At 58.1% G+C, this 115,343-nt stretch carries 99 protein-coding genes and 10 pseudogenes (2 of these 109 only partly in view); 33 read left to right on the top strand and 76 right to left on the bottom strand.

All coding sequences use genetic code 11. The features are described from left to right. Window positions 1-884 (top strand): IS630 family transposase gene (locus tag CCGE531_RS33235; RefSeq protein ID WP_120669925.1). Its coding sequence is split into 2 segments (ribosomal slippage): window positions 1-339 and window positions 342-884, totalling 1,080 coding nucleotides (it extends 198 nt beyond the left edge of the window); the frame shifts between segments, so codons are not numbered across the junction. A 184-nt stretch (window positions 885-1,068) separates the two neighbouring features. On the opposite strand, the gene CCGE531_RS33240 is transcribed toward CCGE531_RS33235, so the two are convergent. The 3 genes from CCGE531_RS33240 to CCGE531_RS33250 all read right to left on the bottom strand — a co-directional run bounded on the left by CCGE531_RS33240 (window position 1,069) and on the right by CCGE531_RS33250 (window position 3,903). After that, complete coding sequence (locus CCGE531_RS33240; RefSeq protein ID WP_120671113.1) at window positions 1,069-2,475, bottom strand: amidase; 1,407 nt, start codon at window positions 2,473-2,475, stop codon at window positions 1,069-1,071. After that, a complete protein-coding gene (locus CCGE531_RS33245) occupies window positions 2,468-2,683 on the bottom strand; it encodes a hypothetical protein (RefSeq protein WP_116408623.1) in 216 nt (71 codons plus the stop codon). The genes CCGE531_RS33240 and CCGE531_RS33245 overlap by 8 nt, the downstream gene beginning before the upstream one ends. A gap of 62 nt (window positions 2,684-2,745) precedes the next feature. Further along, a complete protein-coding gene (locus CCGE531_RS33250; protein ID WP_120671114.1) occupies window positions 2,746-3,903 on the bottom strand; it encodes a Xaa-Pro peptidase family protein in 1,158 nt (385 codons plus the stop codon). A gap of 208 nt (window positions 3,904-4,111) precedes the next feature. Here CCGE531_RS33250 and ehuB point away from each other — a divergent pair, with 208 nt between their 5' ends. From ehuB to CCGE531_RS33285, 7 genes are all read left to right on the top strand, one after another. Next, window positions 4,112-4,960 carry an ectoine/hydroxyectoine ABC transporter substrate-binding protein EhuB gene (gene ehuB / locus CCGE531_RS33255; protein ID WP_348633059.1) on the top strand — a complete coding sequence of 283 codons (849 nt, stop codon included), beginning with the start codon at window positions 4,112-4,114 and terminating at the stop codon, window positions 4,958-4,960. 64 nt (window positions 4,961-5,024) lie between these two features. Next, on the top strand, window positions 5,025-5,690 hold the full coding sequence (gene ehuC, locus CCGE531_RS33260; RefSeq protein WP_120671116.1) for an ectoine/hydroxyectoine ABC transporter permease subunit EhuC: 666 nt from the start codon (window positions 5,025-5,027) through the stop codon (window positions 5,688-5,690). Further along, window positions 5,691-6,356 carry an ectoine/hydroxyectoine ABC transporter permease subunit EhuD gene (ehuD, locus tag CCGE531_RS33265; protein ID WP_120671117.1) on the top strand — a complete coding sequence of 222 codons (666 nt, stop codon included), beginning with the start codon at window positions 5,691-5,693 and terminating at the stop codon, window positions 6,354-6,356. After that, complete coding sequence (gene ehuA, locus CCGE531_RS33270; RefSeq protein WP_120671118.1) at window positions 6,356-7,171, top strand: ectoine/hydroxyectoine ABC transporter ATP-binding protein EhuA; 816 nt, start codon at window positions 6,356-6,358, stop codon at window positions 7,169-7,171. The genes ehuD and ehuA overlap by 1 nt, the downstream gene beginning before the upstream one ends. 8 nt (window positions 7,172-7,179) lie before the next feature. Continuing rightward, entirely contained in the window at window positions 7,180-7,983 is an 804-nt protein-coding gene (locus tag CCGE531_RS33275; protein WP_120671253.1) for an aspartate dehydrogenase, read from the top strand. 43 nt (window positions 7,984-8,026) lie between these two features. Further along, complete coding sequence (locus CCGE531_RS33280) at window positions 8,027-8,770, top strand: GntR family transcriptional regulator (RefSeq protein WP_120671119.1); 744 nt, start codon at window positions 8,027-8,029, stop codon at window positions 8,768-8,770. Window positions 8,771-8,867: 97 nt separating this feature from the next. Beyond that, on the top strand, window positions 8,868-9,659 hold the full coding sequence (locus CCGE531_RS33285) for an NAD(P)-binding domain-containing protein (RefSeq protein WP_162944168.1): 792 nt from the start codon (window positions 8,868-8,870) through the stop codon (window positions 9,657-9,659). A 280-nt stretch (window positions 9,660-9,939) separates the two neighbouring features. Here CCGE531_RS33285 and CCGE531_RS33290 read toward each other — a convergent pair whose 3' ends face one another. From CCGE531_RS33290 to CCGE531_RS33315, 6 genes are all read right to left on the bottom strand, one after another. Then, window positions 9,940-11,094, bottom strand: a complete 1,155-nt coding sequence (locus CCGE531_RS33290; RefSeq protein WP_210259661.1) for an ABC transporter substrate-binding protein — start codon at window positions 11,092-11,094, stop codon at window positions 9,940-9,942. 235 nt (window positions 11,095-11,329) lie between these two features. Beyond that, window positions 11,330-13,846: a HAMP domain-containing methyl-accepting chemotaxis protein gene (locus CCGE531_RS33295; RefSeq protein ID WP_120671121.1), complete on the bottom strand. Its 2,517-nt coding sequence runs from the start codon at window positions 13,844-13,846 to the stop codon at window positions 11,330-11,332. A gap of 183 nt (window positions 13,847-14,029) precedes the next feature. Next, window positions 14,030-14,779, bottom strand: coding sequence for an SDR family oxidoreductase (locus tag CCGE531_RS33300; RefSeq protein WP_245459631.1), 750 nt, complete (start codon window positions 14,777-14,779; stop codon window positions 14,030-14,032). A 1,217-nt stretch (window positions 14,780-15,996) separates the two neighbouring features. Further along, window positions 15,997-16,740, bottom strand: coding sequence for an amino acid ABC transporter ATP-binding protein (locus CCGE531_RS33305; protein WP_120671255.1), 744 nt, complete (start codon window positions 16,738-16,740; stop codon window positions 15,997-15,999). 122 nt (window positions 16,741-16,862) lie between these two features. Next, window positions 16,863-17,837 carry an amino acid ABC transporter permease gene (locus CCGE531_RS33310; RefSeq protein WP_120671122.1) on the bottom strand — a complete coding sequence of 325 codons (975 nt, stop codon included), beginning with the start codon at window positions 17,835-17,837 and terminating at the stop codon, window positions 16,863-16,865. A 43-nt stretch (window positions 17,838-17,880) separates the two neighbouring features. Next, entirely contained in the window at window positions 17,881-18,714 is an 834-nt protein-coding gene (locus CCGE531_RS33315) for a transporter substrate-binding domain-containing protein (RefSeq protein WP_120671123.1), read from the bottom strand. A 1,128-nt stretch (window positions 18,715-19,842) separates the two neighbouring features. Between CCGE531_RS33315 and CCGE531_RS33320 the strand changes: the two genes are divergently transcribed. Then, complete coding sequence (locus CCGE531_RS33320) at window positions 19,843-21,231, top strand: M20/M25/M40 family metallo-hydrolase (RefSeq protein WP_120671124.1); 1,389 nt, start codon at window positions 19,843-19,845, stop codon at window positions 21,229-21,231. A 440-nt stretch (window positions 21,232-21,671) separates the two neighbouring features. Then, complete coding sequence (locus CCGE531_RS33325) at window positions 21,672-22,355, top strand: GntR family transcriptional regulator (protein ID WP_245459632.1); 684 nt, start codon at window positions 21,672-21,674, stop codon at window positions 22,353-22,355. 58 nt (window positions 22,356-22,413) lie between these two features. Here the strand turns inward: CCGE531_RS33325 and CCGE531_RS33330 are convergent, their stop codons facing one another. Beyond that, on the bottom strand, window positions 22,414-23,682 hold the full coding sequence (locus CCGE531_RS33330; protein ID WP_245459633.1) for an aminotransferase class V-fold PLP-dependent enzyme: 1,269 nt from the start codon (window positions 23,680-23,682) through the stop codon (window positions 22,414-22,416). Between the two features lie 714 nt (window positions 23,683-24,396). On the opposite strand from CCGE531_RS33330, the gene CCGE531_RS35145 reads away from it, so the two are divergent. From CCGE531_RS35145 to CCGE531_RS33345, 3 genes are all read left to right on the top strand, one after another. Further along, window positions 24,397-25,104: a hypothetical protein gene (locus tag CCGE531_RS35145; RefSeq protein ID WP_245459634.1), complete on the top strand. Its 708-nt coding sequence runs from the start codon at window positions 24,397-24,399 to the stop codon at window positions 25,102-25,104. A gap of 97 nt (window positions 25,105-25,201) precedes the next feature. Continuing rightward, complete coding sequence (locus CCGE531_RS33340) at window positions 25,202-26,371, top strand: Xaa-Pro peptidase family protein (protein ID WP_120671125.1); 1,170 nt, start codon at window positions 25,202-25,204, stop codon at window positions 26,369-26,371. Between the two features lie 586 nt (window positions 26,372-26,957). After that, on the top strand, window positions 26,958-27,425 hold the full coding sequence (locus tag CCGE531_RS33345) for an Lrp/AsnC family transcriptional regulator (protein WP_120671126.1): 468 nt from the start codon (window positions 26,958-26,960) through the stop codon (window positions 27,423-27,425). A gap of 604 nt (window positions 27,426-28,029) precedes the next feature. On the opposite strand, the gene CCGE531_RS33355 is transcribed toward CCGE531_RS33345, so the two are convergent. The 4 genes and pseudogenes from CCGE531_RS33355 to CCGE531_RS33370 form a co-directional block, all read right to left on the bottom strand. Next, window positions 28,030-29,111 (bottom strand): IS630 family transposase gene (locus tag CCGE531_RS33355; protein ID WP_120669925.1). Its coding sequence is split into 2 segments (ribosomal slippage): window positions 28,030-28,572 and window positions 28,575-29,111, totalling 1,080 coding nucleotides; the frame shifts between segments, so codons are not numbered across the junction. 128 nt (window positions 29,112-29,239) lie between these two features. Continuing rightward, window positions 29,240-30,622 (bottom strand): hypotaurine--pyruvate aminotransferase Tpa, encoded by a 1,383-nt coding sequence (tpa, locus tag CCGE531_RS33360; protein ID WP_120671128.1) that lies wholly within the window; start codon window positions 30,620-30,622, stop codon window positions 29,240-29,242. Between the two features lie 259 nt (window positions 30,623-30,881). After that, window positions 30,882-31,471: pseudogene (locus CCGE531_RS33365) on the bottom strand (DUF2083 domain-containing protein); the annotation flags it as partial. Window positions 31,472-31,596: 125 nt separating this feature from the next. Continuing rightward, on the bottom strand, window positions 31,597-32,076 hold the full coding sequence (locus CCGE531_RS33370; protein WP_120671129.1) for an Lrp/AsnC family transcriptional regulator: 480 nt from the start codon (window positions 32,074-32,076) through the stop codon (window positions 31,597-31,599). A gap of 125 nt (window positions 32,077-32,201) precedes the next feature. Here CCGE531_RS33370 and alr point away from each other — a divergent pair, with 125 nt between their 5' ends. The 4 genes and pseudogenes from alr to CCGE531_RS33390 all read left to right on the top strand — a co-directional run. Further along, the gene (gene alr / locus CCGE531_RS33375) at window positions 32,202-33,371 is read left to right on the top strand and encodes an alanine racemase (protein ID WP_120671130.1); all 1,170 of its coding nucleotides are present in this window, start codon (window positions 32,202-32,204) and stop codon (window positions 33,369-33,371) included. Beyond that, window positions 33,368-34,618: a D-amino acid dehydrogenase gene (locus CCGE531_RS33380; protein WP_120671131.1), complete on the top strand. Its 1,251-nt coding sequence runs from the start codon at window positions 33,368-33,370 to the stop codon at window positions 34,616-34,618. The genes alr and CCGE531_RS33380 overlap by 4 nt, the downstream gene beginning before the upstream one ends. A 33-nt stretch (window positions 34,619-34,651) precedes the next feature. Then, window positions 34,652-35,032, top strand: coding sequence for a RidA family protein (locus CCGE531_RS33385; RefSeq protein ID WP_120671132.1), 381 nt, complete (start codon window positions 34,652-34,654; stop codon window positions 35,030-35,032). Window positions 35,033-35,172: 140 nt separating this feature from the next. Next, window positions 35,173-36,597 (top strand): annotated as a pseudogene (locus CCGE531_RS33390) (NAD-dependent succinate-semialdehyde dehydrogenase); the annotation flags it as partial. A 187-nt stretch (window positions 36,598-36,784) separates the two neighbouring features. Here the strand turns inward: CCGE531_RS33390 and CCGE531_RS35360 are convergent. From CCGE531_RS35360 to CCGE531_RS33425, 10 genes and pseudogenes are all read right to left on the bottom strand, one after another. Further along, complete coding sequence (locus CCGE531_RS35360; protein WP_348633863.1) at window positions 36,785-37,099, bottom strand: glutamate dehydrogenase; 315 nt, start codon at window positions 37,097-37,099, stop codon at window positions 36,785-36,787. Beyond that, entirely contained in the window at window positions 37,092-37,553 is a 462-nt protein-coding gene (locus CCGE531_RS35365) for a hypothetical protein (RefSeq protein WP_348633864.1), read from the bottom strand. The genes CCGE531_RS35360 and CCGE531_RS35365 overlap by 8 nt, the downstream gene beginning before the upstream one ends. Continuing rightward, window positions 37,550-37,729, bottom strand: a complete 180-nt coding sequence (locus tag CCGE531_RS35370) for a hypothetical protein (RefSeq protein WP_348633865.1) — start codon at window positions 37,727-37,729, stop codon at window positions 37,550-37,552. Before CCGE531_RS35370 ends, CCGE531_RS35365 begins: the two co-directional genes overlap by 4 nt. Window positions 37,730-37,736: 7 nt before the next feature. Beyond that, window positions 37,737-38,222: a Glu/Leu/Phe/Val dehydrogenase dimerization domain-containing protein gene (locus CCGE531_RS35375; RefSeq protein ID WP_348633861.1), complete on the bottom strand. Its 486-nt coding sequence runs from the start codon at window positions 38,220-38,222 to the stop codon at window positions 37,737-37,739. Window positions 38,223-38,263: 41 nt separating this feature from the next. After that, window positions 38,264-38,760 (bottom strand): annotated as a pseudogene (locus CCGE531_RS33400) (UPF0262 family protein). 15 nt (window positions 38,761-38,775) lie between these two features. Next, a pseudogene (locus CCGE531_RS33405) lies at window positions 38,776-39,954 on the bottom strand (acetyl-CoA C-acetyltransferase). A gap of 70 nt (window positions 39,955-40,024) precedes the next feature. Then, window positions 40,025-40,652, bottom strand: a pseudogene (locus tag CCGE531_RS33410) (3-oxoacid CoA-transferase subunit B). A gap of 17 nt (window positions 40,653-40,669) precedes the next feature. Next, a pseudogene (locus tag CCGE531_RS33415) lies at window positions 40,670-41,370 on the bottom strand (CoA transferase subunit A). 104 nt (window positions 41,371-41,474) lie between these two features. Continuing rightward, entirely contained in the window at window positions 41,475-42,884 is a 1,410-nt protein-coding gene (locus CCGE531_RS33420; RefSeq protein ID WP_120671133.1) for an aldehyde dehydrogenase family protein, read from the bottom strand. A gap of 141 nt (window positions 42,885-43,025) precedes the next feature. Continuing rightward, window positions 43,026-44,429, bottom strand: coding sequence for an aspartate aminotransferase family protein (locus CCGE531_RS33425; protein ID WP_120671134.1), 1,404 nt, complete (start codon window positions 44,427-44,429; stop codon window positions 43,026-43,028). Window positions 44,430-44,891: 462 nt separating this feature from the next. Between CCGE531_RS33425 and CCGE531_RS33430 the strand changes: the two are divergent. From CCGE531_RS33430 to CCGE531_RS33450, 5 genes and pseudogenes are all read left to right on the top strand, one after another. Then, window positions 44,892-45,146: pseudogene (locus CCGE531_RS33430) on the top strand (ATP-binding cassette domain-containing protein); the annotation flags it as partial. 269 nt (window positions 45,147-45,415) lie between these two features. After that, window positions 45,416-47,059 (top strand): MFS transporter, encoded by a 1,644-nt coding sequence (locus tag CCGE531_RS33435; protein WP_120671136.1) that lies wholly within the window; start codon window positions 45,416-45,418, stop codon window positions 47,057-47,059. Window positions 47,060-47,427: 368 nt separating this feature from the next. Next, window positions 47,428-49,065, top strand: coding sequence for an MFS transporter (locus CCGE531_RS33440; RefSeq protein WP_120671137.1), 1,638 nt, complete (start codon window positions 47,428-47,430; stop codon window positions 49,063-49,065). A gap of 101 nt (window positions 49,066-49,166) precedes the next feature. Next, window positions 49,167-49,409, top strand: a complete 243-nt coding sequence (locus CCGE531_RS33445; protein WP_162944158.1) for a hypothetical protein — start codon at window positions 49,167-49,169, stop codon at window positions 49,407-49,409. Between the two features lie 164 nt (window positions 49,410-49,573). Then, window positions 49,574-50,116, top strand: coding sequence for a methyltransferase domain-containing protein (locus CCGE531_RS33450; RefSeq protein WP_120671139.1), 543 nt, complete (start codon window positions 49,574-49,576; stop codon window positions 50,114-50,116). A 430-nt stretch (window positions 50,117-50,546) separates the two neighbouring features. Here the strand turns inward: CCGE531_RS33450 and CCGE531_RS33455 are convergent, their stop codons facing one another. Both CCGE531_RS33455 and CCGE531_RS35380 read right to left on the bottom strand, forming a co-directional pair. Next, entirely contained in the window at window positions 50,547-51,653 is a 1,107-nt protein-coding gene (locus CCGE531_RS33455; protein ID WP_245459617.1) for a penicillin acylase family protein, read from the bottom strand. A gap of 4 nt (window positions 51,654-51,657) precedes the next feature. Then, window positions 51,658-51,719: pseudogene (locus CCGE531_RS35380) on the bottom strand (hypothetical protein); the annotation flags it as partial. A gap of 35 nt (window positions 51,720-51,754) precedes the next feature. On the opposite strand from CCGE531_RS35380, the pseudogene CCGE531_RS34620 reads away from it, so the two are divergent. Next, window positions 51,755-52,171: pseudogene (locus CCGE531_RS34620) on the top strand (hypothetical protein); the annotation flags it as partial. A gap of 128 nt (window positions 52,172-52,299) precedes the next feature. Here CCGE531_RS34620 and CCGE531_RS33465 read toward each other — a convergent pair. The 11 genes from CCGE531_RS33465 to CCGE531_RS33515 all read right to left on the bottom strand — a co-directional run bounded on the left by CCGE531_RS33465 (window position 52,300) and on the right by CCGE531_RS33515 (window position 66,667). After that, window positions 52,300-52,611 (bottom strand): hypothetical protein, encoded by a 312-nt coding sequence (locus CCGE531_RS33465; protein ID WP_120671141.1) that lies wholly within the window; start codon window positions 52,609-52,611, stop codon window positions 52,300-52,302. 50 nt (window positions 52,612-52,661) lie between these two features. Beyond that, a complete protein-coding gene (locus tag CCGE531_RS33470) occupies window positions 52,662-53,942 on the bottom strand; it encodes a SidA/IucD/PvdA family monooxygenase (RefSeq protein WP_120671142.1) in 1,281 nt (426 codons plus the stop codon). Between the two features lie 9 nt (window positions 53,943-53,951). Continuing rightward, the gene (locus CCGE531_RS33475; protein ID WP_120671143.1) at window positions 53,952-57,587 is read right to left on the bottom strand and encodes a DEAD/DEAH box helicase; all 3,636 of its coding nucleotides are present in this window, start codon (window positions 57,585-57,587) and stop codon (window positions 53,952-53,954) included. Next, the gene (locus CCGE531_RS33480) at window positions 57,587-58,501 is read right to left on the bottom strand and encodes a hypothetical protein (RefSeq protein ID WP_120671144.1); all 915 of its coding nucleotides are present in this window, start codon (window positions 58,499-58,501) and stop codon (window positions 57,587-57,589) included. The genes CCGE531_RS33475 and CCGE531_RS33480 overlap by 1 nt, the downstream gene beginning before the upstream one ends. Window positions 58,502-59,210: 709 nt before the next feature. After that, window positions 59,211-60,473: an NAD(P)/FAD-dependent oxidoreductase gene (locus CCGE531_RS33485; protein WP_120671145.1), complete on the bottom strand. Its 1,263-nt coding sequence runs from the start codon at window positions 60,471-60,473 to the stop codon at window positions 59,211-59,213. A 74-nt stretch (window positions 60,474-60,547) separates the two neighbouring features. Continuing rightward, a complete protein-coding gene (locus CCGE531_RS33490) occupies window positions 60,548-60,859 on the bottom strand; it encodes an antibiotic biosynthesis monooxygenase (protein WP_120671146.1) in 312 nt (103 codons plus the stop codon). Between the two features lie 11 nt (window positions 60,860-60,870). Then, window positions 60,871-61,971, bottom strand: coding sequence for an NAD(P)-dependent alcohol dehydrogenase (locus CCGE531_RS33495; RefSeq protein ID WP_120671147.1), 1,101 nt, complete (start codon window positions 61,969-61,971; stop codon window positions 60,871-60,873). A 65-nt stretch (window positions 61,972-62,036) separates the two neighbouring features. Continuing rightward, complete coding sequence (locus tag CCGE531_RS33500) at window positions 62,037-63,035, bottom strand: ABC transporter permease (protein WP_120671148.1); 999 nt, start codon at window positions 63,033-63,035, stop codon at window positions 62,037-62,039. Window positions 63,036-63,039: 4 nt separating this feature from the next. Continuing rightward, window positions 63,040-63,981, bottom strand: coding sequence for an ABC transporter permease (locus tag CCGE531_RS33505; RefSeq protein WP_120671149.1), 942 nt, complete (start codon window positions 63,979-63,981; stop codon window positions 63,040-63,042). Window positions 63,982-63,991: 10 nt separating this feature from the next. Next, window positions 63,992-65,521 carry a sugar ABC transporter ATP-binding protein gene (locus CCGE531_RS33510; RefSeq protein ID WP_205587004.1) on the bottom strand — a complete coding sequence of 510 codons (1,530 nt, stop codon included), beginning with the start codon at window positions 65,519-65,521 and terminating at the stop codon, window positions 63,992-63,994. A 57-nt stretch (window positions 65,522-65,578) separates the two neighbouring features. Then, window positions 65,579-66,667: a substrate-binding domain-containing protein gene (locus tag CCGE531_RS33515; RefSeq protein ID WP_120671151.1), complete on the bottom strand. Its 1,089-nt coding sequence runs from the start codon at window positions 66,665-66,667 to the stop codon at window positions 65,579-65,581. Window positions 66,668-67,065: 398 nt separating this feature from the next. Between CCGE531_RS33515 and CCGE531_RS34625 the strand changes: the two genes are divergently transcribed. Then, window positions 67,066-67,293, top strand: coding sequence for a hypothetical protein (locus CCGE531_RS34625; protein WP_162944170.1), 228 nt, complete (start codon window positions 67,066-67,068; stop codon window positions 67,291-67,293). A gap of 22 nt (window positions 67,294-67,315) precedes the next feature. Here the strand turns inward: CCGE531_RS34625 and CCGE531_RS33520 are convergent, their stop codons facing one another. Continuing rightward, entirely contained in the window at window positions 67,316-68,425 is a 1,110-nt protein-coding gene (locus CCGE531_RS33520) for an alcohol dehydrogenase catalytic domain-containing protein (protein WP_245459620.1), read from the bottom strand. 304 nt (window positions 68,426-68,729) lie between these two features. On the opposite strand from CCGE531_RS33520, the gene CCGE531_RS33525 reads away from it, so the two are divergent. From CCGE531_RS33525 to CCGE531_RS33540, 4 genes are all read left to right on the top strand, one after another. Next, window positions 68,730-69,836, top strand: coding sequence for an NAD(P)-dependent alcohol dehydrogenase (locus CCGE531_RS33525; protein WP_120671152.1), 1,107 nt, complete (start codon window positions 68,730-68,732; stop codon window positions 69,834-69,836). 81 nt (window positions 69,837-69,917) lie between these two features. After that, complete coding sequence (locus CCGE531_RS33530; RefSeq protein ID WP_120671153.1) at window positions 69,918-71,582, top strand: GMC family oxidoreductase N-terminal domain-containing protein; 1,665 nt, start codon at window positions 69,918-69,920, stop codon at window positions 71,580-71,582. After that, entirely contained in the window at window positions 71,579-72,064 is a 486-nt protein-coding gene (locus tag CCGE531_RS33535) for a hypothetical protein (RefSeq protein WP_120671154.1), read from the top strand. The genes CCGE531_RS33530 and CCGE531_RS33535 overlap by 4 nt, the downstream gene beginning before the upstream one ends. A gap of 20 nt (window positions 72,065-72,084) precedes the next feature. Continuing rightward, window positions 72,085-72,960 carry an N-acyl homoserine lactonase family protein gene (locus tag CCGE531_RS33540; protein ID WP_245459621.1) on the top strand — a complete coding sequence of 292 codons (876 nt, stop codon included), beginning with the start codon at window positions 72,085-72,087 and terminating at the stop codon, window positions 72,958-72,960. A 427-nt stretch (window positions 72,961-73,387) separates the two neighbouring features. On the opposite strand, the gene CCGE531_RS33545 is transcribed toward CCGE531_RS33540, so the two are convergent. The 24 genes from CCGE531_RS33545 to CCGE531_RS33660 form a co-directional block, all read right to left on the bottom strand. Further along, on the bottom strand, window positions 73,388-73,573 hold the full coding sequence (locus CCGE531_RS33545) for a hypothetical protein (protein ID WP_120671156.1): 186 nt from the start codon (window positions 73,571-73,573) through the stop codon (window positions 73,388-73,390). A 59-nt stretch (window positions 73,574-73,632) separates the two neighbouring features. Beyond that, window positions 73,633-75,120, bottom strand: coding sequence for an NAD-dependent succinate-semialdehyde dehydrogenase (locus CCGE531_RS33550; protein WP_120671157.1), 1,488 nt, complete (start codon window positions 75,118-75,120; stop codon window positions 73,633-73,635). Window positions 75,121-75,143: 23 nt separating this feature from the next. Beyond that, window positions 75,144-76,163: an ABC transporter permease gene (locus CCGE531_RS33555; RefSeq protein ID WP_120671158.1), complete on the bottom strand. Its 1,020-nt coding sequence runs from the start codon at window positions 76,161-76,163 to the stop codon at window positions 75,144-75,146. Window positions 76,164-76,174: 11 nt separating this feature from the next. After that, window positions 76,175-77,149: an ABC transporter permease gene (locus CCGE531_RS33560; protein WP_037080236.1), complete on the bottom strand. Its 975-nt coding sequence runs from the start codon at window positions 77,147-77,149 to the stop codon at window positions 76,175-76,177. Then, complete coding sequence (locus tag CCGE531_RS33565) at window positions 77,146-78,699, bottom strand: sugar ABC transporter ATP-binding protein (RefSeq protein ID WP_120671159.1); 1,554 nt, start codon at window positions 78,697-78,699, stop codon at window positions 77,146-77,148. Before CCGE531_RS33565 ends, CCGE531_RS33560 begins: the two co-directional genes overlap by 4 nt. A 90-nt stretch (window positions 78,700-78,789) precedes the next feature. Beyond that, window positions 78,790-79,956, bottom strand: coding sequence for an ABC transporter substrate-binding protein (locus tag CCGE531_RS33570; RefSeq protein WP_120671160.1), 1,167 nt, complete (start codon window positions 79,954-79,956; stop codon window positions 78,790-78,792). Between the two features lie 25 nt (window positions 79,957-79,981). After that, entirely contained in the window at window positions 79,982-80,878 is an 897-nt protein-coding gene (locus CCGE531_RS33575) for an alpha/beta hydrolase (RefSeq protein WP_120671161.1), read from the bottom strand. Then, complete coding sequence (locus CCGE531_RS33580) at window positions 80,875-81,258, bottom strand: hypothetical protein (RefSeq protein WP_040114000.1); 384 nt, start codon at window positions 81,256-81,258, stop codon at window positions 80,875-80,877. The genes CCGE531_RS33575 and CCGE531_RS33580 overlap by 4 nt, the downstream gene beginning before the upstream one ends. 78 nt (window positions 81,259-81,336) lie before the next feature. Then, the gene (locus CCGE531_RS33585) at window positions 81,337-81,765 is read right to left on the bottom strand and encodes a carboxymuconolactone decarboxylase family protein (RefSeq protein ID WP_205586541.1); all 429 of its coding nucleotides are present in this window, start codon (window positions 81,763-81,765) and stop codon (window positions 81,337-81,339) included. Between the two features lie 91 nt (window positions 81,766-81,856). Beyond that, entirely contained in the window at window positions 81,857-82,744 is an 888-nt protein-coding gene (locus CCGE531_RS33590) for an NAD(P)-dependent oxidoreductase (RefSeq protein WP_120671162.1), read from the bottom strand. A gap of 87 nt (window positions 82,745-82,831) precedes the next feature. Continuing rightward, the gene (locus tag CCGE531_RS33595) at window positions 82,832-83,515 is read right to left on the bottom strand and encodes a GntR family transcriptional regulator (protein ID WP_120671163.1); all 684 of its coding nucleotides are present in this window, start codon (window positions 83,513-83,515) and stop codon (window positions 82,832-82,834) included. Window positions 83,516-83,735: 220 nt separating this feature from the next. Then, entirely contained in the window at window positions 83,736-83,960 is a 225-nt protein-coding gene (locus CCGE531_RS33600; protein ID WP_162944172.1) for a hypothetical protein, read from the bottom strand. A gap of 59 nt (window positions 83,961-84,019) precedes the next feature. After that, a complete protein-coding gene (locus CCGE531_RS33605; RefSeq protein WP_120671165.1) occupies window positions 84,020-84,937 on the bottom strand; it encodes a LysR substrate-binding domain-containing protein in 918 nt (305 codons plus the stop codon). Window positions 84,938-84,980: 43 nt separating this feature from the next. Beyond that, window positions 84,981-86,597 carry a ribulokinase gene (locus CCGE531_RS33610; RefSeq protein ID WP_120671166.1) on the bottom strand — a complete coding sequence of 539 codons (1,617 nt, stop codon included), beginning with the start codon at window positions 86,595-86,597 and terminating at the stop codon, window positions 84,981-84,983. Between the two features lie 7 nt (window positions 86,598-86,604). Next, window positions 86,605-87,309, bottom strand: coding sequence for an L-ribulose-5-phosphate 4-epimerase AraD (araD, locus tag CCGE531_RS33615; protein WP_120671260.1), 705 nt, complete (start codon window positions 87,307-87,309; stop codon window positions 86,605-86,607). Window positions 87,310-87,319: 10 nt separating this feature from the next. Continuing rightward, on the bottom strand, window positions 87,320-88,294 hold the full coding sequence (rbsC, locus tag CCGE531_RS33620) for a ribose ABC transporter permease (RefSeq protein WP_120671167.1): 975 nt from the start codon (window positions 88,292-88,294) through the stop codon (window positions 87,320-87,322). Then, on the bottom strand, window positions 88,287-89,822 hold the full coding sequence (locus CCGE531_RS33625; protein WP_120671168.1) for a sugar ABC transporter ATP-binding protein: 1,536 nt from the start codon (window positions 89,820-89,822) through the stop codon (window positions 88,287-88,289). Before CCGE531_RS33625 ends, rbsC begins: the two co-directional genes overlap by 8 nt. Before the next feature lie 59 nt (window positions 89,823-89,881). Further along, complete coding sequence (locus CCGE531_RS33630) at window positions 89,882-90,952, bottom strand: sugar ABC transporter substrate-binding protein (protein WP_162944174.1); 1,071 nt, start codon at window positions 90,950-90,952, stop codon at window positions 89,882-89,884. Between the two features lie 91 nt (window positions 90,953-91,043). Then, entirely contained in the window at window positions 91,044-91,448 is a 405-nt protein-coding gene (locus CCGE531_RS33635; RefSeq protein ID WP_120671170.1) for a cupin domain-containing protein, read from the bottom strand. After that, complete coding sequence (locus tag CCGE531_RS33640) at window positions 91,448-91,915, bottom strand: cupin domain-containing protein (protein WP_120671171.1); 468 nt, start codon at window positions 91,913-91,915, stop codon at window positions 91,448-91,450. The genes CCGE531_RS33635 and CCGE531_RS33640 overlap by 1 nt, the downstream gene beginning before the upstream one ends. A 9-nt stretch (window positions 91,916-91,924) precedes the next feature. Further along, window positions 91,925-93,481 carry an aminoacyl-histidine dipeptidase gene (locus CCGE531_RS33645; RefSeq protein WP_245459622.1) on the bottom strand — a complete coding sequence of 519 codons (1,557 nt, stop codon included), beginning with the start codon at window positions 93,479-93,481 and terminating at the stop codon, window positions 91,925-91,927. Between the two features lie 273 nt (window positions 93,482-93,754). Next, window positions 93,755-94,660 (bottom strand): LysR family transcriptional regulator, encoded by a 906-nt coding sequence (locus CCGE531_RS33650; protein WP_120671173.1) that lies wholly within the window; start codon window positions 94,658-94,660, stop codon window positions 93,755-93,757. Window positions 94,661-95,010: 350 nt separating this feature from the next. Continuing rightward, window positions 95,011-95,754 carry an SDR family oxidoreductase gene (locus tag CCGE531_RS33655; RefSeq protein ID WP_120671174.1) on the bottom strand — a complete coding sequence of 248 codons (744 nt, stop codon included), beginning with the start codon at window positions 95,752-95,754 and terminating at the stop codon, window positions 95,011-95,013. An 11-nt stretch (window positions 95,755-95,765) separates the two neighbouring features. Then, entirely contained in the window at window positions 95,766-96,548 is a 783-nt protein-coding gene (locus CCGE531_RS33660) for an SDR family NAD(P)-dependent oxidoreductase (protein WP_205586542.1), read from the bottom strand. A gap of 454 nt (window positions 96,549-97,002) precedes the next feature. Here CCGE531_RS33660 and CCGE531_RS33665 point away from each other — a divergent pair, with 454 nt between their 5' ends. Next, a complete protein-coding gene (locus CCGE531_RS33665; RefSeq protein WP_120671176.1) occupies window positions 97,003-97,854 on the top strand; it encodes an SDR family NAD(P)-dependent oxidoreductase in 852 nt (283 codons plus the stop codon). 32 nt (window positions 97,855-97,886) lie between these two features. Next, window positions 97,887-98,588, top strand: a complete 702-nt coding sequence (locus tag CCGE531_RS33670) for a RibD family protein (protein ID WP_120671177.1) — start codon at window positions 97,887-97,889, stop codon at window positions 98,586-98,588. 250 nt (window positions 98,589-98,838) lie between these two features. On the opposite strand, the gene CCGE531_RS33675 is transcribed toward CCGE531_RS33670, so the two are convergent. Continuing rightward, complete coding sequence (locus CCGE531_RS33675; protein WP_120671178.1) at window positions 98,839-99,612, bottom strand: DeoR/GlpR family DNA-binding transcription regulator; 774 nt, start codon at window positions 99,610-99,612, stop codon at window positions 98,839-98,841. Between the two features lie 252 nt (window positions 99,613-99,864). Between CCGE531_RS33675 and CCGE531_RS35150 the strand changes: the two are divergent. After that, a pseudogene (locus CCGE531_RS35150) lies at window positions 99,865-100,024 on the top strand (NAD(P)(+) transhydrogenase (Re/Si-specific) subunit alpha); the annotation flags it as partial. Window positions 100,025-100,122: 98 nt separating this feature from the next. On the opposite strand, the gene CCGE531_RS33685 reads toward CCGE531_RS35150, so the two are convergent. The 12 genes from CCGE531_RS33685 to CCGE531_RS33740 all read right to left on the bottom strand — a co-directional run bounded on the left by CCGE531_RS33685 (window position 100,123) and on the right by CCGE531_RS33740 (window position 113,164). Then, window positions 100,123-100,989, bottom strand: coding sequence for an N-acyl homoserine lactonase family protein (locus CCGE531_RS33685; protein WP_120671179.1), 867 nt, complete (start codon window positions 100,987-100,989; stop codon window positions 100,123-100,125). Next, window positions 100,961-101,467, bottom strand: coding sequence for a hypothetical protein (locus tag CCGE531_RS33690; protein ID WP_245459623.1), 507 nt, complete (start codon window positions 101,465-101,467; stop codon window positions 100,961-100,963). Before CCGE531_RS33690 ends, CCGE531_RS33685 begins: the two co-directional genes overlap by 29 nt. Beyond that, the gene (locus tag CCGE531_RS33695; protein ID WP_120671180.1) at window positions 101,464-102,507 is read right to left on the bottom strand and encodes an aldo/keto reductase; all 1,044 of its coding nucleotides are present in this window, start codon (window positions 102,505-102,507) and stop codon (window positions 101,464-101,466) included. The genes CCGE531_RS33690 and CCGE531_RS33695 overlap by 4 nt, the downstream gene beginning before the upstream one ends. A 254-nt stretch (window positions 102,508-102,761) precedes the next feature. Then, a complete protein-coding gene (locus CCGE531_RS33700) occupies window positions 102,762-103,718 on the bottom strand; it encodes an L-threonylcarbamoyladenylate synthase (RefSeq protein WP_120671181.1) in 957 nt (318 codons plus the stop codon). Window positions 103,719-103,838: 120 nt separating this feature from the next. Then, entirely contained in the window at window positions 103,839-104,819 is a 981-nt protein-coding gene (locus tag CCGE531_RS33705; RefSeq protein ID WP_120671182.1) for an aldo/keto reductase, read from the bottom strand. A 3-nt stretch (window positions 104,820-104,822) separates the two neighbouring features. Beyond that, entirely contained in the window at window positions 104,823-106,112 is a 1,290-nt protein-coding gene (gene oiaX, locus CCGE531_RS33710; RefSeq protein WP_162944176.1) for a 3-oxo-isoapionate-4-phosphate decarboxylase OiaX, read from the bottom strand. 5 nt (window positions 106,113-106,117) lie between these two features. Then, on the bottom strand, window positions 106,118-107,152 hold the full coding sequence (locus CCGE531_RS33715; RefSeq protein WP_120671183.1) for an aldo/keto reductase: 1,035 nt from the start codon (window positions 107,150-107,152) through the stop codon (window positions 106,118-106,120). Window positions 107,153-107,221: 69 nt separating this feature from the next. Next, complete coding sequence (locus CCGE531_RS33720) at window positions 107,222-108,220, bottom strand: substrate-binding domain-containing protein (protein ID WP_162944178.1); 999 nt, start codon at window positions 108,218-108,220, stop codon at window positions 107,222-107,224. Window positions 108,221-108,312: 92 nt separating this feature from the next. Next, window positions 108,313-109,275 carry an ABC transporter permease gene (locus CCGE531_RS33725; RefSeq protein ID WP_120671184.1) on the bottom strand — a complete coding sequence of 321 codons (963 nt, stop codon included), beginning with the start codon at window positions 109,273-109,275 and terminating at the stop codon, window positions 108,313-108,315. Between the two features lie 36 nt (window positions 109,276-109,311). Continuing rightward, complete coding sequence (locus CCGE531_RS33730) at window positions 109,312-110,844, bottom strand: sugar ABC transporter ATP-binding protein (RefSeq protein WP_120671185.1); 1,533 nt, start codon at window positions 110,842-110,844, stop codon at window positions 109,312-109,314. Between the two features lie 69 nt (window positions 110,845-110,913). Continuing rightward, a complete protein-coding gene (locus tag CCGE531_RS33735; protein ID WP_120671186.1) occupies window positions 110,914-111,801 on the bottom strand; it encodes a 3-keto-5-aminohexanoate cleavage protein in 888 nt (295 codons plus the stop codon). A gap of 10 nt (window positions 111,802-111,811) precedes the next feature. Continuing rightward, window positions 111,812-113,164 carry a four-carbon acid sugar kinase family protein gene (locus CCGE531_RS33740; protein WP_120671187.1) on the bottom strand — a complete coding sequence of 451 codons (1,353 nt, stop codon included), beginning with the start codon at window positions 113,162-113,164 and terminating at the stop codon, window positions 111,812-111,814. A 151-nt stretch (window positions 113,165-113,315) separates the two neighbouring features. Between CCGE531_RS33740 and CCGE531_RS33745 the strand changes: the two genes are divergently transcribed. Both CCGE531_RS33745 and CCGE531_RS33750 read left to right on the top strand, forming a co-directional pair. Beyond that, on the top strand, window positions 113,316-114,110 hold the full coding sequence (locus CCGE531_RS33745) for a 3-oxoacyl-ACP reductase family protein (RefSeq protein ID WP_004129782.1): 795 nt from the start codon (window positions 113,316-113,318) through the stop codon (window positions 114,108-114,110). A 100-nt stretch (window positions 114,111-114,210) separates the two neighbouring features. After that, window positions 114,211-114,912: a FadR/GntR family transcriptional regulator gene (locus CCGE531_RS33750; protein ID WP_120671188.1), complete on the top strand. Its 702-nt coding sequence runs from the start codon at window positions 114,211-114,213 to the stop codon at window positions 114,910-114,912. 220 nt (window positions 114,913-115,132) lie between these two features. On the opposite strand, the gene CCGE531_RS33755 is transcribed toward CCGE531_RS33750, so the two are convergent. Beyond that, window positions 115,133-115,343: the end of an RpiB/LacA/LacB family sugar-phosphate isomerase gene (locus CCGE531_RS33755; RefSeq protein WP_120671264.1), read on the bottom strand. It continues 245 nt past the right edge of the window; the window shows 211 of its 456 coding nt (coding positions 246-456); its start codon lies beyond the right edge, outside the window — the gene reads right to left on this strand; it ends in the stop codon at window positions 115,133-115,135.

Below are 115,343 nucleotides of genomic sequence, written 5' to 3' on the forward strand. Positions count from 1 at the left end.
GACTGGGTCGAGCGTTTCAATCTGCATGGTCCAGATGGCCTGAAAACGGGAAAGGCGAAGGGACGTGAGCCCTTGTTGAACGATCAGCAGCGGAAGGCGCTGGTCGAGGCGGTTGAGAACGGTCCCGTTCCCTATCTCGATGGCGTCGTGCGCTGGCGGCTGGTCGATCTGGCGCAATGGCTTTGGCAGGAGCATCGTATCTCCATCAGCCGCCAGACGCTTGGGCGCGAATTGAATGCCCTGGGCTATCGCAAACTCACTGCCCGACCGAAGCATCATGCGCAGGACCCGCATGCGATTGAGGAATTTAAAAAAACTTTCCCGCCGCAGTGGGAGAAATCGCCGCCGGGGCCGCTAAAGGCAAGCGAATAGAAATCTGGTTCCAGGACGAGGCCCGCATCGGCCAGAAGAATAAGATCGCCAGGCGATGGGCCAAACGAGGGACACGGCCCTCGGCTCCGCATGATCAGCGAACGAGATCCGCTTATATCTTCGGCGCGATCTGCCCGAAATTTGGCAAGGCCGCCGCCCTCGTCATGCCATGGTGCGATACCCATGCCATGAACCAGCATTTGATCGAGATATCCGGCCATGTTGCCAATGACGCCCACGCCATCCTCGTCATGGATCAGGCGGGTTGGCATTTATCGAACAATCTCATGGTGCCCGAAAACATCACCATTCTACCGCTGCCAGCGAAGTCACCCGAACTCAATCCGGTCGAAAATCTCTGGCAGTTCATGCGCGAAAACTGGCTCTCTAACCGTGTGTACACATCCTACGAAGACATCGTCGATCACTGCTGCGATGCCTGGCGCAAGCTTCAACGTCAGCCTTGGCGCATCATGTCGATCGGGCGCAGAAAATGGGCCAATGAGTTCTAGTCATCAAGCCTTGGTATTAGCTACTCGAAGAAGAAGTTCTTCATCGAACCGCGGCCCTAGGATGCGCAGTGCCGCAGGTATCCCACCCCCGAGCATATCCAGGCGCGTGACACGCGGACCCAAGCGAGATGCGGTTGATCTGCTGAAAAGCCTGACGCAAACGTGTCTGAGCGTCGCCCGCATCTCACGATCCTAACGTCGGCAACGGAATGCTGAAGTGGCCGCTGCGCTCGATTGCATGGGCCATTCGGAAAATGGTCGACTCGTCGAAATATCGGCCAACCAACTGAAGTCCGATCGGTAATCCCTCCGAATGCATCCCGCAGGGCATCGTCAAGGCTGGATGGCCAGTCATATTGAAGAAGGTCGTATACCGCGTGATCGCGTTGCCGATGGCCTCATCCACGCCATTCCTGCTCACTTTCACCGTTCCCACTTTCTGAGCGATCTCGGGCGTGGCGGGAGTTAGGATCAGATCGACGTCGTCGAAAAGCTTGTTGGTTTCCTGTCGATAGACTTCGACAAACCGCTTCGCCTTGACATAGTGTTCCGCAAGAATGCACTGACCGAGCGCGAGACCTGCCCGGAAATCAGCTCCGTAAAGGTCGCCTCGATCCTGCACGTAGGCCGAATGCGCGCTGAGCGCCTCAGGCATCTGAACTGTCAAGGAGACTGTCCGACTATGTTCCATATCAGGGAACGTTACGGGCACCAGGATCGCTCCCGCCGCCACCAAGAACTCCTTCACCCTCTCGAGCTCAGTGAGGATTTCGTCGTCGGCCCGATCGTAATAAAAGTTACGAGGAATACCGACGCGCAACCCCGAAACGCTTTGTCCGAGAGCAGAGCTGTAGTTTTCAACGGGTCGGTTCACAGACGCAGAGTCCGATGAGTCGTACCCCGCGACGATGCTGAGAAGTTCCGCGCTGTCCGCTATGGTTCGCGTCATGAGCCCTACATGATCGAGCGTCCAGCAATAGGGAACGACACCGGAGGTTGGAACGCGCCCGATTGTTGGCTTGAGGCCAACAAGGCCGTTCAGCGCCGCGGGTGCGCGGACGGAGCCGCCTGTATCAGTACCTAGTGCCGCCGGCACAAGTCCAAACGCCACGGCCGCGGCCGACCCACTAGACGATCCGCCTGCAAGGCGACTGGTATCGTAGGCATTCACGCAGGTGCCATAGACCTCATTTTCGCCTGTCGCGCCGTATGCGAATTCATGGAGGTTGGTTTTGCCAAGGCTGACGGCCCGAGATGCTCGAAGCTTGGCAACGGCAAAGGAGTCGGACTTGGCGATCCGATCGTGAAAGACCCTCGATCCAGCTGTTGTCAGAACGCCCTCAACATCGAACAAGTCCTTCGATGCATATGGTACACCAGCAAATGCGGAAGAATTCAGGTCGTCCTTGGTTAGCTTCGAGGCCTGCTCCTTGGCGTCCTCAAGTGTCGGCGTGATGAACGCCTTCGAAACGCCGTTATAGAGATCGATCCGCTCTGCAAATATATCGACCAGCTCTGTGGGAGTGATCCGCCCGGAGACCATCAGTTGTCTCAGGCCTTTTACGTCATTGAATGCAATGTCATCAGTCATTAGGTTTCGCGCCTTGGACGCCCATAGCGGGAGGAATAGTACCGAGATCGATTTTCCGTAGCTGCTCGAGTTCGTTCAGCAGGTCTTGAAACCCGGTGATAATCCCCAGCTGCGGATCCACAAGCTCGCTGATTTCCGCATCTGACCAGGTGTGTGACGCCATCTGCGTACAAATCCCGATCAACGTATCTTTTTGAAGTTTCTGCATCTGGTCCTCGCATAGTGAACGCGAGCGTGCGGGCCGTTGGTCGCAGCCGCACGCTCGGCTGCTTAGCGGATGATTAGTGTTTCGGGAGTCTTGTTGGTGAGGATCTCACCGCCGTTCTCCGTGACCATGACTGTATTCGAGATGAAGTAGTCGGCGACTTTTGTGTTCGTGAACCAAGAATGAGCATGGACGACCATGCCAACCTCGATCTTCCGCGTAGATTTCGGGAACAAGCTCGTAACCATCGAACCACCAGTCCAGCTTGGCGGGAAGCCGATGCCGACGAGGTAGCCGCAATGATGGCGATGATAGTCGACCAGGCCCGCGCTTGCTGCCACTTCGTGCCATGCGTCGTATGCGTCGCCTGCCTTGGCGCCGGGCTTGAGGGCTTCGCAGATTGCTTTCATCCCACGAATCGCGAGCTCTGCGGACTCATCGACACCCTTGGGTGCGCTGCCAACGTATACCAAACGCCCCATGGGCGACTGGTACTTGCGGTAAGCCGCACAAGTCTCAAGAAATACCGCATCGCCGTTGCGGAAAATGTCGCCTCGCCAAGTCGTGTGCTCTTCGCCGAGGCGGCTCGTAGGACGGATGAACGGGCCGAAACCCGGGTACTCGCTTCCCTCAAGAATCATCTTGCTGTGATACGCCGCTGCGACTTCATAGTCCGAAGCGCCGTCACGCACCGCGTCGACCGCCGCCAGCGTACCCATGTCCACGGCGTGCGCGGCCTTTCGGGTGTACTCCATTTCCAAGGGCGATTTGATCAGGCGAATGTCGTCCAGGACACCAGACGCGTCGATCCACTCGACGCCCGTCTGATCGTTTTGGATGCGCTCCGCATGTCGCGCCGTCAGGAATAGACTACGCTTCTCAATACCAACGCGCTTGCCCGCCAGGCCGAGGTCTTTCATCGCCTGATGCACATAGTCCGAAAGCTCTTCGTGATCCTTGTGGCCGTAGAACTTCGCATTCGTGACCTGGTTTTCGACGGTAATCCGCTCCATCGCACGGCAGCTAAGCGCCATCTCGCCATCGCGATTCAGGACGAGCACATGGGCAGCGAAGAAGCCCCAGTGGTCCAACCCGGTTAGGTAGTAGATGTTCTCAGGGACGGCGATGACGATGCCGTCGAGGTTATTGTCCGCGAGAGCGACGCGCGCTCTCGCTATGCGACGATCGAGCTCGTCTTTCGGGAACGCCGTTTCATAAGCCATGGGAACCTCTCAGGTGTTGGCGCTGCAAATAGGTATACCTTTTCGTAGCCGAGGTTTGGGCGATGCGCAATATCCATTTTGAATTCTGCTTATTTCACAGGCTTTTTGCCCAATCATACGACAGTGTAAACTTTTTCTTGCGTCCAAACCACATTGAGTGGTACACCAATATTGCAATTTTGCACGAAGCCCAAATAAGGGGGAACTCATGAAAATGAACAAAATCTTCGCTGCAGTCGCCGCAGCCGCCGCAACCGTGCTTGTAGGAACCGCTTCCGCTCACGCGGACGCGCTCACCGATAGTGCCAAAGCCGGAAAGCCGATCCGTATTGGGTTCGCGCACGAGATCCCGTGGGCATATCCGGGCGACAAGAACGAGCCGTTGGGATTTGCAAATGCGCTGGCGCTGGGTGTCTTGAAATCAATGGGCTACACGAACATCGAACCCGTCGTGACAGATTGGGGCGGCTTGATCCCCGGTCTTCAGGCTGGTCGTTTCGACATCATCACTGGCGGTATGTACATCACTGGCGCCCGCTGCAAGAACGTCAGCTTTGCAGAACCGATGGGCAAGTTCGGCGATTCCTTCATCGTCAAGAAGGGCAACCCCAAGGGCGTGACCAATTACCAGGACATCAAACAGAAAGATGCCACCATGGTGACGGTAGCCGGCTTTGTGAATGCCGACGCCGCGATGAAGGAAGGCGTTTCTGAAAGCAAGATCATGCAGGTGCCCAGCCTGACCGAAGTCCTGGCCGCGGTGAAGGCTGGCCGTGCCGACGCTGGAGCTGGCAACGACTTTGCAATGAAGGATCTCGCGAAGAGCTCGGGGGGCGAGGTCGAGGTCACGGATCCAGCGGCACTTCCGGAATCCACGTTCAACTGGGTCGCGATTGCGTTCAAGAAGGACGACAAGGATTTCCTGAAGGCCTACAACGAAGCGCAAGCCAAATACCTAGGCACCCCAGAGATGCTCGAATCTGTAGGCAAGTTCGAATACACGAAGGCTCAGCTGCCTGGCGATGCAAAGACCGACTGGATTTGCGCGAACAGATAAACCTCCCAAGGTTAGGGCGGGCTGCTATATCTGCGGCTCGCCCGGATCTTCGAAGTGAGCATCAATGACCTACATCTCATTCCTCTCTGACTACGGCAGCCGTTTCCTCGATGGCACTCTTGTCACTGCGGAACAGTTCATCTGTTCCCTGGCGCTGGCAACTGTGCTCGCACATGGCTTCGGTCTTATGCTCTTTTCCCGCAATATGGCCGTCAAGACGGTGGCGGTGATTTACGTCGAATTCTTCCGTGGGACCTCACTCCTCGTCCAGCTATTCTGGCTTTTCTACGTGTTGCCTCTGTTCGGTGTCACCCTTGACCCATTTCTCACGGGGTTCCTTGCAGTTGGCCTCAACATTGGTGCCTATGGGGCACAGCTAGTACAGGGCGCGATCAAGTCCGTCCCGCGCGGTCAGTGGGAAGCAGCGTACGCTCTCTCCATGAGCGTCTCCAAAAGAATGCGACGGATCATTATCCCGCAGGCGGTCGTGATAATGCTTCCTGCCTGGGGAAACCTGGTAATTGAACTGTTGAAGAGCACAGCCCTCGTTGCCCTGATTGCCGTGCCCGATTTGATGTTCGAGGCGAAACAGATGAACAGTTCCACTTACCTCTCCACGTGGACCTTTGGTACGGCCCTGATCATCTACTACGTGTTCGCCCGGTTCTTCGTCACGCCGACCATGCGATCCCTCGAACGCTTTATGGCGCGGCGGATGGGGAGAGCTTAAATGCAGTGGGATTGGCAATTCACAGCAGAAATTCTTCCCCGCATGCTTTGGGCGACCCTGAACACGCTCATGGCAGCCGGCATCGGCTACGCGATCGCTGCGGTACTTGGACTGGTTTTCGCAATCGCACAACGCACTCGCTTTCGCGTGCTGACTGTGACCGTGCGCGAGGTGGTAGAGTTTCTGCGTTCTACACCGCTCGTGCTCCAGATTTTCTTCGTCTACTATGTGGGACCTGAATACGGAGTATCGCTAAGCCCCTGGGTTGCTGGGATGATTGCAATCGGGCTCCATTACGCGGCTTATCTTTCGGAAGTATACCGCGGCGGAATAGAATCCGTGTCGAAGGGGCAATGGGAGGCTTGCACTGCCATCAACTTGACCACCGTACAGACGTATCGCCGGATCATATTGCCGCAAGCGCTACCGCCTTCAGTGGCCGGGATGGGCAACTATCTCATAAGCATTTTCAAAGACACACCAATGCTTTCGGTGATCGGTGTAGCGGAGCTTATGCAGGCAGCGAATGCTATCGGTGGTCAAAACTACCGCTACCTTGAACCCTACACGATCGTCGGCCTTGTTTTCCTCATCATCTCGCTGTTTTCCGCCGGGCTCATCCGTGGATTCGAGAGTTGGGTGCGCCGCAAGCTAGGAATGTACTGATGCAAGACCTTTCGTCATTTCCCCTCGAGCTCACAGGCCCCGACGTCCCGATGGTTCGTTTCATGAACGTTCGGAAGACATACGGTGACTTTGTCGTTCTCGACAATCTCAACCTTGACATCACTTCCGGCGAGATGGTGACGGTCATTGGGCCATCGGGCTCTGGCAAGACAACCGTCCTCCGCATGTTGATGACACTCGAAACCATCAACGGTGGGGTCATCTACGTCGACGGCAAACCGCTAACCCACATGCCCAAGAACGGCGTGCTCGTTCCAGCTGACTCAAAGTATCTCCGGAAGGCACGCTCATCTATCGGCATGTGCTTTCAGCACTTCAACCTTTTCCCTCATATGACGGCCGTCGAGAACTGCATGGAAGGACCTGTTCAGGTTCTCGGCATCTCGAAACGAGAAGCGAAGGAACGGGCCGAGGAGCTTCTTTCGATGGTCGGCATGATCGAAAAAAAAGACCAGCATCCTGCGCGCTTGTCCGGCGGCCAACAACAACGTGTAGCCATCGCACGTGCCTTGGCGATGAGACCCAAGATTATGCTGTTCGATGAAGTCACCTCGGCGCTTGATCCGGAAGTCATTGGTGAAGTCACGAACGTGATCAAAGACCTCGTCACCAAACACAATCTGACGATGCTCATGGTCACCCATCAGATGGGGTTCGCGCGAGACATATCCGACCGGGTTTGCTTCTTCTTCGGTGGAAAGATCGAGGAACAGAATACTCCGGAGGAGCTGTTCACGAACCCTCAGAACAAGAGGACTCAGCAGTTCTTGAGCGCCGTCAAAGCAGCGGATTGATTGTAGAGATGAAAGTCGGGATCGCTGGAATTGGTGCGGTCGGCGCCGCTGTTGCACGGGCACTTGACCGGGGTGAAATACCGGGTTGCGAGCTGGCCGCGGTCACAGCGCGTGACAACAATCGCGCTGCGCAATTTGTATCAACGCTTGCACGTAGCGTGCCGCACAGAGGTCTCGATGAACTCGCCTTCGAGTGTGACATAGTCCTCGAAGCGCTCCCCCCAGCAATGTTCGAGGCTGTGGCACGTCCGGCTCTTGAAGCAGGCAAGACTTTGATCGCAATGTCTGCCAGCCAGCTTCTGGGGAGAACGGACCTCTTCGAACTGGCTAAGAGAACTGGGGGGCGAGTTATCGTCCCCTCGGGCGCCATGCTAGGATTGGATGCCTTGAAGGCAGCGGCCGTCGGCAATCTCCGGGCGGTCAGCATCGTCACCCGCAAGCCGCCAGCCAGTCTGCATGGCGCGCCGTACATTGCTCGGCAAGGCATCAATCTGGCAAGTTTAAAGGAGCCCATCTGTATTCTCAAGGGATCTGTGACCGAGGTAGCGAGAGAGTTCCCAGCTAACGTGAATGTCGCCGCAGCCGTTAGCCTTGCAGGAATAGGACCGGACCGCACTTTGATGGAGATTTGGGCGGACCCCAGTCTCTCGGTCAATTCGCATGCTGTCAGCGTCCAATCAGACAGTTCCGATTTCACGGTGTCTATCCAAAACCGGCCGAGCGATGAGAACCCCGCCACCGGACGGATTACATCCCAAAGCGTGATTGCATATCTTCGCCAGTTGAACGCTGTGATCCGGATCGGAACATGATGGTAGTGTCGGCCTTTCAAACCTTTAGGAGGGTAGCTCCAAGATGACTACCGCGAATGTGTCCACTTCACCCATGCCGCAAGCCGACGGGGGCGTTTTTGATGAGGAAGCGCATGGCGCGGGCAAACTCAACAAACAGGATATTTATCTTGAGTTGCGTCGTCGGATTTGTCTGCTCGACTATCAACCAGGAAGCCGCCTCAACGAGCGAGAACTCGCGTCTGAGTTTGGCGTAAGCCGTACACCACTGCGAACCGCCCTCCAACGGCTTGAATACGACGGCCTGATTATTAGTCAGCACGGGAACGGCACCGCAGTGACCTCCATCGATCTTACATCGATGCGCGACATCTATATCGTCCGCATGCGACTGATGGATGCAATGGCCGAGTCGACTCCCAATCCGGTCACTGACGATATCCTGGATAGTGTTCAAGATCTGGACCGCGAATGTCGAAACCTGTCGGGCACGAAGGACAAAAGGGCTTTTGCCGAGATAATCATGCGGCTCCACCAAATTCTGCATGGATTAAGTAGCAATGGTCCCCTTAGAGACTTCAACGATATCCTTTTTTTCCAGTCAGCTCGGTTCTGGTTCCTCTTGCTCGAAAAAATGGACTTCGAGCAGCAGGTTGAGGATCTTCTGGATGAGCTTCGCATGATCAGAAGAAGCCTGGAGCTTCGAGATGTGCGTTTGGTTGCCACAATCCACAAATCGCACCTGGCAATCGTTCTGTCGCGGCTTGATGCCATGGAGGCGAATCTATTGGTAGCAGAGCCAGCATAGTACCAACGCGGTGAAGTCGAAGTGGACCTGGGGTTCCTGACGTCAGAACATGTAATCACTAGTGGTCTGGTGCCGACTTGAATCAGGAGTAATTCCAGTGAGTGACCCAACGATCGGGATTATCGGCACCGGGGATTTCGCGGCGTATTTGGTCTCTGCGTTGCGCAGAGGCGGCCACTCCGGCCGTATCATACTTTCGCCCTTCAGTCAGACACGCGCGCAATCCCTCGCTACCGCTGGAAACTGTAAGATCGCGACGGACGATCAGGCCTTGATTGATCAGGCCGACTGGATTCTTCTCTCGGTCAGGCCCGAGCAGCTAGTAGCAGTTCTCTCAAAGTTGCGGCTTCGCGACACGCAAACCTTGATCTCCGCCGTTGCTGGCGTGACGATCGCAAGCTTGCGTAGCAGCCTGCGCACAAACTCCCCCATCGTTCGCATAATGCCCTCGAGTTACATCGGGGTGATCGACGGTGGTCTCTTTCCACTGTTTCCATCGTCCGATGACATCAATAGTGTTTTTGAGCGCGCGGGGAAGGTCCTTGCGCTGGACAGAGAGGCCGACCTTGATCTCGCGATGATCGGAGCGTGCTTGGCTGGATTCACATACAGCTTTGCTTCACGGTTGGAGAAATGGTTCGTCGATCACGGCATGGAGGCCTCTAAGGCGAGAGATTTGGTCGCTGGGAACTTACTGGGCGCGGCGGGCAACGCACTAGCAAATCAGAGTATTTCCCTTGACGCGATCTCCGATCGGATCGCCACGCCTGGCACGTACACGAAGGTGGGCCTCGATTACCTGCGCCACCGAAATTCATTTGAACCTTGGGCCGAGGCGCTTAGCTTGATCGACCTCGACTTGAAATCGAAGACGTCCTCTAAGCCATAAGGCCGTCACAATTTGGCAGTTCTGGCCCTTGACGAGATACTTAGCCCTTCCAAGCGCATGGCAGGCAGCATAACGGTCTATTATGGAACAGGATCAGTAATAGCCAGTAGAATATCCCCAGCATCCGGGGCGAGAGTGCCCAGGCCGGGCACATCGTCGTTCCTTCGGAACCGGATCGTTTCTAGAATTCCTGCTGACGCGACCAGCGGCATCTCCCATGTCATCAACCCCGCCCGAGGCCGGCCGGGGTAGCGTTTCACTGCCTACACAGCACGCAAGATCAGTTGGTGGGTCTCCAGGAAAGCGGATCTGCTGGATTGTCGAAAAATTTAGCGGCAGCGTCAGCAGTCCACCAAGCTGCATCCTTCGGTTCGAGCCAGTCTTCACTATTAGGGTCGCAATCAGCTGGCAGATCCGATTTTACATCATCAATCGTGTAAGGAATCGCCGGTCGCAGAATAGACTGTATCTTCGGACCTTGACCCTCCAGAGTGCGCATCATCACGTCCCATACGAAACGAGCCTCGGAGCGCGGCGGCCAGAAGTGGAAGCTCCTGCTTACAAATTCAGGATTCTTACGCCAGTAGCATGATGCCGAAGCCTCTCCGCCAAGCACGACCGGCACAATCTCGCGCCCGGACTGGCGGACGGCGTCGATCACACCAGACTCGGCTCCCGACTGAACAATAATACCATCAATTCGGCCAGGGTTGGCGGCAAGGAACTTCTGAACTTCGGATTGTGCGACGCTGTCTGTCCATTTCCCGTCAACTTGTCCCACGACGTTGATCTCGGGATAGTACTCCAAGGCTTTTGTGGCGCCGGCCTGAAAGCTGTCTGAGGAGGCGAAGCCAGTGATTCCGGACACAAGCAGCACATTGCCGCTACCTTCGATCTCTTCCGCCAACCACTTTGACGCCTCAAAACCGCCCTGCATGTTATTCTCTGTCGCATTGATTGCGAACGGCGACGTCACATAACCGGAGTATGAGATAACAGGCACGCCCTTCGAATGGGCGTACTCTATTGTCGGGTTGAGCGCTGTAAGGTTGGAGCAGCATATGATTATGGCGTCGACACCATCATCTACCATCTGCCGCATTTGGCTGATCTGGGCGCTATCATCGAGATTGGACTGCGTAACGACGAGCTCGGATACCAGCCCAGCCTTCTTGAAAGTCGGCAGAAGCTTGTTTGTAAATTCATCAAGGACGTTCGCACGCCATGTGTTATCAGCGTAGCTCGAGGCGTAACCAATTTTCCACGGTGGCGCTCGCTTTGCTCTGAAATTCCGAAACACAGACTCTCCCGTGGGCAACCGCGGGTCCAATAACTCGTAGGTCTTCCGCTCTTCCCGCGGCAGTTCACTGAGCCCGCCAGCCTTCGCCGTCAGCGGGATGGCCAGGGTTGCAGCGAGAAAAAATCCAATTATCAACTCACGTACGCACACGGATAGGCACCTTTCAAAGTCTGAGCACTGGATGATAGTTTCGTTGTCTTAAGGTTGGCCCGGGCCGTGCTGAATCCTGCGCGACGGAGAGCGACAAAGAGCTACCAGGAGAGAGACCGGCGCATCGAAGCGAAATCGTGCGCTGGGGTATGTGACTTTCATTCGATCGAATGGCGGCATGGCCCGCCATCGGCATGCTTCGAATCTCACTACGCCTGCCTTATGCAGCGAGACTTACCCGATGAGCTGGCCTGTCATCTGTCAACTTGAACCCAGCAAGCCGTTCGCTGAGTTCGACAGTCTGATCAGAAAGCGTCTTCGTTGCAGCGTTTGTCTGCTCAGCCATGGCTGCATTCTGTTGCGTCCCCTGATCAAGAACATTGACGTTGTTATTGATCTCGGCCAGCGAAGTCGCTTGTTCGCGGCTGGAACTCACAATCTGGTCAATGCGATCAGAAATCTGCACGATGGATGCCGCTATACTGTGCAGAGCCTCCCCGGTCTTGCCGACGTAATCCGAACCGACGGCCACCTCTGACGAAGATTCTGAAATCAACTGCCGGATCTCGAGCGCTGCGGCTGACGACCTTTGGGCAAGCTCCCGTACTTCTTGTGCAACGACCGCGAAGCCTTTTCCAGCATCGCCGGCACGAGCTGCTTCAACGCCGGCATTCAGCGCAAGCAAGTTCGTCTGGAATGCAATCGTGTCGATCAATCCTATGATCTGTCCAATCTTGTAAGATGCATCCTGAATTCGCCCCATGGCGCTAATAGCATCAGTCACAATGATGGCCGCGCCCTCTGCATGTTCCTTGACTGCGGAAACAAACGCTTGTGTCTCACAGGCATTCTCCGAGGAGTTCCTCACCGTCGCAGTCACCTGCTCAACGGCTGCGGCGGTTTCTTCAAGAGAAGCAGCTTGTCGTTCAGTCCGGCGTGACAAATCATCGGAGGCTTTGAAAAGTTCGTTGGTTCCCCATTTGATTTGTTGTGTGTTCTCGTCGATATGGGACACGGTATCCCTGAGGACGGACAGTGAGTGGTTGAAGTCACGCCGCAGTTGCTCGAGATTGGGATGGAAGTGGCGGTCGATGGTTTGCGAGATGTCTCCCCGCGCCAATCGAGACAGTGCCTCCCCGAGTGTTTGTACAGCGCTGGACACTTCTTTCTCAAGCTGAGCACGCTCAAACTCACGATCCGTCCGCTCCTGATCAGCCGTTTTACGGTCGTCTTGCGCACGCGCTTCAACCTCGAGCTTCGAGACCGCATTTCCGCGAAAAACTTCAAGCGCGCGAGCCATATCGCCAATTTCGTCTTTCCGCTGGCAGCCGACGATGTCTGATTGAAGATCGCCGGTTGCTAGCCCCTGCATGCGCCTTGCGATCCGTTCGATTGGCGCGCGCAATGTCGCCATCAGCCCGGCTCCAGCCAAGAGGGCGACCAAGACACCCGAGACGGTAGCAGCTGCGGACAATAGTCGGGCGAAATCGCTTTCCCGGTGAGCGTCATGTTCCTGAGTCGAGGCGAACGACACGAGATTTTTCCATATCGACTGGACGGTTTGATCCGCCTCTGCGTACTGCGCCTGCCGACCTTCCGCGATCTTGACCAGCTTCTCGGTATTCTGTTCGATGGCATCCCCCTGTGAGTAGAGGATCTCCTCCATTTTGGGGAAGTCTGCCAATGAACTGGCTACGCCTCCAACCGCTACGGTGTCACGCGTCAGTTTCGTAAGTTGCTCAACGAGTCGCTGCTGGTTTTCCGTGCTGGCCGCCCGCAACAGGTTGTTTATCTCAATCTCTATCGAATCGGCATCCTGGCCTACTGATGCTACTGCCGCAACGAGCGTCTCCGATTCCGCCAATGGCTTATCCAAGCCTCGAACTGCATGGGTTCCCTCGATCATATGCTGTATGGCGTCATTTCGCAGTCGCGGCGCAAACGCACTAAGGTCGGTCCCAAGGTTGTGAAGGAAAGCGCTATCCAGCCCGGAAGTAGCGACGACCCTGGAGATCGCCTGTTCCAAGTTTGCGACGGCTTGTCCGTCATCGCCCGTTGCAACGACGCGCTTGACAGTTTTCATCGCCTTTTTGAGCATGAGCGCTTGTTGCTGTGCCTCGGGGGTTTGCATCGCGCTGGCCGACAGGTTGACCAAATTTTCCGACAACCGCTGCATAATTGCCGCCGTGTCGATTGAGCGCGTAGCCTCTCTGAGCATCGTTTTGCCAGAGTTTTCCTGGTTGCGGACCTGCGCACGGACTTTAACGGCGGCCAGCTTCAGGTCGGCCGCGACCTGCTTGATCTCGGTCAAACTCGCGGCGACGTCACGACGAATGGACAGCTCATCGTTGTGCAGGGACCACATGCGGTCCATGCTGTCAGAAATAGCAGACATCGCGGACTCACTGCTTTCAAGAGCACGAGTGTCACTACCGACGTCAGTGGCGGCTTTCTGAAGCGACAGCATCGTGGCGCCCTGCCCGCTTAGACTTGCCAGGGCCTCATCACGGTTCTCCGTCGAACTCTGCGCCAAAAACCGGTTCATGCTCTCAGAGACTTCCCGAAATCCGCTCAAAGTCTCAAGAACTTCGCTCGATAGGCGAAGGCGAGATTGCAGCAATCCGGTCGCCTGTAGGCTCACGACGCCGACGGCTGCCAGTATCATGACAAGCGGCACCAGTACTAATAGGACTTTCGCTCTGATGCTGAAAGCGGATAGCAAGCGATCGACGAACATAAAACCTCCAGATGACTAAAGCGGGCACTGCCACCCGTTTCTGGAATTTTAGTTATTCGAACTAAACGAAGAGAAAGAATGTTCGACTGCGGAGATGCTAAATGCTTTACACCTTGTTAGGGTTTCCTCGTCGAATTGACGCGCAAACTATCAACCTTAACGCCAAGTTAATATAGTCGCGGATTATCCGCGGACAGGACTATCGTCGGGTTTCAGGTCGATGTCCAAGACGTTCCCCGTGAGCTTTCCAGACAGCTCCGGACTGGCAAGAAATTGAACAGCTTGAACAAGTGTCCTAAGCGTGTCACTTTGAACGCAAGATGTCGAACGCGCATTTCTTGTATGAACAGCGTTTATTCGAAGCCCCGTGTCGAAATACTTCTTCGCCATTGCACTCGTCGCGGTTCGTAAGGCCGCTTGGAGCACAGCCTCGCGGTCGACCTCTAGTAGCGTCTTCTCGTCAAACCACGCGATATTCACGACAGCGAGTTCCTCTCCCTGGAGCCGGGAGCCGAAAGCACTTGTCACCCTTATAAGATTGGAGACGGCATCAAGCCCAAGATCCGTAGCGGAAAGCGGATCGGCGCATTCACGACGACGGAAGGCTATGTTCACCAGAATATCGACCCGGCTCCAGCGTAGGTAGACCTGATCGACCATTGAATTGACATAAACGTCCCTATTCAAATTGACCTTAACCGGAAACAAATTCGTCCCCGAGACTGCGGTTAATGAACTGAAGTCTGAAGGGTCGAGATCGCCTACGGCGACACGGTAGCCAGTTTCGAGAAAAGATTGCGCAAGACAGAGACCGACCGGGTTTGACGCGCCCACCAACACGCATACTTTGCCAGCATCAGAGTCGGCGGCGGTCTGTCCTCCTTCGATAAACCGGTCCGTCGGCGTCGACGTGCGTGCGTTGTGTGTCTGCAATACTGGTTTCACGCGGAAAACGGCCCATGTGGGAAATCGTGAGATCCAGCACCTCGATCATATTTCAACAGGCAATCCAAACACCTATCTCCAAATCACGTTGTCTCACGCCTCTCCTACCCCAGGCAGCCACGAAGACGTGAAAAGATGATCGACGGAACTCATCGGCTTTTTCGACGTCCGGCGTCACCCCGGTCTTTGGCGCCCGTGTCGGCTTGGTCTGGCCGCGCCACAGTTGGACCTTCCATCGAGGCGCCCATGGGTGTCTCTGGGGACCATCTATCGGGAAAGTCCTACGCTTTTACATGCGGCTCGCTGGTGCGTATTGCATTCGTCTGGCCCATCGCGCCCAACTCATTAAATGCAACGCGTTTTTTGAGAGTCTGACAATCTTTCCTCCGGTGGAACACGCGCCATCGCGGCAGGCACTGAGTCGGACTAAAGATATTATCAGACAATCTGTCAATCTATTATCGTGCTATAGGCCAGATTCTTTGCCAAACCCTACGTTCCCCGCCACGTCCTGTGGTGCTCGCATGCCGCACGAAGCCAGCAAAGACAAAGTGCCGGCCACAAATTTCCGCGACCCGATTGCCGACGGATTTCCGTTTTATTGCGCGTGGTTCAGCAAAAACGAGATGCCCTCTACTATGGAGCCTTGACACGCGTTAGGGCTTCCGAGCTGTCCGGCACCTTGCGCCCGGATGCTGATCGGCGCAATTTCGACCCGCAGATTGAAATCCACTCGGTCGCGGCTACGCGGGGACGCGGAATCACGACATAGAGCGGAGCGATACCGCCGAACTGGATGACAGATCGTCGGAGAGTCCCTGCGCTCCCCGCAACTTGTCGTGGGTGGTTGCCGCAGATGAAGTTGAGGAAGGAAAGATCAATAACCTCGCCGAACCGCTCGGGCAAAGAGGGCAAGTTGGATTACTTACGAACCATCTGGACGAAGGACGCCGCCACCGACTTCGCACCCGTCAGGCCAGGCGGATCAGTTCGTCATCGGCAGCGGCTCGCCGGCTACACCGGACGTTTGAGATGCTCGCAAAATTGCGCCGAGCCGTCACAGAGCAGATTGCCTCGGCGATCGGCTCTGCAGGCGAAAGATACGCCGACGACGGCAGACATTACAGGTCAGGATATCGTTATATCAAGCCTGCAGCCGCCCGATAGCGTGTGCGCCAGATGGTAGGCTCGCCGCATGGGCCCGTTCAATGTTTCAGGATTTGACTCAGGAAGAGCTTTGTCCTGTCGTGTTGCGGGTTGGTGAAAAACGCATTCGGAGCGCCCTCTTCGACGATCTGGCCCCGGTCCATGAAGATGACGCGGTCCGCGACGGCACGCGCAAATCCCATCTCATGTGTGACACAGACCATCGTCATGCCGTCGCGTGCCAGACCCGTCATCGTTTCCAGTACTTCCGACACCATTTCCGGATCGAGTGCCGACGTGGGTTCATCGAAGAGCATAACGGCCGGCTCCATGCACAGCGAGCGGGCAATGGCCACGCGCTGCTGCTGTCCCCCGGACAATTGAACCGGATATTTGTACGCCTGTTCTGGAATGCGCACGCGCTCAAGGAACTTCAGAGCCGTCTTCTTAGCCTCAGATTCGGATAAGCCCTTCATCCACATGGGACCCGCCATGCAATTCATCAGCACAGTCATATGGGGGAAAAGGTTGAAGTGCTGAAACACCATCCCAACATTCTTGCGGACGTCGGTCACGTTGCGCATCTTACTGTGCAATCGGATCCCATTGACGGTGATCTCGCCTTCCTGGTGGGCTTCTAGTCTGTTGAAGCAGCGGATGAGCGTTGACTTCCCGGATCCTGAGGGTCCGCAAATAACAATACGTTCGCCTTTGCGCACAGTGAGGTTGACATCGGTCAATGCGCGGAAAGAACCGTACCATTTCGAGACGTTCGTCGCTTCGATGATTTTATCCGCGGTCATTGGCACCTGCTTCTGATTGGAAGGCTCCTGAGATGATAGAGGCGCCACGCGCAGCATATTCCCATTCTCCGGCGAAAGGTTGCCTCCACCGAGGCCATTCAGCAGTTGTGTGTTGCTGGCGATCATCGCAGCTTGCTCCTGCTGTAATGGCGTTCGATCTTTGATTGAATCAGTTCGAGACAACAGGATAAAACCCAATAAATCAACGAAGCCGCTACAAGCATCTCCATATTGTGAAAGGTGGGCTGGCCAATCGTGCGAGCCAGGAACGTCAGTTCCCATACGCCAAGGACGGACACGAGCGAACTATCTTTCAGCATCGAGATAAAGGTGTTCCCCATCGGTGGAACGATAACGGGAAGCGCCTGCGGAAGTATAATCCTTCGCATTGTCAGACCGAAGCCGAAGCCCATGGACCTGGATGCTTCCCATTGCCCGCGGTCGATGCTCTGAATTCCAGAGCGGAAGATTTCCGTCATATAGGCGCCGATACAGACTGAAAGGGCCAATATTCCTGAAGGCACCGCGTTCAGAACGATACCGAACTGAGGCAAACCGAGGTAGATGAGGTAAATCTGCATCAGCAGGGGGAGACCGCGGAAGAACGACGTGTAGAAACTTGCGATCCCGTAAGCGAAGCCGTTACTCGAAAGCTTTGCAACAGCGGCAATGATTGCGATGAGCGACGCAAAAAGCAGCGAAATTGCCGACACATACAACGTCGTAAACACACCCTGCGTTATCAGAAAGGGAAGGTTTTCCCGGATGAAAGGCAGACTGAGGTCAAACGACTTGAAGAATGCTAGAATGAGCAGGAGCAACTCAAGCCAAACCAAGATGATTTGGGCTTTTATCGGCGCGAACCCGATGAGCACGAGATTAAGACTGAACGCAACCGCAATAACAAAAGCGATCGCAAAGCGGCCGTAAAGGCCGCTTTGCGACGGATCGCCGATGACGGGGCGCATAAGCTCCCCCATGGTTGTGCCAGTTAGGTTATACATCAGAAACAGAGCGAGCACGACAGCGAAGGTAGAGGCCACAAACCACGGCTTGTGAACCAAGACCTCGGAGTCAATTGTATCCTGATAAAGCATTACGGCGTCCTTCGATAAGGTTGCTCAAACAGAGGTTTACAACCTATTCAACGGTGCTATCGACACCATACCACTTAATTGAGAGCTTAGAGAGCGTACCATCATCCCTCATGCTTTTGATGGCGGCAGATATCTTGTCAGAGAACTCTTTGTCCCCCTTTGAAATTGCAATGGCCCCGGGCGTTGGGAACAATGCATCACCGAGCACTTTCAAGGGGTAACCAGCTTTGATCACACCGTGCGCACTCACTTCGTCAGTGATCACTGCATCGAGGCGAACTCCATCACCTAGCCGCAGGTCATCCACCTGCAACGAGGTATTCTCATAGTTTCGCATTTCGCCCGGTGTAAACTTGTATTCTACCGGCTTTTCGTCCGCCCAATCCAACGTCAGGTTATGACGGGCATATGCGATTGCCGCATCATCACCTGTTACGAGGCCGATCACCTTTCCATCCAGGTCGGAAAGTTTGGTTGCTTTACTGTCTTTGTGAATGACAGCAACGTTCCGCGTGTAAAAGTAAATGGCAGGAAAATCGAACTTTTCCGCGCGGGCCTTGGTCGGAACCATCTGGCCCATCGCCATATCCCAACGGCCTGCCCATTTGCCTGCAACTATGACGTCCCAGCCCGGCGTTACGAACTTGACGGAGACCCCAAGGTGTTTCGCCACTCCCTTGGCAACCTCGATCTCAAAACCATCGAGTTCCTGTTTGTCATTCAGGAACGAACTGTTAGGCCAACCGCTAGAAGTCGCTACCGTAAGCGTCTTTGCCGCCTGGACTTGATCGAGAACGGCACCAGCCTTGGCCGGCATGGCTGTCGATAGAGCGGCAAGCAACGCGGCGGCTGCAGCTGAAATCAGAAATTTGCTCATGTGATGTTCCTTTTTGTGTTCCCCTCGGCCGGTGATGCGACCGTGTTCGTCTAACCAGTTCAAATCAGACTTGAGGCTTTAGGCCGCCGCAATCTGAAGCCATCGCCTTTCAGTCGACGGAGCACCCGTCGTCCAAAGGTCGCAAACGCCCGCCGATATTCAATCAATGCGACGCGCCCTCGATCATCCCTTCTCACCAAGGCATCTTGTTTTTTATGTGATCTCAAAGATGACGATATGAGATATAATATTTCATGATTTGAAACCTGTCAACGGCAGGACACGTTCCGAAAGAGGCGTTGATACAGGCTGCATAGCGGCGAGCAAGCCGTTGCTCGGCGTATCTCGGTTCAAGAGGAGGTCTTTCCACACGATCATCACGGGAGGCGCGGGGGCCATGAGGACTTAGTCTCAGTACAAGCAGCTTTCGCTTTGGGTTGGCCGGAACGGTGTGACCGACGCCAAACTTCGGTGTGACGCATTGGCAGCGGGTGCGAGGCTAAGCAGTTGGTCGGGCCGGATGTCCACATCCCTGCCAAAAGCTCATGATGGGCTCGTAAGAGGCTAATAACCCCCGCAGGTCGGATCATTTGGCTTTGTGCCGTCGAGCTGACGGAGTAACCAGAGGCGCGGCGTTGACGCTCCATGGGTATCATCGATAGCCAGCCAGGCCTCCTGTGCGAAGGTGGAAAATCCAGGAGGGTTCGTCCGCAACTGGCTATCGCGGCCGTTACAACCACCCCGCCCCCGGCTCATCGTGAGGCTTAATCTTGCGGAATGAGCCAAACTTCCCGTCTTGCACTCGGCGGGATTGAAATTGAAGTATAATGGTATAGGATTTGCGCCAATTTGTGATACCAGATATAATGGATCTGTATTCGGAGAGCGGGTCCACGACGACTACCTCCGATGCGATCGTCTTGGGAGAATGATGGAAATCCAGTTTGGCGATGCATGGCTCAGCCGAAATAACTAGCGCCGAGAGCCTAATCCAATACGGACGATCCATTGGCGACCATCGAATGACTTGAACACCTGCCTGCCGGCCACAAGGATGGATGCCGCAAGGGCAGTACACCGAATCTACCAGCTCTTCCGAGCTGAAGGTAAACCACCTAGGAGATCTTCATGACCGCGCTACCAGCCGTCCTAAATCACATCGACACCGAATGCGAGGCCGCGGTATCGCGCCTGTTCAGCCTTTTGCGCATCAAGTCGATCTCCACTGATCCAGCCTACAAAGCGGATTGCCAAAAGGCTGCGGAGTGGCTTGTAAGTGATCTGAACTCGATCGGCTTCGAAGCCAGCGTACGCGAAACTCCAGGCCACCCGATGGTCGTCGCCCACCATGACGGCCCCCCTGGCGCTCCTCACGTCCTCTTCTACGGCCACTATGATGTTCAGCCGGTTGATCCAATCGAGCTGTGGGCCCACGACCCGTTTGATCCCGCCGTGCGCGAGAGCGAGGATGGCTACCAGGTCATTGCCGGACGCGGCGCTTCGGATGACAAAGGCCAACTGATGACGTTCGTTGAAGCCTGTCGTGCTTACAAGGCAGTGGATGGGGCGTTGCCCTGTAAAGTCACAATCCTCTTCGAGGGTGAGGAGGAGTCCGGCTCCCCCTCGATGCGCGCGTTTCTGGCGGCCAACGCAGAGGAATTAAAGGCCGACTTCGCGATGGTGTGCGACACGAGCCAACGCGACGCGACGACTCCGGCGATTTGCGTCGGCATGCGTGGACTGGTGGAAGAAGAGATGACAATCCATGGTGCAAGCCGCGATCTTCACTCAGGCATCTATGGCGGCGCGGCGGCGAACCCCATCCGAGTGCTGGCGAAAATCCTCGGTGATATCCATGACAAGGATGGCCGCGTGGCAATTCACGGCTTCTATGACGGCGTCGAGGAGACGCCAAGCCAAGTCTTGGATTCGTGGGAGGCGCTCGGCGAGACGGCCGAAAGTTTCCTTGGCCCAATCGGCCTGTCGGTACCTTCGGGTGAGAAGGACCGCTCGATACTCGAACTGGTCTGGGCGCGACCCACAGCCGAATTCAACGGGTTTTCCGGCGGCTACACGGGTAAGGGTTTCAAGACAGTCATTCCGGCTGAAGCCTCTGCCAAGGTTTCGTTTCGTCTCGTACATAAGCAGGACCCAGCCAATATCAGGGTCTTGTTCCGGAAATTCGTCGAGGAGCGCCTCCCGGCAGACTGTAGGGTGGAATTTCAATCGCATGACTGCTCGCCGGCGCATCAGCTTCCTTACGATGCGCCATATCTGGCTGCCGCCAAGTTAGCCCTCGCCGACGAATGGACAAAAGCCCCGATCGTGAAGGTCGTGGGTGGTTCGATACCTGTTGTCGGTGACTTCCAGACATGCCTGGGGCTCGACTCACTCTTAGTGGGCTTCGCTCTTCCGAACGATCGCATCCATTCGCCGAACGAGAAGTATAATGTGGTTTCGTTCCATAAGGGTCAGCGCTCCTGGGCGCGGATACTCGACGCGCTGACAAGAAAGTAGCAGGCAGAGCGACGCACGCCGGGAAGAAGAATGGCCCGTTTTCCGAAAATCCGGCCGCTTATCGGGCGAGATACCAATTCGCCTATCCATGCTGGCACAGACCACCGCGACGTGGACATTAGAGTGATGACATACAGCGTCTTGATTGAGGGATCTTTGGGGTAGCATAAGATCTCGTATGACAACCCCGACTTTTATCATAACTGCTTCGCCTATATCCCCAAGGACCTCGTCAGGGAGACTTGCAACTTAACGTTAATGCAGTTCGAAACGGCCAACTGAATTTAGCCATGCTTGCTCGAAGCCCGACGGCGCCGCTGAAGGCAGTTACATCAGCTCGCCGACGCTGAATCGAATGATTTTGCATCGGCAGCGTCTTGTTACAGATGCGTCATCAATTTAAATGATTGATCAAAATAAGGAAGTCAGAGGGTGGGAATTTGATCACGCCAACAACCGCTGTATTGAGAGACCAGGTTTATGACCGATTAGGAGCGCTGATCCGCGGCGGTCATTTCTCTCCGGGCGAGAAGATCACGATAAGAGACCTTGCCAAAAACTTGTCGATGAGCCCTACACCTGTGCGGGAGGCTCTTTATCGCCTTATATCCGAGGGGGTCCTACAAGGTGAAGTGAACAGATCCGCCGTCGTACCGCTTTTAATGCCCGAACAAATCGCGGAACTTAAGGATATTCGTTTGCACATCGAGTGCTTTGCCGCTGAGCGTGCTGCACTTAGGGGGACACCAGAGATCGCGGAGACGTTGCGCAAGACGTCGGAAAAAATAAAAAAGGCTCGCGCAGCTGGTGATCGGCGAGCCGACATTGCACTGGTCTATAAATTTCAGTTTGAGCTATATGCCGCGTGCAGCATGCCCGACCTTCTCCGGATCGTTAACTCCCTTTGGCTGAAGACAGGGCCGTACCTAAATCTGCTTTACCCCCACTACATTTCCTCGATATCAGCTGCTCGCGGCGATTGGCGTGAAAGAATCGCCAGCGGGGTTGAGAACCGAGACGCCACCGCCGTTGTCGAAGAAGTTAGGCTGGATATCGATCAGGCGCTGACCTACATCTCCAGTATCATCACGGCAGCGGCATTGTTGAATCAGACACGCGGCTAGCGTTATTACGCCCGTGGCGGGCAGCTGCCGCGTTGTCTGGGCTATTTGCGTCTAATCCTCATCTGGTTCCATAGGTCCCAATGAGCGAGCGATCAAAGGAGGTTTCGCCCGCTTTAAGCTGGGCTACAACCTCCCGAAGGTCGCTTAAGTAGGCGTCCACGACTTCCCCAAAAGCGAGGCTAAGAATACCCAGATTGATCGCGGGTGGATTCAGAGACGGCGCAACGGTATGCCAGCCCTTGGCAGCGAGACCTGCCGCAATATCGCCCGCGTCCAGCGTCTTTGAACCGTAACTCATCACCGTAAGTTCAGGGTCGCCATAAACAAACAGGTCCTCGATTGTTGGGATCTCCCGCATGAGCTTTTCACGTATCGTCCAGATTTGTTCCGCAATTTTGCAGTAGCCCTCATTGCCAAGGAACCGCATCACAGCCCAAGCGGCAGCAATGTTCGCACCAGAACGGGTGCCCGCGAAGGTCGACGTCACATACCTTCCCCGGGACCAGTTGTTAAAGTCAAACACCTGGTACTGCTGGTACTCGGCATTCGAAAAGGCGACGATTGAAGCCCCCTTAGGCGCAAACCCATACTTGTGCAAATCTGCAGAAACCGACTTTACGCCCTTCACTCGGAAATCCCAAAGTGGGATCTGGTGCCCGTTCTGCTCGGCGAAAGGAGACAGAAAACCGCCTACGCAGGCGTCAGTGTGAAACCAGACGTTTCGCGCTAATGCGAGAGCAGCGAGTTCCTCGATCTGATCGAAAACTCCCATCGTAAATTGCGGAGCCGATCCCGCCATTATGATTGTTTGATCATCCAAAGCTGTCTTCAGCGCGGCGATGTCAGTTTTGAAATCATCACGCGGCATAATTCTCACAACTTCTAGGCCCAAATACTTCGCTGCCTTGTCGAAGGCCGGGTGCGCACTGTGGGAAAGTAGCATTTTCGGCTTGGTGACTTCGGGCCGAGCAGCTTTCGCCCACTCCCGTGCAGTCTTCATGGCAATGAAAATACTCTCAGTGCCCCCTGACGTAATGCTAGCCACACCTTCATCCCCGTGAAAAAGGGATAGCGCCCATTCTGCAACGTCCGACTCGAATTTCTTGATCGATGGAAATGCGCTGAGCCCCAACGCGTTCGTCGCGTGGAATTTTTCAAGCGCGATTTTACCGATGCGATCAACATCGTCGTTGGCGAAATGAACGTAAAAACCCGGCAAGCGTCCCGCTCTCCAATCTACGTCACCCTTCCTCGCACACTCCATCGCCTCCCAAATCGCGGCTTCTTCCAGGCCATTTTCCGGGAAATCTGCTTTTTCCGTCATCATATCCATCTCCTTTGGTATGCCAAAGCTACAATAACGCTATTTCAATTTCAACGAAAATATATATTCTTCTCTTGCCTGGATAACGCGCCAATAGCATGCATGAGCCGGGACCCTACCACCGGGCTGCAGCCTATGAGCCTGCGGGTCGACCACGGGTCATTTGCGGATGAGGCTGGGCATATACCGCTTTTGAACGGTTTTTTGCAGCGATAGGCGCATAGTCCGCAAAGTCGAGAGACAGACTGCGCTGCGAGAAAGGCTATCAAAGCGGCCGACGCTCCCCCGGCACAAGCTTTGAAGGCTTGACATATTCCCCGATGAAGCAAGGAGGGTTCAAGCAGGCAACGCCGTTGACATGTTTCAAATTGGGTAATATCATATCTCACATGAACCTATTTGTGATCACAAAAAAAGGAACACGCGATCTCAGAGCTCCGGGGAATTTGGCATCGCACTGGACTGGTGTCGATGGGCGCTCGCTACCTGTTAGTGACGGGCAAGGCCGTACTTACGCGGCACCTTCCACACTCTGAACGCGGTCTTTTTGTACGAGAACGACGAGGCTTTGCGAGGGCTTGAGGTGGTGACCCCACGATCAGAAAACGTGCTCGACATTTCTCGGGTCGCGGCGATGCACGGAGGCGGGGTCCGGTAGGTATCTGCGCCAGAGGCTTGCCGAAATGCAGACAAACAACATTAGGGGGAAAGTACTCCATGACTTCACACACGCCACGCTCTCTCGGAATTCTTACCCTCGAACGGGGGGTTCCGCCGGGCGCCAAGCCGCCGACGCCCGCTCCAGGCTCAATACTCAATCCGTCGTCGTTTGACTTCGTAACGATCCAGGAGATCGTGGCGGGAGCTTGGGTTGAAAATGTCGTTTCTGGTGATCCGGCACTCGAGCCGGCTTACATAGCAGCCGCCAATCGCTTGGTCGAACGAGGCGCTATCGCGATAAGCTCAACGTGCGGCTTCTCAATCCGACATCAATCGGCGGTGGCGGCCGCTGTCAAAGTGCCTGTTGTTATGTCAAGCCTGATCCTGTTGCCAGCACTGCTACGGCAAGTGCCGTCGCCGGGCAAAATCGCTGTCTTAACATATGACTCGAAGCATCTGAGCGAAGACTTGCTTGGGGTTGCTGATCCAGCCGAGCGGGCGCGGGTCGTGATTGGAGGCATTGAAGGCGGTAAGTATTGGCATGACGAGCTAAAGCGTCCAGCGCCACCAATGGACATTAAAGCGATCGAGTCAGATGTTGCCGACTGCATCGCACGGCTCCGGGGCGCGCATCCCGAGTTAGCAGTTATTCTGTTCGAATGCGCGGGATTTCCGACGGTCGCGTCCGCGATCCGGCGAACCGCGAACCTGCCCGTTTACGACATCACCGATCTTTGCCGGATGACAATGGCATCCATAGCCTGAGTTGCGCAGAAAAAGGTCGGGCTGGGTTTCCGAAATCAGTTCACATGACGCAGTGAGAGCTTGTGCGTTCAACTGCAATAAGAAAGGAAGTTACCTCATGACAATGCCAAAAGGACCGCAAGCGTTTCCACGGGCCGAGTATCTGCGAAGGCTGGCCCTTGTTAAGGCTAAAATGGAACAACGCGAGGTCACCTCGTTACTGATCACCTCCCCTGCAGATATCACTTATCTATGTGGTTACACAGCCAAGTCGGCGTACATTCCACAAGGCCTCGTCATCTCCTTGAAAGATGAAGAGCCAACTTTCTTGACGCGTCATATGGATGCGCCGGCGGCGGTGCATCAGACGTTTATGGAAAGGGACCGGGTAATTGGCTACCCCGAAGCTCTTATCGCTGACCCTGACAAGGACGGCTTCGACGCGCTAATTAATTTCCTGCGAGACGACGGCCTCGGTGGTGGGAGATTAGCGCTTGAAAACAACTTACTCTCGGCGAAGTTGATCGACAGGTTCCAGGCCGGGGCTCCGGGGACAAAATTAGCAGACTTCAGCAACGAAGTGCCCTGGATCCGACTGGTCAAGTCAGATCTTGAAATCGAGATGATGCGAGAAGCCGCCGCGATTACGGACGCAGGAATGCTGACAGGGAAAGAAGTAATGCGTCCGGGCGTAAGAGAGGCGGATGCTGCTGCAGAAATCATCGCGACGCTGGTTCGCGGCGCCAATGGCAAAGTCGGCACAGATTTGAGGCGAGTTTTCATTTGTGCCTCGCCGCGTTCGGGCACGGCGCACATTATCTGGACCGAAGATGTTTTCCGCCAGGGATCGCAAATTAACCTTGAGATGGGCGGTGTACGTCACGGTTATGTCTCGGCCCTGATGCGGACCTACTCGATCGGTAAGCCGTCAGATCGCCTTCGCCGGGTCCACGACGCCGAGGTTGCTGGCATGGAGGCCGCACTTTCTGCCGTCAAACCGGGCGCCACCTGTGGCGATGTCGCCGTCGCTTTCAACACCACGCTAAAGAAGCATGGGCTGGAGAAAGAATCGCGATGCGGCTATGCGATCGGGATCGACTGGACCGAACCTACGGCCAGCCTGAGGGAGGATGACCATACGGTGCTTCAGCCGAACATGACGTTCCACCTGATGCTAGGTAACTGGATCGACGAAGACTTTGGCTACGTGATCAGCGAAACGTTTCGCGTTACCGAAACCGGAGTCGAGACCTTCTCCGCACTTCCCCGGGAGATTTTCGAAATCTAACTTTCGGTTTTACGGCTTTCTGACTGCTCGACCTGCTGGTGTGCCATCGATCTTAGGAAAGCACATTAGCGGGTTTAGCATCGTCCGATATCGGTATTGGCACGGCGGTTTCGAACTGATCGCGTCGGATGCTTGCCGGGGCTTGGTCGAAAGCCCTGGCGATTATCTGCCCGACGCGGACTGACAGCGTGACAGCGGAGTATGGTTCGCTTTAACCACAACGGCCGTCACGAAGGTCCAGGAAGTCTACCATGCTCAAGGCGGATTGCGCTCACTGCGGATCTCGCTCGCAAGGCGGCACCAGTCTCTCGAGTTTTGCCCCTGGCGCGCAGCTTTGCCCTGTGTCACTCGACGGCACCTTGCGCGCAAGACGACCCGCACCACATTGTGTAGGCCTTCGGTGGGTGCCCGTCATAAACTATCAGGCAGTGGATATCGAACAGAAACTGATCCGCAGAACCAACGGAAGCTATGCGTCTAACGTTGCATTCGACGTGAAGCTGGCCGCGATCCGATCAGTTCTCGACCACCGTTCCGATTTGAGCAGCCACGATCCCAGTCCACTCCCTTCGCGCAGGATTTCACTATGAAAGAGCTTGACCGCGCGGACGTCGCAATTTTAGAGGCGGTCCAGAAAAGCAATCGCTTAACGTCAGAGGAACTTGCGGAGTTGGTGAACTTGTCGCCCACGGCTTGCCAGCGCCGCTTGAAGCGGTTGCGGGCAGAAGGTGTGATCGAAGCAGATGTGTCTGTCATTTCCCCGAAGGCCGTCGGTCGGCAAGTCACTATGATCGTGCTTGTTTCGCTTGAGCGCGAACGAGCCGACATAGTCGACCGGTTCAAAGCAGCGATACGAAATACCAGAGAGGTGATGATCGGCTATTATGTCACTGGCGATGCGGATTTTCTTCTGATTGTCACTTCAAAAGATATGGAATCATACGAGCAATTCACGCGGCGCTTCTTCTATGAAAACCATGACATTAAGGGCTTTAAAACGATGGTTGTCATGGACAGGGTAAAGGCGACTTTCGCTCTCCCGATCGAGTTGTAGGAGAGTGGTGAAAAACACCACTGTAAAACGGACGGATTTGAAGCTCGGAGTCACGTGCGAAAAAACGGTGATGCGCGGTAGCGGATGTACGGGAAGGTGCCGTTAGACGTCAAAAACCATTACCGGCGCCCCTTAAGAATAGGATGATCCTCAAGTATAGTCGTAGTACGCTTGGCACGTGTGCGATCAGAAGCCTGTGCCCGGTGCCGCTATCGTAGATATTCTGGCTGATCTGTGCGATGACAGGGCCGAGATCCGAATTGATGCCGGGGATCAAAGTCGCAGCAAGGACATCTCCCACGGCGGTTCCTCTAGGCGCAATTCGGCCCGCCCTCGCACCGCGTGAAGATCAGGCGGAGCGACCCGCTCGTCGCTGTGGAATGCCATGTGTGATTGCATTGTCGGTACATTTGCCAGAAATTCTGCCTTTCCCCCACAGGCTTCGTCTCTCGCCTCAACCGTGCGCAAACACCGTTGGCATTTCCGAAGCGCACTTTCCTTCGGGCGTGTCCGAGACTTTCAACGCGGACGTTTCGCGGGCCCGCTGCGTGCATGCGTACCAATTTATCACTCGATTTTCATAGGTTATACCAAGGCTTGATGACTAGAACTCATTGGCCCATTTTCTGCGCCCGATCGACATGATGCGCCAAGGCTGACGTTGAAGCTTGCGCCAGGCATCGCAGCAGTGATCGACGATGTCTTCGTAGGATGTGTACACACGGTTAGAGAGCCAGTTTTCGCGCATGAACTGCCAGAGATTTTCGACCGGATTGAGTTCGGGTGACTTCGCTGGCAGCGGTAGAATGGTGATGTTTTCGGGCACCATGAGATTGTTCGATAAATGCCAACCCGCCTGATCCATGACGAGGATGGCGTGGGCGTCATTGGCAACATGGCCGGATATCTCGATCAAATGCTGGTTCATGGCATGGGTATCGCACCATGGCATGACGAGGGCGGCGGCCTTGCCAAATTTCGGGCAGATCGCGCCGAAGATATAAGCGGATCTCGTTCGCTGATCATGCGGAGCCGAGGGCCGTGTCCCTCGTTTGGCCCATCGCCTGGCGATCTTATTCTTCTGGCCGATGCGGGCCTCGTCCTGGAACCAGATTTCTATTCGCTTGCCTTTAGCGGCCCCGGCGGCGATTTCTCCCACTGCGGCGGGAAAGTTTTTTTAAATTCCTCAATCGCATGCGGGTCCTGCGCATGATGCTTCGGTCGGGCAGTGAGTTTGCGATAGCCCAGGGCATTCAATTCGCGCCCAAGCGTCTGGCGGCTGATGGAGATACGATGCTCCTGCCAAAGCCATTGCGCCAGATCGACCAGCCGCCAGCGCACGACGCCATCGAGATAGGGAACGGGACCGTTCTCAACCGCCTCGACCAGCGCCTTCCGCTGCTGATCGTTCAACAAGGGCTCACGTCCCTTCGCCTTTCCCGTTTTCAGGCCATCTGGACCATGCAGATTGAAACGCTCGACCCAGTCACGGACAATTTGCAAACCGACCCCACCCATCGATGCTGCCTGGCTGCGCGAACCACCCTCGTAAATGATCGACAAGGCCAACAATCGGCGCGACCAATCCGCGTCACGGCTCTGCCTTGCCAGCCGACGCAGATCATCAGCCGTATAATCTCCACGAATGGTCAGCGCTGTTCCCATGGCGAAATCTCCTTTCGCCATCTTGAATCATGATTTGCCGGAAAATGGAATCGCGTGAGTCGTCCTCATCAAGCTCTGGTATTAGTGGAAATCATGCAAGTTGTTATGGAACTGGCGGTATTCCGCGTATGCTGCGAGCTTCAATCTTTTCAGGCGGTTACCTTTGCCAGCGCATTGTCGATCGCGCCGGTGATCCGATCGATCTCGTCGGCTGTTGCGATAAGGGCCGGCGAAAGGCATAGCGTATTATTTAGCCCGCCCTGCAGAGAGCGATTAGTGGCGCCGATAATCACCCCCTGAGCGAGGCATTCAGCGACCACGGCCTGAACGCGTTTTTCGTCAAGCGGTTCTTTTGTCTTTCGATCAGTTACTAGCTCAGCTCCGCAAAACAGTCCTTTGCCACGGACATCGCCGATGACCGCGTGCTTTTCCATCAGTGCGTTCAGGTTCGCCACGGTCCGCTCGCCCATCGCGACAGTATTCTCGATCAACCCTTCGTCCTCAATGATGCGCATATTCTCCAGCGCCGCGACCGGACCGGCGGTGCATCCGCCGAACGTCGAAATGTCACGGAAGTAGCTCATCGTATCCTCTGGCGCGTCTTTGAACTGTTCGAACACCCGCTCGGTGGTAACCGTGCAGGATATGGCGGCGTAGCCGGAAGCCAACCCCTTAGCCATGGTGACGATATCCGGCTTAATGCCATAGTGCTGGTAGCCGAACCATGCGCCCGTCCTGCCCAGACCGCAGACGACTTCGTCGATGTGAAGGAGGATTCCGTATTTTCGGCAAATCTCCTGAACGCGCTGCCAGTAGCCCTTAGGTGGTGTGATGACGCCCCCACCGGCCGTCACCGGCTCCAGCACAATCGCACCGACCGTGTCCGGCCCCTCCCGCAAAATCACTTCCTCAATCGCGTCAGCGGCACGTTCGCCGTAATTTTCGACATCCCATTGCTTCCGGTATTCCAGGCAATGGGGAACCATCACGAAGCCCTGTGGATAGGGGCCATACTGATCGGCACGCTGCGGCTGCCCAGAAGTGGCAAGCGTTCCAATCGTCGTGCCGTGATAATCGCGCTCGCGATAAAGGATTTTCCACTTCTTCCCGCCGTGATGGCGAGCCGCGATTTGGCGAACCATTTTATAGGCTTTCTCGTTAGCCTCGGAGCCGGAGTTGGAATAATAGACGCGGGAAAGGCCTGGCATCTTCTCGATTAGCTTGGCCGCAAAGAGCGCTGCCGGAACGTTGCCCGCAGCTCCGGCATAATAATTGAGTTTGACAAGCTGGTCGCGCATGGCATCGGCGATGCTCTCGCGTCCGTAACCGACGTTGACGGTCCAGACGCCGCCGGACACGGCATCAAGATATTCCCTTCCGTTGGTGTCCCACAGTTTCATACCCTTGCCCTCGACAAAGACCCGGGGATCAATAGTTTCATATTGTTTATGTTGGCTCAGATGATGCCAGACATGCGCGCGGTCAGCGCCAACCACGTGTGATAAGTCATTTTGTTTTAGGTCCTGGGACATCGAAGGCCTCCTACTTAATCCGCGACACCTTGCTTCAAAGCTTTAAAGCCGCTTCCGCTCCTGCGGGAGGCAGAGACAAGGAGAATTGCGTCGAGATCCTGCAAAGTTTGCTAAAATACGCAGGATCTTGGCGAGGGGGTTCTTAAACACCAGACAAGACGCAGATCGATCGCCCATGGTGGACATGCGTTGCCAAAACTTGATAGGAGCATGTTCCGATACAACAGGCCTCGGATGCAGTTCATACCGGCCAATGGACCTAGTCTGAAAACCCAAACGGCGCGTCCGTGCGGCGGCAGTAATCCGGCAGAATCTGTCGGCCGATCGGCGGCTCCGACCGGTGTCTTCAATTATCGCGCCGACAGAGGCGACAGGTAATCCCATGGTGTCGGCGTGAAGGGCGGACGATAATAGACGAGGCGCTCTTCGTGCTTTGCTTCACAAATCAATGCCACGGCCCGGTCGACCCTCGGCGTCCAAAGGTCCCTCCTCCAGAGCTGACCGTTCGTGAGGTCGAGAAAAACTGCTGGCCGTCCGGTAGTTCAGCCACTGCGTCACCACCGTTCTCGGCGTCGAAAAGACCTGATGCAAGGTCCAACTGGGCAACGGCCGCGGTGCTGGGCAAACGGGAAGTTCGCGCTGTCGAGACGCTTGGAAACATTGCCCGCAGCATCCATCCGGATGAAGAAAAATGGGATGCGCTCGTGTCCGGGCTTTTGCAGCGTTGTGAGCCGATGAGCGGTTCGTCCCAAATTGAAGCGCGATCGCCGCTATATCGTAGCGGCGCGCCTCTACCGCTTTAGCAAAAGGCTTGTAGGGCATGACCACGGCGGCAGCGAAGTAAGCGGACGCATCATCGAGACGACGCCTCGCTGCTTCTCTTGCCTTGACCGGCATCTGTGGGTCCTCGCCTTTGCAAGACCTCTGGTGGATCACAGACCAAATCGAACAGATGCGACCTATCACGCGACCGGTCAACTTGCGGCGGAACTTCGGCCCCCCTTTTGGCGGGCGGCCAGCACATCTCGAATCGAGAAGCTCGAATGGATCCGCAACACACCGGGCAATGTCGACAGAACCTCCTTGTGTATTCGCTCAAAAGCCCCTGCACTCTCGACGTCGACCCGCAGCATATAGTCTGATCCGCCTGTCATCAGATAGCATTCGCGGATTTCGGGATGCTTTCGGACCGCCGCTTCGAACTTGTCGAGGTAGTCTTCCGTTTGCCGTTCAAGGGTGATGTTGATGATGACGGCGATCGTTGCGTCTGAACTTGCCGTGTCAACGAGTGCCGTGTAGCCGCGGATCACCCCGGCATTTTCCATGATCTTGATGCGCCTAAGACAGGCGGACGGTGACAGCCCAACCTCGGTCGCGAGCTTCGCGTTGCTCATGCGCGCATCGACGCGCAGCAGCCTCAAAATGTTCCGGTCGATGTTATCAAGAGAGGACATGGCAGAATCTTTCAAAACGCAGCACATTCTGCGACTCTACACTGATCTTCGCCCATTTTGAGCGCAAATTCGCAGACTCTTTCGCTGATTATTTCATATCTTTTGCCCAGGCTAGGGAGCGGAAGATGGACAACCTTCTATCGGCAAAACATGCAAGTGCCGGCGTCGCCGGGATCGGGGCGACGGGATATCTGGTGATCGATATCGCAGCACTTTGCCGCAACTACGAGAAGCTTGCCTCGATGGTCACGCCGGGCCGCGCGGCCGCGGTTGTCAAAGCGGATGCTTATGGCCTTGGTGCGAAGCGCGTCTCGCGGGCGCTTTATGAACGGGGCTGCCGCCATTTCTTCGTTGCCCAGTTCATTGAAGCGCAGGAGCTCCGGCTTGCGCTCGCGCCCGATGCGCAAGTCTTCGTGCTGAACGGTTTGCAGCCCGGAACCGAGCTCGCAAGCACCGAGATGGATATTATCCCCGTTCTCAATTCTCTGGAGCAATATCGCCGGTGGTGTGCGACCGCGCGCTCGCTTAAACGCGCCCTTCCCGCAGTCGTCCAATTCGATACCGGCATGTCACGCCTCGGCTTCCCACCGGAAGAGCGCCCTGCACTCGCCAAGGCTCTGGATGAGCATGGCAACGTCGAAGTCCTGTTCATCATGAGCCATCTGGCCTCCGCCGATGAACTCGATGCGGCGCAAAACTCTGAACAGCTGGCGGAGATACGACGCATCGCCTACGAGTTCGCTGGCTTCGATATCTCCTTTGCCAATTCCGGCGGCGTGTTCCTGGGCGACGCTTACCACGGCGTGCTCACCAGACCCGGGATCGCGCTTTACGGCGGCGCGCCGACGGGCGGGGAGCCGAACCCTATGGAGCCGGTCATCAGTCTTGAGGTGGCGGTTGTGCAGACACGCACCGTGCCGGCGGGTACAAAGGTCGGTTATAACGGCGTTCATGTGACCGACGGCGTCACGCGACTTGCGACGATCGCTGCTGGCTACGCCGATGGTCTCCCGCGAGCCTTGAGCGGACGCGGTGCCGTCTATTACCAAGGCATCCGCCTGCCGATCGTCGGGCGTGTCTCGATGGACAGCATCACTATTGACGTGTCCGCCCTGCCTGAGGACGCATTGAGCCTGGGAAGTTTCGTCGAGGTCATCGGTCCGCACCAGTCGCTCGAGGACATTGCGCGCGACGCCGGCACGATCTCCTACGAGATCCTGACCGGCCTCGGCCAGCGCTATTATCGGCACTATCGTCAAGAGCCCTCGGCGGCTCAATCATTGGGGAAATCATGAAAGTTGTTGTACTGGGCTCCGGCATCGTCGGTGTCACATCCGCCTATCAGCTGGCAAAGGCAGGCCACGATGTAACGGTCATCGACCGTCAGCCGGGCCCGGCGCTGGAGACGAGCTTTGCCAATGCCGGCCAGGTTTCATTCGGCTATTGCTCGCCCTGGGCAGCACCCAGCATTCCGATGAAGGCGCTGAAATGGCTGTTCATGGAGCATGCGCCGCTGATCCTGCGCCCGAAGTTTGATGCGGCCATGCTCTCGTGGCTGCTCAAGATGCTTTCGAACTGCACCTCGGAACGGTATGCGGTCAACAAGAGCCGCATGCTGCGCCTGGCGAACTACAGCCGTCTGGCGCTTGCTGAGCTGCGCGCAGAAACAGGGCTCGCCTACGACGAAGGCATGCAGGGCACCGTGCAGCTCTTCCGCACGCAGCAGCAGCTCGATGCCTCTGCGAAGGACGTAAAGGCACTGGCGGCCGACGGTGTACCTTATAAAGTGCTGGACCGGGACGGTTGCGTTCGGGTCGAACCGGCGCTTGCTCATGTCCGCGAGAAATTCATCGGCGGGCTGCTGACGCCGAAAGACGAAACCGGCGACTGCTTCAAGTTCACCAATGCGCTCACCGAAAAGGCGACAGAGACAGGCGTCCGCTTTCTCTTCAACACAACGGTCAAACGTCTCGACGTCGAAGGCAACCAAGTACGCGGGGTCGTGACCGGTGAAGAGCGGATCGCGGCTGATGCTGTGGTCGTCGCGTTCGGCAGTCATTCGCCGACGTTCCTCAAGCGCTATGGCATCAAACTGCCGGTCTATCCGGTCAAGGGCTATTCGCTGACGATCCCGATCACCGATGGCTCGCGCGCCCCGAAATCGACTGTCATGGACGAGACCTTTAAGATCGCGATCACAAGGCTCGGTGACCGCATCCGCGTCGGCGGCATGGCGGAAATTTCCGGCTACACCAACGACCTCGGCCAGGCACGCCGGCGCACGCTGGAGCACTCGGTGACCGACCTCTTCCCCGGCGGCGACGTTTCCCAGGCGACCTTCTGGTCCGGACTGCGACCCATGACGCCCGACGGCACGCCGGTCATCGGCCCGACCAAGATCAGCGGCCTTTATCTGAACACCGGACACGGCACGCTCGGCTGGACGATGAGCACCGGCTCGGCCCGGGTGATCAGCGATCTGGTGAGCGGCCGTCAGCCTGAAATCGACGCCACCGAACTCGCCGTCGCCCGCTACGCCTGACGCCACCCCCAACAATTTTTATGGAGACATGATATGATCACCGCTATTTCCACCGCCGATGCCCCCGGCGCTGTCGGCCCCTACTCCCAGGCCATCAAGACTGGCGACCTCCTGTTTGTGTCCGGACAGTTGCCGATCGACCCGGCCACCGGCGAGTTTAATTCTGACAATGCGGTCAAGCAGGCCGAACAGTGCCTGAAGAACATGGCCGCGATTGCCAAAAAAGCGGGCACCGAGCTTTCGAAGACGGTGAAGACCACGGTGCTGCTGACCGACCTTGGCGATTTCGCGGAGGTCAACCGGGTTTACGCCAAATTTTTCTCCGAGCCGTTTCCGGCGCGGGCCTGCTATGAGGTGAAAGCTTTGCCGAAAGGCGCCAAGGTGGAAATCGAGGCCGTCATAGCTGTCGGCTGAACTGTCGAGCCCATCACACAGCGTATAGCCGGAGCGGTTGTAGGATCGCTCCGGTTCTGTCGTTTGACGGGGGAAGAAACGGGCAAGGCCCGCTTGAGGAGGAGGACGCCGTGACCCTTACGCAGGCGCTCAAGAAGCATATCAAGAATACCAAAACGTTCGGCGATCTTGCAGCAGCCGCTGACGCGATCGAAACCTCCAGACGCTTTCCAGTTCACAATCCCTCTACCAGTGAATTGCTGGCGGAGTTGCCGGACATGCAGGCCTCTGATGTAGCGCTCGCAATCGACCGGGCTGACGCAGCACGAGAGCGTTGGGCGGGTGTGACCGCGCGCGAGCGCTCAGACATCCTGTGGCGATGGCACCAACTGATTGTCGATCACATCGATGATCTCGCCGCTATTCTGACCTGCGAAATGGGCAAGCCGCTTGCCGAGGCGAAGTCAGAGATTTCCCATGCTGCGGCGTACGTCAAATGGTACGCGGAAGAGGCGAACCGCATCTACGGCGAGACGATCCCGGCGCCATCCACTGACAGACGGCTGCTGGTGATCAAGCAGCCTGTCGGCGTCGTCGGCGCGATCACGCCCTGGAATTTTCCGGCCTCGATGGTCGCGCGCAAGATTGCGCGCGGCGCTGGCAGCCGGCTGCACGGTTGTCCTCAAGCCCGCGGAACAAACCCCGCTTGTCGCGGGCTCCATGGTCGCGCTTGCCCGGATGGCCGTTTTTCCCGGGGGGTGCTCAATCTGGTCTATGCGTCGGACGGCGATGCCGTCGGCAAGGAGCTTTGCTCTAACCCAAAGGTTCGCAAGATCAGCTTCACCGGCTCGACGGAGGTCGGCCGGCTGCTGATGCGCCAATGCTCCCAGCAGATCAAGCGGATCAGCTTTGAGCTCGGCGGAAACGCGCCGTTCATTGTGTTCGACGACGCCGACATCGATGACGCCGTCGATGGTGCTATCCAGGCCAAGTTTCGGAATGGTGGCCAGACCTGCGTTTCGGCCAATCGTATTTACGTGCAGGCCAGCGTCTTTCACCTGTTCTCCGAGCGGTTCACCGAGCGCGTCAGGAGGCTGCAGGTGGGCGACGGGTTCAAAGCCGACACTGCTATCGGTCCTCTGATCGATGGCCATGCCGTCGCAAAAATTGAAGCGCATGTCGACGATGCCGTCAAAAAGGGAGCGATGGTTCGCTGCGGTGGTCGTCGGATCGGCGCGAAGGGGACATTTTTCGAGCCGACCGTGATAACCAATGTCGTCGGTTCGATGCGGATCGCGCAGGAAGAGACGTTCGGTCCGCTGGCGCCGATCATCCCGTTTCGAAGACCCGGAGCAGGTAATCCGGGAAGCCAACGACACCATCTACGGTCTCGCGGCATATTTCTACGCTTCAAACCTCAAACGCGTCTGGTGGGTGGCCGAAGCGCTGGAATATGGGATGGTCGGCATCAACACCGGCCGCATGTCATCGGAGGCCGCACCCTTCGGAGGCGTCAAGCAGTCCGGCATTGGTCGTGATCTCGGCACGGCCTTGAGGACTATCTGGAACTGAAATACCTTTGCATGGTGGTCTCTAACGCCTGTTGCCGCCCTCCAACTTCGACGCCGGGTTCGATGATGTTGGAATCTGGATCACCTCAAAAAAGAGGCTGCTGTCGACCCATGTCCTACGGCAGCCAAGTCGCTTGGGAGGCGAATTCAAAACCCCAAGCCATCGGTCGAAGAACCGAAGGCACTTTTGACAGGTAGCAGATCAGATCCCTATCGCTTCATAGGCATCGGCGATCTGTCGGATCGACGCGACATAGGCGGCGGTCCGGTAATCACCGAGTTCCGGTTGCTCTTCGATGAGGTCGGCGATGCGTGTCCAGGTGTTGCGCATAACGTCTTCCAAACCCGAACGAACCAGATCGATTTCAGCGCCACCTTCTAGGAACTCGTCACGGATATCGGCGGGGAACTCCTTGCCCGTCATGCGTTCGAGGGCTGTTGCGATGGTCTGGTTGCGCCGCTCGCGCCGGCGCCGCTCCATCAGCCGAAGGGAATATGCGTCAGGTTCTTCACCCACTCGAAGTAGCTGACGACGACACCGCCGGCATTGACGTAAAGATCGGAAGAATGGTGACCCCACTGGTGCGCAGGACCTTGTCCGCCTCGATGGTCACCGGGCCGTTGGCCGCTTCGACGACCAGGTTCGCCTTGATGCGCTCCGCATTGCCTGCATGAATGGCATTTTCCATCGCCGCCGGAATGAGGACGTCGCATGGCTGCTCGATGCCTGACATATCGCCGGGAAACGATGTAGCGCCTGCAAAACCGAGGATGCTGCCGGTCTTGATCTGATGCTGCTTCAGCGCCTCAATCGACAGACCATCGGCATTGGTGAAATAGCCATCCCGTTCTGCAACGACAGTTATCCGAGCGGCATCCTCTTCGGAGAGGAACTTTGCCGCATGGTAGCCGACATTGCCGAAGCCCTGGACGATCACCGCCGCCCCCTTCAGGTCACGCTTGCCATTCAAACCGGCAGTGCGAGGATCCCGAGATAGCTCTGGATGGCGAACTGCACGCCCCGGCCGGTGGCTTCGGTGCGTCCGGCAATGCCGCCCTTCGACAGTGGCTTACCGGTGACGCAAGCGCGAGCGTTGATGACATCGGTCGGGTTGGCACGGCGGAACTCGTCCATCATCCAGGCCATTTCCCGTTCACCCGTGCCGATGTCGGGCGCCGGAACGTTGACGCCGGGGCCGATCAGGCCACGCTTGTTGAGCTCCTGGGAAGCGGCGGGTGATGCGCTCGAGCTCCTGCGGCGTCCATTCGCGCGGATTGATCTTCAGCGCGCCTTTCGAGCCGCCAAACGGCACATCGACCAGCGAGCATTTGAGCGTCATCAGTGCTGCCAGCGCCTCGACCTCTTCCGCGTCGGCATTCGACGCATAGCGAATGCCGCCCTTCACCGGTTCGCAATGCTCGCTGTGCACCGATCGCCAGCCGATGAAGCTGTACATGCGACCGCGCAGGCGAACGCCGAACCGAACCGTATAGGTCGAGTTGCATTGCATGATCCGCTCCGAAAGCCCTTCCGGCAGCTCGAGGAACGTCATGGCGCGGCGGAAGTTCTGGTCAACGCTATCGAGAAAGCCCGCGGAGCTCGTCTGTTCGACGTGTACTTCCGCGTTGTGGGACTGCATTCACTGGAGGTTCTCCTTGTTTGGTCGTTCGAGCCCTGTGCTCAGCTCAGCAAAATTCTTTGGTCTGCATTGCGCACCAGCAGGGCGTAGATCAGCGTGAACAGCCGGCGGGCGGTATCGTTGTCAATGTTCACTTTCGCTGACACCGGCTTTTCAGCAGTTCGGCGGCCTCGTTATGGACGCCGCGCCGGCCCATATCGATTGCCTCAAGGCGCTCAGGGCCAGGGTGGCGGATGGCGTCGTAGTAGCTCTCGCAGATACGGGTGTAATCCTTCAGCAACCGGCGGAAGGGCGTCAGCGACAGGTAGTGACTGACAACATGCTCGCCCTGGTCGTCGGCGACATGTAGGGCCAGGCGCCCGTCGACCGCTTCGATCCTGAGGCGATAAGGTCCACCGTCGTGACCGACTGGAATGAATGTGTTGGATTCCAGGAGGTCGATGACCGCGAGCGCTTGCTCCCGCTCAATTCTCGCGTCCCGGCCACTAAAAGACCGGTCAAGCGATACGTCGCAGAGACGGTACTCGGCGGAGGCCATGACCCTGCCCTCCCCTCACATCGCTTCCACGCACAAGGCGACACCCATGCCGCCGCCGATGCAAAGTGTCGCCAGACCCTTCCTGGCGCCGCGTCGCTTCATTTCGAAGAGCAGCGTGTTCAGTACGCGGGCGCCGGAGGCACCGATTGGATGGCCGATGGCGATCGCGCCGCCATTGACGTTGACGATGTCGGGGTTCCAGCCGAGGTCCTTGTTGACCGCGCAGGCCTGGGCGGCGAAAGCCTCGTTGGCTTCGACGAGTTCGACATCGCCGATCGCCCAGCGGCTTTCGCCAGCGCCTTGCGCGAAGCCGGGATCGGGCCGGTACCCATGACCTGCGGATCGACGCCGGCGGTTGCCCAGGAGACGATGCGGGCGAGCGGCTGGATCCCGCGCTTGGATGCCTGTGCTTCGGTCATCAGCAGGGTGGCGGCCGCGCCGTCATTGAGGCCGGAGGCGTTGCCGGCGGTGACCGTGCCGTCCTTGTCGAAGGCCGGACGCAGCTTAGTCATGTGTTCGAGCATAGAGCCATGTCGGATATATTCGTCCTGATCGACGGTGACGTCGCCCTTGCGGGTCTTGACAATGAAGGGAATGATCTCGTCGGCAAAACGTCCTGCCTTCTGTGCGGCCTCGGCCTTATTCTGCGAGGCGAGGGCAAACGCGTCCTGCTCTTCGCGGCTGAGCTGCCACTGGCGGCGACGTTCTCGGCGGTGATGCCCATGTGATAGCCGTAAAAGGCGTCGGTCAGGCCGTCCTTGATCATGGTGTCGATCATCTTGAAGTCGCCCATCTTCACGCCGCCGCGAAGATGCGCGCAGTGCGGCGCCATCGACATGGACTCCATGCCGCCGGCAACAATGATGTTCGCGTCACCCGTCGCAATCTGCTGCATGCCGAGAGCCACGGCGCGAAGGCCCGAACCGCAAAGCTGGTTCATGCCCCAGGCGGTCTTTTCCTGAGGCACACCCGCCTTCATCGCGGCCTGACGCGCGGGTTCTGGCCCTCGCCGGCCTGCAGCACCTGGCCGAGGATCACCTCGTCGACCTCGCCTGCTTCGACACCGGCACGATCGAGCACACCCTTGATGACGGCGGCACCCAATTCGTGTGCCGGCGTGTTGGCGAAAGCGCCGTTAAAGGATCCGACCGCGGTGCGGGCGGCGCTGGCGATGACGATCGAAGGGGTGCTCATGGTGGTCTCCTCTATGGTCCTTGCGAAGCCGGCAAAGACCGGCTGCACGTTTCGGCAATAAGCCACAGGCCTAGTTGACGATAGTCGCCTCGGTGGCGCTGCGGATCTCGCCGTCGGTGACGCCCTCGGCAAGCTCGACAGCTTCAGTCCTCCATCGACGACGTCGAGCACACCGAGATTGGTGATGATCCGATCGACGACGCTCTTTCCCATCAGCGGCAGGGTGCAGGCTTTCAGCACCTTGGATTCGCCGGCCTTGTTAGTGTGGTCCATGACAACGACCACCCGCTTGACGCCGGCAACCAGATCCATCGCACCGCCCATGCCCTTGACGAGCTTGCCGGGATCATCCAATTGGCGAGGTCGCCGTTCTCCGCCACTTCCATGGCGCCGAGGATCGCCATGGCGATCTTGCCGCCGCGGATCATCGCGAAGCTCTGCGCTGAATCGAAGAAGGCCGAATGCGGCAATGCCGTTACCGTTTGCTTGCCGGCATTGATGAGATCGGCGTCAATCTCACCCTCGGTCGGAAAGGGACCGATGCCGCGCAGGCCATTCTCCGACTGCAGCGTCACGTGGACGCCCTCAGGGATGTAGTTGGCGACCAGCGTCGGAATGCCGATGCCGAGATTGACGTAGGTGCCGTCTTCGAGTTCCCGGGCAGCGCGCGTCGCCATCTGGTTTCTGTCCCAGGCCATGTGTTTTCCCCCTGCCCTCAAGCCGCCGCACGAGTGGTGCGCTGTTCGATGCGCTTCTCGTGCTGACCCTGGATCAGGCGATGCACATAGATCCCGGCCGTGGATGTGGGGGATCGGGATCGAGGCTGCCGACCGCACGATTTTCCTCGACTTCGGCGACGCAGATCTTGCCGCAGGTCGCGGCCGGCGGATTGAAGTTGCGGGCCGTCTTGCGGAAGACGAGATTGCCCGAGGTATCCGCCTTCCAGGCCTTGACGATCGACAGGTCGGCGACGATGCCGGTCTCGAGAACGAAGACCTCTCCGTCAAAGAACTTGAGTTCTTTTCCTTCGCAACGACAGTGCCGATGCCGGTCTTGGTGTAGAAGCCGGCGATACCGGCCGCCGCCGGCGCGCATGCGCTCGGCAAGCGTTTCCTTGCGGATTGAACTCGAGCTCGAGTTCACCGCTCAGATATTGCCGCATGAACTTGGCGTTCTCGCCGACATAGGACGAGATCATCTTTTTGATCTGCTTGGTCTTCAGAAGCACACCAAGGCCGAAATCATCGACACGCAATTGTTCGAAGCGATCGTCAGCTCCTTGGTGCCAGCTTTGCGGATCGCGTCGATCAGCAGTTCCGGAATGCCGCAAAGGCCAAAGCCACCCGCTGCAATGAACATGCCGTCGAACAGCAGGCCCTCTAGCGCCGACGTCGGATTGTCGAAGATTTTGTTCATTCTCCCCCCGCTAGGTTCGTCTGTTGCGGCGCCGAGGCGCCGCCTTGATTCATTCACTTGGGTTTCAAAGTCCGGCAGCGGTATCAAACGGCTGCTAGGTCTCTTCACCCACGGTTGATGCAAACGACCTTCGGCTGAGTCATCTCTTCATAGGCGAAGTGCACGCCTTCTCGTCCCATGCTGCCATACTTGGAGCCGCCGAAAGGCATGGCGTCGAAGCGGTAGTCCGAGCTATCGTTGATCATCACCCCGCCCGCCTCGATCCGGTTTGCCGCATCGAGTGCGACATTGAGGTTATTGGTGAAGATGCCGGCATGGAGGCTGTAGTCAGGATCGTTGGCCAGTTCGATCGCATCATCTAGCGTCTCGAACGGTGCAAGCATGACGACCGGCGCAAACACTTCCTCGTGCCACAGGCGGCAGGTCACCGGTGTGCCCTCCAGCACCGTCGGGTGATAGAGCGATCCCTCGCGCTTGTGACCGCAGAGCAGCTTTGCCCCGGCGACAATGGCGTCGTTGACGGCTGCTTCGGTGCGTTCGGCCACCTCCTTCGAGATCATTGGCCCGACATCCGTGTCCTCTCGCAGCGGATCGCCGGCAGTGAGTTTCTTCGTTGCTGCAACAAAGGCATCGCGAAAACGCTCATAAAGCTCCGCCTGCACAAGAATGCGCTGGGCACCGATACAGTTCTGCCCCGCCGCCCAAAAGGCGCCAGAGACGCAGCCTTCAACCGCTTTGTCAAAGTCGCAGTCGTTCATGACGATGACCGGAGCATTGCCGCCAAGCTCCATCGCGAGTTTCTTGAGGCCGGCTTTGCGGCTGATCGCTTCTCCCGTGGCAAACCCGCCGGTAAACGACACCATGCGCACATCCCGCGCAGAGACCAGGGCCGTGACGATTTCTTGATCACCGTGAACGACGGTAATGATCTCCGGTGGCAGGCCCGCTTCCACCAAAGCGTCGACAAGGTTGATCGAGGAAAACGGCGTCAAGTTCGACGGCTTCAGCAGCACGGCGTTGCCGGCGGCAATCGCCGGGCCAAGTTTGTGCGCAACCAGGTTCAGCGGATCGTTGTAGGGGGTAATCGCGGTGATGATGCCGAGCGGCTCGCGGGTGAACCAGCCCTGGCGCTGTTCCGAGCCGACATAGGCATCAAACGGCACGATCTCGCCGGCATTGCGCCTTGCCTCTTCGGCAGAAAGTTTTAGCGTGTTGACGCAGCGAAGCACTTCCTTGCGCGCCTGAATAATCGTCTTTCCGGCCTCGCGCACGATGGTTTCGGCAAACGCTTCACGGCGGCTCTCGATGATCCGCGCAGCGCCTTCGAGGATGCTGGCGCGCTTGTGTCTCGGCAACTTGCTGGAGAGCGCCGCGCCGCGATGGGCGCGGGCGAGCAGTTCGGCGATTTCGCCTGCAGCGGTGGCCTCAACCGTCCCCAGCACAGACCCGTCATAGGGGCTATGAACGGTGATAGGCGCCAAGCTGGTGGTGATATGAAGTTTGGCAGCGGTCATAAGCCGGCTTCCTTTTGCGTGATGATGCGCCATTCTGTGCGACGGTTGAGTTTATCGGTCAGGGCAAGGAGAATTCCCTGCCCTGCTCTCAATTTGATCGATGTGTTTTGCTAGCGGTCGGAGCTCGCCGACCGCCTTCCGTCAGATCTTCTGACCGTCGCGGACGAGGTCGTCCATCACGGAGCGCACGGCCTTTTCGGCAATGGAGACGATTTCGTCGATCTCCGCCTTGGTCGTGACGAGCGGCGGCGCAAAGCCAAGGATGTCGCCATGCGGCATGGCGCGGGCAATGAGGCCGCGATCGCGAGCAGCTTTGGAGAGGCGGGCACCGACCTTCAGCGACGGATCGAAGCGCTTCTTGTTCTCACGATCGCCAACAAACTCGATGGCGCCCATCAGACCAACACCGCGCACTTCACCGACGATCGGCAGCTGTGCGAACTTCTCCTTGAGCTGCGCCTGGAAGTAGCCGCCAACTTCGCGGGCGTTGCCAGGCAGGTCTTCCTTCTCGACGATATCGAGCACAGCGTTCGCTGCTGCCGCACCAATCGGGTGGCCGGAATAGGTGTAGCCGTGCGAGAAGGCGCCGACCCTGTCGGCCCCTTCTTCCATGACCTTGTAAACCTTCTCACCGACGATCGACGCCGAAAGCGGGAAGTAGGCCGAGGTCAGACCCTTGGCGACCGTGATCAGGTCCGGTTCGATGCCATAATGCTGTGAGCCGAACATCGAGCCGGTGCGGCCGAAACCGGTGATCACTTCGTCAGCGATCAAAAGGACGTCGTGTTTCTTGAGCACGGCCTGGATCGCTTCCCAATAGCCTTCCGGCGGTGGTGTGATGCCGCCGGTGCCGAGAACCGGTTCGGCGATGAATGCGCCGACATTGTCGGGGCCGAGCGTCTCGATCATCTCGTCGAGTTCGGCAGCACGACGGGCGGAGAATTCGCGTTCGGTCTCGCCCGGGTTGGCACCCCAATAGTGGTGCGGAACACCGGTATGGTCGATCTGCGGCAACGGCAGATCCATGTGGTCGTGATAGAAGCTCATGCCGGTCATCGAGCCGGACACCACGCTGCAGCCATGATAGCCGCGTTCACGCGAGATGATCTTCTTCTTCGTCGGCTTGCCACGCAGATTGTTGTAGTACCAGACAAGCTTGGCTTGGGTCTCGTTGGCGTCCGAGCCCGACATGCCGTAGAACACTTTGCTCATCTTGCCGGGAGCCATCTTCACCAGGCGATCGGAGAGGATCGCAAGCTCATCGGTCGTGTGGGCAGCATAGGAGTGGTAGTAAGCGAGACGGTAGGCCTGGCGCGAGATCGCCTCGGCGACCTCGGTGCGGCCGTAACCGACATTGACGCAGTAGAGGCCGGCAAAACCGTCGATCAACTGGTTCCCATGCGCATCCTGGATGCGGATGCCCTTCCCCGTTTCCACGATCGTCGGTTCGCCGAGCTTGCCGCTCGCAAAGTCCTTCAACTGCGTGAAGGGATGCAGGACCGAGTTCCGATCTTTCTCAGCGATGTCTTTGATGTTGATGGTCATATTAATCCCTTCCACCGCCTCATCTAGGCTGCGAATTTTTTATCTGTGAACTGGGGCAGATCGAGCAGGAACTGCAAGTCCTCGATTCGCCTGCCTAACCCGATCCAACGATTCTGACTCCAAGTCCGAGCAAGATTGCACCGCTTCTATCTTGCATGACGCAGTGTTCCTGCAATCTTCGTCGCATTGCGCAGGATTACGCTATCGGTCGGTTTTGCTGATTTGAGCCGTGCGGCCGGCTCATTGGTTTCAATCGACCGCGGAGACATAGGTTCAAGGTCGAGTGGCGAAGACAGCCTCGCGCCAAACGAGGCCTCAGAGACGCGTTAGATGCTCAGCTGTTCAACACCCGGTCGACAGCGATGACATTACAGCCGTTCGCGCGAAGGAAGATCGGCGTGCCTTCGCCACCTCTGCCTCGAACTCTGTCCATCCCAGCGTTCATCGTGAGCTCCGCGAGGTTATCCGCATCAGCTTCCAGGCGGCCAGAGGCAGCGTGTCTCGATTGCTCGCGCTCTACTTTTGCGTCCGAGGCTGCTGCTTCTGGACGAGCCGACCTCCGCCTTGGATGTCACTGTCCAAGCCGATATCCTCACGCTTATTGAAAACCTTCAACGCGACTTGGGCTTTACATGCCTGCTGACGTCGCACAATCCTGCGGTCGTGGCCCGGCTCTGCGCCAGAATTCAGACCTATGAAAATGGCCGCATCATCGATGATGAGGCTTAGCGCTCGTCTCGCGAATTCTGTGCGACGAGCCTGCCACTGATTGCTGAAACCGAAGGTCTTTGTCCACGATATTATAGGCTTAAGAGAGGTAGTCCTGCTTCGCGGTTACCAGTGGTCAATTTCCACTGCGGGCAGGCCAGACCGTGCTTAATGCCGAGTTCCTGCGTCAAAGGACCTGATAATGCCGGAATTCGTATCAGGGTTGCGGATAATCTGCTGCGTCACCGGGTCGATGCGAAGCCTCAGAGTCACTCAAAATGCAGATCGAAGACATTTCCGTGCGCGGGCCGACCACGCTTGATCCGCTGCGCAATAGAGCATTCCGTTCGATCTGGACGTCCACGCAAGTGGCCAACCTGGGGTGGCTGGTGCAGACGGTCGCGATCAGTTGGCTGATGGCAACGATCACGGCATCCGATCTGATGGTAGCGCTGGTGCAGGCGTCGACAACACTGCCGGCCTTCATACTCTCCATCATTGCCGGAGCCATTGCAGACACCTACAGCCGCCGATTGGTGATGATCACCGGGCTGTCACTGATCGCGCTGGCCACCATCGTGCTGGCCGTTGCCGCCGGTTTCGGCTTCGTCAGTCCCTGGTTCATCCTTGGGCTGGGCTTTTTGGCAGGCTGCGGATTTGCGCTGAATGACCCCGCCTGGCATGCCTCCGTGGGCGATATCCTCGACAAGCGAGATATTCCGGCCGCGGTGACGCTTATGTCGGTCGGATACAACATGACGCGTAGCGTCGGACCGGCTCTGGGCGGAGCCATTCTCGCATTCCTCGGTCCGTTGGCGGCCTTTCTTTTTGCCGCCTGCAGCAACTTAGCGCCTCTCGGCGCGGTGTTGCGCAACACGTGGCATGTCCGATCGTCTCCGCTGCCGGGGGAGCGAATTTCGACAGCCATCCATGATGGGATGCGGTTCACTGCACTCTCCTCCGACATTCGGGCGGCGATCATACGTGCCACCCTCTTCGGACTTGCCGCCATTGCCATACTTGCCCTTCTGCCGCTTGTCGCCCGCGATCGTTTGGCCGGCGGACCGATCATTTACGGCATAATGTTTGCTGGTTTCGGAACTGGCGCCTGCATCGCCGGACTGAACAACCGGCTCTTAAGGAGATTGATTCCTCAGGAGTGGCTGATGGCAATCGCTTCGATCGTATGTGCGGTATGTTGCATCTCGCTTGCCCTCACCTCCTCGGTTCCTGTGGCGACGCTTGCACTTGCCATCGGCGGCGCCGGCTGGGTCATCACCTGGACCGGGTTCGACGTCTGGGTGCAATTGGCTAGCCCACGCTGGGTCGTCGGTCGCACGCTCTCCATCTACTATGCATTCCTCTCGGGCGGCATGGCAGCCGGCAGCTGGATATGGGGCACCGTCGCCCAGTCGTATTCGCTCGCTTCCTCTCTCGAATTTGCCACGGCGGCCCTCTTGCTCGTCGCAGCTTCGGGGTTCGTCCTGCCGGTGCAGCTTTCGGCGGAGGGAGACCAGCAGGGTTCGGTGTATCCGGCGCCAGCGGTGGCGCTCGATCTGAAGCCCCGGAGCGGCCCGATTGCAGCGAGGACGGAATATTCGATAGACGAAAGCGACCTGGACATCTTCCTCGATCACATGCGCACTCGCAGATACGCCCTGGGGCGCGCAGGCGCGCGCGACTGGACACTTCAGCGGAACCTTCGAAAACCTTCCCGTTGGACAGAAACGTTCCGCACGCCGACCTGGATGGATTTCCTGCGTTTGCATCACCGGCTCTCTCCCTCGGATCAGGACGTCGTCAAGCATCTCGTCGCTTTGCATAGGGGTGACACGCCTCCTGAAACCGATCTCGTGATTGAGCGCACGACAGACGCGCGGCGGACGCGGGCCCAACCGGTCGCCCGCGTTTCGCGTCCGTGAGGTAACTTTGCGATGAGACCATCTATCGAACAGCGGCAACGATCCCGTAACTGCGTCGGCGAGGAACGAAGCCAGACTGCGGAGAATAGCCGCAAGCCCAACACAGCTCCTGGCCTGCAACTGGCATCAACCCCTGCCAGCCAGGTTCACTTGGCTGTCGTCGATCCCTGCTCGACGACAGCCGCTTTTTCCTCCATTTTCGATTCTGGTCTTGCCGCTGCCCGCCGAAGCGCGACGTGCGACCCTTTGCTTAAAGCCTCAAGCGCCCAGGCGAACGGCATAACCCGAACGGAAACCGCTTCCGCACGGCGTCGAATGACGCCCGTAAAAACGTCTGAGAATGCATCGCCCGAAAGAGACTGAATGACATGCCTTCACATGAAGAGACAGCATCCGTAGGGCTATTGGCGCCGCTCAAGAATTCGACGTTCCGGTCCATCTTCTTCGCATCACAGCTGTCGAGCCTTGGCTGGTTGATGCAGACGGTTGCGCTGAGTTGGCTCATGGCGACTGTTTCCACCTCCGATGTTATGGTCGCCCTGGTCCAGGCGTCGTCCACTTTGCCCGCCTTCTTTCTTGCGATCTTCGTTGGGGCGATTGCCGACAACTATAGCCGGCGCATGGTCATGATTGTCGGTCGAAGCCTGATGATGGCGGCCTCGGCGATGCTGACGATCCTGATGGCCTTCGGCATCACAGATCCATGGTTGATCCTTGCGTTCAGTTTCCTCGACGGCTGCGGTATCGCACTCAGCGACCCTGCCTGGCGTGCTTCGCTCGGCGACATGCTGGAGCGCCGCCATCTTCCGTCGGCCGTGACACTTCTTAATGTCGGGTTCAATACGGTCCGTAGCGTCGGTCCCGCGCTTGGCGGCATCATCGTTGCAGTGTTCGGGCCGCTCGTCACCTTCGCGCTGACCACCCTCGGCTTCGTCGCGCCCCTCACCGCTCTTTGGCGCAACAAGTGGACCGTGAAAACCTCGCCACTCCCTCGTGAAGCGCTCATGACGTCGATCTATGATGGTCTGCGCTTTACGGCGATTTCCTCCGAGATCAAGGCGACTATCGTTCGGGGGACGTTGTTCGGGTTGACGGGCACCTCAATGCTGGCGCTTCTGCCGCTGGTTGCAAGGGACCTCCTGAAGGGCGGTCCGATCGACTACGGCATTCTCATGGGCGGCTTCGGCGCCGGTGCGCTGATCGCGGGACTGGCGAACCCGTCGCTTCGACGCGCTGTTACGCAGGAAGTGCTGATCGTGCTGGCCTGCGTCGCGTGCGCGATCTGCGCGATTTCACTTGCCCTGACGTCTTCGCTCATTATCGCAACCCTGTGCCTGACCTTCGGTGGCGCAGGCTGGGTGACCGGATGGTCGGGCTTCGGCGTCAATGTACAGTTGGCAAGCCCGCGCTGGGTCGTCGGCCGCACCATTTCCGTCTACAGCGCCTTTACCTATGGGGGTATCGCCGGTGGTAGTTGGCTGTGGGGAATTATCGCCGAAAATCATTCCCTCTCCCTGTCCCTCGCCTGCTCGGCGGCGGCGTCGCTGGTGGTCGCGGTTCTTGGGCTGAAGCTGCCGATCAGCAACCGCGTCGAGTCTGAACACGAGGCCTTGGGAGTCTTCGACGCGCCGGTGCCTGCACTCGATTTGAAGCCACGAAGCGGCCCGATCCTTGTGACGATTGAATACGCAGTTGCTGAAGAGAACGCCGTCCGGTTTCTCGAAATCATGCGGCAGCGTCGCGATGTGCAAAGCCGCGTCGGCGCGCGTCAGTGGACGCTCACCCGCGATGTCCAACAGCCCTCCCGGTGGCTCGAGACGTTCCGGACCCCGACATGGACGGATTTCCACCGCCTTCATCATCGCCTCACGGAAGCAGACAAGGACCTGGACGACGAGCTCAAGGCGTTGAGCAGCGCATCTGACATGCCTCGGACGACGATTCTGGTGGAGCGCCCAACGGCTGCGCGCAAGGCCACGCCAGTGCCGTACGTTTCACAAAAATAAGGTCGGTCACACCGAAGCGTGTTCGGCTCTGGACACGAGAGGAGACGGAATGATGGAAGCGAGTAACGGCCTGATGCGAGGGACGGTGGCGAGGCGGCCTCGTGGCGCCGCATAGCCAATTCAAAACGCTTGGAGAAGTTGTGGCGAACGCTTTGCCCCTTTGCCCGCTGCAGATGAACGCCCTGCGGTGGCTGAAACAGGACAGATCACTTGAAGAAATCGCCCGGATCCAGGACAGAAGCGTTGTGGAGATCGAGCGGTGCCTGGAAGAAGCTTTGGTGTTGCTTGGCGTCGACTCGATTGAGGAGGCCGTTCGCAAGATAAGATCGGATCGCTTCCAGTGAGGCCGATAAACGGAACGCGTTTAAGTCTAGAGGCAAACCCGAGTTGGCCTCAAATCTTATATGAAAACCACAATCGAAATCGAAAATGGCGCGGACGGGCTTGCATTTGTCGTGTTTAGGCGATGTTAGTGGCTCGGATTTTTTGAAGAGGAGCGGAGAATAGAATGGGCGTGCGGGAGCGGGTGGGGCTGAAGTTCAAGGATGAGATAGAGTTCCTGAAGGGCTGGAGGCGCGATCGGACCGCGGTCGGCGCCATCACGCCAACCTCGGTTGCGACAGCAAGAAAGATGGCGAGCGTCATCAATTCCTCCCCCGATCTCCCTGTCCTTGAACTGGGTCCAGGAACAGGTGTCATCACCAAGGAGATCCTGGCGCGGGGCGTTCGTCCAAAAGAGCTGCTTTCCGTGGAGTATTCGCCGGAGTTCTGCCGGCATCTCAGGCAGGAGTTTCCCGAGGTTGATATCCGATGCGGAGACGCCTTCGCGCTCGATCTTGTTCTGGGTGCTGAGCGGAACGCAAAGTTCGACTGCGTCATCTCCGCGGTGCCCCTCCTGCATCTGCCGCCGCCAAAGCGTTTGTCGCTGATCCTCGACCTCCTGGAGCGCGTTCCCAAAGGGCTGCCCGCCGGGTACGAAGTCCGCCACCTGGCTTTTATGATGCGCAATATTCCACCGGCGCAGCTGTGGACCTACAGAAAAACGAGATAGTCATCTCATTAAATCGATAGCAACAGCCTGCGCTGCGCTGCGCATGCGGGAGCGGTCGATCTAGCGTGGCTAAGGAGATCCGACACGCGCGCGGTCCTGCGTTTCACGAGCACCAGATGTGGCAGGAGATCCAAGGCCGGCGCTACGTGCCGACCAACGGTTCACGTTGATTTCGTCACGGAGGATCGCGTCGCCATTTTTCTTGGCAGCAGCCTTCGATGAGACGATGATCATTGCGTGCTGCTGCTAGGGCTTGCGCTTTGAAACGTCCTCGTCTGTTACCGAATAAAGATTTTCCGGATTATGCTTATCTGCCGGGATGGCTGCCGCATCCGGTGCGCGATCCAGGGACACAGCTATCACGCCGTGTCCCCGTCGCAGGCAGAGATGTCGCCGGACCCCGACAGTTTTGCCTGCGACGAAGATCTCTTCAATCACCGCTATCACTGGAGGCGCACGAAGCTTCGGAAGGGCTTTGGCAAGAGGCGGAACGTGGCCGGATCGGAGTTTTACCGGCAACTTGCCAACCGATGGCGCCAGTCACATCGGCATAGAGATGGTTAGTCGATGGTGTTCCCCATCCTCGCAAGGCATCGCGATAACCGTCAAAAGTTTTGGCACGCATGGTCGATAAGCTTGCCAGGTATGGGGCAGAACCCGGTTCGCTCCAGACGGTCCGGACAGCGAAGGCTTTTCTGCCCCTGCTGTCCTCGTATACAATTGGTCCGTGCCGGGTGAAGTGCAATGGAAAGGTTTGCGGGGTGCAACCCTTTACCTCGAACACTTCCTCAATCGTCGTCACGCTTTCCCAACTGTCTTTGTAGCGATAGGCCACCGGATCCCCGGGTCTTGTCTCATACACGTAGACATCTTCCTGATCAGCGGCAGAAATGGTAAGCGAGAAAGCGCTGTGGCCGTTGTGTCCCAGGGAAACTCCTGGCACGGCCGGCTCCCCGGCGCCGATCACATTAAGACCAGGTGCTGAGAGATGGACCATGTAGCGGAGCGCTGGCACCGTTTGTGCCCTGTGCGGATCCGTAGCCATTATGGGTCGCCCGGTTGCGGTTCGCGCAGACGAAACGACCCAGTTGTTAGAGCCTTCCGGCTCCACGATTTGCTCGACCTCGCCTTCGACACTCAAGCGTTTCCAAAGGCGCGCCTGCCCCAAATTCGCCGCGAGGCGTTCCGGACTGAAGCTGACGGGTGCCTTCGCCAGCTTTAAAACGTCATTAACCGCCATTGGAATGTCCGAGAGCGCGAGGTTCGGATCAGCGACAGGCGCCACTGGAGGTTCGATCTGACAGCGGAGCGCTTCGGCCTGCGTTCCAGCCGTCGCTAACACATTCGCCCGTATCACTTCTGTCACCGCGTTATACGTCAAGCAGTGACTGCGAATGCGGACGACGTCTTCAGCTTTCCAGCGCGACGGACGGCTACCGAGTTGCTCGAACTCCGGCGGCGGGTTCTCCTCGCGGCGCTCTATGCGCTCGACATAGGCACGCCAAAGGTCGATTTGCCATAGTCGATCTCTCGCCACGTTGTAGCCCTGCGCGAAAAAGAGATCCGCTAAGGCGTTAGCGCGGATGTGTGCTACCCCCCCCAACGGTCAATAGCAATCTCGGCTCGCTCATTCAGGCCGTGGTCTGGCCCATGTCCGAGCGGCGCCGGCGCCGTGCTCGGATCGAGCATGATGACGGTGAACGGAAGGGTCCAAACAGAAGGAAAACTGGTGCACCTGACCGCTTAGCAATCTTTATTTTCTCGCGTAATCTCTCCGACCTCGCCGATCTCGATGGGGCATTCAGGCTGCCTACTGCCGCGGCGACGAATTTGCTCATGGCGCTCCGCAGTCTTCCGGATACAAAGCAGCGTGCGGCGGTTAAGCCGCGCGACATTGATGTATCCGATTTTCATATCGACACGCTCAAGGTGACGGCCAGGCGGTTTCGTAAGCTTTGCTCGCCGCTTGATCGGCACATCGAGTGGAGCAGGTCGCAGGCTTGCAAGGAATGCGCCGGAAAAGAATGCCGTGATCCTGCGTGCACAGGCTCGTAATACCTCTCTAGCCCGCTCCGTCTTCTCCCGAAGTGAGCTACAGAGTCAATACGATCATCAAAACGCCTGTCATTAGTCGCACGCCGATCAATGGTATCCATGACGCCGCTTTGCTGCGCCGCCGACAGTCAGGCGCGAGCGGCCTGCTTCGCGTGACTGCGACGCCGCTTTCCGCTGGGGCTCAGAGAGGTTTTTTTGCTCTGGGTACTCAATAAGGCGCTAGAAATAACCTTCTCACGGGTATCGATGCGCTCCTGGACCTTATCGGCGAGGGTTTTTTCCCCTGCTTGCTGTACCCCGCCCAGGCCCTGCCGTATGAAGTCACGAATGAGGTCCGCCTTGCTGACATCCCGGGAAAACGCAAGCTGTCGCAGCTCGCGATCGAGGCCAAGTGGCAAGTAAACAGTGCGCAGCACCATATTGTCTTTAGGATCGGGCATCGGGCTTTCTCCGTTCATGCGTTCATATATACATATGAACACGTGAAATTTCAAGCGAGCGCTGCTTCGACATAGGGCCTGAGAATGGCGTCGGATAGCGATCCCAACGCCATCAGCGAATTGTAGGCCGGACCAACAGCCTGACCCACCATCGGAACATGCAGTCGAGGGGCGCCCATCAACGGCAGGCTGAGGTCGCTTGCCATATTCGTGCGCATCTCACCCTCCCCAAGCGTCCGTGCAGCCAGGGTCTTCGAAAGCAGAGACCGGAACCACCAAGGATCGAACCCGGTCGCATCGATAACGACGGAGGCAGGTTGTGCGATGACACTCTTAGGATCAGCCGAAGTCCGATAATCCACCATCAACGCACCAGCCGGATCGCCGACAGGATCATGACGTATCTCGATTGCTTCGCCTTGTAGATAGTCGATCGTATTGACCTGGGCGAGCAGATCGACGACGTTCGACCAGACCGCACCGCGGGTCAGTCTGTCCGAGAACGCGCGGCGGTCATCGGCACTGAGCGCAGACCAGAATTTCGGGTCGCGAAAGGCCCGGTTTTCAAAGTAGCTGTCGGCGCGGGCGTAAAGCGCGGCCTGATTGCCGAGCACGATGATTTCGTTTTGCACTTGGGCACGAACCAACGCGGCTGCCGTGGCCGCTGCTGTGCCGCCGGAACCAACGATGACCACAGGATCGTCCGGGCTCTGCGCCGCTAGTTGCGCCGCCCCGGCGACAATGCCGGGAAACCAGAAGCCCACACCGTCGAAGATACGGGGATCGGCAACCTGCGGGAGACGCTTAGACTGCGGACCAGGGCCTGTCAGGACGACGCCGTCGAAGCCGCTTTCCCGTTTAGGCAGCCCGGTTGCGGCGTCGTTATAGGTAACGCTCCAGCGCTCGAACCGATGCTTCAGGGCCGTGACCTCGCCAAATAGGACGGGCGCTGCACCGTCGATGCACCAGGCAATATATTCGGCGAATTCCCGATGCGTCGGTTTCGGCCGTCCCCGATCCACCCAGTCACCATAGCTCCCCTTATCGATGGCATAAGCCATCCAAGAGTAGCCCACTTGCAGTTCGCTGCCGAGGCCATCCGCCAGCTGGGAGTCATAAGGGAAGCCGATGTCACGTTCGGCCGGCGTGCAAAGCCGTTGCTGGCCGTCGGTATAACCGTGGTTACCTGTCCAGGCTGAGCCGATCTCGTGCCGTTCGAAAATCACGACCTCGAGCGGAAGGTCGGCGAGTTCGCGCAGGCACGCGGCCTTTGCCGCGATCGCCGCCGCTTTGGGTCCGCCCCCAATGATCGCTAGACGCTGTGCTGGCATGGTCGATCCTTATGGCGCGTCGTGTCGGTGCGGCAGATAAGGCTCACCGGTGACCTGCCGCCGGTCTACAGATAGCTCGAACCGGTAGCGTGACGACTGGTCGTCCCAATCCGCAGGACGATCGCAGTAAGCGACAGCATAGCCGGCCGGATCAATCCAGCTCAAGGTTTCCGCGACCACCAAGGGCAAAACGCTCAGCCGGCGCACCAGATAGCCTTCAGCCGGGCGTTCGAGCCGGACATCAAGGACGATGTTGCGTGGCGCTGGCCGCGAGGGCGCCGGCGGCCGCCGTCCTTCTGCCCAATCGCGTATCATGCGAGGATCGAGCTTGTCGTTTGCCTCTGTTCCTTCATCAAGCTGCGCATAATACTCTTGGGCAGCCAGCTCGGCGTGCGCTCGATCGGTTGCGTTGCCGCGCGCCAGCAGGAAAGCGGCAACAGGATCGAGCGTTCCCCAGTTTACCAGTTCCTTGAGCCAGAAACCGATCCAGGGCAGACCGCTGCGCGGCCAGTCGTCCATGGTGAGCGCGTCAACCGGACCTGCGGCGTCACCCTGATCCATGAGCACCCCCACCAAGCTGCCAAGCCCCCAATTGCCACGGTAGATGAAATTGTCCGCGACGAAAGCGAACCAGGGCCCGAGCTCCTTGGGCTGCGGTTGTTTCTTGAGACTTATCTTGAACAGCCACCAGCGCAGCAGCTTCTCCCAGTCGGAAAAAGGCTTTTTCTTGCGGCCAAGTTTAGTCGAGATCCGGAATGCCGGCACCTCGCCAAGCAGCGCGATAATTGCGCGCACGAACTGGAACTGCTGCTCGGGTGAACGTTCAGCATAGTCGCTGCCCACTTGCAACGTCGTGCGGATTTCCTCAACGCGGTCGAGGAGGATCGATCCGGATCGCGGCGGGAGGCTGGTCTTGTACAGCTGGCGACGCCTCTTTGGGTCTGGATAAAGACTGGTGATCGCACGGCCACGCCCGAGCCAGGTTTGCGCAAGGCGATCTTCCTCATCTGCCGCTACATATGCATAGGTCCGCCGCCAGAGCGCGGCCAGCTCCGCTTCGAGCTCAGCGGCGCCCAGGCCGACGGCGCGCATCTGTTCTATCTCCTGAACCGCAGCGATCAGCAGTCCATCGAGCGTGTCCAGCAGCATATCGGTGTCGTCGCCGTCTTTGTCCTCGTCATGGCGGGAGACAGCCGTCTCTTCCAACCATTCGGCAAATTCGTCATCGTCACCGCTGCCGCTAATCTGGTCCCAAGCATCGCGAAGCCGTTCAAGCAGGATCGCGAGCGCGCTGTTGGCCGTGCTGTCCGCAACTGACAGATCGCCGGTGGAGGCAAGCTCTGTCGCGTCCTTCAGTTCAGCGACGAGCTTTTCATAGCCTTCCCAGGTGCGATTCCAGACCAGCTCCCGACGGCGGACGCGGACGCGGTATTCTCGCTCGGGAAGGACAACCAGAGCATTGCCTTCGGTGGCGACGCCCGGGCGGCCGGCGCGGCCGATAAGATTGGAGAATTCATTGACGGGGAACACGCTGTTTGAGCGATGGACGCTGGGAATAAGCAGCGTATTGACGGGGATGTTGACACCCTCCGACAATGTCGATGTTGCGATCACGACCCGGACATTGCCGCGGTCGATCGCAACCTTTAGCCTGCGCGCAAGAAGCGCTGGCATTTGCCCGTGATGGACAGCGATCCCGCGTACCAGCAGACGGTATTCAAACGATTGTTTGGTGAAATAGTCATCCGCCGCGGCGAGGCAGCTTTGCCAATGCGGATCGTCACCGGCGACGGCCCAATAGTTAGGAAGGGTCACTTCCGCCTCGATCCACGCCTCGATCAGATCCGCACAAGTCTCGGCGAAGGCACTGACGAATTGGGTCAGCGAGATCATGACGGTTGGGCGGGTGCCGTCAGGGCGCTCCGCTGCGAGGTGGAGCGCAGCCCAAAGGGTCGGGCCGCGCAGCGATTTCTCTACGCCTTGCGAACTATCGACGCCGCCTGGGACGGCCGGAAACGGCCGTGGAATATACGGCCGGTCGTCGGCTCGCTCGTCCGCGAACTCTAGGGTGCGACCGTCCATCAGATCGTAGCGAATGTCGAACAGGCCAGAGCGTGTGACTTCCAGCCGGCCGAGCATCTGACGAGTGCTTCGGTAGGTCGAGCTAATAGGTCCACCATGCTCGTCGCCTGACAGCCACGATGCAATCGCCGGAGCCGCCTTTGCCGCAACTGCCGAGAGGGCGATGATGCGGAAGCCCTTCTCGTCCTGCGCACGCAGCAGCCGCGCGCTGAGCTGCTCGAGTCTCAGCGCACGTGATGTGCCATCAGTGACCGCCTCAGCGCGGGTCGGATCTTGCTCAACCATATGCGCTTCGTCGATCACGACGAGACGCACTCGATCCAGAAACAGCATCCCGAGATAGCGCAGCAGCGCGTCGGCCTTTTCGAAGGTGCATATGACGACGGTCGGCTGATCGATCTGGACCCAGGCGTCGGTAGGACCCCAATCGGTACCGCCATAGAGGCCGGTAACGACGACGGGCTCCGCTGCAATTCCCCTCAGATCTTCAGCAAAACGTGTCTCGACCTCCGCTGCGAGCGCGCGTGACGGCACCAGATAGAGGATCAGGTTCGCAGCGACAAACGGATCGCCGCGTGGCGCAAACAAGCCCTGGACGGCGCCGAGTGTCGCGATAGTCGTCTTACCCGATCCTGTAGGCGTGCACAGGACGAAGCTATCATCGGCGGCAAGGCGATCAATACCGTCACGTTGCGCGGGCCAGACCAAGGCGCGCCGATTGACGAAGGCGGCGCGGGCGAATTGGGTGAGGGCTGCGCGGGTGCTCAAATTGGCATCGTCGGCGAGCCGCTCGATGTGGGGCCACAGGCTTGCCTCGATGAAACTATGTGCGGCACCCGCACACAGACGCGCAAGCAGATAGGAATAGGGGTCGCGACTGTGGAGATAGCTGTGCGCCAAGGCATCGAGCTTCACGAGCGCGCGGTCAACCAGCGCCCTCTCCCCGGTGCGAAGGTAGGAGCAGATGGTGCCAATGCACATTATGACATGGCGGACGGTGGAGACCTCGAGGTCGACCAAACCCTCCTCGGCTTCGCCATCTGCTGCGACCGTGACCGGCAAACCGTGCTCCGCGTCGAGGTCGTGTTGAATTTTCCAGAAGGCTTGAACGCCAGACAACGCGGCATCAAAATCACCGCGCAAAAATTCACGCAGGATCGTTGAGAAGGCCTCGCCGGCAGGCATGGTGCGCAGGTGGCCGAGCGCCATGGCGGGATAGCCCGCGACTTGGTAGGCGGCTGCGGATAAAAGATGGATCGGCGCCTCGGGCGGCTTGAGCGCGGCATGGGAAATCCATTCCAGAACCTCGGCGGCGCGTTTTACGGCTTGCGTCCAGGCGCGTCCATGGTCAGCCGCTCGCTCGAGCCATCCTACCTCAAGCAACAAGCATGCCTCGTCGAGGCGCGCGGTCAGTTCTGCCGGGCTGAACGATATCAGGCCGTCTGCGCCCATGTCGCGCCGCACGCGCTGGCTATAAAGCTTCGCTTGCAACGGAGAAAGCGCGGAACCGGCAAAGTGCGCCCTGATCGTACCGGAAAGAGTGAGGACAGCTTCGCTCGGCATTAGGCCCCCCGGTAAAGTATATCGACGAGCCCCTTGAGGTCCTCGAGCTGGAATTCCATCGCGCCGAAACGGCGGTCGGCGGAATAGGATGGATGCGGGGCGTCAATGGGCAGCCAGCTCACCCGGCTCGCAGGCCGTGCAGGCGAATCCCCCACCGTATAGGCGAGGCCATCGCGCCTCTTGGCGGTTCGAAAGCCGTCTCGATAAAGGTCGAGCAGACGCGCGACCCATGCCTGGGCTTCATCCGTTTCGTAGTCCGACAGCAACGTGATCAGTTCGCGAATGCCGCTTGGTCGGCGAGTGCCCGCGGCTAGCTTTCCATGAGCGTCTGCGATGATAGCGGTGTTGCTTTTAACCAGGCACTTCGCCTCGAGCGCCAGGACATGGGTAATCTTGCCCGCCTGATCAATTCGGAACGCCAGCGCGTCATCACCGGTTCGGCCCGGGCGCTTTTCGGCGGAAGCATCGGGATCGTGCGCCTCTCCCATCAAAAGACGTTCGTTGATGAGATCGAGGTGCTGGAACTCCTGATCGTGAAAGCGAAACAGAAAAGCGGGGACGTGCCAGTCGTGCTTGCCGAACGCGCCGAAATGCTCGACGGCCAATCCAGCCAATGTCTCGCCTAGATAGCCCTGGAGCGTGATGCGGTTGAGCATGGCGGGGTAATGCGCTGCCGGATCGTCAACTGGGTCCGAGAAGGGCGAGAGGTTGTCCTCAAAGCCCTTGCGGATCCTTACGCGAGCGTCATCCAGCGCCTCCTGCGTGTAGGCAATGAGCTCATCGCGCAGCGCCGCGAAATTCGCATTCACCTCCCGCCATACTCGCAACTCGTATTTGCGATGCGAACCGTTTAAAGGCTGGGAGGCCAGCCAAGCATTGAGAGGCCGCAGGGCTATGCGGCGAAAGCGGATCATCTTTCGATCATTTGTTTCGCGAGGAATCGCCGAGCAATATCACTTAAAAACCCCCTCGTTTTCGATGCACGCTCTCTATTACAAAAGGAATCGTTCAACCAGAGGGCGGTGGTTGTTTTGCAGTGGATTGGCTTGCAAACTTCCCGCAATCGCTATTTCGCAAAGGTGCAGCATTGTACTGTGAGATGCGCAACGATGCGCAAACGCAGACCTCTCGCGGCGAAACCCAATTACGCCCAACCGCTGACCGTCTCTCGCATTTCTCGAAGGCCGGTCGCAGGTGTCTTACAGGTCGTGGCGAGCCGCCATACCCCTTCGATGTCGCGCGACATCGCAGCCATTCCTCTCCCCGCAAAGGCCCTCATCGGCTTCGGGAATGACGATGTTCCAGGAAGCGGGTCCACGGGATTATCGTGGGATGCGCCGCGGCACTAAAAGAATTTCGTCGCCGTCAGAATTGACGACGTCGACAGTTCTGACCTCCATCCTGAAATTCGGTCAGTAGGCTAGTGAGCGCGCCACCGTCAAATGCGAGCTGAGCTCCGGAGAAGCAGTCTCCTCAGCCATTAGATGCGTTCTTTCGGGTTTGGCGGTCAATCGACGCCACAAGCGCGTTGATGCTGTGAAGCGTAGAAGACTGCACCTGAGCCCTTGCTGCGATCGCGGCGACCTGGCTGTGGTTTTCCACCACCGCCACTGATGATCCCTGCTAGACCTCGTCCTTCAGCGTCTCCTTCTGGGTAATAAGGCGGGCAGAGTGATGTCCGGAGGTAAATGCCCAAAGCCAGCTCAGCGCGACTGCCATGCGGCTCCGCGTTCCGATCAAAAAGTAGATGTGGGCAAAGCCCCAGATCCACCAGGCGATGGAGCCCTTCAGCCGCAGCCTTCCGAAATCGATCACCGCGGAGCTTGGTCCTATGGTCGCAAGATTGCCAAGATGCCTGTACTTGAAGGCAGGCGGCCCTGAGCGCTGCTTGAGGCGGGCCTTGATCACTTGGGCGACGTATTTTCCCTGCTGCTTTGCGGCAGGCGCGATACCAGGAACCAGCATTCCCTCGCCAGTCTTAACGCTAGCGGTATCGCCGACAACGAAGATGTCCGGGTGTTCGAAGACCGTGAGGTCGGGCTGCACGATAGCACGCCCCGCTCGATCCGTCTCCGCCCCCACCCACACGGCGGCCTTGGATGCCTGCACACCCGCCGCCCATATGACCGTGCGGCTCGGGACGAACTCGTCCCCAATCGATATGCCTTCCTCGTTGCAGTCGGTTACGGGCCTTCCCGTGCGAACCTCGACGCCCATCGACGCAAGAGATCGCTCGGCGTATTGCGATAACGCCTCATGGAAAACAGGCAGAATACGCGGCCCTGCCTCTACAAGAAGAATGCGCGCCGAAGTCGTATCAATGTTTCTGAATTCCTCGACAAGCGTCCTTTGAGCCAGTTCGGCGATGATCCCGGCCATCTCGACGCCTGTCGGCCCCGCGCCGATTATCGAGAAGGTCAGCAGCGCCGCCCGCGCTTGGGGATCGGTTTCCAGCTCCGCCTTTTCGAATGCCAGGAGAAGACGACGGCGGATGGTGGTGGCGTCTTCCAATGCCTTCAGTCCGGGCGCGAAAGGCTCCCATTCATCCCGGCCGAAATACGCGTGACGGGCCCCCGTTGCGAGAACAAGGGTATCGTAGGAAATGGCATGACCGCCCTTGAGCGAGACGAGCCGCTTCTCGACATCGACGCCCACGACCTCGCCAAGAAGCGTCGTGACATCTTTCCTTTGGCGGAATACAGCCCGAATGGGCCAGGCAATCTCGGAGGTCGCCAAGACCGTCGTCGCGACCTGATAGAGTAGCGGCTGGAACAGGTGATGATTGCGTCTGTCGATGATCGTGATCGAGAGGTTTGGACATTTGAGATCCTTGGCCAATTGGAGGCCGGCGAAACCGCCTCCCACGATGACAACTCGATGCTCCATTTCGTCCTCCCGCGAGCCTTTGGAAAAACCCGCCTCGGATCGAGCGCGTCTTTCGGTGTTGCATGATCACAAACTCAGTCGCTGATGCGACTGCTCACGATGATGGAAGGGGGGCTTACCAGCAACGGAAGCAGTGGTTCGAGAACACGCTTGACGTTCGCAGATTCTCCGTGACGCGCGGCTGCCTCCTCGTTTGCCCAACCATCGAGAATGAAGAACGTATTGGGCTCGTCGGAGCGCTGGTAGAGATTGTAGTAAAGGCAGCCCTCTTCCTCGCGGGCAGGGCCGACAAACTCCTGGAGCAGTGTGTTGACACGGTCCCGGTTACGCGTCGATGTTTTAAACTCGACAATAAGATGCTGTTCGTCGGACTTGCGCGATGGCATGTGGGAAGCTCCTAGTTGAAGACGATGACGGGCTTGATCACGCGGCCAGCTTCGGCATCGGCGATGGCCTCGTTGATTTTCTCGAACGGATACTTTGTGATCAGCTCCTGGAACGGGAATAAGCCGGCCTGGTTCAGCTCGACCAGTTGGGGAATGAAGAGCTGCGGGATCTGGTCTCCGAGGATGGCACCCTGAATTTTCCGGTTGAAGACCATGAGGTCCAGCGGAATTGGAATGTCCTTGCCGAGCGCGTCGAGCCCGAGGAGGACGATATGGCCCCCTGCCCGCGTGCATTTGATCGTGTTCAGGATGACGGGAATGATACCCACGGCGTCGATCGCAAAATCGGCACCGCCACCCGTCAAGGCGTGGATCTGCTCCACGACGTCTGGGTCCCTGCCGTTGATTGCGTGGGTCGCGCCCAACGTCTTGGCCATGGCCAAACGCTGCTCATTCAGGTCAACGATGATGATCTTGCTACACCGCCGCACCTTGGCGGCCATCACCGCAGCCATGCCGACTGCTCCCGCGCCGAACACGGCAATGGTTTGTCCGATCTCCGGCTTCATGGCGTTGATGACGGTACCTGCTCCCGTTGCCATGCCGCAACCGAGCGGGGCCGCATTCATCAGGTCGAAATCCTTGGGAAGCTGCGCAGCGTTGTTTTCAGTCGCCAGAATGTGCGTAGCGAAGGATGACTGACCAACGAAGTTGCTGCCGATACCGACCTCGTCGCATAGCAATGCCTTCTTTCCGTTGGGACGCAGCCCGGCGAGGTTGTACTGGGTGTAATTCTGACAGTTCATCGGGTGTGAGCGGCGGCAATCGGCGCAGAAGCCGCATGAGCTCTGGCTGAGCGCGACGTGATCACCGACCTTGAGACTCTGGACGTCGGCACCGATCGCCTCGACAATGCCGACGCCCTCGTGGCCGGGAATGACCGGAGCCGGTGGCCCGAAGATGCCGTCGCGCAGAAGGAGGTCGGTGTGGCAGATGCCCGTCGCGACAGTACGAACCAGGATCTCGTTACCTTGGGGATCGGCTAGTTCGAGTTCGCGAAACTCCAACGGGCTCTTCGGCTTGACTGCGACGGCGGCTGTGATCTTCACCATTCTCTTCTCCTTCACTCTCCCGCGACTGCGGCGGGACCTGCTTTTGCCGCCAGAACCGGGTCCATTCAGACTCGTCCGGCGCGCGCCCCGTAAACGATCGCAGCAAGTGCGATAATCCCGCCCTGGACGATGAGCTTTCCAGGCTCCTGGATGCCGAAGACTGTCAGCATGGCGAACAGGAAGCTGAACGCGACGACCGCCACGAACGGGCCTGCAACACCGCCCCTGTCCACCCCGAAGGTGACGCCTCCAAGGATTGTCGCGGCGAGCGCGTTCATGAAGGTATCGAAGCCGGGCTTGATGGTACCGACGGCGAGCGCCGAGACCTGAACCAGAGCGGCAATGCCCGTCAGCGTGCCTGCAAGCGTATGGGAAACGAAGATGGTTCGGGCCAGTGGGATGCCGGTCGTCTCTGCCGCACGTGGATTGTCTCCGACGGCGCGAAAGTAGCGGCCGACGATGAGGAAGCGGAATGCAATGGCGACTAGCGCGGAAATTCCGATCCAGACGATCACGGAATACGAAAGCCCGTGGATATTGCCGCTGGTGAGCCCGCGAAGCCAGCTCGGCGTCGATCCGGGCGCGCGACCGGCGCTCATGTACTGCACGATGCCAATTAGGATCGCGGAGACACTCAGTGTCGAGATGACCGCGGACGCCCGGATGTAAGCGACGAGAATGCCATTGATCAGGCCGACCGCGATGCCAACGGCGATCGGCATCAGGACCGTTACATATGGAGGATAGTTGTTCAAGAAGCCCGAGCTCGCCAGGTAAATCGCGAAGGCGAACACGCCGCTGACCGACAGATCGATCGAGCGCACGCGCATGACGAGGGACTGCGCCAGTACAGCGATTCCGAGCGGGGCGGACTGCTTGAGGATCACAAACCAGTAGTTGGGGTTGATCAGAGTCGCGCTGACCGCCGGGGCGAGCGCGATCAGGATCGCGAGGACGTAGTAGGCCGGCGGCAAACCGAGTATCCACGAAACGACACGCTTCGCATAAAAGGGGCGCGGCAGCGTCTCGGTTTTCGCTTTTGTGCCTGTCATCGAGAAGTCCATCTTCTTAAAGTCCGATTGTTTTACGACGCTGGGAGACGACGAGCAGGAGCAGCAGCAGGCCTTTCACGACCGACTGTAGGTAAGCCGACACGTTGGCGAGGTTCATCACGTTGTTGACGATTCCGAGAATGGCCGCTCCCACGACGGTGCCAAGGATACTGCCAATGCCGCCCGCAAGATGGACGCCCCCGAGCGCCGCCGCAGTGACGGACTCGATGCCGAAGGTCGTACCACCCTTGGGATCGCCCGAGGCAAGACGGCCCGCGAGGAACATTCCGGCTGCGCACGCGAACAACGCCGACAGGACGTAGGCCTTGATGACCGTGCGTTCGACGGGAACACCGTTCATGCGCGCGTTAAAATCGTTGCCGCCCGAGGCAAATAGATAGAGACCGAACGGTCTGCGATAGAGGATCCAGGCCGCAGCGCAGGATGCTAAAATCAGCCAGAAAAGTGAGTTGGGTATCGGGCCGATCGAACCGGCGACCGATGCTGACAACCATTCGGGAACGCGTCCGCCGGGAATTGGAAGGATGATGAGCGCAAGGCCTTGCGCGATACCCATCGTCGCCAGCGTCATGATGATCGGGTGGACGTTCAGCCGTGCCACGCCGTAGCCATTTGCTATGCCGAACGCCATCGCCACCGCAATACAGAGCAGGACCCGAACGGATTCGGGAAGATCGAGAGTCATGATCGTGGTCGTGATGCTGATAATCGATCCGACCGAAACGTCGAGGCCGCCGGTTAGGATGACGAACGTCTGCCCCAACGCGGAGATAACAAGAACGGTGGACTGGGCGAGCAGGTTCGAGAGATTCTCCGGAGCGAGGAAACCCGGGAGGAAGATCACCGACGCGATCAGCATGATAACCAGTGTACCAATCGAAAGACGGATCGCTCCGGCCCGGTACGGGATCCTGAAAAAGGCCGTGACGGTATTCATGGGTTCCTCCTCAATGAACGGCCGCGCGCGACTCGTGCGCGGAGTTGGAAACGAGTGCGGTTCGGAGGATGCTCTCTTCGGTCGCGTCCGCGGCAGGCATCTGACCGACGACCTTCCGGTCGTGAACTACGAGGATTTTGTCGCAGAGACCGATCAGCTCTGCGTGTTCGCGGGAGGAGACGATCACGGCACCGCCGCGGTCGCAGAAATCGCGGAGCAGCCGGTAAATTTCGGCCTTCGCCCCGACATCGACACCCCGTGTCGGCTCTTCGATAACCAGTATGTCGACGCCGGAAAGCAACCAGCGCCCCAGTAGGACTTTCTGCTGATTGCCACCGGAGAGCTTCCCGACTGGAACACTTGGATCGGCCGCGGCCACGCGCAAAGCCTTGATAACTTCCCGAACCTTGGAGACGGACCGCCAGGCGACACTGGCCATGTTGCGGTTGAGCTGTTTTCCGAGAGCGATATTATCGTAGATGGGTAGGCGCAGGAACAGGCCCTCCTGCTTCCTGTCTTCGGGGATAAAGCCTATCCCCGATGCGATGGCGTTCGAGAAACCCGACGACACATTCACGCCCTTCATGCTGTTGTTTGCTTGCCGGCGGCGGACTGTAACGGCCCTTGCGGTTTCGACGCCGACGACCGCACGCATGATCTCTCGCTGTCCCTGCCCTTCGAGTCCGGCCAGCCCGATGATTTCGCCTTTCCGGACAGCAAAGCCCACAGTCGAACCGTCATCCTGAAGCCGGAGTTCAGAAACCTCGAGCATGGGCTCGCCTGTCTCGCGCGATCGGGCTGGAAAAAAGTTCTGGAGTTCACGCCCCACCATGGTCGCGACGAGAGAATGAAGATTGAAATCTTGCGCCTTTGCGGTCTTCACCCACGCGCCGTCCTTCATGACGGTGATGGTATCGCAGAGTTCGAAAACCTCGTTCATGCGATGCGAAATATAGACGACCGCCTTCCCCTTCGCTTTCAGGTCACGAATGACCTTGAAGAGATGGTCGACGTCCGTGGAGTTCAAAGCGGCGGTCGGTTCGTCAAAAATGAAGACATCGGCGTTCGACGTTAGGCCCTTTGCGATTTCCACGGCCTGCTGTTGCGCCACCGTCAGTGTCTCCACGATTGCCGTCGCGTCCAGTTGTGGAAAAACATCCGCCAGCAGTTTGCGAGACCTCTCCACGACCTCGGCTCCATCGATCGAACCGTCGGCGCGCCGTGGTTCGTGCCCTAGAAACATGTTCTCGGCGACCGTGAGATTAGGGATCAGCGTGAACTCCTGAAACACGGTCGATACTCCCGCAAGGCGCGCTTCCTTGGGAGAACGGAAGGCTGCCTCCTGTCCATGGAGTCGTACGCTTCCGGCGGTCGGCTGGTAGACGCCCGCCAGAATTCGCATGAGCGTGGACTTTCCTGCGCCGTTCTCACCCATGAGTGCGTGGATTGAGCCTCGTTCAAGTGAAAACCGGACGTTCGAAAGGACCTGGGTCGCACCGAACGATTTGTCGATGCCGACCATCTCGACAAGCATGGTCATGAGTACTTCCATTCTTTGAGAGTGATGCGGGCGCGGTTCGTCCGCGCCCGCGTAGCGTCAGGCCTTGAAGTACTCGAGGAGCTTCTCATTCGGCATTTCTGTTGGGGCCCAGTAAGCGTCCGTGAGGTCGGGGCGGTAAAACTGCGCAAGATTGCCATCGACGATTGGCTTGGGCCGGTTGGTCCAGTTGCGCTGGATCGGCTTGCCTTCGAGAAGCGCGAAGGCCGCACGCAGGGCTGCCGTCGAAAGAGCCGGAGGGCAAATGGGCCCAATCGAAGAGAGCTTTTCGTCATTCCAACGACGCATCCAACCGTTCAGGGCTTCTCCCGTGATCGGTGGAATGGTGGAAGCCCCGGCTTCCTGCAGCGCGTCCAGGACCCCGAGCGACATGTTCGCGCCATCAGTCCAGACCCCGGCGACATCGGGATCAGAGAGATAGAGGCTTTCGGCTATCTTCTTTGAGTCCTCGTAGGACCAGCTGCCGTGCTGGGTTGAGGTGATTTGGAGACCGGACTTGCTGAAGACTTCCATCGCCCCGGCGTAACGATCAGCATCGATCGGATGTCCGGCGACGCCGCGCAGCACCCACACTTTTCCCTTGTTGCCGAGCTTATCGACGAGGAACTGCGCCATCACCCGGCCGAAGTAGAAGTCGTCGCCCTGGACCTGCACCGTGAATTCGTCAGTGTCGACGCGACCGAGATAGACGACCGTCGGAATGCCAGCGGCCTTCGCCTTCCTGATGCCTTCGACGGCCGAGCCTGTCGTAAGCGGCGCAATGATGATTGCATCGACTTTTTGTGCGATCAGATCTTCGATGTCGGCGACCTGTTTGGAGGCGTTGAGGTCGGCGCTCCGGAATTGATAGTCGGCGACACGGGCCTTGTTCCTGCTGATCTCGTATTCGGCCTCGAATGCGGTTTGATAGGTGTGCGTTGAACCGGCCAGGCCATAGTGGCTGTGACCGATCTTCCAGCGGCCTGCCTTGGCAAACTTACCAGCGTCGACGACGGGGTTCTCCCCTTCGGACGGCCAGGTGTCGGGTAGCAGGGCGATCGCATCCTCTGCCCGCAGGATGCCCGGTAATCCGAACGCGCCAGCTGCAATCAAGGCACTGCCCGTCTGTAGGAATGTACGTCTTTTCATCGAAATTCTCCTCCTCTTGCCACCCAGCGCGGCCGATTATTGTCTGCGTTGTCGGGAGCCCCAGTTCTCCAGCCGTCGCCGGACTCTCCCCAGAACGGCAGACAGAATGATTATAAATCAGCAGACAATCTGTCAATAGATTCGGCAAATATGTCGAATTTCCTGGAGTAATTCAATGTAAGGTACTGTTATAATCAGCTTTTCTCGAAATTTTTCGAACGCTACGACAATAGGACAAACCGGCGTCGAGAGGTTCTGTTCCGTCTCCACTGGTTAACACCTTTCAAGACCAGGCAACCCCGACAAGTGCAATCGCGCATCCGTCAGTCTTGCGCTCGGTGAGCGCAGAGCCGAACGAGTCTGATTTGACAACGCAGGCACCAGACGGAGCGCGTACCGTGGACGCGAGCGCCCATCTCGCACGTCATCTTATTTTCGAAGCGCTGCCCCGATTACTCAGCACAAAGCGAAGTCGTCGTGGCGCGCGGAAGGTAGCCAAGACAATCTGGCGCGTCGTCGCGCTTTTGGATAAAATGCTAGATGATGAGTTAAAAACAGGTCCGCAAATCCTTTATCGCCTCGATCGCAACCTTTTCTTTGGACAAGATGCTGCCCGCTGTGCATAAGCCCAGCGGCTTGGTTTGCGTCCTAGTTGAAATCGGTAATGACGACGTACCCGCTCGTCTTGAAGGCATCCATATCATGCAGGACCGACTCGACGTCATTTAGCGATACGGTGCGGCTAACCAGCGCCGTTGGGTTAAGCCTCTTAGACGCCACAAGTCCAAGGAGGTCTTCGTATTCACTTTGGGGATTCCCCAGGCTTCCACGGATCTCCAATTCCCTGAGCACGATCATGTCCATCGGAATGGCCACGACTCCCTTTTCAGCCTGCGACGTCAGTCCCACCTGGGAAAGACGCCCACCCTTCCTAAGCGCGTGAAGTGCGCCGTGGACGGTAGCCACGCTACCCAAGGCATCGACAGCCAGATCAACACCGGCGTCTCGTTCAGTGATTCTACGCACTGTCTCGCCGACTTTCTCTGGAGCCAGTCCATGGGCGTTGACGACCCGATGAGCTCCAATCTCGCGCGCGCGTGCGAGTTTCGCGTCATCGACATCGACGGCAATGACGCGCCCGCCGAGCGAAGCCGCTATTTCGATCGCCGCCTGCCCAACTCCGCCACAGCCAAACACGGCTACCGATTCGCCACCTCTGAGCGCACCACGCCCTTGAATAGCCCTCCACGCCGTCATGTACCGGCAACCAAGTGCCGCAGCGGTAAGTTCATCGACCCCTTCGGGAAGTGGGATGCAGTTGAGGTTCGCATTCGGCGCTCTCATATACTGCGCCCATCCGCCCGATCCAGGAATGAGATGCGGCACCGCCGCGTTGTCGCAAATGTTCTGTTCGCCACGAGCGCAATGGTGGCAATGACCACAAGCGAGGTTGAAAGGTACGGTCACACGCTGCCCGCGGCGGACTGAGGTTACGTTAGCACCCACAGCCTCGACAATGCCTCCGATCTCGTGACCAAGAACAGCGCCGGGCTGAAGTTTCATACCGACCCATTCCCAATCTCCGTTCCAAAGGTGCCAGTCGCTTCTGCAAATTCCGGACGCGACAACTCTAATAAGCGCGTCGTCCGGCCCGGGCTCCGGTACACGGATGTCGGCGACTGATATCCGTCCTCTGACACCCTCGATCTGAGCTGCTTTCATCGACTGGCTGGACCAGGCCTTAGGCGCTTCGAACATCCTCACACTCCTCCTGACAACGCTCGCACCGTACAATACCGGCGCCACATTGCTATTTTTTAGCAGTCAATCTGTCAAGAAAAACTCCTAGCCCGGCAATCTGCCTCGCAAAGGATATGGCAACAGAAAGCTTGTCACCAGCTTAAGCTATTGATCTAAAATAAAATTTTTGATCTTGCAAGTTCGCGCCCGTGCGAAGCGCCTTCAACGAGTGTCTCTTACATCGAAATTATTTGACTGATTGTCTGCTTACGCATACGGTCTGCGCCATATTCTGCGTCTGCAGATTGGAGGAGCTATTTTTATGAAGGAAGCATATGCTGCCATTTCGCGCGAGAAGGCACAGCCTCTCGTTTTGGAGTGCATCGGCATCGATGAACCCCGCCCCGACGAAATCCTTGTTCGGATCGTGGCAAGTGGTGTCTGCCACACGGACATGGTCGTCCGCGACCAAGGTTACGACGTACCTCAGCCTGTGGTTCTCGGTCACGAAGGCTCGGGCGTCGTGGAACTCGTGGGAAGCGATGTCAAAGGACTCGCGCCCGGAGACCATGTAGCCCTGAGCTACGCATATTGCGGCAAATGTGAGAAGTGCCTGGGCGGTACCCCCTTTTATTGCGAGGATTTCTTCGGTAGAAATTTTCGCGGTACTCGGCCCGATGGCACCTGCCCGATACATGATTCTCACGGAACTCCGATCAGTGGGTGCTTCTTCGAGCAGTCTTCTTTCGCGACCTATGCCATCGCCAGCGAGCGCAATGCGGTCAAGGTCTCCAAAGATGTTCCCCTAGAATTGATCGGTCCCTTAGGTTGCGGGCTGCAAACAGGCGCTGGTGCGGTTCTCAACTGCCTGAAGCCTAAACCGGGATCTTCCATAGCAGTGTTTGGTGCGGGCGCTGTCGGCATGGCAGCCGTTATGGCGGCGAAGATCGCTGGATGCTCAACCATCATCGTGATCGATCTTAACGACGAACGCCTCGAGCTGGCGATGGAACTTGGTGCAAGCCACACTATTAACGCCCTCCAGTTGGACAGCGTCAGGGCGATCAAGGAGATTGTGCCTCAAGGCGTGGAGTTCAGTCTCGAATGCACGAGCTCGCCGAAGGTCTTTCGCCAGGCGGTGGATTGCCTCGGGACACCAGGAACCTGTGGACTGGTCGGATCCTCCGCGCTTGGGACCGAAGGCATCGTCGATATTGGCAACTTTCTGTTCGGGCGTACGCTTGTCGGCGTGGTCGAGGGCCAGAGCGTTCCTTCAAAATTCGTGCCGGAACTCATTGAATACTGGCAACAGGGACGGTTCCCGTTCGACAAACTCGTCCAGTTCTACGACCTCGACCAGATCAACGAGGCAATGGCCGATTCCGAGAGTGGCAAGGTCATCAAGCCAATTTTGCGCATGAAGCACTGACCTCCCAAACAGACATTGTCCAATAGCTCAGGGACCGCCCGAGGCGCGTGAGGCGGACGTCGATTTGAATTCGGAGGAGATATGCAAAGAGCGCAAAGTGGTGGTGAGACGTTTGACTACGTCGTCGTAGGCGGCGGAACGTCGGGTTGTGTAATTACCAACCGGTTGAGCGAGGCGGGTTTCAAGGTCTGCCTCGTTGAAGCGGGTCCGAGGGACGTCAATCCAATGATCCACATTCCGGCTGGCTACATCAAGAACATATATAGCAAGAAGCTGACCTGGAATTTCATGTCCGAGCCCAATCCAGGCACGAACAACCGGAGCTTTTCCTTGCCGCAGGGACGCGTGCTCGGTGGATCTAGCTCGATCAACGGCCTCAACTACGTTCGAGGCCAAGCCGTTGATTACGACAATTGGGCAGCCGAGGGCAATCCAGGCTGGAGCTATCGGGAGATCCTTCCTTATTTCAAACGGTCCGAACGACGTATCGGCGATGCCGACGAGACGTATCGCGGCCGGGATGGAGAGCTTCCAATTACAAACCTCGATTGGCATCATCCCGTCAGTGACGCGCTTATTGATGCGGCCGTCGAACTTGGGATTCCGCGCAATCTCGACTATAACGGAGCCAAGCAGGACGGCGCGGGGTATTTCCAGCGAACCATCTACAAGGGGCTACGACACAGTTCGGCTCGGGCCTTCTTGAGGAAGGCCATCAAACGCACGAACGTCGATGTCAAGACCAACAGTCAGGCTACATCGATCATCTTCGAGGGCGCGAAAGCCGTTGGCGTATCCTACATCGCCGGCGGTCAAGGCGGCGATCAGCGGCAAGTACGTGCCTCACGCGAGGTCATTCTCACTGCGGGCGCATTGAACACCCCCAAGCTTCTTCAGCTGTCGGGTATCGGCCCTCTCGACGTGCTGCAGCGCGCGGGGATCCCGGTTTTCCGTGAAATGGATGGCGTGGGGAGCAACCTCAGGGACCATTATGCAGTTCGCATGGTCGCGCGAATAAAGGGTATCAAGACGATCAACGACGTCGCACAAGGTCCTGCACTGCTCGGCCAGGTCGCACGTTGGGCGCTTGGCTTGCCGAGCATCCTGGCCGTCAGTCCGTCGCTGGTCCACATCTTCTGGAAGTCCGAAGCGCACCTTTCTCGTCCGGATCTGGAATTCGCATGTGCTCCCGCCAGTTTTCGCGAGGGCGTGGTCGGCCTGCTCGACAAGCATCCGGGTCTCACACTTGGCATCTGGCAAGAACGTCCCGAAAGCCTTGGGTCATGCCACATCAAGTCTTCGAACGTTTTGGAGGCTCCCGTGATCCAACCCAACTACCTGACGCACGAGACGGATCAGAAGGCATTGATCGGCGGGATGCGACTTGCAAGGCGCCTTTTTCGATCGAAGGCACTGGGGAAATATCTGGACGCCGAGACATCCCCAACGCCAAACCTCCAGAGCGATGAGGAATTGCTCAATTTTGCAAGGCAAAAAGGCACGACCGTCTACCACATGATGGGAACGGCCCGCATGGGGCCGCGATCCTCCCCGGGAACAGTCGTTGACGCAGAACTTCGTGTCCACGGATTTGAGGGACTTCGGGTATGCGACGCTTCAATCATGCCGTCGATGCCGTCCGCCAACACGAACGCCTCGACACTCATGATAGCCGAGAAGGCGGCCGATCTTATCCTTGGCAGACAGGTCGCCGCCGTGGAAATGGCCGGAGGGCACGCGGCGTGACGATCTTGGCGAAAAGAGCCTTGGCACCACAGATGCGCGCCGGCGAGGTTGTGGACGAGGCCACGGCTTTCTACGCTATCGCCGCACAGGCATGTTTCGACAATTTCCACGGTGCGGCCAACCGCATGGCAGGGTTGCTCGTCCTGCTTGCGATAACGAAATCACGCCATGTTCTCGACCTCGATGTCCAAAGAGCGGCCGCGGCAATGGTGACAGCGGGGACCGAGCAACTTCGCGCGCTCGTACCGACAAGGCGTTCCAAGCACTTTCACAGACACCTCGACAACGCCGGACGAATGCTGATCGCCACTCTTGACGAGATCAACCGAACTCTCTCGTCGTCGGCCGCGGCGCGCGATCCGTTAAGCCCGCTAAGGATCGCCTGGGATGAAATAAGGAACGCATCAAAATGCCTGCCGGGATTTGAGGTCGTGGACTTTGGCCACTCGTGTTGCGCGCTTCACCAGATCGCCGCTAACTGAACCGGGACAGGGAGGATAACTTGTCTGATTATTCGATATGGATGCTGGAATTCGCGTGGGTGCCTGATGCCCCAACCAGCTCGCTCGTCTATGGCCGCCACAATATGGGCAACGAAAAGCTCCCATATTGTTACACCCTGCTTAAAGGGCATGGACGGACGATCCTTCTCGACTGCGGCGTCAACTACGCGTCTCACGGCAAGGAATTTATGGACCGCTTCAACGTTCAAAATTGGTTCCCCCCGAAGGAGGTCCTGGCGGAAGTCGGCTGCTCGCCCGACGACATCGACGACGTTATCTTGACCCACGCCCACTTCGACCACATGGGCGGCCTCGAGCTGTTCCCCAACGCTACATTTCATATACAAAAGGACGAACTGGCAGCCTGGGTATCCATCATGGCGTTAGACCGCCGTTTCCGCTGGCTATTGACCGCGACCGACACTGGAGACATGCTCTATGCGGTCCAACTCGCCCGCGAGGGACGCATGCGCGGCATAGACGGCAACGTCGACAACCTGTTTCCTGGTATCGACCTCAGGATCGCGCGTGACACGCATACGGCAGCCTCGCAATACGTCATTATCCGCAACGATGGCAAAGCTGAAAGCGAGGACGTCTACACTTACACCGGCGACCTGCTCTACCGCCACGACAACATGCACGGCGGAAATCCTGCAGATCCAGTCTATCTACCTGTAGGCCTGGCGTTTGGCAGCCAGACCAACCTGGTATTTGCGACACACGAAATCCTTCAATCGACGGGCTTTGATATAAGCCGGATCCTGACACCCCACGAGCCCGCAATGACGAAATTGTACCCAAGCAGGACGACGAAGAACGGGCACTATCTCATCGAAGTCGCGCTCGCCGACGGTCAGCAGTCATACGTATAGGCCTCCCAAGCCGAAGCCTGGCGGGGCCGTGCCAGTCGCGCGGTCTCGCCCGGACATGCGCGTGTGATGTGGCGATTTAACCTTGGCACATGGAACTGCGAATATCGAAAACGCGCGTTTTCCGCGTCGGAATTCTCTTGTCGCCAAGGCGCAGTTGTCACCAAGCTGGGCGGGGCATATAGGGAAGCCCGGATATATTGTCGTCGCGGCTGTGGTCACGCCATGACTTGTTAAAACAAGCTGGAAATAACTGGGTCGGTCATCGACATAACTTTGTCTCCGACCCAGTACCAAGAGCCAGGGCCGTTCACAGCGACGAACCAAGAAGCCGTTGCGGGGGGTCTCAGTCTACACGAATGGACCTTCCGTGGCTTGGAAGCGAAACAAAAACTCCCAATCCTTCGAAAGGCGTCCCTCACGCTCACGTCTAATCTATCTGATCATACGAAGGGCTGCCACGTCGCACATTCGGACGTTCTTGTGCAGTTCTGCCCTCGACACTTGCATGGGCGGCATGATCGGCCCAGTCCTGATCGCGGTGCATCGCCTCGCGATCAAGGCTGCTGGCGAATGCTTGAACCGGGCCTTTTCCTTTTTCAGCGACGTTTGTCATCCGCCCTCCACGAACAGGTTGAAATATCTTCCAGTGGTCTCACACCTGCCAGCCGACAATCACGATCGAATACCGCCTATGCAGACGTATTTCATCGAAAGGAAGTCATCCATGCCGTATTTTGAGCCCTCGCGGCCGAACCCCGACTGCTTGACGCCGCCGAACGGTGCGACCTCCGTCGAGATCAGGCCTGTGTTGACGCCGACCATCCCGTACTCCAGGGCCTCCGTAACCTTCCAGACGTTTCGAAGGTCGTTGGCGTAGAAGTAGGCAGCGAGACCGAACTCGGTGTCGTTGGCCAGTTCAATGACCTCGTCCGTCGTTTCGAACCTGAAGACCGGGGCGAGCGGCGCAAAGGTCTCCTCTCGTGCGACCTTCATTTCCTTTGTGGCTTCCGAGAGAAGCGTCGGCTGGACGAAGGTGCCACCACGCTCGTCCCTTGCGCCGCCGACAACGACCTTCGCACCCTTACCGACCGCGTCGTCGATGTGGCTATAGAGCTTCGCCACTGCATCCTCGTTGATCAGGGGACCGATGGTGGCTCCATCCTCGAAACCGTCAAGAACCTTGAGGGCGGAAACCCGCGCCGCCAGTTTTTCTATGAAGCGGTCGTAGACCCCGCTCTGGACGTAGAGACGGTTGGCGCAAACGCAGGTCTGGCCGGCATTGCGGAACTTGGACAGCATCGCTCCTTCCACGGCCTCGTCGAGGTCGGCATCGTCGAAGACGATGAAGGGAGCGTTGCCGCCGAGTTCGAGGCTGAGCTTCATGATCTTTTGTGCGCCCTGCGCCATCAGGATGCGGCCGACCTCGGTAGATCCTGTGAAGGTCAACTTCTTGACGACGGGGTTCGAGCAGACTTCTTCACCGAACATCCGGGCGTTGTCTGTCGGCAGGACGCTGAACAGGCCGCCGGGTATTCCGGCGCGCTCAGCGAGGATTGCAAGAGCAAGGGCCGACAAGGGGGTTTCGGCGGCCGGCTTGAAGATGATGGCGCAGCCGGATGCCAGCGCCGGGGCGATCTTGCGGCAGACCATGGCGGAAGGAAAGTTCCAGGGCGCGATGGCCGCCACCACGCCGACGGGCTGTTTGATGACAATCAGGCGCTTGTCGGCCTGATGCCCCGGAATGGTATCGCCGTAAACGCGCTTGGCTTCTTCCCCGAACCATTCGATGTAGGAAGCGCCGTAGGCGATCTCGCCGCGTGCCTCGGCCAGAGGCTTGCCCATCTCGGACGTCAGGATGATCGCTAGGTCCTCGGTGTTGGCCGTGACGAGTTCGAAGAACTTCCGCATGACGCCGGCACGTTCCTTGCCCGATCGTGCGGCCCACTTTTTCTGGGCGAGTTTGGCGACGTCGATGGCTTCGCGGACGTCCTGGAGTCCTGCGCTCGGGAGGCTCGCGATCACGTCCCCGGTCGAGGGATTGTGGACGTGGATCGTCTTGCCGCTCGCGCCCTCTTTTCGCCAGTCGCCTCCTACCAGCATTTCCTCGCGTACCAGGGAGGGGTCTTTCAGGCGATCAAGTAGAGCGGTGGAGATAGCCATTGGTATTCCTTTCGATGCAACGTTCAAATCTGATTACGGATGTGTGGTGAGCGGGCGTAGATCGCGACCATGGGGACGATCAGCAGCCCTACGACGGCCTGTTGTGCCGGGAAATTGAGCCCCAGGCCGACGAGAAGCGAGGTCAGGACAGTAAGCACCAGGACGCCGAGAACTGTCGCCCCGTACCCGCCGGCACCGCCCAGAAGAGATGTTCCGCCGATAACGACCGCCGCCACGGTGGTGAACAGGTAGGGATCACCGACACCGACGAAACCGCCGCCGGAAAAACCAAGAAGGAGCATTCCGGTCGTTGCCGACATCGCCCCGCTGACGCTGTGGATCACCGTCCAGATCTTGAATTCCGAGATTCCGAGGCGGGCGGCGGCCGTGCGGCTCCCGCCAACAGCATAGAGGCTGCGGCCAAACCAGGTGTTGTGCATTATCCAGCCCAGAGCGACGGCGATGAAAGCCCATATGACGATAACCGGTGGAAACGGCAGACCGAAGAACTTGCCGTTGAACGCCGAAAGGTTGCGAAGCCATCCGGGGACGGGCGCAAAGACGGTGCCGCCGAACTGCGATCCGAGCGAGGTGTAGATCTGGACCGCCCCGACGGCGGCAAAACCAAGACCGAGCGACATGATCAGCGCCTGACCCTGCAGCCGGAAGCTGAGGGCGCCGTTGCAAGCCCCGACCAAAATGCCAAGGAGAAGCACGACGATCATGGCGACGGGGGCGGGAAGACCCGCCACCATGAGGCTTGGAAGCAGGATATTGGCGCCACCGATGATGTATGGGATGGAAAGATCCAGCGCTCCAACGAGCGCGCAGAGCGTCTGCCCGACAGACGCCAGCCCAAGGAAGGCGGCGAGAAGGAGGATCGATCGCGCGTTCTGCGGCGACACGAAGCCCGGCACGAGCAGGGCTCCAAGAATGAGCAGACACGCAAGGAGACAGAAGCCGATCGAAATACTCTTGTGCTTGCGCAAAGGGCTGGCGCCACGGGTCGCGCCGATTTCTGTGTTCAAGACAGTGGAGATCATTTCCTTACTCCTCACGCGACAGTGCGGCGGCTGATGACGAAGACGTTCACGAGAAGTGACCCAACGAGGATCAGGCCAAAGGCCATTTGCGTGACGAAGCCGGAAACCGTACCGAAGTTGAAAGTGGACAGAAGATACGAGATGAGGAACATGTTGATCGCGCCGAGCGTCGAGCCGAGCGCACCGCCGCGGCCCCCGGAGAGACTGGCGCCGCCAAGGACCAGCGCCGTCACCGCTTGCAGCGTGTAGGTGCTGCCCTGGGTCGGGTCGCCGGACGAGATCAGCGCGGTGTAGCTCAATGCGGCCAGCCCGGCAAAAACGCCGCCGACCATATGGGCGATGATGCGCACGACGTCGACCTGCACACCGCTGGTATAGGCCATCCGCTCGTCAGCGCCTGTCATCCGCAGGTTGCGGTAAAACATCGTGCCCCTCAGGACGCCCCAGATTGCGAAAGCGCCGAGCAGAAGCAACAGGACAGGCGAAAATACGCTCGTTCCCGCGCCCCAGCTTAGCATCCAGTCTGGAGCGACACCGCCGGGACGCGACATGACCATCAGGTTGACGCCCGACAGAACGAGGAAACCGGAGAGCGTGACGATGATGGGCGCGACGCGCACATAGATGATCACAAGCGCTTGCACCAGCTGGAACGCCGCTCCCAATCCCACCGCCCAGGCAATGATGGCCACGGGGTGCGTGATGCCGTTGCCGACCAGCCACGTAATGAGCGTGACGTTGACGAAGCCCATGAGCGGGCCCACGGAAAGGTCCACCGCTCCGCGGCCCGCCATGACGATGGGTGTTATCGCGAGCGTGGTCAGGATCAGCGGCGTTGCAACCAGAATGGCTCCGGCCAGACCATTGTTCGTGAACAGACCCTGGCCCCGGAAGGCGACAGCGCAAAGGAGGACGAGGAAAAGTCCGGCCGGAACGAACAACGAGCGGTCCTGCGTGACTTGACGGAAAGCGGTTGCGGACATCATGCGGTCCTTTCCAGATCGAAATCAACGGAAGCGTCCCGGGCTTTCCCGAACATGGCGGCGAGGATTGGTGCCTCGGCGATTTCCTCGCCGGTTAGGGATCGAAACAACGTTCCACCGAAGAACACGTCGACGCGATCGGCAAACCCGATGAACTCCTCGATCTCACTCGACAGGTAGATGACACTGCCGCCTTTTTCAGCGAACAGACGTAGCTCCCGGTAGAGGTCGCGCTTGGTGCCGAGATCGACGCCGCGGGCGGGGTCATTCAGGAGGATGACTTGGGGATCGTTTGCGAAGGCGCGCCCGATAAGCACCTTCTGCTGGTTGCCGCCCGACAGTGAGGTGATCCTGTTCGACGGGCTGCCGATCTTGATGCGCAGACGATCCACTTCGCGCTTAAACATGGGTTTCAGCGTGGGCTTGCGGATCACGCCCAGGGGGCCGAGCTTCTTCCTGTAGACGCCGATGGCGAGGTTTTCGAAGATGCTTTGTTGCGGGAAGATACCCTCGCGCTTTCGGTCCCCGGAGACGTAGGAAACACCAAGGTTCGCAGCATCGTCGAGCGATCGCAGCGCGATCATCTTGTCCGCATCCACCGAGCGGACCTTCACCTCGCCACCGAACAGCTGGATGATGCCGGCCAAGGCGCGGATAAAAGCGTCCTGCCCCTGCCCATCGAGCCCGGCTACGCCGACGATGCTCCCCTTGGGAAGGTCGAAATCGAACATCCGCGCCGACCTGTGCGCGGCGACACCAGTCGCGGTTAGTATGAGAGGGGCCGAGAGCGCCTTCTTTCGGGAGGCGTATTCTGTCGCATCGCTGGCGCGCCGATCTGCCGGCGTCATCATGGACAGCAGGTTTTCCTCGGTAATCTCGTCCTTTCCGAGCGTACCGACAGTTATCCCATCACGCAGGATCGTCGCACGGTCGGCGATACGCACGAGTTCAGCGATCCGGTGGGTGACGATGAGGATCGTCGCGCCCTCGGCACGAAGGCGGTCGATTTCCGCGTGGAGCCGGAGGGTCGAGTCGAGGTCGAGCGCGGCCGAAGATTCGTCGAGGATCAGCACCTGCGGCCTGCGAAGGATAGCCCGTGCGATGACGATCCACTGTTTGATGCTGAGCGGGAGGCTGCCTGCCAGTTGATCGAGGTCTACGGATTTTCCGACGAGCCGCGCCAGGATTTCAGCCGCTTCGATCCGCCGATCGCCGGTCGACTGCGAACGAAAGACACCGTCGCGACCGACATAAAGGTTCTCGAACACGCTGGCCTCGTCGGCAACCAGGACTTCCTGGAAGATGGTGGTCAGGCCGACCCGCTTGGCGTCGACGGGCGAGGCAACCTTTTCACCCAGAATCGTGACCTTCCCTGCGTCCGGGTGCAAAACGCCCGACATGATCTTGGCCATCGTACTCTTGCCGCTGCCGTTCTCGCCGACGATGGCGTGTACCTCTCCGGCGCGGGCCTCGAAGTCGCACTTCTTGAGTGCCCTCGTCTCCCCGAACGCCTTGGCGACCTCTATCATTCTGACTGTTATCTCGCTGCCCATCGCAGACCTCCCACCCGCAACCTCCGCCAAGGCGGCTTTTACGATCATCCAATGGTCCGCCCGGCAGTTAAGCCACCGGGCGGATCCGGCTTACTGGGCTACCGGTTTCCAGGGATCGGCAGGACGCTCGAAGTACTGGTCGGCGATCGCACTTGGGAACCATCCGTCCGCCTTCGGTTCGACGAAATCCGTCGAGTTCACATCGCAACCCTCGGGGATCGCCGCGCGAACGTCATCGATTGTGAACGGCAGGACAGGGCGCAGGAAGGACTGTACCTTTGGCCCCTGCCCTTCGAGCGTGCGAAGCATGATCTCCCACATCTGCTGCATCTCGCGCCGCGGCGGCCAGATATGGAAGCCGGCATCGATCCATTCGGGATTCTGGCGCCAGTAACATGCCGCCGAAGCCTCGCCACCCAACGTAATCGGCACCATGTCACGGCCCGACTGGAGCATGGCGTTCAGCACGCCGTTCTCCTGCGCGCCCTGTGTCAGAATACCGTCGACCTGCGTGGGGTTCGTCGCCAGGAATTTCTGCACTTCGACCTGAGCTACCTGGTCGGTCCACTTGCCAGCCACTTCACCGACGATCTTGATGTCGGGATATTTAGCCAGCGCTTCCTTAGCGGCTTTGTCGAAGCTGTCGGACGAGGCGAAGCCGGGAATACCCGACACGAGAAGCACGTTGCCTTTCCTGCCGATCTTGTCTGCCAGCCAGGTTGCCATCTCTCCGCCGCCCTGGGCGTGGTTGGCCGCGCCGTTAATAGCGTACGGTGACGTCACGTATCCAGAGAAGGAGAAAACCGGAACACCTGCCTTATAGGCGTATTCGATGGTCTGGTTCAGAGCGGTCACGTTCGAGCAGCAGATGATAATGGCGTCCACGCCGTCGTCTACCATCTGGCGCATCTGCTGAATCTGGACGGCGTCTTTGAGGTCGGACTGGGTGACGACGACCTCGGAAACGAGGCCCGCTTCCTTCGATCGCGGCAGCAAGTCTTTCATCACGGCATCGAGAGCCGCCGCGCGCCACGTGTTGCCGGCATAGCTACTGGCGTAGCCGATCTTCCAGGGCGGTCCCTTCTTTGGTTTGAAGTCCTTATAGGCACTCGCTCCGAGCGGGACCTGCGGGTCGACAACCTCGTAGATTTTCCTCTCGTTGGCGGGGAGCTGGTCGACCCCGTCAGCCCACGTCGTGGTCGTCAGGGCGCCGACCGCGATCAGCGCCCCCATGGTTCCGGTTAAGCGGCGTCTCATTGGATGCTCCTCCCAAGAGATTGTTTCAGGCGACTTTCGCCCTGGTTGCGGATGCCTGCTGGATTTCCTCGAGGATCGGCAGCAGGTATTTTCTGAACTTGGTGTAGTCTTCAGTGACTGGGAAATGTCCGAGCTTCTCCATCGTCCAGAACTTGCTGCCCTTGACGAGATCGGCTGCGATCTTGGTGTCGGCCGGGGAGGTATTCGGATCGTATTCGCCCGTCAGGAAATACAGCATGCACTTCGACGTATCGATCTTGCTCGCCTCTTCGGGCGAGACATTGTGGTCGTAGTAGTAATAATAGAGGTCACCTGCGAAGACGCCCGGACCGCCGCAGCTATACTCCCACTGGATTTCGCGGACATTGGCTTCTGGTGAATACGGCGAGATGTTGAGCATCATTGCCGCGCCGATGGAGGTACGATTGACGTTCGGGTTGTCGAATTCCTTCCGGATGCCTGCCATGCCGACATCGACATATTCGGCAGCCGAGCGCAGTGCCCCTTCGACGGAGATGGTCGCACGGAAGTTGTCAGGGTAATTGGACGCCAGATCGATGGCGAGATGTCCTCCCATCGAGCTACCCATGTAAACGGGGCGGTCCAGACCAAGGGCTTTCGAGAGCTCCAGCTGGAAATCCATCATGAACTTCTTGGTCATATTGTATTCCTTCTCCCACCAGCGAACGCCGTGCGGGGGAAGAGACTTCCCGTGATAGGGCAGGTCGAACGCGATGACGCGGAAGTTCTTGGTCACCTCTTCGTCGCAGAGCGTGTGGCGGTACTGGCGGCCGTCCGAGCCCGCCGTGTGACCGACAAGCAAGGGAATGCCCTCTCCGGCTTCCTCATAATAGACGCGATATTCGATGCCTTCGATCGTCAGGTAGACGTAACGGCCCGTGATCGGATCATGCCTAGTCATGCTGCTACTCCTTCCGGACGGGCTTCGCGCATCAGGTTCGTCATGCGATTGAGCGCAGGGAGATACGCGAAGGTTTCGTGATTGTTGCTAAGGTACAGACCGTGTTTGATATTCGACGACTGCAAGCACTGATAAAATGGCTGCGGCTTCTTCTGGAGAAGCGCGTCCCACTGTTCGCCCGTGCCCCGGATGACGATCTTGCACTTCTCGTCGTCGTAGGCGGCTTCTTCGACCTTCACCATCTTGCCGTCTTCGAAGTGAAGTGCGACGCTGCGGGTCGGAAAATCGCATTTGATAATGCCGTTGAGATAACGGGTTTCGCGCTTGAACTCGAAGTCCTCCAGCGCCAGTTTTTTGAACTTCTCGAGATCGATGGCCATGTTCGGCTCCTCCCTAGTTAAAACGGCGCGGCCGATCCACGCCTTTCAAAATTTTCCGCCGCGCCTGCGGCGGCGGCTTCAGATGCCCATTTCGTTGAAGACCTCCTGGGCGTTTCTGAAGCTGTCGATGCCCGCCGGTACGCCGGCGTAAATCGCGACCTGCAGGAAAATCTCCTGGATTTCCTCCTTGGTGAGGCCGTTGTTGATCGCGCCGCGCACGTGGCCTTTGAGCTCATGCGGACGATTGAGAACGGAGATCATGCCAAGGTTCAGAATGGACCGCGCGCGCCTGTCGAGGCCTGGTCGGTTCCAGATGTTGTCCCAGCAATACTCGGTGACGAGCTGCTGCATAGGCCAGGTGAAGTCGGTCGCCTTACCGAGTGCTGCGTCGACATAGGCATCACCCATGACTTCACGACGCGTCGCCAGACCTTGAGCGAACTGTTCCGAAGGGACAGGCCGCTCCTTGCCGTGTGTTTTCACTGTCGCATCTTTCGTTGCGGTCATTCGACGACACTCCTAGCTTTCCGGTTTTCAGTAAAATGAACGGATTTTCAGACAATCTGTCAATTTCACCGCATTCCGCGGATTTCCGCGGCTAATTGTGATCTTCGACGTATCGGATGATGCGGGTGTGGTCCTCGGAAGGACCCAGCGCTTTCTGTGCCGCATCCCACGCGTCTGCCGTGCTGGCGAGAGCATCGAGGCGAAGACCAAGCGTCTTGGCGAGATCGGCGGCGATGCGAATATCCTTGGCCATCAGGCCAATGGCAAATCCCGACCCGAACGTCTCAGAAAGAATGAACTGCTTCATCTTCACTTCGGTGGCATTGTTCTTTCCAGACGACGAGTTGAGAATATCGACGATCGTCGCCGGCTCCAGGCCGAAGGCACGTCCCAGAAGGACACCCTCGATCGCCGCGAGCACACCTGCACCAGATACGAAGTTGTTAATCGCTTTCATCGCGTGACCCGAGCCAACTGGCCCCGTCCGGAACACCTGTTGTCCCACTGCCTTCAGCAGCGGCTCGGCCTCCTCGATATCAGCATCCTCCCCACCGGCCATGATTGTCAAGGTACCAGAAACGGCGCGCTTGACGCCTCCGGAGACCGGGGCGTCAACCAGGCGAAGGCCACGAGAAGCAAGTTCGAGACCGAGATCCCTTGTGTCATTTGGAGCAGACGAACTCATGTCTATGACGACGGCATTCTGCCTGAGGCCGCCACAGGCGTTCCCGCCCAGAAGCGCCTCGCGCACGATCTTGCCGTTCGGAAGCATGGTGATGACGAAACTGGCCCCAACCATGGCGTCAGAAATCGTTTCGGCGGCTCGCCCGCCCGCACCAGCGAGCTTTATCCTGGCCTCTTTCGACAGGTCGAAACCGACGACATCGAAGCCTGCCGAAATGAGATGTTGAGCCATAGGTTGGCCCATCGCGCCCAGCCCTATAAAGGCCACGCGGGTTGCGTTGAGTGTCGATGACATTTTTTCCTCCGGACGCGTGCGAGCAATAAACCCGCGTTCCTTCAGAGAGGATTAAAAAGATTATCAGACAATCTGTCAATCGAAATTTTAAGATTCTGGCGCTGCATTCTTCCGCAGGTATTCAAGTGCGATCTTCGCAGCCTGGTCGATATGGAATTTGCAGGCCGCCGCCGCCAACGGTCCGTTGCGATTCTGGATTGCGTTCGCAATATCCTTAATTTCAGCAATGCTGTGCGCAAGGCGTCCCGGTTGCGTCATGGTTGTCATTCGAAGGAGATTGATCCGATTGTGCAGAGCTGTCAGCATTTGCCTTACGAACACGTTCTTGCTGCCGTCCATCAAACAGTTGTAGAACGCGTTTTTCGCATCGATGAGCCGCGCACCGACGCCACTTTCGGCAGCGGCTTCGAATTCGACCACCGCGGCTTGAAGTGTCGCTATGTCGGCGGCGGTGCCATGCTCAGCGAACTGCTGGCCCGCGAATCCTTCAAGAAGAGCCCGAACAGTATAGAGTTGCTGCGCTTCCTCGTAGGTGATCGTACTGACGACCGGTCCCTTATGGGGATAGCTTGTGATGATGCCTTCAGCTTCGAGCTGTCGCATTGCCTCACGAACCGAGGTCCTGCCGACGCCCAGCATTTCGCAAAGTTCGCGCTCTACTAGTCGCTGGCCGGGCTTAAATCGCCCACTCGCTATCGCCTGGCGTAGGGTTTCCTCAACTTTTACGCGCAACGTCGCGCTCTGTCTGGTTATCTGTAGGTCTGTCTGCATAGGCCGCCAACACCTGTAATCGGCTCACGCCGCGCTAAATCATTCTCTACATATGGCGGCAATCGCTCTTAATATCAATCCGGATTGTCTGAGAGTTCCCAGTCTCAGTTGATCCCTTCGCGACAGCTTTGCCTGCTCGTGTGTGCAGTCAATTAGAAGAGACAAAAATCGGGTGCAGAGGGGAGCCGTGGCGCCACCGCATTCGCATCGGCTCATCGCGTCAGATAGCCGTAGACTTGCTGACTTTTAAGGTCGCGGATGGCGTGGCCCGGAGAGCGATCCGACACGCTCCTAAAGCTGCGGCCTTGAAATCGTCACCGCATACACTGGTGATGAAGGGCTGAAAACGGCGCATATCGCGCTCGGTGGCCGCTCGCTTCGCAATCACAAAAACTTCGAAAAAATAGCGAGGCATGGCTAAAATCGACCGTTGGGCATTACGCATTTTGCTGTCTCGGCGTTTCAAAGAACGCCGGGCGATCTTGCTGCCCGTCAGAGGTTCGATCAGCCTCGCGCCCGCATTTCCGCCGAGGCAGTGTCTTCAAGCCATACGTTTTCCAGCCATTGCTTGAACGCGTTGACCTTTTCTGATCTGAGCCGCGAGCGGACATAGGTGAGCGTGTGGCAGCGAATGTTCGGGCCAGTCATCCCGAATGGAAGGACGAGGTTACCTCGTTCCACATCCCGTTGAAGAAGCCTGTAGCTCTCGAGGCACACGCCCCGGCCCTCGACAGCGGTTGCGATCGCCATGAACGCGTCGCGAAATCGAGAGCCGCGATTGACGTCAATCGCCAAGCCGTGGTCCTTCGCCCATTGTTGCCAGCTGTAAAGCGTCTGCTCCGACTTGATAAGGGTATGGCCCACCAGGTCGGATGGCTTGCGTATGGGCCGCTCGCCATTAGCGACCTCGGGAGAGCAAGCTACGACGATTGTCTCAAGGGGGAACTCCTCCGCCGCGATGGAGCCCAGTCGAGGAGCGCTGCCGTAGCAGATATCGACATCGACCGAGCCATCGGACAATTTTGCAGGGTCCGATGTCGACAGAAGCCTGATTTCGATCGAGGGATACAATTCCTCGAATCGAGGCAATCTTGGCATAAGCCACAGGGAAGCCAGGCTTGAAGCACAGCCAACGCTTAGGACGTCGACGCTGTTGCGCCGGCAAACCTCATCGGTCGCCTGCTCGATCATCGAAAGCGCTTCTGAAAGATCTCGGTGGTATCGCTCGCCGATCTCGGTAAGCGACACGTTCCTTCCAATGCGGTGAAAGAGCTTTTCCCCAAGGTCGTCTTCCATCAGCCTGATCTGGTGGCTAATCGCCGACGGCGTAAGCTGCAGCTGGGCAGCAGCCTCGAGAAATGAACCCTTTCTGCCGGCTGCGACAAACGACTGTATTGCACGAATGGATGGAAGTGACGTCATCACGTTCTCGATCCATAGACATCTGATCTAAGAGCGCAGCGGGTCATAGCAATGCTACCTTCCGCGCGGAACGGTGGCCAAAATCGGACCGAACACTCTCACCTGCAGCAATCCGCTTGATGTCTCCGAGAACCTGCGAGAAGTCTCCGAGGCTTGGGGTGCCAAAGCCCATATAGACCTGCTTGAACAGCTGGTAGAGGGTCTCATAACGTCCGCGCGTGCTCGGATCGGGTTCAAACTTTCTGTAGCCCACGCACATAGCAGCCTGAGCGCTCTCGATCGATCCATGATCTTTGGACGCAAGAGCGGCGAATATTCCCGAACCGAGACCCGTCGGGATACCGTCAGGGACCAATATCGGCTTGCCTATGACATTGGCATAGATCTGATTGAGGATGTCGTTCTTTTGCGGGATGCCTCCCCCATTGATGACGCGGTTGACTGGAACGCCGTGTTGCTCCATCCGCTCCAGGATAACCCGCGTATGAAAAGCCGTTCCCTCAATCGCGGCATACAGCTCGTCCTGTGCTGTATGGCCGAGATGCCAACCAAGCGTCATTCCACCAAGGTCGGAGCGGACGAGAACCGTCCGGTCCCCGTTGTCCCAGGGGAGACGCATCAGACCCGTCTTTCCGCCTTCGATGCTTTCCAGGCCTTCAGCGAGCCTGGACACCGTCGTGCCGGCACGTCGTGCTATTGCATCGAACAGGTCGCCTGTCGCAGACAGGCCTGCCTCAACTCCCACAAGGTCTGGATGTGCACTCCCTGGGACGACGCCGCAAACACCGGGGATGAGCTTCACACGTTCACTAACGGCAATGATACAGGTCGACGTACCGATGACATTGACGACGTCCCCCAGACGGCAGCCAGCGCCAATTGCATCCCAATGGGCATCAAACGCACCCGTGGGAACTGGTATCCCGGGGGTTAGGCCGAGTCGTTCGCCCCAGTATGTGCTGAGCCCACCTGCGATCGAAGCAGAGGTCTGATATGTTCCGCCAATCTTCTCGCGCACGCCGTCGAAAAGCGGATCGACGCGGGACAAGAAAGCCTGCGAGGGCAAGCCACCCCATTTCGGGTTCCACATCCACTTGTGTCCCATGGCGCAGACGCTGCGCACCATGCGAGCCGTGTCGGTCACCCCGGTGAGGACCGCTGCCGCCATGTCGCAATGTTCCACGGCGGTCCCAAAGCGTTCGCGCTGGTCGGGGTTGTGGCGCATCCAGTGGAGAAGCTTGGCAAAGCCCCATTCGTGGGAATAGGTTCCACCGCACCATTCAATTGCTTCGATGTGCATGTCGTGCGCCATGGCCGTTATTTCTTCGGCTTCCGCTTTGGCGCGGTGGTCACACCAGAGGTAGTAGTCCCCAAGAGGCTGCATATTTTCGTCGACAGGCAATACCGAGGACCCCGTCGTGTCGACCGCAATTGCACGGATCTTTTTGGAATCCACACCGCATTCGTCGATCACTCGATGCATGGCCAGCACAAGCGCTTCCATATGATCGAAGTGGGACTGGGTTGCCAGGTCGGGATCGGAACGACGACGCTCGAGAGGATATTCCGCGACGCAGGTTCCCAGAGAACCCTTCTCAGAATCAGCCAGCGTTACCCGCACGCTCAAGGTTCCGAAATCAACACCTGCTACAATCGACATGATAATCCTACTTGGAACTGTCTGGCTGGCCGTAGGTCGCCGACTGGCCGTGCTTGCGTTGATAGTGGCGGTCCAGCAACGCGCTGGAAATTTCTGGATCGTCCTGGTTCAGCTGCCGGGAGTGGAAGGCAATCTTGGCGACAGCCTCGAGCATCTCCGCGTTATGAACGGCGTCGGCTGCGTCCTTGCCCCAGCAGAAGGGACCGTGATCGTTAACCAGGGCTGCCGGGACGGAGAGCGGGTCATTGTTTCCGAGTGCCTCAACGATGACCTTGCCCGTGTTGAGAACGTAACTGTCTTTGATTTCGTCGTCGCGCAGCTTGCGAGTGACGGGGATCGTACCGTTGAAATAGTCCGCATGGGTCGTTCCCATGGCAGGAATTCCCCGGCCGGATTGGGCCCACACCGTCGCGAAGAACGAGTGCGTGTGGACCACGGCACCGATAGACTTGAAGCTCTTGTAGAGTTCCAGGTGCGTATCGAGATCAGACGAGGGCCGCAGCGTGCCCTCTAGGATATTGCCGTCGAGGTCGGTTACAACGATGTCTGCGACCTGCATTGCCTTGTAGGAAACGCCACTCGGCTTGATGGCGACAACAACCTTCTCGCGGTCGATAGCGCTGACGTTTCCGAACGTCGAGATGACAAGACCGCTGTCGTAGAGTGCGGCATTTGCATCAAGAACGGACTTGCGGAGCTCGGAATATTTCATCATCGCCTCCTCAGGCCTTTTGACGGCGACTGAAACGATCGGCTGCCACGGCGATCAGGATGATCGTGCCGATGACGACCTGGTGCCAGAAGGTGTTCACGTTGAGCAGGTTGAGGGCGTTGCGGACGACCGCCATCAAAACGGCACCCACGGCAGTTCCAAAGAGAGTGGCGCGTCCGCCGGACAAACCCGTTCCGCCGATAACGACGGCAGCGATGACATCCAGCTCGTACCCCTGGCCGGCTTCAGGCATGGCGGCTTCAAGGCGCGAGGTGAGCAGAACGCCCGCGAAGGCCGAGAGTACCCCGACCAGCACGTAAACGGCGATCTTGACCTTGTCCGTGGGGATGCCGACCAGCCGGGCAGCGTCCGGATTGCTGCCGATCGAGAGAACGAAACGGCCGAAACGCGTGTAATAGAGAAGGTAGAAGGCGATCGCGAAGACGATAGCAGTCAGAATGACCGGAACGGGAACACCGCCGGCATAGCTCTGGCCGATCATTCGAAAGGCGGGGTCGGAGGCGCCCACGATCGGAATACCCTGAGAGTAGACCATCACGATACCGCGGCTGATGACCATGATGGCCATCGTGGCGATAAAGTCGGTGATCCCGACCTTGGTGATCAGGATGCCGTTGACCAGTCCGATCACCGCACCGACCGCAATCCCCCCTGCGCATGCCAGGGGAACGGCATAGCCAAGGACAATCAGGTTTGCGGTCACAAGACCGCTGAGAGCGAGTGTCGAACCGACGGAAAGGTCAATGCCCCGCATCCCGATCACAAAGGTTGCTCCAAATGCGATCACGGCAATGGGTACAGCTTGACGAAGCACGTCAGTCAGGTTGCCGAAGGTGAAAAACCGCGGAGCGGCAAAGCCGAGCGCCACCAGAAGAACGACGAAGGCCAGGTAAACGCCGGCATTGCCGCCGCTGCGAGCGAGCGTAAGGGGCGAGCGCGGGCGTGTAGCTGCAATATCAGCCATGGGTACCTCCCAGAAGATGATGGCCTTGCGGCGGCCTTACCGAATGAAGAGCGAGTGTTTCTTCCTTGGAGGTCGCCGCATCGACGACCGCCGAGATCCGTCCTTCGAACATGACCGCGACCCGGTGACACAGTCCAAGCAGTTCCGCGTTGTCGGCGGACACCACGATGACAGCACAGCCGTCTTTCGCAGCAGCCTGGATGAGGGTGTAGACCTCGGCTTTGGCACGCACGTCGACGCCACGCGTTGGCTCCTCAAGCATGAGCACCTTTGGCTGGGTGAGCAGCCAGCGAGCAAGCATGACTTTTTGCTGGTTACCGCCGCTCAGCGATGTGATGTCGGCAGCGGCGCCATCGCATTTCACGCCGAGCTTCGAGATGTAGCCGGAGGCAATCTCGCGCTCCTTTTTCGGCATCAACGTGATTTTGCCGAGCGTTCGAAGGTTGGCGATCGAGAGGTTCCAGCCGACATTATGTTGTGGGAAAATCCCCTCGGTTTTACGTTCGGCGGGCAAGAAGGCGACGTGTTGACGAATAGCGTCAGTCGGGTCCGAAATTGCCACTTGCTTTCCGTCGATCAAAATCGAGCCGGTATCATGAGGGATCTGCCCAAAGATCGCCCGCAGAAGCGCGCTCTTGCCTGATCCTTCCAGGCCCGTGACGCCGAGGATTTCACCCTTGGCTACGGAGAAGGTGATGTCTTCGAAGACACCCCTTTTCGTCAAACCGCGAACGTCCAAAGAGGGTTCGGACCTTGCCGGGACGCGGGGAGGAAACTGTTTTGCGAGAGAACCGCCGATCATCGCACCGACGACCTTGTCTACGTCGAGGTCCGATACGGGCAGGTCCGCGACCGTGCTGCCATCGCGCAGGACCATCACGCGGCTGACGATGCCGAGGAGTTCCTGGATCCGGTGAGACACATATATGAGAGCTTTGCCTGCCTGCTGAAGCTTCTTGATGATGGCGAACAGCTGTTTGCGTTCGACCTCCTCGAGCGCTTCGGTCGGCTCGTCCATGATGATGATATCGGCATTGCTGCTGATGGCTTTGGCGATCTCGATCATCTGCCGATGGGAGAGGCTAAGCTCTCGAACTGGCCTGTCGAGAGGCACGTCCACGCCCAACTCCCCCTTCAGGATACGCGATGCGGCTGCCCGCATGGCCGAATGGTCAAGCGGCGATGCACTTGAGCGCCCGCGGCGCAGCTCCCTGCCAGCGAATATGTTTTCGGCGGCGTCAAAGTCCGGAAACAGGCTCAGTTCCTGGTAGATGATCGCGATGCCTGCCCTGGACCCGTCTTTGGGATTGTTCAGATCGACCACCTTACCTCTGACAGCTATCGTGCCTTCGTCGCGTGCATATGCACCGGAGAGGATTTTCATCAGCGTCGACTTGCCTGCGCCGTTCTCGCCGACCAGGCCGAGAACCTCGCCGGGATTGAGTACGAGGTCGATGCCATCAAGCGCCTTCGTGTTGCCGAAGCGTTTGGCGATGCCTTTCATCTCGAGCAGCGGAGCGTTTGTCATTCAGGTCACCCTTTTTGAGTGGGCGCCCCCGCGCAAGGCGGGGCCGCGTACTGTCAAATCTACTTCTGCTGGACGTAGACGTAGTCGTTCTGATCGAAGGTCTTGATGTTCTTCGCATCATAGGTTTTGGGCGCCACGAAGATCTTCTTCGGCAGGGCGTTGCCCTTCATCACGAACTCATCGACCGCCCGAATGATGTTGCGACCTTCTTCCTTGGCCCCGGTGTCGACCGTCGCTGCAAAGTCGCGGGTGAGGATCGCGTCGTTGGCTTCCTTCATATTTTCGTAGCCGACGATCGCCACCTTGCCGTTCAGCCCCTTAGCCTTGAGGGCCTGCAGACCGCCAAGGGCCATCTCGTCGTAGAGCGCGACGAGGACTTCGATGTCGGGGTTGGCGGTGAACATGTTTTCGGTTACCGACAGGCCCTGGGCACGAACCCAGCCAGCCGGCTGCTGAGCGACGATTTTGAAGTTGGGGTGCTTCGAGATGACCTCGTTGAAGCCCTTCATGCGCTGGCTCGTATGCGGACCGGGCAGGCCCTCCAGGATCCCGAGCTTGACTTCCTTGTCGCCATAGGTGTCAACCAGCCACTGCGCCTGCGCACGACCGCCGTCACTCTGGTCGTAGCCAATATCGCTGACATAATAGGGGTTATCGGCGACAGGCGAGTTGAAGAGGAAGATCGGAATGCCCGCCTCGGTCGCGCGCCGGATCGAGGGGAGCAATGCGCCTTCGTTGTATAAGGCAACGGCGATCGCATCGACACCGTCGTTGATCCAGGCTTCCATTGTTCTGATCTGGTCGTCCGTGGCAGACTGGCTGCTCGGAGCCTGCACAAGCAGCTGGATAGCGCCGTCGCCACCGCGCTTGTCGATCTCTTCTTTTACGCCAGCCAGAACACGCTGATAGTAGGTGTCCATCGCCGTCGGCAGGAAGCCGACCTTGAGCGGGCGGTTATCCTTTTTAGCGGGTTTGACTTCCTGGCCGGTGGGCTTGATGTCCTTGTCCATCAAGATGCCAGGAAACACCTTCGAATAATCCGCCTGCTGTGCAAGCGCTGGGCTGAAGGAAAGCGAAGCGGTGAGCCCGAGAGCGGCACCGAAGATTAACGTCCGTCTGAAAATTGTCACATGATCCTCCCTGGTGGTGACAAGACAAATCTTTCCCATCCGCGGCACGGGCCCGCGGTGAACTTGGCAAACTGAGATTCAAATCTTCGGCTTACAGTCCCGGTGCGATCGTGAAGACCACCCGGATCGGGTTGGAGCCGTAGTTTAGGCACTGGTAGCTGATGCCGCCCGGCAGGAAGAAAGACTCCCCGTCACGGATGTGAAAGGTTTCGTCGGTATCCGCTAAATAGAAGGTCGCGGGGCCTTGCAGGACGTAGAAGACTGCGTCTCCTTCATGGCTGTCGGGTTCGCTCGCGCGCGGTCCAACGCCGCCCACAGGGATAGTCGCTTCTCCGACATGCATGTAATCGTTGCTGACGCAGAACTGGACAAGAACGGGATGATCACGGCCGGAGACGATGTTCAGACGATCGCTTCTGGCGACCTTTACTAGGTCGCCCCTCTTGCGCGCCTGTGCGCCGTCTACCGGATAGGTTCCGAGGTTCTCAAGGCTCATCACGCTCTCCCTTCGTGCTTATAGAGGCGCGTCGGCCCGTCATAACCGGTAGGAGGGCCGTTCTCGTCCCAGATACGGGGTGCGATGCAAAACAGGATAACTGCAGCCTTGTCGCTGAAGTTATAGCCGCGATGCGGAGCGCCCTTGGGGATGAGTACCGCGTCACCGGGTCCGAGTTCCTCGGTCTGCCCGGTTTCGGGATTTAAGAGATGCACAACACCTTCGAGGACATAGTACACCTCGTCACCCGCATGAATGTCGGCCGGGTCGAAGTTGCTTCCCGGTGGGAGCTGATAGATGCCAGTCGTCTGCTGGTCTGTGCTGGCGAGCAGGTAGTTGAGGTCGCTGGAATATGGCTTCGTGCCCGTATAGATGAACATCTTGTAGCTATCGCGCGTCAGATGGACAGGCTTCTTCTCACTGGGCGGATGTGGGAAATTGCCGAAGTAGCTTGGCAGTTTTGGCATTTCAGTACCTTAGGTCCGGAGTTCACGGAGCAGCGACTTGAGAAGCCGCCAGGTCGAATCGACTGTCGTGTGGTTGAGGCGCTCGCGCGTGGTGTGAACGTCGAACGCTTCTGGTCCGATTGACAGCATGTCAATGTCAGGAACCTTCTTTCGGAAAAGGCCGAGCTCGAGACTGGAGTGAGAGACTTCCACATGTGGCTGCTCGCCGAACTCGCGCTCGTAAGCGGCTTTGGCGGCGTTGAGCATTCGCGAATGAGGATTGTATGGCCATTCCGGGCAATCCGCGAATGTCTCCACGCTCGCGCCGTTGCCGATGAGTTCCGACAGCTGCCGAATTTTGTCGACGATGTTGTAGCGACGGGAGCTGACGGCGCTTGGAACCGTATTGACGATTTCGATGGCCTCTTCATCGCTTGAAAGCAACGCCACGGTGTTGGAGCTCTCGACGAGGCCCTCGACCTGAAGGCTCTTGCTCTGGACGCCGTTGGGAAGCAGATTCATGGCATCGACCAGCGCCCGGGCGGACTGAGCCGAGAAGACTTCAGTAATCTGTCTCCCGGACTGGCTGACTGTGACCTTGAGGTTGGGATCGCTTGCACGATACTCGAGGACAATCGAAGCCGCTTCCGCTTCAATTCTCTGCCTGAGATCGGCGATCCGCGAGGCATCGATCGAAATGATCGCCTCCGCCTCACCCGGGATAACGTAACGGTTCACGCCACCCTTGACTTCGGCTAGGCTGGCACCAGCGTCCCGAATGGCAATCCGAAGGAGCCGTCCGAGCTGGACGATCGCGTTAGCCCGTTCAAGATGGATGTCGAATTCGGAGTGACCGCTGCTCAAGCCGGAGATCCGCAGCGAAAGGGCAGTCTGCCCCGAGACGCGCGGTTCCCACTGAACCGGAATCTTGAAGCGCACCGAAATATCGCCCGCGCAGCCTGCGAAAAGCGACTTTGGATCGTGCCAGTTCATGTCGAGAAGGCGCTTACCGCTAAGCTTTGTGCCGTCGAAGTGTTGCGCGCCGCCCTTTCCGACTTCTTCTTGAACCGTCAGGACGACTTCGAGCGGCGGATGCGGGATATCGTCGGATGCCAGCAACGACATTGCGAATGCCACCCCAACGGTATTGTCCGCCCCAAGGGTCGTCCCTGTACCATGGATGAAATCGGCGATAACCTGAAGTTTGATGCCTTCGTTCTTAAAGTCGTGGTCAACACCCTCATCCCTCTCGCAGACGATGTCGGTATGCCCGTGAAGAATGACGGTCGGAGAGTTTTCGTAGCCCGGCGTTCCCGGCTTCTTAATGAGGAGATTGTAGATCTCGTCCTGGTAAACCTCGAAGCCGCGCGCCCGGGCAAAATCGGCGATGTGATCGCTAACCTGCTTCTCGTTGTAAGAACCGCGCGGGATCGCGCTTAGCTCTTCGAAAAAACCAAAGAAGATCGCCGGCTCGAGACCAGCAAGAATAGAATTGTCGCGTTTATCTACAGTTTTTCCAGCGGGGAAACTCATTCGGCCCTCCTCCCAATACAGCATCTGAGCAATACTTCTTCCCTCGCCGAACATAGTCCGGCGACCTCGTAAACCGTATTGCGTCTCATCTTACGCGCTAAGGCGATCCAGGTTCAGATGCCCTCCACGCATTGAACCATCTCCGCTTTCAGCTCCTAATTCAAACGCAATATTTCATAAAATAGATGAGCATTTTTCATCTGAATTCGTTATGGTATAAGCTAACGCATCCATTGAAGCGCAGGCCGAGGCAAGAGTGGCCCCCGGCGAGTTTCCGCTACCCTGCAGGCACCTGCAGTAATTTGGAGTTAGTCTCGAGCGGTCACTTCAATCGTCCGAAAGCGGCGCCTTAAGGTGGTCGAGAAACGTCCGGAGCGCGGACGGCACCTGTCGGTGCGAAACGTAGTATGCATGGAAACCCGGCCCAGTAGAGGACCAGTCCGGCAGCACTACTTCGAGCATACCAGCCGCGAGTTTATCCTCGACGCGTGCCCGCAGGCAGTAAAAGAGACCGCCTCCCTCCTCCGCCATGCGGATGGATAGTTCTGAATCTCCGAGCGTGAGCAGTCCGGGAACGTCAAGAGCAATCATGCGATCGCCGTCGCCAAGTTCCCATTTGCAGACGTGGTCCGTACCGGTTCGGATCCGGATGCACTCGTGCGTCAAGAGATCTTCCGGCCGCTCGGGCCGCCCTCTTCCATTGAGATAGGTTGGAGAACCGACCACGATCCATTCAAGTTCGGACGTCAGACGCGACGCGATCATCCCCTCGGGAACTGTTCCCCCATAGCGGATGCCTGCGTCAAAACCTTCGGCGACCATATCGATAAAGCGATCCTCGACGCTGACTTCGATCTCGACATCTGGGTAGTTGCTGCGAAAACTGTGCAGTCGTGGAGCGATCAACAGCTCGGCGGCGTCACGCAGCGTGGTCACTCTCACCCTGCCCGTAGGCCCGCTCCTGAAGCTGTCCAGGAGATCCATCGCAGCCTGGATGCCGAGGAAACGGGGCTCCAGTTCGGCAAGCAGCACTTCGCCGGCAGCGGTGAGACTGATGCTCCTGCTTGTCCGATGAAACAGACGGACACCCAGACGGGCCTCCAAGCCCCTGATCGAGTGGCTGAGAGCGGAGCCGGAAACGCCGCGAAGCGCGGCGGCCTTTCGGAACCCCCCCGCCCGCGCGATCGCGACGAAAGTTTCAAGGTCGGCCAGATCGGCCCGCGTCGATACCATGAGTGATGGATACTCGCATTTGTACTGAATAAGATCGTCCTTGCCGACGTCGACCTTGCTTCAGGCGGCTGGCGTCTTCAACCCTTATTCAATTGGCCCTGTCTTTGGTATGTGATCGCCAAGGAAGCAGTCAAAAATTTGACGTTAAATGATCCATATTGGATCCCGGGAAGGACGACGGAGATGGCCGGGTCGCTGAATAATGAGAACCTCCGGGATTAGATGGTCATGCAATGAAGATTTTCGTGTCCTCAGCCACGAGAGATGGCATCGGTTGGAACGGATACCACCTCCGCGCGGGCGGTCTGACAGTCCCGGAGGTTCAAGTTCTGAGCTTTTGAAAACGCCGGCTACCAGTCCTGCCGGGTTGGATGGACGACTATGTCGTTGATCGTGATCTCCGCAGGCTGATCTAGGGCATAGACCACGGCTTCCGCCACCGACGACGGCGGAATACCCTGCTTGTTGAGCTCCCCGGCGATCTTTCTGCCCGTTTCGTCATGAACCTTGTCGGCCCAGCCGGTATCGATCACGCCAGGGCTGATCATAGACACCTGGATCCCGCTTCCCACGCCCACCTCCTTCCTGAGGCTTTCGGTAATACCGCGTATGAAGAACTTCGTGGCTCCGTAAACGCCTGCCGCCTCGCCGACATGAACGCCGGCGATAGAGCTCATATTCAAGATGCGGCCGGACCGGCGCTCCAACATCGACGGCAGCACGGCGGCGATTGCATGGAGATAGCCACGCAGATTGGTATCGATCATCTTGTTCCAATCGCCGACCGCGGCATCCTTCCAATAGGAAAAGAGCATGAGGCCGGCATTGTTGACCAATATATCGACCGGGCCGTACGTCGTTGTGGCAAACGCGACGAGCGTCTTGGTGCTTTCAAAATCCGTCGCATCGGCAACCTGGTAACTGGCAATACCTCCCGAGCCGGCGATTTCTTCGACAAGCTGACTGAGGCGTTCCTCATTGCGGCCGGCAAGGACGACGCGCGCACCTTTTTCTGCCAATCCTCTGGCGGTCGCTGCTCCAATGCCCGAGGAAGCTCCTGTGACGATGGCGACCTTATCTTTCAGATGTGACATGACGTGCTCCTTCACTGCGGTTGGGTCAGTTCGGCTTGACGGGCGGCTTTGACAGGCTCCGGGGTTGTCCGGTTTTCCAATACCTGGCGCTTGGTTTCCTGGTCTCCGCCAACGACATGGTCGATGTCGTTCATGAGAGCCTCGAACCCCTGCTTCGCGACGAGCGTCTTGTCGTTCTTTTGTTCGCGACCGAGCTTTGTACCGCCCATTCCAGCGTTCGCGTGGAAGTCGCTATTGGTGGCGCCCGGAAGTAGTGCCGTCACCGTGACCCCGGTCGAGCGCAACTCCTCGCGCAGAGATTCCGCGAACATATAACCAAATGCCTTTGAGGGGCCGTATACGGTTTCGTATGGCGTGGGTAGGGTCGCCGAAACCGAGGAGGTGATGAGGATCTTGCCGCGGCCGTTCTTGACCATATGTTGGACGACGCGTTTGGCCATATGGACGGTCCCGGTAACATTGATCGCAAGCAGGCGAAACTCATCATCGAGATCGTTGCCGACGAAGGCGCCGCCGATACCGATACCGACGTTCAGAGCCGCGGCTTCCAATGGGCGGCCCAGCCCCTGCGTGAAGGTCCAGAACCCCTCGACGCCATCGTATTTTGAGGCATCCCCTTTGAATGGATATGCTTCGGCATCGAAGCCTCGTAGCGCTTCGGCGGCCTCGTTTACCTTCTCGCTGGAGCCCGAAATGGCGACGTCGAACCCATTCTTGGCGAACTGTTTGGCAAGCTCGAAGCCAATTCCAGATGAGCCGCCCGAGACCATTGCGAGTGGTTTATTGCCTGTCATGATTTCACTCCTTTGGTTTTGTCAGCACCACGATCGCCTCGAGGCGCTGGTGACCTAACGCCCGTGGAGCCGGTTGGTTACATGAGCAAAATCGATCGGGGCGGTGAGCGAAAATCATCCACCGATCTGACAGAAACCAGGAGTAAGTACCTATTTGGTCGCGTCCGCGGTCGAACTGGCCGGGCATTCTCTCCGTCACGAAGGCCCTTGAGAGTGAACGCGGCTCATCGGTGCGTGCGATCCCGCTCACTTCAAGTAGCCGGCGGAATACCCTATTGTTATTGCGCTATCGAACTGTCGTTCGCAGCCAGCAGACATGGTCCGGCCACCGAAGCGCTCCAGTGGCGCCAATGCACTTCTTGCGCTGGTGCCGTCGGCTGAGAAAAATTTCACCGCCGACGTCGTGTTCGGCACACCTTCCAGCGGTGACGGTCCAATGACGGGAAAGACAAAGATGAGCGAGAGAATGAACAGTATCGTGGCTCCTGGCCGCGTTGCGGTCATCACGGGAGCTGCGAAGGGCATCGGTTTGGCAATCGCGAGGGCTCTCGCGGCCCGCGGAATGAAGCTCGCGTTGCTGGATCTCGACACAGACGCACTTGAGAACGTTACCTCGACACTCGATACGGACACTCTGGTTGTGAGCGGCGACGTATCGGATCTATCGGCACTGACGAGGTTGCAGGACGAAACCGTTTCGAGGTTCGGCGACGTGGCCATCCTTTTAAACAACGCTGGCATTACGCAAGGAGCCGGCCCCTGGGATGATCCTGCAAAGTGGCGACGCCAGATCGATGTAAACTTCGGAGGTGTTCTAGCCGCACAACACGTCTTCGTGCCCTACATGATCAAGGCAGCCCGACCATCTGCGGTCGTCAACCTCGGCTCCAAGGAAGGAATTACAACTCCTCCAGGCAATGCCGCCTATTCGGTGGCAAAGGCAGCTGTCAAGGTGCTGACCGAACAGCTGTCGCACGAGCTTTTGAAGGAGTCGGAAGGTCGTGTATCGGCTCATCTCCTCGTCCCGGGGTACACGTGGACACCCATGAACATCGCACTCAAGCCGCAGGGCACTGTCAAGCCCGATGAGGCATGGACCGCCGAGCAGCTGGTGGAATATTTCCTAGCCCGTCTGCTCGACGAGGACTTTTACATCATTTGTCCTGATAACGCGGTTACGTCTGTGATAGATGCCAGACGGATCCGCTGGGCGGCCGATGACATGATCCTGAACCGGCCGGCGCTTTCACGTTGGCACCCCGACTGGATGGATAAATTCGCAGCCTGGTTGAAGGCAGGCCACTGACGGTGGAATGTTTTGTAGAGGAGCGTAGTCCAATGCCTAGACCCTATGTAATCTGTCACATGATGTCGCCGCTGGATGGCCGATTGATCGTCAATGATTGGGCCGAGGGAACCGGCCATTCGGTCGATGAGCTCGTGAATATCTATGACGGCCTGCATGAGAAGATCGGCGCCGACGCCTGGCTTTCGGGAAGAGCGACGGGAGAAGAGTTCGCGGACGCCGTCGACCGGCCCTATCAAGCAACCGGCACAGCCGCGCGACCGATCCATATCGCCAACCCGGATGCCGACGCGTTTGCTGTTATCGTCGACAAGGACGGTCGGCTACGCTGGGACAAGAATGACATTGAGGGGGCTCACGTTGTCGTCCTGACAGGATCTAACGTGGAGAATGCGTACTTGGCGGGCCTCACGCAGGCTGGCGTTTCCTATATCGTATCCGAGAACGATGGCGTCGATCTGAAAAACGCGCTCGACGTTCTCGGAACCGAGTTCGGTGTGAAGCGCTTGATGCTGGAAGGCGGGGCGCAAACCAATGGCCATTTCTTGAACGCGGGTCTTGTTGACGAGGTCAGCCTGGTGATCTTCCCTGCGATCGGGGGCAAGTCGAATACACCGGCCATATTCGAGGGCGGTGAGGATGGGCTTGCCGGCAGGGCGAGGCTCACGTTTATCAGCGCCGAAGCCGCTGGCCTCGGCTCCGTGCATCTGAGATATCGCGTTGGACGTCCATAGGAAAAGATTGTGGAAGGGCTCCCTCCATCGGTGGGCGCAGCTTGTGGGACAAGTGCCGCCTTGCGCGGCACCGCGTCGGTAGATTTGCGCCTTCGATTTAAGGAGACCCAATACATGCGAGATCTAAACGGGAAGCTTTGGACAGCACGATCGATCTTTTTGGCCTGATCCCGTCAGGGACCTCTCGCCTAAAAGAGCGACTGTTTCGTCTTCCAACCGTGTCTATCCGAACGGATTGTTCTGCCAATATTCACTTGCTCTCCTGTGATGCCACTCGAAGTGGCACGTTGGCTCTCTCTAAAGCCACGCGGACCTCGACTGACGGTTCCTGGTCGGTGATGATAACCTCGAACTCGTCAATGGTGGCCAGGACATGAAGAGCAGTGTGATTGAAGCGCTTATGGTTCACGAGCAGGCAGCGACGCGCGGCGCTCGCGATCATCGCTCGCTTCGAGCGGACCACGTCATCATCCATATGGTAGACGCGCGATCCGGAAACTGCTGGCGTTGAGATGAAGGCGATGTCGGCGCTGAGACGCGACAGTGCCTCTTCGGCGACGACGCCGAAAAACCCATTGAACTTTACCGAATAGCGTCCACCGACCGCAATCAGGTTGATCCCTGGTTCCGTCTTGAGTCGATCGATGACCGCCGCATTATTGGTGATCACCGTCAGCGGCCTCTTCTCTGGCAGCAATTCCCCAAGCACCGACGCCATAGATCCGTCGTTGACCATCACCGTCATGCCGGGCTCGACGAGTTCAAGAGCGGCTTCCGCCATACGGCGCTTGGCCTCGCCCTCCTGCTGCTGGCGAAACCGGAAATCGCTTTCGAAATGGCCTCCTGCCTCGATCGTTGCCCCGCCACGGACCTTGCGAAGCATCCCTGCCAGCTCAAGATCATCCAGATCCCGGTGGATGGTCATCTTGGATACAGCGAACCGATCGGATAGGTCGTCCAGATCCACCACCCTCTGCGCGACCAACAGGTCCATAATGGCCTGCCTCCGATCATCTCTCTTCATATTCTAGTCCTCCGGCGCACTAAACCGAACTTTTAACATCAAAATCCGCACCGCACAAAATCACATGCTAACATCATTTTGCGTTAGTTTGTGTTTTTCTGTTCGGCAAAGCCAATGGCGCCTGCTGACATCATAGGAGACGCGAAGACGCGTCATTCCACCGCAGCTCTCGCCGGGAAGGTTTGGAAGCTCCCTGCATGGCCAGAAGCGCTCGAACTTTTCTAACGAAACAGGATGGTTCGGCATTCAAGCGCAAATGTCACCGCCATGGAGATGGTCCCGCGCGTCAGCCGCTCTCAGAAGATGGAGGCCTTGTCCTCCATGGCAAATATCACGGACTACTCGGCCGTCATCAAAGAGGGCGCGAATATCGGACTTCTTCACCGGGCAGATCACCGCGGCGGGCAAGGTGCTTTGAAAAGGCCGGGGTCACTGACACCCGGCCTTTTCTCTGCGTATCGCCTTGGGAGGACGATTGTGAGCGATGCAGCTTGGCGTTCGCGCTATGCGTTAAACTCTTGATACTTCTCCGTCGGCCAAACAAATCTCGACGAGCATGAGCTGGCGATCCGTCAGGCGCGACGGATAGATCTTTGACAGCTGCTCCTCATGCATCGGAACGATTCGTCGTTCGTCCATACCGACGATTTTGAGCATCTCCTCGGCAGACTCGATCAGACGTGTCTGGCTGCCATTGGCAAGGCCCGGCGGCACGAAGCAGGGATCGTTGGCGTTCCCACCCGTAAGATTGCTGTAGGTGTAGATGACGTCGCCAGACAGGACAAACTTGCCGTCTCCATCGCTGGTCTCGACAACTACATATTGCGATCCTGCAGTGTGGGTGTCGAATGCCGGATAAACATGAACGCCTGGCACCAGGTTTTCCCGTTCTCCCTCCACCAGTTCAAGGCGGCCTTCGATATTCGCCTGGGTCAGATAGAGGATGTCCGCCGGATTCAGTCCGGCCTGCAATGAACGGAAGCGGCGACCCTTTGCCAGAATCCACATCCAGGATTCCAGTTCATTCTTCTGAATGAAAATTTTCGCATTCGGGAAGAACTTCAGTCCGCCGATGTGATCGAAGTGCGCGTGCGTTAGGATGACATGCGTGACATCCTGGGGCCTGATCCCGCATTCCCCTAGAACAAGGTCCGGAGGCGTCCAACCTGTGACACCGATTGAATTGGCGATCTGGCCTCCGAAATCGGCAGCGTCGTGACCGGCATCGACGAGAACGACGGCGTCTCCTGTCTTGATGAGAATGTATGCGAACGGCAGGTTCATCGTGCCCTGATTATGGGCGCCGTAAAAAACCCCGCTGACCGGGTGCACCGGGCTTCGCGAGTATTCAAGCACCCAGATCGAATGCGCTCCCATGGTCTTCCTCCCCATGTCCAAGTAGAGACCCTCCACAGCATGCTGTCGTGTCGAAGGTCGTCGTGCCTAAGATGGCGGCCGAACGTCTGAGTTCTCTAGCCGCATTTGAAAGCAGCCCCAGCAGGGGTGCATCTGAAACCAAGACACCGCGCTGCAGGTGCTCCTCCGCCTCGGCAAGCAGGCGATCTGCGCGCCCCAGATGGGAGAGTGCGTGGTCTTGCCCCGCGAGACCGCGTGAGCCCGCAAGCGAGTAACGGACGGATCGCTTTATCTCTTTGGCGCGGTCGGCGAGTTCGCCAATCAAGAGGCGCATGCTCTTCTCCTTCAATGCCATATGCATGAAGGAATAGATCGCGAGGAGCTCGCCATATGTCCTGACGAGCGCCTCGAGGCATGCGCGTGCCTCCGGCGATGGAACCGAGCCCACGAGCGCTTCACAGCGGAAGCCACCGAAAACCGTGCCTCCGCTCGCCATCATCGTGCAGCCGTCGGCAGCGGAGCATTCGGCGGAAGAAGGTTCGCTTCAGTCAAAGCATCCCAAAATGCAGCGGGAATTGTCTCGTTGATCGCCTTGACGTTCTGATCGACTTCGAATGCGCTCTTTGCGCCCATGACAAGGGTGGCCACTGCCGGATGCGCGTAGACGAATTGCATCGCCGCTGCGGGCAAGCTCACCGCATATCTCGAACAAATGCTCTCGATGACCTTGACCTTTTCGACGACGGCCACCGGAACCTTGCCGTAATCGTAAGTCGCCGCAGGACCGCCGACGCCGGTCGCCAGGATCCCGGAATTGAAGATCCCGCCGGCGATCACGGAGACGTTCCGCTGGAGCAACTCGTCGAACGCGGCCTCAAGCGGGGCATGGTTCAAAAGGGTGTAGCGGCCCGCGATCAAAGAGCAGTCGATCGGAAATTCACGGGCGACACCAACGACAGACTCGGTCTCGTTGACACCCAGACCAATCGCCGCGACGGCTCCACTGGAGCGAAGTTCGTCCAGTGCCTTGTAACCGGAGGCCCGCAGCTGATTCCAATAAAATTCGCTCTGGTCGCCGTGCCATGCCCGACCAACGTCATGCACGAGAAGAACGTCAATATAGTCCAGGCCGAGGCGCTGTTGGCTATCTTCGAATGCGCGCATCACGCCGTCATAGGTGTAGTCGTAAGTGTCGAGAAACGGAAGCGGGTCGATCCACTCGATGCCGTAGACGGTCTCAAGCTTCTTCGTCCTGCTGGCGGGCTTCAATACGCGACCGACCTTGGTGCTCACCACCACGTTTTCGCGCAGCTTGTTCGCCCTAAGGGCATGGCCAAGATAATGCTCCGACTTGCCAAAGCCATACATCGGCGCGCAATCGAAGTAGCGGATTCCGGCCGCGTAGCCAGCGAGGATTGTCGCTTCGAATTCGTCATAGGAGACATCCGCGTTGAAGCCAGAGAGCGGCACAGTGCCTAGCCCCAGCGAAGTCACCTGCACTTTGCTTTTTCCGAGCGGTCTAGTTTCGAGTTCGGTCATGTGGTCATCCTTAGATGTCGATGGGGGCGTCGCGAGGATCTGACCTCAGCCATACCGTCATTATTCGGGTAAGGCGCGTGTTCCAGCTGCGTGTCAGGTCGCGCTGGCGTCCTCGCCAACCACGCCAGAAATGCTTGATAAACCTCCAGTCTGACTCCTCAATCAGCAAGGTGTAAGGTATAAGGTCATACCTATTCAAGCAAGTCTTTTTGCGCGACGAGAACCAGAATTTCGAACTGTATGAAAATTTCTACCTACCTTTGACGCGGTGCCGCGGCTCTTCGCAGACGATCATTGATCGCCCATCCAAGGCCAGCCAGCGGGATTGGAGCGAACGCGATTACATCACTTGGCCCAGCCGAAGCGTCGGCCTCACTCATGACGGTGTAGAGGTTGCGGGCAGCCTCATGAAGGTCACCAGAAGAAGATAGCGTGAACTGAGACCCTTCGCTTTCTGGACCGAAACCGACCCAGACCATATTGCCGGCAGGGCGATCGACATTCATCTGAACTGCAGCTTCCGGAGCATAATGGCTCTTTAGCTGGCCTGGAGCCGAGACTTTCTGGGGAGCGCTGTCCTCGTCAATCGGACCGAGCAAAGCTTCCAGCGCCTCCCACGTAACCGACCCGTGGCGTAGAATGGTCGGAGAGCCGACCAAAGACAGAATGGTCGATTCAAGGCCATGATCGCATGTGTCTTCTTCCACGATTCCCGAAATTCGTCCGTCCAACTGCCGGGCAACCTCTGCAAAGCGCGTCGAGGTGACCTTCCCGGAACGATTGGCGGAAGGCGCTGCCACCGGAAATCCGACGGCTCGGATCAGCCGCTGGGCGACGCTTGACGACGGAAATCGGATTGCGACATTTTTCATGCCCGCGGTAACTGCGGTTGCGAGCCCCGCGTCTTCCCGCTTTGGCAGAAGCAATGTCAGAGGTCCCGGCCAAAAGCTGGCAGCAGCCAACTCTGCCTCCGGATTGAAATGTGCCATCCTGCGCGCCATTTCCAAGTCCGAAACGTGGATAATTAGCGGGTTATGCCGCGGGCGTCCCTTGGCTTCATAGATGCGCTCGATCCCGGCGGGGCTGCTGGCGTCCGCGCCGAGCCCGTACACCGTCTCCGTCGGAAAAGCGACAACTTCGCCATTTCGCATTAGCCAGGCGGCAGCTTCAATCCCGCTGTCGCTGACGTCAAAACGACGGGTGGCGGTCATCTTTTTTCCTCGCGCTGGTTCCGGAACGGAGCAGAGATCGATACGGCCAAAGCCATTGGTTCAGGGGCCCGGTTCCGCGTACCTGCTGACAGTCTCAACGTCCTCCCCGCCGAGCCAACCTCAGTTCAAGCCGACTACGCTGTGCGGCACGTATGGCTCCTCGAGTTCGCGGACCTCGTCGTCGCTTAGCTTGACGGCCAACGAAGCGACGGCATCCTTCAGATGCTGAAGCTTCGTGGCGCCGATTATAGGAGCCGTCACGCCCGCCTTTGTGTTAAGCCACGCCATCGCAACGAGGGATCGTGAGACGTTCTTGTCGTCTGCAATCTTTGCGACGACGTCTACGACGCGGCGATCCGCCTCGTCCGCGTGACCGTAGAACCGAGCGGTGACATTGTCGGTCTCGGACCTCAAACTGCTTTCCTCCCAAGGCCGGCTGAGGCGCCCGCGAGCCAGCGGACTGAACGCCATGATCCCCACACCTTCAGCTTTGCAGAGCCGCAACATCTCCCGCTCTTCCTCGCGATAAAGGAGGTTCATCTGAGCTTGCATCGAGATGAAACGCGACCATCCGGCAGCGTCCGACTTGTAGAGCGCGCGCGCGAATTGCCATGCGTAACAATTGCTCGCACCGATGTAGCGAACCTTGCCGCTTCGAACGAGATCGGTCAGCGCTTCCAGCGTCTCTTCGATCGGGGTCGAATTGTCCCAGAAATGAATTTGGTAGAGGTCGATGTAGTCGGTCCCCAGCCGCTTGAGGCTGGCCTCAGCCTCCGCCATGATTGCCTTGCGGGAAAGTCCGACCGCATTCGCTCCACTGCGCATCTTGCCGTAGACCTTGGTGGCAATGACAACCTCATCACGCGGCACCATCTCCCTGAGCAGCTTGCCGACGATCTCCTCGCTTGTGCCGTCTGAGTAGGCATTGGCCGTGTCGAAGCAGTTTATGCCCTGTTCGAGTGCCTCTTTGATAAAGGGCCTGCTGTCGTCTTCGGACAAGGTCCAAGCATGGTTGCCGCGATCGGCGACGCCGAAACTCATGCAACCAAGGACCAGTTGCGAGATTTTCAGACCTGACCGGCCAAGCTGACGATATTCCATCTGTCATCTTCCTTCTGATACGGTTTTCGAGCCGAACTTGGCGAGCGCCTGCGCCAGCTCTGGATAAGATTTGGCATATTCATGGAGATCGATTCCGGCGACCGCGGCATCCCAGGCCGCACGGACCGCTCTCACACCCGCCGAAGGCCCGCCGGGATGGCTGACGACGCCACCGCCACAAAGGTAAAGGTGGTCGACCGTCTGCCCCGTCCTCCGATAGGTCTCGGGTGCCTGTCCACCCCACTGACCAGAACAAACGACCGGTAGCGGACGGTCGGCGTCACTGAAGATCGGTTTCTGGAGATCACGGAACGATTGGACGAAAGAATGGTCCGGTTCCCAGTATTTGGCGGCGATGCCGTTGATCTGGAATTGGTCCACGCCGAGAAGTCGCCAAAGCTGTTGGTAGACTGAGAAATCGAACCCGAGACCAGGATGCCGGGTAAGAAGATCCCAGCCGTTGCGATGGGCGTGCAAGGCCAGAGACGACCGTCGACGCAGAAACAGAAAAGCGCCCATGCCGATCGAATTGATGTTGATGACGGCGGCGTTGCCACCCTCGCGCACGACCAGGTCGTGCTTGCGAAGCATCTCGTCGGGATCGACGTCGGAAATGCCGAAGGCATACATCACCTTCTTGCCGGTACGCTGCTCCTGGTCACGGATGATCGGCATTATGGCTTTCACCCGCGCCTCCAATGAGGAGTACGGTGGCGACATCAGTTTCTCATCGTCCTTGATGAAGTCGACGCCGGACGCGACGAGTTCAGCAACCACTTGCGCCGTCTGGTCCGGGGTCAGGCCGAGCGCGGGCTTGATGATCGTGCCGATGATCGGCCTGTCGTAAACGCCGGTCAGGCGCCGGGAGCCCTCGATCCCGAATTGGGGTCCTGGATAGACTCTTTCGAACTCTGGAGGCAGTTGCAGGCCGACGATCCGAAGTCCGGTGAATCCCTTGATCGACCATACGCCGCCAAGAGCGACCGTCGTCAGAGCAGATAGATCGGTGCCGACCGCTTCCAGCGGATAGGCGATCGTCGCCAGGGCACGATTGAACGCCCTCCCCTCAGAAGGAAGAGACGGCACGCCGACTGCCTCCAGCCTCTCCAACGCCACGATCCTCGCGGCCGCACGAGCCTTCAGCTCTGGCGTCTCACCCGGCAAATCGACAAAGGTCCCCGTAGATTGGTCGCTGGCTATTTTGTCGGCCAGCACCTCAGGATCCCCTGCTGTTTCGATGCGGTAGGTGACCAGGATGTCGGAAGGCCTTGGTTGAGCCAATTCTATCGTCATGGGAGTCACGTGGTTGGCACTGGCGCGGCCGCGGGGATGAGGCCGGATGATTTCAGATCGTCCCAGAAGGCGGCTGGGATCGGGGTTGAGATCGCGGCGACGTTTGCCGCCACATGTTCCGGCGTCAGCGCTCCCTGCACCACCGCAGTCACTGCCGGATGTGCGTAGACAAATTGTGTCGCTGCAGTCGCAAGCGAGACGCCATGGCGCTCGCAGACGGTTTCGAGCGCCTCGACCTTCCGGACGATCGCTTCGGGAGCGGGCTGGCAATCGTAGGTGCGGGTGGTTGTCATCGACTTGCTGCCCTCGGCGAGGATGCCGGAGTTGTAGATGCCAGCCGCAATGATACCGATGCCCCGACGCTGCATTTCTGGATAGAATTGGTCGAGAGCGCCATGGTTGAGCAGGGTGTAGCGTCCGGCGACCATGGAGCAATCGAGATCGAATTCCTCCGCAACCTGCAGGACCGACGCCGTTTCATTGACGCCGAGGCCGATCGCTTTAACCGATCCCGTCCGCCGCAGTTCGTCGCAAGCCTTGTAACCGCTCGATCTCAGCGCCGACAGATGGGTGCTATATGCCTCGCGGTGCCATTCGCCGCTCACGTCGTGGAGGTAGAGGATGTCAACGTGGTCCATGCCCAGCCGCTGCTGGCTATCTTCGAATGCGCGCATGATGCCGTCGTAGGAATAGTCGTATTCATCGACGAACGGCAACGCCTTCACCCAGTCGATCCCGTAGAGGCTCTCCGCGCGCTTGGCGCGGCTTTCAGGCTTGAGAATCCGTCCCGCCTTGGTGCTGACAACAACCTTTCCGACGAGATCATGATTCCTGAGAACATGACCGAGAGAATGCTCGGATTTTCCGAGACCGTAGAGTGGCGCGGTATCGAAATAGCGAACGCCGAGCTCATACGCTTTGAGGACGACCGCTTCGAAGGCCTGGAAGCTCACGTCAACGTTGCAGCCACCGAGGGGCGAGGTCCCCAGTCCCAAGGAGGTGAGCGTTACTTCGGTTTTTCCAAGTGTTCTCTGCAGCATTGCTGATCGTTCCTTATTGCCGTAATGCCTCGGCGGACGGCCCAAAGCCGCCCGCCTCAGCTGATTGATTTACATGTATTTCTCGACGTTGGTGGCATCGAGGATGAGCCACGGAACGACGTAGTCCTTGTCCTTGCCGCCCTTCCATTCCATCAGCGAGCCCCATATTTCGGCCTGCGGCTTGTAGTCGTCGCCCTTGATCGCATGCAGCGCAAGGTCGACGGCACCCTGGCCTTCGGCGCGGGCGTATTTGTAGAGTGACACCGCCAGCTCGCCCTTCTTCACGGCGCGCTTGGCGTCTGGAATGCCATCGATCGACAGGACCGGAACGGTCTTGAGGTCGATTCCAGCGCTCTTCATCGCCTCGATCGCGCCGAGCGCCATCTCGTCGTTCTCAGCAAGAACCCCGTTGATCTGACCCGGATGGGCGAGCAACCAGTTCTCCATCAGAGCCTGGCCCTCGGCTCGGCTCCAGTTGCCTGTCTTGGCCTCGATAAGCTTGAGATTGGGGAACTTGGCGAGGCCGGCGTCGACGCCGGCACGGCGCTCGATCTGAGCGGACTGGCCGATCGGGCCTTCCATCAGGACGACGTTGCCGCCCTTGGGAAGCCGCTTGCCGAGTTCTTCAGCGATAATGCGGCCGCCTTCGGTATCGTTGACGATAATAGAGGCGGTGTAGTTCTTCGACTTCGTCTTGAGCGCCGATACGATCAGCGGAATCTTCGCTTCCGCTGCTTTGTCGATCGGCGGGGCTGACGCCTCGAGATCGAAAGGTGCCATGATGATCGCATTAAACTGCTGGGTGATCGCGGTATCGATCTGGTTTGCCTGGGTGAGCGGGTCATACTTGCCGTCGAAAACGGTAATCTCGACCTGGCCCGACTTAACTGCGGGATGGTTCTTGATTTCGGTCGACCAGGCTTTCATGTATTCGCCGGACTCGCCGAACGACAGCGCTGCTATCCGAATTTTGTCTTCCGCGAACGCTAGCTTGGGTCCGGTCAAGGTCGCCGCTGCGAGTGCCACTCCTATACCTGCCTTGAGCAGGCTCCTCCTGAACATTTGCATTTACTTGCTCTCCTCTGGTTTAAATTTGCCCAAGCGCATCTTTCATGGCCGGGCATTGTCGCCGAGCATGTCGGCGGCAATCCTGAAATTCGCTATTTTCGGATTTGGTCGGCGATAACCGCGACAACGATGATGGTGCCCTTGAGCACCTGCTGGTAGTAGGAAGATACCCCCATCAGGTCCATGCCGTTATTGATGGTGCCAATAATCAGGGCTCCAATGAGAGTACCCAGCAACGAACCGCGCCCGCCTGCGAGGCTGGTGCCGCCGATGACGACGGCGGCGATCGCATCAAGCTCGTAGCCGATGCCGGCTTGCGGCAACGCGGCAGTTGTCCGCGCGGTCAATACAAGCCCAGCCATACCAGCTAGCAGGCCGGAAATAACGTAAGTGGCACCAACGATCATCTTGGTCGAAATACCGCTCGTGCGCGCCGCCTTCTCGTTGCCCCCCACGGCGTAGACGTAGCGACCAAAGGTCGTGTAATTTAGAACGACCCAACCAACGATGAATACGAGAAACAGAATGATAATCGGAACCGGGAGGTACATGACCTGGCCGGAGCCGATCCACTTGTAGGCGTCGGAAAGATTAGGGATCGGGCTTCCTTGGGAGAAGATCAACGTCAACCCGCGCGCCACACTCAGCATTCCAAGCGTCACCACGAACGGCGGAACTTTGATTGCGGCCACGAGGACGCCGTTCACAAGGCCGAGGCCCGCACCGACTGCAAGTCCGGCCAAGATGCCGATGAGTACGAAGTGTTCGTTCGTCTCTGTGACCAGGCTCGCAGCGATCATACCAGCGATGGCCATGACCGAACCAACGGACAGGTCAATGCCCTTTGTTAAGATTACAAAAGTGACACCGATCGCCAGAATGCCGTTGATCGACGACTGTCGGACAAGGTTGAGCCAGTTCGGCCAGCTCATGAAATAAGGGCTGGCAACCGAAAAGAACGCGACGATCAGCAAGAACACCAATACGATGCTGAATTGCCTTATCATCTCGCCGGCACGGAAGCTTCCCGATTTTTCCACAGCGATTGTACTCATTTTGCAAATCTCCCATTGGCGGATTGGGGCTGTCGATCAGCTCGCCAAATCCATGAGCGTCTGTTGTGATGCCTCGGCACCGTCGATTACGTTGACGAGCTGCCCCTGCTTGAAGATCGCGATCCTGTCACTGAGCTGCATGATCTCCGGTGCCTCCGAGGAGACCACCAGGACGCCGTTACCTTTTGCCGCGAAGTCCCGCAGGAACGCGTAGATCTCCTGCTTAGAACCTTCGTCGATGCCGCGCGTCGGTTCGTCGCAAATGAGCAGCTTCGGATTCGTCAGAAGGCATCGAGCCAGCACGACCTTTTGCTGGTTGCCGCCTGACAGAGTTTCGACGGCAACATCCGGCGACGCCGACTTGATCCTCTGTGAGACGATCATGTCTTGGACCGCGCGGCGCTCTTTGTCCCCGCGGATGAAACCGCTGATGGCCATCAAGGCGAGCGAGGAAAGCGTGATGTTATGGGCAATGGATGCCGACAGCACGAGACCGCTGTCCTTGCGGTCCTCGGTCACCATCGCCATGCCACGCTGGATCGCATCCTTCGGACTGCCTGGCTTGACCTTGCCGCCGTCGAAGACAATTTCGCCTCCTGTCGGTGAGTGCAACCCGAATATTGTCTCGAGGAACTCGGTTCGTCCGGACCCAAGCAGTCCGTAGATGCCGACGACTTCGCCCGACGCCACGTCCAATGAGATGTCCCGGAAATGAGACGCTCGCGCCAAGTTCGAGACCGAAAGCAGGATTGGCGCGTCTTCGAGAGGCTTGCCCTTCTCGACTAGCTTGACTTCACGGCCCACGATCTGTGTCACAAGATGACGGCGGTCGATGTCTTTGATGTTTCCGGTCTCGATGAAACGGCCGTCGCGGAACACTGTGTACTCATCCGCGATTTCAAAGATTTCGGTGAGTTTGTGAGACACGTAGATAATTGCGGAACCGCGCGCGGTGATTTTGCGGAGCGCGTTGAACAAGACATGCACTTCGTGTTCACCGATAGCCGACGTCGGCTCGTCCATGATGACGATATGCGCCCTATAGCTGAGAGCCTTCGCAATTTCGACGAGCTGAATCTGGGCGAGGCTCAATTCTCCCATCTTCTTGGTAGCGTCAACTTCGAAACCGAGCTCATCGAGGAATGCCTGGGCGTCCCTGCGCATCTGGCTGAAATCGACGAGCACGCCAAGCCGCTTCGGCTCGCGTCCAAGGTAAAGGTTCTCGGCGACGGTCATCTCGGGGACCGGAGAAAGCTCTTGAGTGATAATCGCAATGCCGTGACGCAGAGCGTCAGCGGCGCTTTTGAAGTCGACCTGCTCACCATCGATCTCAACAATCCCCGCATCGCGGCGGAGCAATCCCATCGTGATGTTGAGGAAAGTCGACTTGCCGGCGCCATTGCCGCCGCACAAGGCATGGACGGTGCCAGCCTTTAGAGTCAGTCGCCCATCAACGAGTGCCGGAACGCCGTTAAACGACTTTTCGACGCCCTCGGCCCGCAGAAGCACACGTGCTGACGACGACTGCGCGGTTGCCTGAACTGTTATCTTCTCAGTTGCGTTGACCATGATATGACGTCATACCTCATAAAATCCAAATCTAAGCCGCTTCTGTGCGGGTCGTATGCCTTGTTGGTTCTAAGCGCCGTCCAGTCCGAGGATGGCGCGTGCCTCTTGGGGTGTAGCGGGCTCACGCCCGACTTTTTGGGCGATCTCAACAGCGCGCGATATGACTTCCGCGTTCGTGGGTGTGCCGAACTCACGATAGGGATAGTCGCCTATTCCAATAGCCATGTGGCCACCCAGACGGCAGATCGCAGGAGCAATGTTCAACAGATTGCCCCCAAGGCAATTGACCGTCCATTCGATCGGCCGGTCGTCAGGCAGAAATGCAAGATGCGCCATGAGACCCGCCTCGGTCGGCGGGTGTCCGGTAATATATCGCCCTCCCGTCAGGTGGAGGAGAAAGTAGGCAGGACCCTTCACGAGACCCGCGTCCATCAGAGCAATCGCGCGGCGCGTGAACCCAACAGACCAGGAAACCAGCTTCGGCTTTACGCCCTTTTCAGCCAAGGTACGCGCGTAGTGCGCGAGACTTTCGGTCGTGTTGAGATACAAACGCTCGGGATTTTCGAACGTGCGCGTCTCGGCATCCCAAAGCTCGAGATTGGCCGAACCGGTATCGATCGGAGCAATGTCTGGCTTCGTCGCCGGGTCCAATGCCAGGTTTGCGACCGTGTCGATACGCTTCTTGGCGTCGGCATCATTCGAGATAAAGCCGAGAGTGGGTAGGATCAGCAAATCGGTCGCCCGCCTGACTTTGCGGATGATTTCGGCGTTTGCCTCAACGGTGTTTGTCGCACCGCCGTCGGGTGTCCTGGCATGATAGTGCAGGATCGCCGCTCCCGCATTGCGGGCTGCAACGGCGGCTTCGACGATCTCGTCGGCGGTATAGGGGATATTTGCGTTTAAGGTCCGCGGGGCGTACTCGTTGACCCTGGCTTCGAGGATGATTTTCTTTTGCATCTTCCGCTCCTTACGCCGCCAGATAACCCGAAGTGCCCACCTTGGCCCGCAGGAAGAAGTCATCGGCACCAATCTGCCCGCCCTTCAGCATGACTTCGAGGCCATCGACGTCGGCGTCGCCCGGTGCATCCAAGCGGCAGACATGGCAATTTTGAACCTCGTCAAAAACGTCGATCTCCAGCGCTTCGGCGCCGATTGTCCGCACCGCATAGCTCGAGCTGTCGCCGCCTGAAAACACGATACGCGGCAAGGAAACCGCGCGGCGCACGGCACGGGCAACGTCGCAGTAGATGGCTCCCAAACGTTCCGCGGGAACATCGCCGCCGGCCACACGGCCGGTTTCGCCGCGAGCCGTGTAGATGATTGTAGGGCGGCCACGATCAAGGCCATCGATCGCCTTGAGAGCAGCATCCCGCGCAAGTGCCTCAGCATCCCCACCGGACTGGATTCTGGAGACATCCAGGTGGACAAGGTTCCACCCGGAAGCTTCAGCCACAGCGATCTGGCGCCCGGTTTGCAGGGCGCAGCTGCCTGATAATACAAGTAGATTTTCGACTCCGGCAATCTCCGTCTTGACAGGCTCCGCCGACGATAGCAGGCCCGAGCGGGCCCAAAGAGCGCCGAGTTGTTGCGCTAGGCCTTGAGCTGCAAGCGCGAACATCGGACGTGTCGGATACCGCGCCCAGAGCAGATCGGCGACAGCCGCAAGATCCGCGTTTTCGAGCCCATCGAAAATGACCCCTGCCCCCTCTTCAAAACCACTGACCACGCGCTTGTCCATTTCTGCGCGGTTCCGGACCATGGGAAGCGTAACGTTGATGAATTCCTTGGCTGTCTGCCCAGCCAAATGCATGCGCAGATCCGATTCGTGCATGGGCGTTCTGGGGTGGCGCGACATGCTTGGGTGACGGTCCAGCCGCTCTATTCTGTCGGCAAAGCGCGCGAAATGGTTTCCGAAGCAGGTGTAGCGCCCGAAGTCCGGAGTCGCGGCGAGGACTGGAACGTCCCTCTTACCGAAGTGAGCCGCAGCGCGCGCCAGGACAGCACCATAGCTTCCAACGGTGGGCGACGAGTCGAATGTCGAGCAGATCTTGTATTGAATGAGCGGACAGTCGAGCGTGCGCATGATCGAAAACGCGCTGTCGAGCTCCTCGTTGAGTTCGGCTCCAGACAATGCCCGTGCGGTGCCGGCGAAGCCAAGCACGTCATAAGACCGAGAGTCTGTCGCCGCCGCCTGTGCTGAGGGGCGTGAGAGATAGAGTTTTCCCTTTACCCCACTGCGATGGAACTGCGCCAGGTTTTCGGAAGAACCCGTGAAGTCGTCGCCGTAAAACACGGCCTTGAGCTTGCCAGCTGATGTCATCGGATCCTCCCACTATCCCGGCCGAGGATATCTTCCTCCATACATCAGCCGGGCTTCACTCTTGACAAGACTCATATAAGCCGTTCATAACTCTGTCAAGGTAATACCTTATACCTTATACCTCATATCGAGAAAATTGGAGGACGACGAGATGAGACTTTCTGGACGCACTGCCGTGGTGACGGGCGCTGGCCGGGGCATCGGACTGGCGATTGCTGAAGCCTATGTTCGCGAAGGCGCGAATGTCGTTATCGTCGACCGCGATCTGGAAGTGGCGAACGAAGCCGCTGAGCGGCTTGGGGAGCGGGCTTTGGCCGTCCGCGCCGATATCTCCGTCAACGAAGACGTTGAGACGATCGTTAAGGAAACGATTGGCCGGTTTGGCACGGTCGACATACTCGTTAACAACGCGGGCGTGGGCGCAACCACTCTGTTTCTCGAAAGCTCGAGGGAGGAATTCGAGCGCGTCGTCCGGATCAACCTGACTGGAACATTCCTCGTGGCGCAAGCTTTCGCTCGGATCATGGCCGCCAAGGGTTATGGGAGAATCATCAATATCGCTTCGCTGTCCGGTCAGAAGGGCGGTGTCGGGCGTTCGGCTTATGGTGCCTCAAAAGCGGGCGTCGAACTCCTCACGAAGGTGATGGCGGTCGAACTCGCTGAATCGGGAATCAATGTGAATAACATCGCACCGGGTCCGATATTGACCGAGGTCTCGAAAGTGATGCACACGGTCGAAACGCGTGACGCCTATCATCGGCTCGTTCCTCAACGCCGTTATGGCGAACCATCGGAAATCGCTGACGCCGCGGTGTTCCTTGCGAGCGACGATGCTGCCTATATCACGGGGCACACCCTGAACGTCGACGGCGGCTTCCTGGCCGCTGGCCTCATGTTTCCATTCGATCCGAAAGCCTCAAAGCGGCTGGGACAGATCAGCGAATAACCTGGAGAAGTGGCCAGTTCGACGTTCAGCATTTGTCGCAAGCGGCAAAACGCGGTATGACCTCGTACCTTCTCAATTTCTGATTGGAGCGTAACCAGGAATGCTGTCTGTTGACCCAAAGAAAATCCCAAGCCGACTGGACATAGCGCTCGACTACATTACGGGCGAAATTGCCAAAGGCAACTTTGGGCCCGGTGACAAACTTCCCAATGAAAAGGAGCTGGCCCAGCTTCTCGGTATCAGTCGCACTCCAATCAGAGAGGCGATCAAAACGCTCGCGGTGTCGGGTCTTGTCGAGACACGTCATGGCTTTGGAAATTACATCCGTAAGGACGAAGGCCTTCCGGCGATGCCACTCGCGATGTTTCAGCTCTATCTTCAGAGCTCGACGCCTGAGATGCTGATGGAGCTGCGATACGTTTTCGACCGCAACTGTTCAGAACTCGCGTCCCTGCGGCGCACGGACGAAGACCTCGCCGCAATGAGAGAGTGCATCGACAGACTGAAAAGGCTTTCGGAGGATTCGAACTCCGCGATCGAAGATCTCCTCAAGGCCGACCTCGATTTCCACCGAGCAATATACAAAGCTGCCGGAAACCCGTTGATCGTCGTGATCGCCGACTTCGTGCTGACGATGGTCGCTCCTTGGGTGCAAAAATCGCTAGAGGTCAGTGGCAAATGGCGCGCAGTCGATCTGCACGAACGCATGTTTGAAATGATCCGAGACAGAAAGACCGGTGACCTCAGCCGCGAGAGCGTCGAGGAAAACATGGAACACTTCCGCACATCATTGTTGAAATGACAGCCAGGACATCACGTCAAGGCAAGGCGAATCTCGCATTTCGCGCAGGTCGCACTGCGATCATAACATGCGCTGCACCTGAAGGCGGACGCCAAACCCCGGATACCGCAAGCCGTCCAGTCTGATCGCCGGGTTCGGGAAATCGCCACAGAACGTTAATGCGCCAGGCTGATTGCGCCTGGCGCGTCGGCCGCGAGCAGATGCTTGCACATCTTTCGAACTAGCGAGCGTGGTATTTAGTATCGACCTCGTCGATCGCGGCAACATTGCTCGCCGAGCGACCGTTCTCGTCGAACGTCTGGGCGAGGAAGGAGTCGACGATAGTCTTCGCAAGTTCCGATCCAATGACGCGGGCCCCCATGGTGATGATCTGGGCGTTGTTCGATAACGCCGCCCGCTCGGCGGAGTAGGTATCGTGTGTGAGGGCTGCC

Source organism: Rhizobium sp. CCGE531, from assembly GCF_003627795.1.
Classification (GTDB): Bacteria; Pseudomonadota; Alphaproteobacteria; order Rhizobiales; family Rhizobiaceae; genus Rhizobium.

Excerpts from the sequence above, each read along its gene's own strand:
- CCGE531_RS35145 (WP_245459634.1), top strand. The coding sequence starts at position 24,397 with ATGACTTCACACACGCCACGCTCTCTCGGAATTCTTACCCTCGAACGG.
- CCGE531_RS33510 (WP_205587004.1), bottom strand. The coding sequence starts at position 65,521 with ATGACCATGCTTGTCGAGATGGTCGGCATCGACAAATCGTTCGGTGCG.
- CCGE531_RS33655 (WP_120671174.1), bottom strand. The coding sequence starts at position 95,754 with ATGTCACATCTGAAAGATAAGGTCGCCATCGTCACAGGAGCTTCCTCG.
- CCGE531_RS33475 (WP_120671143.1), bottom strand. The coding sequence starts at position 57,587 with ATGCCGAGCGAAGCTGTCCTCACTCTTTCCGGTACGATCAGGGCGCAC.
- CCGE531_RS33575 (WP_120671161.1), bottom strand. The coding sequence starts at position 80,878 with ATGACTAGGCATGATCCGATCACGGGCCGTTACGTCTACCTGACGATC.
- CCGE531_RS33275 (WP_120671253.1), top strand. The coding sequence starts at position 7,180 with ATGAAAGTCGGGATCGCTGGAATTGGTGCGGTCGGCGCCGCTGTTGCA.
- CCGE531_RS33650 (WP_120671173.1), bottom strand. The coding sequence starts at position 94,660 with ATGGTATCGACGCGGGCCGATCTGGCCGACCTTGAAACTTTCGTCGCG.
- CCGE531_RS33735 (WP_120671186.1), bottom strand. The coding sequence starts at position 111,801 with ATGCAAAAGAAAATCATCCTCGAAGCCAGGGTCAACGAGTACGCCCCG.
- CCGE531_RS33590 (WP_120671162.1), bottom strand. The coding sequence starts at position 82,744 with ATGTCATCGACACTCAACGCAACCCGCGTGGCCTTTATAGGGCTGGGC.
- CCGE531_RS33645 (WP_245459622.1), bottom strand. The coding sequence starts at position 93,481 with ATGTTCGGCGAGGGAAGAAGTATTGCTCAGATGCTGTATTGGGAGGAG.
- CCGE531_RS33480 (WP_120671144.1), bottom strand. The coding sequence starts at position 58,501 with ATGATCCGCTTTCGCCGCATAGCCCTGCGGCCTCTCAATGCTTGGCTG.
- CCGE531_RS33310 (WP_120671122.1), bottom strand. The coding sequence starts at position 17,837 with ATGCTTTATCAGGATACAATTGACTCCGAGGTCTTGGTTCACAAGCCG.
- CCGE531_RS33370 (WP_120671129.1), bottom strand. The coding sequence starts at position 32,076 with ATGTCCTCTCTTGATAACATCGACCGGAACATTTTGAGGCTGCTGCGC.
- CCGE531_RS33450 (WP_120671139.1), top strand. The coding sequence starts at position 49,574 with ATGGGCGTGCGGGAGCGGGTGGGGCTGAAGTTCAAGGATGAGATAGAG.
- CCGE531_RS33305 (WP_120671255.1), bottom strand. The coding sequence starts at position 16,740 with ATGACCGCGGATAAAATCATCGAAGCGACGAACGTCTCGAAATGGTAC.
- CCGE531_RS33520 (WP_245459620.1), bottom strand. The coding sequence starts at position 68,425 with ATGTTCGAAGCGCCTAAGGCCTGGTCCAGCCAGTCGATGAAAGCAGCT.
- CCGE531_RS33505 (WP_120671149.1), bottom strand. The coding sequence starts at position 63,981 with ATGAATACCGTCACGGCCTTTTTCAGGATCCCGTACCGGGCCGGAGCG.
- CCGE531_RS33435 (WP_120671136.1), top strand. The coding sequence starts at position 45,416 with ATGCAGATCGAAGACATTTCCGTGCGCGGGCCGACCACGCTTGATCCG.
- CCGE531_RS33745 (WP_004129782.1), top strand. The coding sequence starts at position 113,316 with ATGAGACTTTCTGGACGCACTGCCGTGGTGACGGGCGCTGGCCGGGGC.
- CCGE531_RS33705 (WP_120671182.1), bottom strand. The coding sequence starts at position 104,819 with ATGGAATATCGTCAGCTTGGCCGGTCAGGTCTGAAAATCTCGCAACTG.
- CCGE531_RS33750 (WP_120671188.1), top strand. The coding sequence starts at position 114,211 with ATGCTGTCTGTTGACCCAAAGAAAATCCCAAGCCGACTGGACATAGCG.
- CCGE531_RS33525 (WP_120671152.1), top strand. The coding sequence starts at position 68,730 with ATGAAGGAAGCATATGCTGCCATTTCGCGCGAGAAGGCACAGCCTCTC.
- CCGE531_RS33720 (WP_162944178.1), bottom strand. The coding sequence starts at position 108,220 with ATGCAAATGTTCAGGAGGAGCCTGCTCAAGGCAGGTATAGGAGTGGCA.
- CCGE531_RS33585 (WP_205586541.1), bottom strand. The coding sequence starts at position 81,765 with ATGACCGCAACGAAAGATGCGACAGTGAAAACACACGGCAAGGAGCGG.
- CCGE531_RS33515 (WP_120671151.1), bottom strand. The coding sequence starts at position 66,667 with ATGAAAAGACGTACATTCCTACAGACGGGCAGTGCCTTGATTGCAGCT.
- CCGE531_RS33675 (WP_120671178.1), bottom strand. The coding sequence starts at position 99,612 with ATGAAGAGAGATGATCGGAGGCAGGCCATTATGGACCTGTTGGTCGCG.
- CCGE531_RS35375 (WP_348633861.1), bottom strand. The coding sequence starts at position 38,222 with ATGCAGTCCCACAACGCGGAAGTACACGTCGAACAGACGAGCTCCGCG.
- CCGE531_RS33500 (WP_120671148.1), bottom strand. The coding sequence starts at position 63,035 with ATGGACTTCTCGATGACAGGCACAAAAGCGAAAACCGAGACGCTGCCG.
- CCGE531_RS33625 (WP_120671168.1), bottom strand. The coding sequence starts at position 89,822 with ATGACAAACGCTCCGCTGCTCGAGATGAAAGGCATCGCCAAACGCTTC.
- CCGE531_RS33715 (WP_120671183.1), bottom strand. The coding sequence starts at position 107,152 with ATGCTGCAGAGAACACTTGGAAAAACCGAAGTAACGCTCACCTCCTTG.
- CCGE531_RS35370 (WP_348633865.1), bottom strand. The coding sequence starts at position 37,729 with ATGGCCTGGATGATGGACGAGTTCCGCCGTGCCAACCCGACCGATGTC.
- CCGE531_RS33295 (WP_120671121.1), bottom strand. The coding sequence starts at position 13,846 with ATGTTCGTCGATCGCTTGCTATCCGCTTTCAGCATCAGAGCGAAAGTC.
- CCGE531_RS33530 (WP_120671153.1), top strand. The coding sequence starts at position 69,918 with ATGCAAAGAGCGCAAAGTGGTGGTGAGACGTTTGACTACGTCGTCGTA.
- CCGE531_RS33380 (WP_120671131.1), top strand. The coding sequence starts at position 33,368 with ATGAAAGTTGTTGTACTGGGCTCCGGCATCGTCGGTGTCACATCCGCC.
- oiaX (WP_162944176.1), bottom strand. The coding sequence starts at position 106,112 with ATGACGATAGAATTGGCTCAACCAAGGCCTTCCGACATCCTGGTCACC.
- CCGE531_RS33545 (WP_120671156.1), bottom strand. The coding sequence starts at position 73,573 with ATGACAAACGTCGCTGAAAAAGGAAAAGGCCCGGTTCAAGCATTCGCC.
- ehuB (WP_348633059.1), top strand. The coding sequence starts at position 4,112 with ATGAAAATGAACAAAATCTTCGCTGCAGTCGCCGCAGCCGCCGCAACC.
- CCGE531_RS33595 (WP_120671163.1), bottom strand. The coding sequence starts at position 83,515 with ATGCAGACAGACCTACAGATAACCAGACAGAGCGCGACGTTGCGCGTA.
- CCGE531_RS33550 (WP_120671157.1), bottom strand. The coding sequence starts at position 75,120 with ATGGCTATCTCCACCGCTCTACTTGATCGCCTGAAAGACCCCTCCCTG.
- CCGE531_RS33420 (WP_120671133.1), bottom strand. The coding sequence starts at position 42,884 with ATGACCGCTGCCAAACTTCATATCACCACCAGCTTGGCGCCTATCACC.
- CCGE531_RS33320 (WP_120671124.1), top strand. The coding sequence starts at position 19,843 with ATGACCGCGCTACCAGCCGTCCTAAATCACATCGACACCGAATGCGAG.
- CCGE531_RS33315 (WP_120671123.1), bottom strand. The coding sequence starts at position 18,714 with ATGAGCAAATTTCTGATTTCAGCTGCAGCCGCCGCGTTGCTTGCCGCT.
- CCGE531_RS33635 (WP_120671170.1), bottom strand. The coding sequence starts at position 91,448 with ATGAGCCTTGAGAACCTCGGAACCTATCCGGTAGACGGCGCACAGGCG.
- CCGE531_RS33440 (WP_120671137.1), top strand. The coding sequence starts at position 47,428 with ATGCCTTCACATGAAGAGACAGCATCCGTAGGGCTATTGGCGCCGCTC.
- CCGE531_RS33685 (WP_120671179.1), bottom strand. The coding sequence starts at position 100,989 with ATGGGAGCGCATTCGATCTGGGTGCTTGAATACTCGCGAAGCCCGGTG.
- CCGE531_RS33690 (WP_245459623.1), bottom strand. The coding sequence starts at position 101,467 with ATGATGGCGAGCGGAGGCACGGTTTTCGGTGGCTTCCGCTGTGAAGCG.
- CCGE531_RS33640 (WP_120671171.1), bottom strand. The coding sequence starts at position 91,915 with ATGCCAAAACTGCCAAGCTACTTCGGCAATTTCCCACATCCGCCCAGT.
- CCGE531_RS33580 (WP_040114000.1), bottom strand. The coding sequence starts at position 81,258 with ATGGCCATCGATCTCGAGAAGTTCAAAAAACTGGCGCTGGAGGACTTC.
- CCGE531_RS33555 (WP_120671158.1), bottom strand. The coding sequence starts at position 76,163 with ATGATCTCCACTGTCTTGAACACAGAAATCGGCGCGACCCGTGGCGCC.
- CCGE531_RS33425 (WP_120671134.1), bottom strand. The coding sequence starts at position 44,429 with ATGACCATCAACATCAAAGACATCGCTGAGAAAGATCGGAACTCGGTC.
- CCGE531_RS33740 (WP_120671187.1), bottom strand. The coding sequence starts at position 113,164 with ATGACATCAGCTGGCAAGCTCAAGGCCGTGTTTTACGGCGACGACTTC.
- CCGE531_RS33470 (WP_120671142.1), bottom strand. The coding sequence starts at position 53,942 with ATGCCAGCACAGCGTCTAGCGATCATTGGGGGCGGACCCAAAGCGGCG.
- CCGE531_RS33665 (WP_120671176.1), top strand. The coding sequence starts at position 97,003 with ATGAGCGAGAGAATGAACAGTATCGTGGCTCCTGGCCGCGTTGCGGTC.
- CCGE531_RS33725 (WP_120671184.1), bottom strand. The coding sequence starts at position 109,275 with ATGAGTACAATCGCTGTGGAAAAATCGGGAAGCTTCCGTGCCGGCGAG.
- CCGE531_RS33695 (WP_120671180.1), bottom strand. The coding sequence starts at position 102,507 with ATGACCGAACTCGAAACTAGACCGCTCGGAAAAAGCAAAGTGCAGGTG.
- CCGE531_RS33385 (WP_120671132.1), top strand. The coding sequence starts at position 34,652 with ATGATCACCGCTATTTCCACCGCCGATGCCCCCGGCGCTGTCGGCCCC.
- CCGE531_RS33600 (WP_162944172.1), bottom strand. The coding sequence starts at position 83,960 with ATGCGTAATGCCCAACGGTCGATTTTAGCCATGCCTCGCTATTTTTTC.
- CCGE531_RS33245 (WP_116408623.1), bottom strand. The coding sequence starts at position 2,683 with ATGCAGAAACTTCAAAAAGATACGTTGATCGGGATTTGTACGCAGATG.
- CCGE531_RS33490 (WP_120671146.1), bottom strand. The coding sequence starts at position 60,859 with ATGCCATCGCGCAAGTCCGACGAACAGCATCTTATTGTCGAGTTTAAA.
- CCGE531_RS33345 (WP_120671126.1), top strand. The coding sequence starts at position 26,958 with ATGAAAGAGCTTGACCGCGCGGACGTCGCAATTTTAGAGGCGGTCCAG.
- CCGE531_RS33560 (WP_037080236.1), bottom strand. The coding sequence starts at position 77,149 with ATGATGTCCGCAACCGCTTTCCGTCAAGTCACGCAGGACCGCTCGTTG.
- CCGE531_RS33280 (WP_120671119.1), top strand. The coding sequence starts at position 8,027 with ATGACTACCGCGAATGTGTCCACTTCACCCATGCCGCAAGCCGACGGG.
- CCGE531_RS33250 (WP_120671114.1), bottom strand. The coding sequence starts at position 3,903 with ATGGCTTATGAAACGGCGTTCCCGAAAGACGAGCTCGATCGTCGCATA.
- ehuC (WP_120671116.1), top strand. The coding sequence starts at position 5,025 with ATGACCTACATCTCATTCCTCTCTGACTACGGCAGCCGTTTCCTCGAT.
- araD (WP_120671260.1), bottom strand. The coding sequence starts at position 87,309 with ATGAAATATTCCGAGCTCCGCAAGTCCGTTCTTGATGCAAATGCCGCA.
- CCGE531_RS33605 (WP_120671165.1), bottom strand. The coding sequence starts at position 84,937 with ATGACGTCACTTCCATCCATTCGTGCAATACAGTCGTTTGTCGCAGCC.
- ehuD (WP_120671117.1), top strand. The coding sequence starts at position 5,691 with ATGCAGTGGGATTGGCAATTCACAGCAGAAATTCTTCCCCGCATGCTT.
- CCGE531_RS33465 (WP_120671141.1), bottom strand. The coding sequence starts at position 52,611 with ATGCCCGATCCTAAAGACAATATGGTGCTGCGCACTGTTTACTTGCCA.
- CCGE531_RS33330 (WP_245459633.1), bottom strand. The coding sequence starts at position 23,682 with ATGATGACGGAAAAAGCAGATTTCCCGGAAAATGGCCTGGAAGAAGCC.
- CCGE531_RS33700 (WP_120671181.1), bottom strand. The coding sequence starts at position 103,718 with ATGACCGCCACCCGTCGTTTTGACGTCAGCGACAGCGGGATTGAAGCT.
- ehuA (WP_120671118.1), top strand. The coding sequence starts at position 6,356 with ATGCAAGACCTTTCGTCATTTCCCCTCGAGCTCACAGGCCCCGACGTC.
- CCGE531_RS33340 (WP_120671125.1), top strand. The coding sequence starts at position 25,202 with ATGACAATGCCAAAAGGACCGCAAGCGTTTCCACGGGCCGAGTATCTG.
- CCGE531_RS33495 (WP_120671147.1), bottom strand. The coding sequence starts at position 61,971 with ATGGTGAAGATCACAGCCGCCGTCGCAGTCAAGCCGAAGAGCCCGTTG.
- CCGE531_RS33660 (WP_205586542.1), bottom strand. The coding sequence starts at position 96,548 with ATGACAGGCAATAAACCACTCGCAATGGTCTCGGGCGGCTCATCTGGA.
- alr (WP_120671130.1), top strand. The coding sequence starts at position 32,202 with ATGGACAACCTTCTATCGGCAAAACATGCAAGTGCCGGCGTCGCCGGG.
- CCGE531_RS33570 (WP_120671160.1), bottom strand. The coding sequence starts at position 79,956 with ATGAGACGCCGCTTAACCGGAACCATGGGGGCGCTGATCGCGGTCGGC.
- CCGE531_RS33610 (WP_120671166.1), bottom strand. The coding sequence starts at position 86,597 with ATGTCGATTGTAGCAGGTGTTGATTTCGGAACCTTGAGCGTGCGGGTA.
- CCGE531_RS33240 (WP_120671113.1), bottom strand. The coding sequence starts at position 2,475 with ATGACTGATGACATTGCATTCAATGACGTAAAAGGCCTGAGACAACTG.
- CCGE531_RS33565 (WP_120671159.1), bottom strand. The coding sequence starts at position 78,699 with ATGGGCAGCGAGATAACAGTCAGAATGATAGAGGTCGCCAAGGCGTTC.
- CCGE531_RS33485 (WP_120671145.1), bottom strand. The coding sequence starts at position 60,473 with ATGGAGCATCGAGTTGTCATCGTGGGAGGCGGTTTCGCCGGCCTCCAA.
- CCGE531_RS33670 (WP_120671177.1), top strand. The coding sequence starts at position 97,887 with ATGCCTAGACCCTATGTAATCTGTCACATGATGTCGCCGCTGGATGGC.
- rbsC (WP_120671167.1), bottom strand. The coding sequence starts at position 88,294 with ATGGCTGATATTGCAGCTACACGCCCGCGCTCGCCCCTTACGCTCGCT.
- tpa (WP_120671128.1), bottom strand. The coding sequence starts at position 30,622 with ATGTCCCAGGACCTAAAACAAAATGACTTATCACACGTGGTTGGCGCT.
- CCGE531_RS33730 (WP_120671185.1), bottom strand. The coding sequence starts at position 110,844 with ATGGTCAACGCAACTGAGAAGATAACAGTTCAGGCAACCGCGCAGTCG.